The following is a 115,343-nucleotide window of genomic DNA, read 5'->3' as shown; positions in this document are numbered from 1 at the left end:
ACACCCAAGAGTCGAAAAAGTGATTTACCCAGGATTAAAAAGTCATCCTCAACATTCTCTCGCGAAAGAGCAGATGAATGATTTCGGTGGTATGATATCGATGGTGCTTAAAGGAAATTTAGAAGACGCAAAACGATTTTTAGCCCGTTGTGAATTATTTACTTTGGCTGAGAGTCTGGGCGGTGTAGAAAGCTTGATTGAACACCCAGCTATAATGACCCATGCTTCTATCCCGGCTGAACAACGCAAAGCTTTGGGCATAGAAGATGGTTTGATACGATTGTCTGTGGGTATTGAATATATTGATGATCTAAGGACCGATCTGGAATATGCCTTAAGTTAAAAAATAAACTTTAGTCATGGTTATTGCCAATAAATAAAACCGATGTACATAGGAGAAGTATTCCATGCAAATTAATAAAAAAAATGGCGGACAGCTCCATGCAATTGTGGCTATCTTGGCCCTGATTGTGTCCACTACTCTTTGCTTTGTCCCCATATTATTTATCGGATTATTGAAATTATTCCCCAATAAACATTGGCAATCCCTTTGCACTCGTTGCGTTGATCAGATTGCCATATTTTGGTGTGGAATAAATAACTTTTATGTAGATAAAGCACAGAAAATACATTGGGAAATCTCTGGATTAAACAATTTAACTACCAAGGATTGGTATTTAGTCGTTGCTAATCATCAAAGTTGGTTGGATATTGTTATTCTTCAACGTTTATTTAATAGAAAAATACCTGTTTTAAAATTCTTTATTAAAGATCAGTTAAAATGGGTTCCTCTACTAGGTTTTTCATGGTGGGCCATGGGCTGCCCATTTATGAAGCGCTACAGTAAGGAGTATTTAGCCAAAAAACCTCATAAACAAGGAAAAGATTTAATTTCAACCCGTAAGGCCATAGAAACTTTTAAGAGAACTCCTGCTTCTATTATGAATTTTGTAGAAGGAACTCGTTTTACTAAAATAAAAAAAGAGCAACAACAATCTCCTTATAATTATCTACTGAAACCGAAAGCTGGTGGCATCAGTTTTATCATTAACTCTATGGGACAACAAATCAAAAGTCTGATTGATGTAACCATCGTCTATGCAGAAAAAAACCATTCTCTTTGGGATTTTCTTTGTAAGCGGGTTAAAAAAGTTAAAATTATTATTCGTCAATTACCTATTCCCACACAATTTACATCTGTGAATCTTACTAATGATTCTCAAGCCCAAAACGCTTTCAAAGAATGGTTAAATGAACAATGGGCAGTAAAAGATAATTTAATAGCCTCTTTACAGGAATAAAATATGAATTCACTTCAAGCTCTTATTGAGCAAGCGTTTGAAAACCGTCAAACCTTATCCGTCAATAATGCGTCTTCAGACCTCATAAATGCCATCAATGAGGTTTTGTTCGGTCTTGATAATGGCCAATTCAGAGTAGCTGAAAAAATCGATGGCGAATGGATAGTTCATCAATGGCTGAAAAAAGCGGTACTCTTGTCTTTTAAAGTCTTCTCGAATCAAATCATAGACTCAGGTTTTTGCCAATTTTACGATAAAGTACCACTAAAATATACTGATTACACTAATGACCAATTTCAACAATCAGGGGTAAGGATAGTGCCTCATGCTATGGTGCGTCGCGGAGCTTATGTTGCAAAAAACTCTGTATTAATGCCCTCTTATGTCAACATAGGAGCCTACATTGATGAAGGAGTGATGGTTGATACCTGGGCAACCGTTGGTTCTTGTGCTCAGATTGGCAAGAACGTACATTTATCGGGTGGAGTAGGGATAGGAGGTGTATTAGAACCTTTACAAGCTAACCCGACCATAATTGAAGATAATTGTTTTATTGGCGCTCGCTCTGAAGTGGTAGAAGGAGTGATTGTGGAAAGAAATTCCGTGATATCCATGGGAGTATTTTTAGGCCAAAGTACGAAAATCTACAATCGCCTCACCGGGGAAATAAGCTATGGCAGGATTCCAGCAGGCTCAGTAGTGGTTGCAGGTAATTTACCAAGCAGCGACGGAAGTCACAGTTTATATTGTGCTGTTATTGTGAAACAGGTCGATGAAAAAACTCGTGCAAAAGTGAGTATTAATGAATTACTAAGAGCTAATTAAGATGACCGATATTAAAAAAATCCTGACTGACCTCATAAGTTTGCCTTCCATCACACCAGAAGACGCTGGATGCCAAAATTATATGATTCAATTTCTCGAACAATTGGGATTTACATGCCAACAGATGGATAACGGACCAGTATCTAATTTTTTTGCCAGTTATGGCAAAATTGGGCCTTTATTAGTGTTTGCAGGTCATACAGATGTAGTCCCCGTAGGTGAGTTATTGAAATGGGATACTGAACCCTTCTTGCTTGAAGAGAAAACTGAAATGCTTTATGGGCGAGGAGTCGCTGACATGAAAGGCAGTCTGGCTTGTATGCTACATATGGCCAGGAGGTTTATCGAAACCTATCCATCCTTTCCAGGAAGATTAGGATTTCTCATAACCAGTGGTGAAGAAGGAGATGAATTCAATTTGGGCACCCCTTACGTGATGCAAAATTTAGAGCAGCAAGGTATTCGTATTGATTATTGTGTTGTAGGTGAACCTTCCAGTACTCTTAGAGTAGGTGATGTAATTAAAATAGGCAGGCGTGGATCTTTAAGTGCAAAAATAAGCTTGAGTGGAAAACAGGGACATGTCGCCTATCCACATCTGGCTGAAAACCCTATTCATAAAATTAGCCCGATTTTAGCAGAATTAACCTCTAAAGAATGGGACAAAGGAAACGCCTATTTCCCTCCTACGTCAATGCAAATAACCTACATCCATTCTGGTGGACATGCTGGTAACATTATCCCCGGAGAAATTAACCTGCATTTAAACTTTAGATATTCAACAGAACAGACTGAAGATATGTTAAAAGACAATGTACTCAAAGCGTTTAAACGCCAAAACCTGGTTCCTATCATAGAATGGCGATTAAACGGAGAACCGTTCTTAACTAATAAAGGTGTCTTATTGGAAAACTGTAAACAAGTGGTGCTTGAACATACCGGAAAAGCGCCAGAGCTTTCAACCAGTGGCGGCACCTCTGATGGACGCTTTATAGCTCCATATGGAGTTGAGGTAATAGAATTAGGACCTGTTAATTCCACTATTCATCAAGTGAATGAATGTGTTTCTCTAAAAGATTTACATACACTCGAAGCCATGTATTTTGCAATTTGCGAAAAATTATTAATTAATTAAGTATCGGTTTCAGTTAGTTCAACCATTATAACCAGAGCCGCGCCGCGACCATAAGGGAGCGGATGTATAATAGCTCAGAGTGAACAGTATACCATATGCCATAATTCCTAATAAATCAGTTAAGGCTAACATTAAAAACACTATATTTAACAAGTCGTGAACAACGACACCTGATATATAGAGTCCTTGGAATAATTTTGCCAATAAACTCTACAAGATGTTCTCAACCTAATTCCGCATTTAATATGGAACGCTCTTTTGATTTGAGCCTCTCGCCTTCACTATGACTTTCTGCTTTGTCATTTACTATTTTCGTTACGCAAGCATCAGACCATACGTTTAAAGAAGTCTCCAACATATCAATCAAACCGTAAAAGGGTAAAATAACCCCCATTAAAGTGATAGGCACATTCATGCTGGATAATAAACTAACACTCAAGAAGAAGCACCCCATGGGAACACCAGCATTACCTATCGCAGCTATAGTGGATACAAAAACCCATATCCCCATAGTGGCATAAGACACTTGTATACCATGACTTTGCATAAGATAAATAACCGTAGCAAAAATAAAAGCTGCGCATCCATTCATATTAATACTTGTGCACAACGGCAAAACAAAACGGCTAATTTGAGGATTGACCTTCAAATTAGTTTCCACTGTATTCATTGTAACTGGTAAAGTTCCAACTGATGATTTGGAAAAAAATGCAACGGATAAAGCGGGCAACATCGCCCTCATGGATGAAAATGGTTTAATACCGTTTGACTTAAGCCACAATGGCAGAATAACTAACCCTTGAATCAAATTAGCTAAAACGATAATCAACAGGTATTGACCAATCCCTCTTATATCCATCCCTGACCGCAACTGAATAACAGTAGAAGTAATAAAGCCAAATAACCCTAAAGGTATTAATTTGATTATCCATCGCGTCATGACTATAAACATCCCATGAGCACCGCGGAAAAATCGAATGATAGTGTCTCGCGAATCGGTTTCAGGTATTTGTCGAACAGCAAAACCTATAACAATACTCAATAACAGTACCCCCATAACTTGCTGCTCTAAAAATGGAGATAATAAATTCGTAGGTATAATATTACTCAGATATCCAAGATATCCTAGACTACTGGTAGATTTTGAGTTTCCTGCATCCAAATTGACTTGAACAGTACTTGGATGAATCAAGATATACAACAAACAACTGATTAAAGCTGCCACTAAAGTTGTGGCAAATGTATACTTAATCGTTCTTTGCCATACCCTTTTCATCAAATTATCCGTTTGATAATTAGCCAAAGTAACAATAATTGATAAGGAAATAATTGGTAAACTAATGCACTTGAATAATTTAATAAACAAATCCGAGATCAACAGCCCTATTTCCTTTAAAAAAGGTAAATCGGAGATACCACTTATTATGCCTAACCCAATCATTACCGCATAGATTAATGGAGTGCTAAAAATAAATTTATTTTTTTGATGCTGTGCTGCACACATGACTGAACCCTTAAAACATTAATTAATAAAGTATGTGAAGTGTGATTAACAACAGCAACAACAAACGGCTGGGTCAATGAGGTGAAAGAATGAAGAATTGAAATGATATAACGATTGAATTGACATAAAAGCCGTCACCCATAACTGATATTGTTCATTTTGAATACATATTGTAACACAATTTCCCTCAGAGTCAATAGAATATATAAACTGTTTAATTATATCTAATAGGACAGGTAATATTAAAAAATCGCTTGGAAACCTCCGCTCTGCAAAGAATAACTTTAGGTTCGTGCTGAAGCCAGATCTTAACAATAATTGAAATGTCAGGTCATGGATATCTTATTTTTCAGAAGATTACGAGTCCTCACGAAATTTGAACATCATGTGTTAATTAATTCTTTACATGCAATTTGCTGCTTTAAGCGAACTATTCTTCTGTATGCTTCATCAATACGTTGGGTAGTAATTTGTTTATTAATTACCAATCGTTCAATAATATCGATAACTTCTGGAGCAGTAATAGTACCCAGCTGATTTGCAAATATTATCATATCAGAACCAGCATTGATGGTAAGGCAAAGAGCTTCATCTAATGAATAATGATTTGAGATAGCATGCATTTGTAAATCATCGCTGATGATTATCCCATCATATCCCATTTTTTCACGTAACAATAAGGTTAAAATTTCATAAGATAGAGTAGCTGGTAATCCTTTGCTATCCAGATGCTTATTAATAACATGCGCCGTCATCACCATCACTGGGTTAGAAAGATCTTTTAATAAATTACGATAAGGAACCAACTCATCCATTTGAAAAGTATCTGTAACATCTACAAATCCCTCATGAGTGTCTCCCTGGGCACTGCCATGGCCAGGAAAATGTTTATACGCACAAACAATACCATATCGGCCAAAGACATTAACAAACTGTCTAGCCAAATGAATAATGACCTCTGGATTAGTAGAAAAACTCCTACCCAACTTCCCAATAATTCCTTCATGATCAGTTATATTTAAATCAACAACTGGAGCAAAATTTAAATTAAACCCTAATGACTTCAATGTAGCGGCCATTTGATTTACTTCTTCATCAAAATCATCACTGGATAACCGAGCAAGCTCCTTAGCTTTCATAGTAGGCAAGCAACCTTCTATTTTGCTTAGTCTGTCAACAACCCCACCTTCATAATCTATCGCAGTTAATAAAGGCAAGTTGTCATTAGATGCTGATATCATTGATGCATAGTGATTGAGCTGTCGAATTAATTGTTTTATCTGTACTTGATTCTTTAAATTCTTTCCATACACTCCTGTTGAAAGATCCTTATCAAATAACAGGACTCCTCCCAAACCATCATTGGCTAGCCACTGAGCGACTGGACTATGGTCATGTAGTTCGGAACCATGAAAGCCCATGATCAACATTTGTCCAATTTTATTTCTTATTGTAATCACTTGTTCGCTCCATCTTAAAATATGGCATGAAATCATACACAAAGATAATCAGTATGGCTATGCCCTGCCAATCACTTACTATAAATAGACTAAAAATTTGCTAATCAGGCCGATTTATCTTTCGCTAAGCCAAGTGTGCCAGATTAGTGGGAGGGTAAACCACTCCGATAATTTTTAAAGATAATCTCAGTCACATGGAATTAAAGTTTAGGGTCCGGAATATTCTCGAAATCACATTTACAATTCCCTGCTACATTTGGTGGAAATGGTACTTGAGCAAAATCAGCTGGAAAACAAATTGGTATAGTCCATGCTACATCTCCAGGATTAACTTTCGCTGGTAAATACCAATTTCTTAATGCTGGATAAGTCTTGCCAGCATCGTTTTGCCAAAACACAGGTGAAAATTGCGCCACATATCTTAAACCTTCTGCTGGCTCACAATTGAAGGTACCTCTAGCCCACGATTTTCCTTTCGGGGCTGTAACTGTCAATAAAGTTTTTGATGTCGAATCTTCAATCACATCTACAGTAACGTTATAATCCGTCCAGCAACTGTCTTTAGCTAAAGTATAAACGCAAGTAAAAGACCAAAGCGGGTTCGTCATTAATGACAACAAAGACAAAAGAAATAACCGTAGATACATGATTCAATCCTAAAATTTAATGAATCAGATTAATATATAGTATATACAAAAATTTATAAAACCATTGCCGAATGGAGTAATTTTATTGTGCAAGTGCCCTGTAAAACTACTTCAGGTTGATGACAGATGAGTTCACTAATTGTTCTTGATCAAAGACAACTTTTGTATGTGTTAATCAAAAAGCACAAGTATAAAAAATATTGCCACTTTTATAATATCTTTTTGACTTTTTTGCTCTAAATGACTAATGTATGGGCAAAATCATGTTTAAGGATTTCAAACACAATGTATAAGCAGATCAATATAATTTGGGTAGGTCCCCAACGTCTTCCGTATAAGTATTATCTTCATATAAAAAATTGGGCCAAGTTAAACCCTGACTATCAGATAAATTTTATTACTGATGAGAACTCCTCTTATGTACAAATTCCAGGCGTTAATGTTCTACACTGGACCAGTTGTTTTGATGTTCAAGATAAAAGGCAGGAATTCCTGCTCCAGGAAGCCAAACGAGCACTAAACGAAAAAGCGTATGCAACTGTATCTAATCTCATTCGGTTTGTTAAAATTTATAATGACGGCGGGTTCTACTTTGATACCGATATCATTCCCATAGAAAGCCTGAAACCACTAGAGGGTGCCCCTGACTTTTTAGCACAGCCTAAAGAAACTTGGGGCGAATTATTTGCCAAACACCGATTTGTTGTATCAGCCATTTATGGGAGTAAACACTCTCCTGTTTTTGATGAGGCAATAACCGTTATGTATGAATCTTATAAAGAGAAATCTTTACAGGATGCTATTAAAGAAAATCCGGATCAAGATGATTATCTCCGGTCATTCTACACAGCCTCACTCATGTTATCTCGCACAATAAAGAGACTCTATACTCATCTGAACGACTATGAAAAGCTTATTGAAAATTGCCAGTCTGAACTTGAAAATCCTGTTGCATTTTGTATAAAACAAGATAGCTCCTGGGGAGAGGGATTAAAAGCTATATTGAAGGAAAGTGAGGCTCTCGCTGCCTGCACTATCCAAAGATTTTTCAAAACCACACGTCAAAAAAATATAGACCAAATCGATACAGATAATAAAGAGACTCATTTAAACACCCCTTACAACTCTTAGAAAGCAAAATTGCTGATTAATGTGTGTTGCAAAACCTGGATGTTCACCAAAGTGTTCATCCAGAACCTCATTCCTACTGAAATAAGTCGTACTCAATTATTTCGGTAATTCTATTTTCAATTCAATCCAGGCAGCTGCAAATCGCAAAATAACCATTCTATAAGTTTCACTTAATTTCGACTTGCTGTACAATTAAGTCACACTGTGTTGATGGTATTATTATGACAAATGAAAACAAGTTGTTAAAACCATTAGATATGTGGGTACCCTCAGAAATCATTGTCAAAATTGGGAAAAACATGCCAAAAGAGGGGCAGGACAATTTTGTTCAAATGTCCAATGATTTTTATAGGATGTTTCGCCAACCTCAACTGTTAGTCACAAAACTATTGGAATACGTTGCTTTTGGGAATCAAGACAAAGTAGAGCAGCTTCTGAAAATTCATCCAGAATTACTTTTAGAACGAGGCACAGTAACGGATTATTCAGGTAGAACCTTTAAAAACATTACAGCCTTTGAGTATACACTCTGGGCCCTGGATGTACGCTATATGGCACCGATGATGATTCGTTGTCTTCCTAAAAATGAGGATGGTGAGAAGATTAGAGAAGCATTACTTCATCAATTCAATTCCCTTGAAGAAAATGGTATTAGTTATACGCTTGATGGAAAAACGCATACTGAGAAGCATTTTGACTTTAAGCCTCTGCAAGAGGCTCTGAAAACGTATGGAACTAATTATAATCACTGGAACGCAAACCAGCGCGAAACTTATTGGTGCAAAGTAGTTGGAGGGGCTCAAAGACTTTTACCATCCCATGTGGCACAACATTATTGTGACCCTGAGACACCATTTTACCCATTGCCAACATTTGATAAAGAAAATTTTCTTCGTACATTTATATTTTATAACTGGAGTACAAATCAGTACGAGACTTGGTTTCCTCTTTCGAAGGATCAATGTGGTTTAGGTGTCAATTTTGGAATATTGCGTGATGATACTATTCATGCCGTTGCTGCACCTCGCCTACCCGCCTGGCCGCTCGGGTTCAGCCCCTTGGTTGACCTGGTGGCTATTACCACATTATGCACAGTAAGAACCGCCGATTTAGAGCTACTTAAACAGCAACTAGGCACCCCGCTACAAGATATCGAACTTATTTCAGAGAATAATCAACATTTGATTTATTGATCAGACAGACCGAGGCATAAGCCGCGGCCAAAAATCAGTAAAGGGAGGAGGAATATCTTTTTCTTCAATTATCAAAAACATAAACAAGAACTGGAATACTCTGGTTCCGGATCAGGATCAATAGATTTCGCCAATGCCTCTAGCCCACTGCCAACAGCTAATAAAGTAGCAGCTAAAGTCCAGCCTGCTAATATAGCAAGTCCAACGCCAGGAACACCTAAAGCAACAGATAATACAACAGCAACTGCCGATGTGATAGGCGAAGCAATTAAAAGTGGAACAGGATCCATATTACCCCTGGAAAACATAGAGCCTAATATGAAGCCTGTTAAAAAACTGTTATGATTTCTTTCTGCAGCAGCAAGCAATACCATATCAATAGCGACTGTTCCTACAACAGCCATAACCAAAAGACCGCCTGCGCCGCCATATTTTAAACCAGTACCAATAATAAAACTAAAATCGGATACCCCTTTTTGTATGGAATGCTGTAGTGTCATTAATTTTTCCCCAAAAAAAGCAGCAAAATACATTGAATTTAGAGCAAAATCAATATTAATTGAACATTGCGCCTCATACATGACGTATTAATTCTAAAAGAACACTTTTCTACTCATTGCCATACAAAAATAAAACTATTAAATTATTGATATAGAAAATCTCTTCAATAGTAGCCATAGTCTTGCTTTTATTGTCCGACAAGTATAAGCTTGCCCGTTTGGAGAGGTGGCCGAGTGGTTGAAGGCGCACGCCTGGAAAGTGTGTATACGGCAACGTATCGAGGGTTCGAATCCCTCTCTCTCCGCCAAATTACATTTCCTGGTTATCATTCACAGAATGTAAGGATATGATTATCGTTTGGATTCAGCTTCGAATGATAAAATCATATCTCTTGTGAAAGACTACTGCTGGCTCATATAAGATACATTTAGTAAGACCACTTTCAGAATTAACCAATTCAATCAGGGATATGAAAGATGAGAATGAAATTACAAGCAATTACAATAGGAATTTTATTATCAATCAACGTATTTGCTGATGGTTATTATCCTGAGCCTACTTCTCAAGATCAACCATGGACAATTATCGCCAGTTTTGGAAGTGGCAGATATCAACATGTGTACTCCAAAGACGGAAAAACAGCATTAGGCCGTTTGGCTTTGGGTAATGAATTATTGCTTAGTGGGGATTTTGCTTTAGGATTAGAGCTTGGAGTGCAAAATGGGAATAAAATGCGTTTAAATATCCCACGTGACACATTAACTGTCCTAGGTTGGCTACCAGTAAAAACTAATCTTAGTCCAATGCTGGATTTATTAGTCACTGCCAAAAGCGATCCATTATTCGGGAGCTCTTTTTTTGCCCAATTTAAAGGAGGCGTAGCTTACCGAAACTGGCAAGTTGAACTCTACCCCATAAATGAAATTTCACAACTAGCGGGAGAGATTCAAGCTGGTTTTGGATACCCCATTACTGCTTTGGCCAGCTTGAGCTTGTTGTATCAAGGAGTTTTTGGTAATGATCCTAATGTCAAATTAAACTTCAACTCAAAAACTGGCAGCGTTTCAAATATCCCCGTTTTACATGGAATTTTATTAGGATTTACTGTCAATTTATAAATCTTTAATGCGGCAAACAACTCCCGAGGTACCCTTCTAATTAAATTGGAAATAAAGGAAGGAAGTTAAATTTTGGTCTAATTAAACTATAGAATAGTATGATATTAATACAGACTTTTTACTACAATTCTGTTTTTTCCATTTTTTTTAGCTTGATATAATGCCTCATCTACCAAAGTAATGGCGTATTCTATATTAGATGAACTTTCAAAATGAATATTAACAATTCCCATACTTAAAGTAACATTATTCATTAGTAATAGTTCATTGGAATGATAGTCACGATTCAAAGTTTCTGTTTTAAAGTGATTTTTAATTGATCGACAAATCGATATTGTTTCTTTGATTGGCTGATTAGCAATGATTACTGCGAACTCATCGCCGCCTAACCGAAATATTATATCATTTGAACGCCGAAATATTTTTTTTAAAAAATCAGCGACGCTAATTAAAAACCTATCGCCGAAGGGATGTCCAAAATTATCATTAATTAATTTAAAATTATCTACATCCATAGATACTAGGCTTAAAAAATATTTATTACGTCTTGCTCTATTAAACTCCTGTGGAAAGGTGATTTCAAAATATCGCCTGTTATATAATCCTGATAAAGAATCCGTTATTGATATCACTTTCAATTCATTAATTAATAGTTCTTTTTCATTAAACAATTGAAAATTTTCATTGAGTAACCTTTTATTAATTTTTGCAGAAATAATAAGCATAACAACAAATAGCAGAAACATGGTTGCCAAAATAGTTCTATCGACATTTAACAATGCATAATTATAAACAATCACGGGTAAAAGCATCGGAAGGACATAGGCATAATAAGCCGGTAAATAAATAGATAATGAAGCAATTGACCCGGCACACATTCCACCAAATACCAAAATAATAATAAATTCATGAAGTTCATTTAAATAAGGCAGAGTAATGAAGTAACATGCTCCCCATATACTGCCCGTGACCAGAGTAAGAAGGCAAAATTTGATTAATGTAAGTGGTATTTTATTTTTGTCGACTCCCTGCTTAATTATTTTCCAACAGAAAAAACTTCTTACCAGACTTATAAATAAAATACCGGAAAACCAGCCCCCTATTATCAATATGGGCACATCATTATAAATAAGGTCAAAAGCAAGCAAGGTAGCTAATATAATATTGAACGGAATTGCTCTTCGAGATCCCTCAAATAGCAATGTCATACTTTCCTTGTAATACTTGGATGAAGCCATGTTATCCAATGCCCATTAATTTATATCCATTCTTTTAAATTATAGAACACTAATATTTTTGAAATATATGGTGCCCTTTGTTCCTCTTTTTAGCTCTCTTTTCTATAATTTTTTTGTGACTCTCTGACTGCTGGATTGTTTTCTGCATTATTCTATTTAAATTTTTTATCTTTATCAGGCATTAGCGACTATAATTTAATCAATCAAGCCTTTTAAATTGGTCTTTAAAACCATTTTTAATATGATGAATTGAATGGAGTGTCATCATGAAAGAAAAACATTTTGCGTATAAAATCACTCTTTCTTCGGCGGGCTTAGTTTGTACACATTCTGAAATTGAAGAAGATAAGATGGTTGATCTATTAAAAGAAGTAAAAAATGATCATTCTCAAGCTATTTACTGGATATTCAAACAATTTGACAACCAACCTAAAGAACAATTATGCATTATTGATTGTCCAAACAATCGTATTTATTACCATTACTCCGGAGAAGTCGAAGAAATTGATGAAGCCATCGAAAAATTGAGTAAAAAAATATAACTCAAAGAGTATAAAGGATGTCAGGTTTCATTGTATTAAATGCTCACTTATTTAAATTAGACCTCTTTCGTAACCTCACTCTTCGTCTAATTGTTGGATTGCGAATGAAGCCATTCCTATTTTTAAAAAAATTAAGATCAAATTAAATAAATTAAAATCAATTAGTGAATTTTTAGTTCTTACAACTACTGGACAAATGCCTGTTTTTTAGTAACCATTCAGATCAAAATTATTCCTTAGTTCTTAACAATAAATTATGAGGATTTGATATGAATCTGACAAAAGGTAAATTAATAACAATATTGGCTGTGCTGGTATATGGCCTCTTCTTGCCCACTTATGCAGCGTCCAATACAAAAAATACTGCGAATGACACTGCAATTCAAAATGAAATATTAGTATATATCAACAACTACCGGCAGCAGCACGGCCTATCTGCTCTCAAAATGGATAACAGCCTCGTGAAAGAAGCAAAAAATCATTCCGTTGATATGGCCAAACACTCCATCCCCTTCGGCCATAAATATTTTAAAGACCGCATTGACAGATTACATTCGCAAATTAAAAACTCTAATGCAGGTGCCGAAAACGTCGCCTACAACTATAAAAATGCACAGGATGTCGTTAAAAATTGGTTGCGCAGTCCAGGACACAAAAGAAATATAGTTGGCAACTATGATCTTACTGGCATCGGTATCGCTCGTGATGAAAAAGGAAAAATATATTTTACACAAATATTCCTAAGAACAGGGAATGGTAACCATGCTTCCAGAAGACCTTTTCCATCTCTTTTTAATGGAACACTCTTTAGTAAGAAAGCATAAAGCCTAAATGCTGTTTAACAAAATCTTTGCAATTTATAGTAATAATCAAGTGGAAATAATTGCAATATTAGCCTAATATTGAATCATAGACGGTAAACATTGTTCAGCCAACAGCACATTTTTGGAGGCCAGATTGAGAGTGTGGTGTGCAAGCTTAGCACTAGACTGAGAAGCCAAAAGCACTCCTGAGGAATCCACCCTTAGTAACAGGACTGTACTCAATCTTGCTGTCTATACCAAATTAACAACAAGGGCGTATTTGATACGCCCTTATCATTTCTAATCCCCCTGCTTTTTCTGAGTTCAAAAATACAAAATTAATATTTTATGCTGTAGAAAATTATTCTAAATTACAATAGGATAGAACTATAACGGTAAGAAGGATTTTCCCATGATGATTGCAACCCTGCTGGAATCTGATCAGGAAACACGAGTAGCTATTACTCCCAACTCAGTCAAGCAATACATAAAATTAGGCTATGAAGTCGGCATTGAAAAAAATGCTGGCCTTGATTCAGATTTTGCTAATGAAGAGTTCGAAAAAGCTGGCGCCAAAATCTTCGACAGTAAAAGCACATTACTAAAAGAAACTCAAATTCTTTTATGTCTTAACGAACCTGATCCACAAAATTTAAAGGGTTTATCGACAGGCGCTTTGATAATTGCCCACGTAGACAATAATCCCCTTAGCCCACTTGTTAAATGGTGCCTGGACAAACAAATCACTTTATTTTCGATGAATCTCATTCCACGAATAAGTCGGGCGCAAAGTATGGATAGCTTATCCTCTCAAGCTAACTTGGCAGGATATAGGGCTGTTCTGGAGGCTGCAACTCAATTTCATAGAGCTATTCCTATGATGATGACCGCAGCAGGTATGATTCAACCTGCTAAAGTACTCATTCTTGGTGCTGGGGTAGCTGGGTTACAAGCCATTGCAACTGCGAAACGACTGGGTGCTGTGGTTTATGCTTTTGATGTGCGACGCGTTGCCAAAGAGCAGGTTGAGAGTTTAGGAGCCGAGTTCATAGAAGTAAGTCAGGAACAAGATAGTGAAACTGCAGCCGGCTATGCATCAGAAACCACTGAAGAATATAAAAAATTACAAGCAGAACTCATTGATCAATACGCCAAAATTTCAGACATTGTTATTTCCACTGCTTTAATACCTGGACGTCAAGCCCCACTTTTAATTTATAAAAGCACTATAGAACAAATGAAGCCAGGCTCTATAATCGTAGATCTTGCTACCTCTCGAGGTGGAAACTGCGAGCTTAGTGTTCTGAATAAAACCATTAAACACGGTGAAATTACTATAATAGGATTAAGTAATATGGCAGGTCTTGTACCAGCTACTGCAAGTGACCTCTATTCCAATAATCTGGTACATCTAATAAACCTATTGGCTAAGAATCCAACTGAATTTAACTTAAACCCTGACGATGAGATTACTCAACAAGCTGTTCTTTGTCATAGGGGGACTTATCTACCCTTTCAAGCAGTAAAGGAGAAACAACATGCCTGAGATTAACACACTTGGTAATCCATATATCACAATCTTGACCATTTTTGTTCTCGCATGTTTCGTTGGTTATTATGTGGTTTGGAAAGTAACACCTGCTTTACATACACCCTTAATGTCAGTAACCAATGCCATCTCAAGTATTATTATTCTCGGTGCATTGATTGCTGCGGGAAGTGAATTGATTGGAAACATCACCTGGCTAGGTGGTATAGCAATATTTATCACCTCAATTAATATTTTTGGTGGATTTGTAGTAACTCAACGCATGCTCCGCATGTATAAAAAATAATGATTTAAAGGACGGAATCAGTAATGAATTCAATAGTTCCACTGTTTTATCTGTTGGCAGCAATTTGCTTTATATTAGCTTTAAAAGGATTAGCAAGTCCTTCCACTTCAAGAAAAGGAAATCTTCTTGGTATTCTGGGTATGATTCTTGCCGTAGGGTCTACCCTAATGATGCCTACCACTTTTCATCATGTCCTTTTAATCACATTAATAATTGCCGGTGGAATAATAGGAACTATTATTGCCTTGAAAATTAACATGACGGCCATACCACAACTGGTTGCTGCCTTTCATTCTTTAGTTGGTATGGCAGCAGTCCTGGTAGCCTATTGTGCCTTTTTATCACCAACCTCTTTTCAAATCGGCACACCAGGAGCAATTGCGACAGCGAGCCTTATAGAAATGAGTCTGGGATTAATAATTGGAGCCATTACTTTTTCTGGTTCTGTCATTGCCTTTTTAAAATTACAAGGGATCATGTCAGGCATCCCTGTTCGATTTCCCGCTCAAAACTACATTAACTTACTAATGGGGCTAACAATTCTGGTTTTACTTTTCCTTTTTGTAAGCAATCAAAGCATACTCCTCTTTAGCCTATTAGCAGGATTGTCTTTTCTTATCGGTGTTTTACTGATCATCCCTATTGGTGGAGCCGATATGCCAGTAGTCATTTCCATGCTGAATTCCTACTCAGGTTGGGCTGCTGCAGGAATAGGTTTCACCCTTAGTAATCACCTGTTAGTTATTACAGGCGCGCTAGTTGGATCAAGCGGGGCTATTTTAAGTTATATCATGTGTGTTGGCATGAATCGTTCTATTTTCAATGTCATTTTTGGGGGAATAAGTGGAGCTGGAAATACAAAACAAGCACTTTCCGGAAATGAATCACGTAATGTAAGACAAGGTAATGGTGAAGACGCTGCTTTCCTGTTAAGTAATGCCAAGGATGTTATTATAATTCCTGGATATGGAATGGCAGTGGCACATGCTCAGCATGCCGTCAAAGAACTTGTAGACGCACTGGAATCTCGCTCCATTCGCGTACGCTTTGCGATACACCCAGTTGCCGGACGTATGCCTGGGCATATGAACGTATTACTTGCTGAAGCCAATATTCCTTATGATAGAGTCTTTGAACAAAGTGAAATTAACAGAGATTTTGCAACCTGTGATGTGGCGTATGTGATTGGAGCAAATGATATCACCAACCCTGCAGCTAAAACTGATCCTGGATCACCAATTTACGGAATGCCAGTCCTGGAAGTTGAAAAAGCAAAAACCGTATTATTCGTAAAACGCAGTCTATCGCCAGGTTATGCCGGGGTAGAAAACGATTTATTTTTTCATGACAATACTTATATGCTTTTTGGAGATGCCAAAATAATGACCGAATCAATAGCCAAAGCATTAGGAGAAATGTAACCCGTTGAAAATATCAATAAAAATCTCCTGCGGGGTGGGTACCCGGTTTAATCTGCGCAAATGCCCTTTAATTTGCCAATAAAGCAAAATAAATGTATCTTAGCCTGTTAATTTTTCATAATGGAGATATATCTATGCTACGAAAAATCGGCTTTACAATGTTATGCGCAGCAGCAGTATTTACTACAAATACTCATTCAAGCGTTACTCATACACTGCAACCCGGTATCACTCTAGAGTATGAGTTTCCACCTAATGAGCCTCTGGTATTCATTAATTATTTGTATTGGGAAGTAGAAGCAGATTGTAAAATTGCTAGTGAAGACCCATCAAACGAACTTTTTGCGGAAGCACTAGCCAAAGCCGGTAAAATTAATGGCATTACCCTTTCTAAAGGTAATTCTATGAAAGTGACTGTTCACTCCGGTGACACTCTAAAACTAAGCGCTGAATCTGGTGCAAAAGTACAAATCACTAATTCTGGCCCACATACTGTAAAAGCAACTTGTACGGCATAAAAGAATTGGGCTAATAATACTCCAAACCGACATCAATGGGATGTGGTTAAGAAATTTACAGTCCTCTTTTCTATAATTAGACCTCTTCAGAAACTCACTACAGAGAGAGCAGTGCGAGGAGAAACGGAGCACCAAACCAGAGTGTACACGTCAGTACATAAGGATTCGAGCACCGTACCAACGAAGCAATGCTTCTCTGTAGTAGAGTTTCCTGAGAAGTCTATTCTTAATTATAGTTTGGTACTGAGCCCTCTTTCGTCAAGACAAACTCTGCGAACTGAAAGATTCCCACGAAAATGTACAATTTTAGTAATGCCTCTGTCATCCCCATCTATTCTGCCATTTAAAGTTGTACAAATTCGTGGGGATTCACCAGTCCGCGAAGCCCGCCTACAATGATAAATAATGAAATTTCTCGAAATAAAATCCAATTGATTAGTGTTCCCGAGTAGAACAAAATTTAATCTTGGGATAACGCTCTTCTGCCATTGTCAAATTCACTTTAGTAGGTGCCAAATACATAAGCATATCTCCCCCATCCAAAGCCAAATAATCATATGCCTTAGTGCGAAATTCGCTCATTGCCTTATCGTCCTCAGCATAGACCCACCGCGCACAGGAGACATTGACTGCTTCATAAATACAGTCCACTTTATACTCATGTTTTAGCCTATGTGCTACCACATCAAATTGTAATACCCCAACTGCTCCTAAAATCAATTGATTGCTATTTAACGGTCTAAACACCTGAGTAGCACCCTCTTCGGACAGTTCAATTAATCCTTTCAGCAATGCTTTACTCTTTAATGGATCTTTCAACCGAACAAGACGAAACAATTCCGGGGCAAAATTAGGGATACCAGTAAATTTCAATTGCTCACCTTGCGTAAAAGTATCACCAATACGAATCGTGCCATGATTATGCAAACCAATAATATCACCTGATAAAGCAAGCTCTGTGTGCGATCTGTCTCCTGCCATAAAAGTTAATGCATTAGAAATTTGTACTTCTTTTCCTATACGCAAGTGGCTTAATTTCATTCCCTTCTTGTAAGAACCTGAACAAACGCGCAAAAATGCGATTCTATCTCTGTGTTTGGGATCCATATTGGCTTGAATTTTAAATACAAAGCCGGAAAATGCTTCTTCATTAGGATAAATAGCCCTGGTTTGAGTTGCTCTTGGTTGAGGGCCTGGAGCATATTCAACAAAATCATCCAATAATTCTTTAATACCAAAATTATTAATTGCTGAGCCAAAATATACTGGGGTCATTTTTCCTGAGAGATAGTCGTCTATATTAAACTCATGAGACGCCCCTTTCACCAATTCGATTTCCTCTCTCAGCTCGCTTGCGCTGTCTCCAATAATCTCGTCGAGTTGAGGATTGTCCAACCCTTTTATCTGCATTGCCTCAGCTTTTTTTGCATTGCTTCCCTGTTGATACAAATAAACAATATCTTGATAACGATGATAAATTCCTTTGAAACGTTTCCCCATGCCAACAGGCCAAGTAATTGGCGCACACTGAATACCTAAAACCGATTCTACTTCATCTAGTAAATCAATAGGTTCTCGCCCTTCTCTATCCAATTTATTGATGAACGTCATAATAGGAGTATCACGCAAACGACAGACTTCCATTAATTTTACAGTCCGCTCTTCCACACCTTTGGCAACATCAATCACCATTAACGCAGAATCCACGGCTGTTAGAGTACGATACGTATCTTCCGAAAAATCTTCATGGCCTGGCGTATCCAGCAAGTTGATTACATGTTGATTATGTACAAATTGCATCACTGAGGTGGTTATCGAAATGCCGCGCTCTTTTTCCATTTCCATCCAATCCGATGTAGCATGTCTATCCGCTTTACGGCCTTTAACAGTACCTGCCAATTGAATAGCTCCACCAAAAAGAAGCAACTTTTCAGTAACAGTAGTCTTCCCTGCATCCGGGTGAGAAATAATGGCAAATGTGCGTCTTTTATTAAAGTCTTGATAAAAATCAGACATATGAGTCTCGAATTAAGTAATTAGGTAAATGTTGTGAATTGTAAAGGAAGCGTACAAAATTAACAATTTTTTCGTTATTCATTAAAGTGGCATTGGTTTTTTATCAAGTAATCCATTCCTCTATTTCAAACCTCCTTAGTTGGGCCACAAAAAATAATCACTTTTTAAACCCATTAGACACTAATTGACCACATTGTTTTTCATTAGTATAATAATGCCTTTTTTGTGGAGCTATATATGTCAACGCCAGAATCAGAATTAAGAAAATCAATGCAACAATACGGAAAACAGGCATTCAGTGAATCACAACAAATAAAGATTTTGAATTTGTTACTTGAGGATGCCAAAAAACAGCTTTCCAGAGAGCATGAAATTTATCAATTAATAGAAAATTATCAATTAAAATTAAGTAACGAAATTAATTTAAATCTGGCTATTCAACTCGTTAATAAATTTATTATTGAATTAGAATCAAAAGATAAAGATGGTTCTACTGTCAACTATTTAAAACAACATGGTTTTTACAGAATATTGTACAGAAATCCCAGACTATTAGGTCAGGAATTACCACAGGACGATATATTACATAAATTATTGCGCAATGGATTTATTGGTGTTGGTATTTCTGCTGTAATAATTCTACTGTTTATATCCACTGCTTTTTTTACCGCCCCCTTTTGGTTAACAGCAATCATATCTGGTTTATTTGTGGGTGCTTCTGTTTATTTAAGTGGAATCCTTTACGGTGTGGTGAATGATATTTTTGCAACACATGCTAACTTGCCCTATTTTCTATTAGGTCACCAACCCCAACAAACCAGCTTGTTAAGAACAAACGATAAAGTAGCTCAAGGAATAGCATGGGGCGTAGCTGCAACTTTTGGCCCAGTGGTACTGGCAACCTTGGTATTTACTGTTGCAACAACGATTACGGCTTTTTTTGTTCCAATGGCTACCTTCTTATTACCAGCAATGATGATTGCAATGCCATTGATTGCAGTTGGGGCAGAGTTTTATGCTCGTAAAAAAACACGCGAATATCTAGAGGCCGAAGGAAACTTCTACTGGATGGGGTCCAATGACTATCAAAGAAGGGGCTTAAACTACATGTGCCCGACTAATGAAGAGCGAGCAGCATGGTATGCAAACTCCGATAGAAATTTATTTGGTTTTACTAAAGTACCTCTCATTGGTCTGGGCGCCTTGGTTGGATTAATTGTATTAAGTGGTATTAGCATGTTTCTTCCACCACTACTCTTCGCATCACCAATTATAGCAATAGCGATTCCAGCCGCCTTTGCTGCTGTTGCCTGTGCGACTTTAATCGCTGGCGGTATTTATATGCATGCCAATCGTAATCAACAACTTGATGACCGCTACCGTCTTGAATTTGAGCATGATGAAATTGAATCTGATTTATATCTCGACGAAGACATGGATTATATTAGAAAAATTGCAAAAACCTATGGTCAAAAAGAACCGATTGTTGAACCTAAACAAGAAGTTATCAACACGGAAAATTATACTTTCCTTTTTGATAAAAAACCAAATCAGACAATACCAAATACAAAACAGGAAGAGTTTCAACCGGTACGATTGCCTCATACTGGAACTTGCTAACCCCTAAATGAACTGATTTGATCTCACTTTAACAATCAATAAGTTAGTAGTGCTCTATTATTGCCAACAGAGCACTACCTTATTTCCTTATTTATAGATGCTTACGAAAACCCCAATCTCTTCGTTATTGTAAATTAAAATTCAAATCACTATATAAAAATTTTTAATTTGGTCACTAAGTTTGTCTAAATTCCCTCATTAAAAAACCTTTTTTGCCTTGACCTTGGAGTTTTTCGTAAGTCCAGATTTATTAAGAAACTTTCCATATCCATGATATAGCGAATTAAAATGATTCCTGTATACTCAAAATTAAGACCTTTTTTCATGCGAACACTTGTGATTAAAATTTGGTCTAATCTGTTCCCTGCTAAACTGGTTCTTTAAATTAAAGGATTTAATTTAAAAAAGGAGTTTGCTATGAGATTCAATCATTTTATTGCTCCACTGGTTTTTCTCCCCATTTGTGCATTCAGCCAACCCCAAAATGACAAAGGAGTCCTCTTTTTAACTAAAACTCCAACTAGTAAAAATGCTTTTGTAAAATCTTACTCGAATGAATCAAGCAACTTTAGTTTACTTCCACCTAATTCCAGAAATGTAGACTACCCAACTCAGATTATTCGCGTCTCTGGTTCTCTGGAATCACAGCAAATGGACTGCGATCAAGTGCATGGAGAAATACTTGAAAAAGTAGTAGCTCCGTTTACTCCTGATAAGTTTACTTACAATACTTATATTAGCTGTACTTATGATCCAGACACCAATATTGCCACTGAGTTTCTAATCAATAGTTATTTAGACCCACTAACTGACGATGCTATTCAGCTATTAGATACTTACTTGGCAGAAAATAACGGCTCTGATCTGTTAGGTACTAAATTAACGTTTGAACCTGCAAAAGCTCTTGTTGTTGCCTTAACTATCTCGGCTGGCATGAAAAAAAATCCAAATAAACCGCCATTTGTAGAATATAAGCAGGATCGCAGTAATTTCTACTTTAAGAGCAATTATGAAATGAGAAATAAGTTATTCAGCGATGTTTATCAAAATTTCTTTACCAACGATCCTAATAAAATTTTACCGTTTCTGGATAGATGGGTATTTGCTAATGCCAGCAGTGTTTACAAAGCTATTTTGATGGATTCCAACTATGTCGAATTACAACCTGAGCGAATTTTCCTTATGGAAAATGGTGAGCGAATATTTGTGTCTAACCTAAAATATTACTTCGCCCATAATTGTGATAGATACAGTAATCATCGCTGCTTACAGGTAGAAGCCTAAAACGATTTTTCTTATTAGGATATTTTTGAACTGACAGTATTTTAAATGATTGTATTTAGCTGCTCCCTTACGGCTGCATCACAGATTATGCTTCAAACTGTGCTACAACCATAAGGGGGTGTATCAATGTAGGTCGATACATAGTTCTCAATTCAATTCTGAAAACTACAGTACCATTAACTCCAATCCAGAAGACAAGCGCTCAAAATAATTCACCACCATGGTGTCAGTCACCAGATCCAAACTGGATGGCTTCCATTGAGGATTTTTATCTTTATTAATCAATAATGAACGAACCCCTTCATAAAAATCACTGCCTTGCATAAAATGACCAGACAGGTCAAAATCCATTTTTAGACATTCCGCTAAAGATAAACCTTTCGCTTTCTGGAGTTGTGCAAGAGTTATCTTAAGACTCAGCGGTGACTTTTGCAGTAATGTATTATCCACACCGAGAGCCCACACACCTTCCGTGCTTTGTAACGACTCTCTTATTAATTCAACGGTAGGCTTGGAGAAACAAACATCGATTAAAGGTTTGATTTGACTTGCCTCTGTGGACATACCATCACTTGCAAAAGAAGAAATACAATGATCGACACGATTGAATGCATCTTCAGACAAATCTTCATTTTTTAGAGCATCAATCATTGATTGCATATGTTCATTAAACACAACCTGTTTTACCAAACCTGCTTTCCTGGCGTCATGAGGGCCTAATTTATTTCCAGTTAATCCCAAATAGACTCCCAAAAAACCAGGGCATCTATTTAATAAGTAACTGGCCCCAATATCAGGAAAAAAACCAATCCCTGTTTCTGGCATGGCAAATACAAAACGTTCACTGGCAATAGGATGGCTACCATGCATGGAGATACCTACGCCTCCCCCCATAGTAATCCCATCCAGTAAAGAAATATAAGGTTTACCAAAATGATGAATAAAATGGTTCAACCTGTATTCATGCCAAAAAAATTGCATTTGCTCCGACTCTTTACTGCGACCGGAATTATATAACCAACGGATATCACCACCCGCACAAAAAGCATTCCCTGGGACAGCTTGCACAACGACTGCTTTAATAGAATTGTCTTCTTTCCAAATTGACAATTGCTTTTGTAAGGCCATGATCATAGTTAAAGTTAAAGCATTCAAAGCCTTAGGTCTATTTAATGTAATGAATCCCAATTGACCTTCCTGAGAAAACAGCAACTCTTCAGTCATAATTAAACCCCTTTAAAATCCGCCGCCCTCTTACCAAGAAATGCAGCTACCCCTTCTTTTTTATCTTCTGTGGCGCAAACTTTTGCAAAATGAATTGCTTCCAGATGGAGTGCATCCGTCAGTGATAAATCATAACCATGATCTATAACTTCCATCACACTGGCTATTGCTAAAGGTGCCATACTTAATATCCCATTTAGAATATTTTTTCCTTGGGCTAATAAATTCTCTGGCTCCACTACGTCACTCACTAAACCCCAGCTTAAGGCAGTGTGGGCATCGATAAAACGTCCTGTCAAACATAAATCCATCGCTCGACCTTTGCCTACTAACCGAGCCAATCGTTGTGTGCCACCGTATCCTGGAATAACACCTAATTTTACTTCAGGCTGACCAAACATCGCTTTATTTGAAGCGATTCTAAGAGTAGCAGATATTGCTAATTCACACCCACCCCCGAAAGCAAAACCATTCACTGCAGCAAGTGAAGGTTTTCCCATCGTCTCCAAAAGTCGAAATACTTCTTGTCCATGACAAGCAAACTCATAACCGGTTTGAGCATCACATTCAGCCAGTCGATTAATATCTGCTCCAGCGCAAAATGCTTTACCATGTCCAGTTAACAACAGTGCTTTAACTTTCGGATTGGACTTCGCTTGATGGAATAATTCATTTAGCGCATGCAAAACATCGGTGCTCAAGGCATTCAGTTTCTCTGGTCTATTCAAAGTTAAAGTTAAAATCCCGTTATTATCTATATCCTGTTCAATTAAATTCATCAATAATCCCCTGTTCCTTACTCTATAAAATATTCTTCATCCAAACTTGCTTTCGCAATAATTTCACGCATGATTTCATTAGTTCCTTCAAGAATTTGATGAACTCTTAAATCCCTAAATATTCTTTCAATTTGATAGTCTCGCAGGTAACCATACCCTCCATGCAATTGCATCGCTTTATCGCTAATACGAAATGCGACATCGGTAGCTAACCTCTTGCCCATTGCACAATACATCGGCGCATTGGGATCATTATTGTCCATAGCTGTTGCAGCTCTATAAACCATCAATCTTGCTGCTTCATAATCCGTTAACATATCAGCAAAATAAAATCGAAGTGCTTGCATTTGAGTCAAAGGTTTACCAAATTGTTTGCGCTCATGCATATAAGATTGAGTCATTCGTAAGCAAGCAAGAGCACCGCCTAATGAACAGGAAGCAATATTCACTCGCCCTCCATTCAAAGCATTCAGAGCAATTTTGAAGCCCATACCTTCATCACCAACACGATTTGCAATTGGCACACGACAATTTTCAAAATAAAGCATGCAAGTTGGTTGATTACGCCAGCCTAATTTCTTCTCTAATTTCCCAAATGTCAGGCCAGGAGTATTTTTTTCAATTAACAAACAGCTGATGCCATGATGAGATTCATCACCTGTCCGTACCATGCATAAATACACATCACTAACACTGCCACCAGATATGAATGCTTTCGCCCCATTCAGAACATAATACTCACCATCTTTTACCGCACGGGTTTTTAAGGATGCAGCATCAGATCCTGATTCCGGCTCTGTTAAACAATAACTGGCTATCACTTCCATAGTAGTTAATTTTGGCCCCCATTTCTTGCGAATTTCCTGGCTGCCATAACGGTCTACCAAAGAAGTAACCATATTATGGATAGAAAGATAAGCGCTCGTTGCAATACAACCAGTAGCTAATTGTTCAAATATGAGTGCCGCATCCAAACGAGAGAGCTGGGCGCCTCCTATATCTTCTCGCGCTACTATTCCTGCCATACCTAACTGAGCAGCTTCTCTTAAAATTTCAATTGGAAAATACCCCTGCTCATCCCATAAATCTGCCATTGGGGCTAGTTTATTACGAGCAAAATCGGAGGCCATTTCTCGAAATGCCAAATGTTCGTTAGTGAAATTAAAATGCATAGACCATCCTTAGATTTCTTGGTTTTAGTTATTGTTTCAGTAAATCCCTTGAGATTTACCGAAGTAATGACTAAGGCCGATTTATTTATGACGCTTTCTCAAAAAATGATATTATTACGAATTTTTAGCGCCCGGGAAAGACAATAAGAATAATCACATGGAAACTTTAGCGCAACCAACTTTAACAAATCAAAAGGCCTTGGCTGTTTTAAAGAAATATTTCGGATTCGATTCTTTCAGAACATATCAAGAAGACATAATAAACGAGGTCATTTCTGGCAAGGATGTCCTTGTTTTAATGCCTACTGGTGGTGGAAAATCCTTATGTTATCAAATCCCTGCTATAGTCCGTCCAGGTGTTGGAATTGTAGTGTCTCCCTTGATCGCATTAATGGAAGATCAAGTGGCAGCACTGAAATTACAAGGTATCCAGGCAGCGTACTACAACTCATCATTGACAACTGAAGAAGCCAGAGGTGTATTAAATCAATTACATCATAACGAATTAGATTTACTATATATTGCCCCGGAGCGTCTTATCAGCACCTCTTTTTTGGAACGATTGTCAGAGTGTGCTATTGCATTATTTGCTATTGATGAAGCTCACTGCATTTCACAATGGGGACATGATTTTCGACCTGAATATGCTTGTTTAGGCTTATTGAAAACCAACTTCCCAGATATTCCAATAATTGCTTTAACAGCCACCGCGGATAAGCAAACACGTGAGGACATCATTATTAAATTGAACTACCAACCTAAAAAGTACGTTGCTTCATTTAATAGACCTAATATTCATTATAAAGTGGTTCCCAAAATCAACGCAGTAAAACAATTAAATCAATTTTTACAGTCAGACACTCAACAATCTGGAATCATTTATTGCGGAACTCGTAATAGCGTTGAATATCTTACTGAAAAATTGCAGCAACTTGGATTCAAAGCCCGTGCTTATCATGCAGGACTATCTCATATAGAGCGCCGCGAGGTACAAAATCTTTTTAGATATGATCGCATAGATATTGTTGTAGCCACCATAGCTTTCGGAATGGGTATTGATAAGCCTAATGTTCGCTTTGTAATTCATTATGATTTACCAAAAAATATTGAAGGCTACTACCAGGAAACAGGTCGTGCCGGACGTGACGGGCTACCTGCCAAGGCACTGCTACTTTATGACGCTTCTGACAGTGGTCGCCTGCGAGCATGGATAATAAACATTCCCCTTGAGGAGCAAAGACATATAGAAACTAATAAATTAAATCACATCATTGCATTTGCTGAAGCATCTCATTGTCGTCGCCAAATTTTATTACGCTATTTTGATGAACCCTGTGATACTGCCTGCAAAAACTGTGATGTCTGTGATAATCCTCCACAAACTGAAGACGTCACTGAAGACGCACAAAAATTATTATCATGTATTTACAGATTAAAACAAAGCTATGGTCTAACGCATACTATTGATGTTTTGAGAGGTAGTCAGACTGAAAAAATAAAGCAGGCAGGACATGAGCGTTTAAGTACCTTTGGAATTGGCAAGGAGAAGTCAATAAATTATTGGAAACACCTGGCTTGGCAATTGATACATAAAGATTATTGCTTGCAAGACATGGGGCATTTTAATGTCTTACGCTTAACTTCAAAGGCAGTTCCGCTTTTAAAAGGTCAAGAACGTATTTCACTAACCATCCCCAATAATGATCTTAAAGGAGGTAAAAAGAGAATCAAACAAAATACTTCTGTTAAACTTGAAAATAGTCCATTATTTGAAAAACTACGTACCTTAAGACGTCAGTTGGCCGACGAAGAGAATAAACCCCCTTTTATGATATTCAGTGATGCCACTTTGCACGAAATGACCCAAATAAAACCTAAAAATAATAAACAGCTATTGGATGTATCTGGAGTTGGGCAACATAAATTAGCCCATTATGGACATTATTTTCTTAAAATCTTAAATGAATTTTCTGAAGTGGAGTGAGAGCGGACGTGCGTAAATTATCAAGATCTTTTTATGAGCGTGACACCGTTATCGTTGCAAAAGAGCTTTTAGGTAAATATTTAGTTCACCATGATGGACTTGAAGAGCGAATTGGACGCATCGTTGAAGTGGAAGCATACCTTGGACAACATGATTTGGCTTGCCATTCCTCTAAAGGTATCACTAAAAGAACTAAAGTGATGTTTGGACCAGCAGGATACGCCTATGTCTATTTGATTTATGGAATGTATTATTGTATGAATGTAGTGACTGAACAGGAAGGCACAGGCTCTGCAGTGCTAATACGTGCTTTGGAGCCTATACAAAATATTCAAAACAAAACTCAGGGGCCTGGCCTATTATCTCGAGCTATGCAAATAGATACCAAACTGAATCATCAAGATTTATTAAGTAACAATTTTTACATCGCTGAACCCAGCATACAAACCGATTTTACTATTGTAGAAAAACCAAGAATCGGTGTTCATTATGCTAAAGAATGGGCTAATGAATTATTAAGATTTTATATTAAGGATAATCCTTATATTTCCAAGGATTAATTTTCACAGCTCTATAACTTCACTATTTACGCTGTATCATCGGAATGCCATATTCATTCAGCCTGGATGCAACTCTGGATATTCCACCAAGATTCAAGATATACCCTGAACGGCTACTCTTACATTGCAATCTGGCAATTCCCGGATTAGGGGCTAATCCGGGGTAAGAAAATAGAATTTCGGCGTAATTTTATTCTAATCCAATGGCCTTAGGTGGACAAATATAGGCATTGCCGAGATTAGTCACATTAGTTTGTTCCGAACCACCGCTCATAAAACCACCGCGACGATCAAATGAACCACTCATAGAGCCAGTAACACCAGCTCGGTTTGTCACCAATTGAATATAATTGGCACCTTTTTTACTTGCTTTATTTTTAAGATCATTCATGGCTCCTTCTTCCAAATTACGGTTAGAAGTAAATCCACCGGTAAAGAAGTTGCCTTGGTTACCTACCACTTGACCTACATATTTACAACCTTTAGGCGCAGGGTTTGGGCTTGCAATGACACGTTCTGTTTGTGGATCTGCTGGAATAGCCGCACATCCAGTAATCATCAGACTAATAACTGATACAGATAGTAGTTTTTTCATTTTTTACACCTTTTTGTTACAAACAACACAATGAAATGTTAACAACTCCTGTTTGATTAAACATTACACCCAACTTTTAAATGCACTTGATAATATTTCACTTTATTATCATCAATAAAACCCCGTGTTTCTACCACTTCAAACCAATCCAATTTCCCATAAGTTTTAGCTACTTGTTTTATTGCATTATCGATAGCTTTTTCAATTCCTTCTTGAGAAGTCCCAATTAATTCCACTATTTGATACACTTTATCTGTCACTTTGTCCTCTCCCTAAATCAAGTTGCTCCTGAGCTTTTGCAATTGCTTTACGAATAGCTAAAGCTTCTTCAGACTGCTCTGGTGCCAATTTTAGTAAACGTTGCCAATAATTTATCGCACCCTCATAATCATGGCTTAAGAAAGCATGCATGGCAAGCATTGCAAGGGCATCGGGTTGATTAGGATTATTTTTTAGCAAGGTATGAAAAATATCTAAAATATCTGAGTTAAACTGCTGACTATTCAACTGCCATAAACTATGGGCATAATTCACTGAAAATTGCTCATCTTCAGGCTTAAGCTGGTGTGCTTTTGCAAAAGCCAGGGACGCATTTTGACTATCATTTTGACTACTATATAATCTCCCCAACAAATACCAACCCTTAGCACTCTCAGGATGAGAATCCAACTTGGCTTTCAGCTTATCGATTAATTCATGCGGACTTTTAATCGATTTGAGCATGGATTGAGCCAATTCCTGAGCATCATTTCGATGCAGATATTCTTGCCACTGAGCAAAACCTCCCCAAAAATAATATCCTGTAAAAATCATTATAAAAACAAAGGGAATCAGTAAAAGACTAAACAAACGGTTACGTCTCAAAGGATAAATAATGAAAGTACATGCCAATATAGTAAAAACGAGTAATAAAATAACCAGCCACCATTCATTCATGAGAGTTTCTCTTAAAACAAGTCCGCCAAAAAATTAAAAAACCAAATAATAAAAATAAAAATGGGCCGTACCATAATAAAAGAGTTACGCTTTTAACGGGTGGTTTAAAGAGTATAAAATCACCATAACGATCGGTTAGATAATCCATTATTTCACTGTCACTCTTCCCCTCTTTTACCAATTGATAAACCTGAGAACGTAAATCCTTAGCCAGTTCAGCATTGGAATCAGCCAAGTCCTGATTTTGACAAACTAAACAACGCAAATCTTTTAAAAGATGATTAAATTGTGTTTCCTTTTTAACGGAATCCAATGGATACATACTATTTGCAAATGCCATAGGTATTAAAGTAAACAATAAAATCACCTTAAAGAAGAAATAGGATGCTCTCATACTGATTTCTCCAAAATCTTCATTAAAGGTAAAATGTCATTTAACCAGATTTCTTGATTCATGATTCCTACATGCCTGTAGCGAATTATTCCCTTTTTATCAATAACAAAAGTTTCAGGTGCTCCATAAACACCTAAGTCAATTGCAACTTTTCCATCTATATCCTGACCTATCAATTTATAAGGGTTACCCCATTGTGCCAACCATTGCCTGGCCTGTTCTGGTTTGTCTTTATAATTTAAGCCATAGATAGGTACACCTTCTCTTGCGAGCTGCAACATAAACACTTGTTCCTCAACACAAGCTTCACACCAACTTGCCCAAACGTTAAGCAATACAACCTGATTATGAAGGTTTTTTGTACTGAAGGTGGACTGAGGATTTTGCAATTGCGGCAAGGCAAAATTGGGTAATGATTTTCCAAGTTGGGCTGAGGGTAAATGATGGGGATCCAGAGACAATCCTCTCCAGAGGAAAAAACTTAGTAGAAAAAAAATAGCTATAGGAATCACACGCCATCCTACTCTTTTCATACCCTTATCTCCCGACCTGTCATTGCCGGTATTTGTCTTCTTTGGTAATATCTTCTATCTGTTAATGCCAAAACACCACCAGCTAAAATCATAAATCCACCAGCCCAAATCCAGCGTACCAACGGTTTATAATAAATACGAACTGACCAAGCGTCATCAGATAGTGGTTCTCCCAAAGCGATATAAATATCACGAAAAGGAGTCACATCAATTGCAGACTCAGTCATTGGCATTTGTCCAATTGTATACAACCTTTTTTCAGGAAAAATGGATTTGGTTTTTCCTTGATATTTTATTGAAAATTCAGCTCTGGTTCCCTTGTAATTAGGGCCATTCAATGATGTTTGTCTGATAAATTCAATATTATAACCAACCAGATTAATTTGTTTACCAGGAGACATACGTACATCATCTTGTACTCCATAAGCTGTAGAAACAGCAATGCCAATGACAGTTGATGCAACACCACAATGTGCCAGTACCATTCCCCAATAGGCTTGACCAACCCCAGCTACCCCCCTATCCTTGATTTTTTTATATGCTGCATACAATGTATTCAAAAGAACCCAAGATGCCAGTATTAAACCAAAGAGTGCAGAAAGATTTATTGCACTGGAGGTGCAAAACAATAAAATAACAGGCAGAACCAGACTGAGCAAAAAGATTCCATTAGATCTCCTTGCCACAGCCCGCCAACTGTCGCTATGCCATTTTAAGTGAATACCCAAGCCCATCAATAATAACATCGGGATCATTAAAGGAATAAAAACAGAATTAAAATACGGTGCGCCAACAGATAATTTTCCAAGCCCCAAACCTTCAACCAGCAAAGGATAAACTGTTCCCATTAATACAGTCAGCATCATTACTACCAAAAACACATTGTTCAACAATAGTGCACTTTCTCTTGATAATGGGCTTGGATTACTATTGGTTTGTAAAGTTTGAGCCCTAAAAAGAAACAGAATTAATGAGCCTCCAATTACAAATAACAAAAATCCCAGGATATATAATCCTCTCTGAGGATCAACTGCAAAAGCATGGACTGAAGTTAAAACCCCAGAGCGAACAAGAAAAGTACCAATTAAACTTAAAGAAAAGGCTGCGATTGCAAGTAACATTGTCCAAGCCTTAAATTGCTGTCTCTGCTCGGTAACTGCCAAAGAATGCAATAGAGCAGTACCCACCAGCCAAGGCATAAAAGAAGCATTTTCCACAGGGTCCCAAAACCACCAACCACCCCAGCCTAATTCTCTATAAGCCCACCAACTGCCTAAAGTAATTCCAGCCGTTAAACAACACCAGGCCGCTAAAGTCCAAGGTCTTGTCCATTTAGACCAACTGGCCTCTACCTTACCAGCCCACAAAGCTGCAATAGCAAAGGCAAATGCAACAGAAAAACCAACATACCCCATATATAACATAGGCGGATGAAATAGAAAACCCGGATCTTGAAGCAAAGGATTAAGATCACGACCTTGGGTATTCAACACTTGGAATTGACGTAAAAAGGGATTGGATGTCATTAACAAAAAAAGAATAAACCCGATACTTAACCAACCTAAAACTACTAAAATACGAGTACGCATTTCCTTATCGAGGCTTGAGCTAAAAAAACAAACCAGGATCATCCAAAAACTAAGGATAGCAACCCAAAGCAACATAGACCCTTCATGCCCCCCCCAAACCGCACAAAATTTGTAAAACCACGGAAGCAACAGGCTGGAGTTATTCAGCACATAGATCACTGAAAAATCATCCGTTAAAAAGCAAACCGTTAAGCATAAATAAGCACAGGCAACGAATAAAAATTGTAATACAACATAATTCCTAGAGGACTCTATCCAATCTGGCCGATTAAATTGCAAACCAGCTAATGGTATTAAGGCTAACATTAATGAAGACATGAATGCCAAAATTAAAGAAAACAATCCTAATTCTGCTATCATTTTTTCACCTTATTAGCCAAAGCTGCCTTTACTTCAGGTGGCATATAATTCGCATCATGCTTTGCCAAGACTTGTATCGCACGAAAATGATGATTGTCAGTTACCTCGCCCTCTGCAACGATACCCTGACCCTCTCTAAATAAATCTGGAAGTATCCCGGAGTAAGTAACGACGATGACGTGCTCAAAATCAGTAATTTTAAATTGAACCTCCAAACCTCTTTTTGCCCTTATTATGCTATTTGCTTCAACCATTCCACCCACCCTAATTAGATGCTTTACTGGAGCTTCACCTGAAACAATCTGGGTAGGAGTATAAAATAAACTGATATTTTGCCTTAATGAGTACAAAACCAAGGCAGTCGCTGCGGATAAAACAGACAGGACAAATAGTAAGATAAATAGCTTGCGTCGCCTTATAGGGGTCATTTAATCTATCTCTTAAACCAACGTTGTAATTTTTTGCGCGTTCGAGTTCTTTGCCATTTTATTCCTAAAATATTCATGACCAGGACCACACAAACCAAACCATAAGCAGGCCAAATATATATGGAATAGCCCCCCATGGCCAACCATTCAAAAAACTGATTCATCAATCTCTTCCTCGAACTGAATCTTAACCCAAGATTGTCTTCGTTCTCTAAACAAGACTTCGCTACGTGCCTTTTCCAAGATAATCCATAAAGAATATAAGAAAAAGCCAATCAAAGTGACTAACAAAGGATACAACATACTGTGATCAATTTTAGGTTTGGCGAATACAGATAAAGTAGCACCCTGGTGTAGGGTATTCCACCAATAAACGGAATAATGAATTATTGGTAAATCAATTAAACCAACCAAAGACAAAATTGCTATTATTCTATCCCCATCTTCTTTATTTTTTACCGCTTGATAAGTAGCCAGTATTGCCGAATAAAGTAACAAAAGTACCAATTCTGAAGTAAGACGAGCATCCCATACCCACCATGCACCCCACATTGGCTTACCCCAAATACTTCCAGTAATTAAAGCAAGAAAAGCCATGCAGGCTCCTAATTGGGCTACTTTATGAATCAATAATCCTGCCATTTTAATACGCCACACGAGCAACAATATGGCCAAAAATCCCATCCAGGCGTACAATGCCATTGATAAAAAAGCGCTGGGGACGTGGACATAAATAATCCTGTATGCCTCCCCTTGTTGATAATCAGGTGGGGCAAATGCCAATCCCCAGATCATGCCAACACCTAAAGTAAGCAAAGCACTCGCAGCCAACCAGGGAGTAATGCGCCCAGCATAAGTATAAAAATTTTTTGGTGATGCCAACTGATATAAAATATTCCACATAGGAAACAATAAAATCAAAAAAAGAAGGATTTTACCACGCATCAAAACAATAACAAAATATATACCCAAGAAACTCCAAATGCTATTTTTAGCACGTTGAAGTATCCTGGTACCTTCCGGTATCAAACCAACCTCCTCCATGCAATCCATTCGGAAACCTTTTTGCTTGACGATTATCGCAGACAATCAATTTTTAGTTTTTGATGCAGGAGAGGGCTCGTCTCAAAACTTGGGAGCTTCAGGATTACCGCTGCAAGGATGATTCTTTATGATTTGATTAATTGCCTGGCTGCTTGCAACCAGGCAAATTTATATGGTTTGGAATTACTGTTTAAACACCATGTCTTACAGGAACATAATTTTCTTCTATGGTAGAGTGCTTATCTTCAGGGCTTGTGCAGGCAGAAACCCAAGTACTGCCAAGTCGTGAAATAAAAGCAATACTTTCCACTAGAGCATTAATTGGTGTCATTACAGCTAAGCCAATAGCCAGACTGAAGTGCACCGATAAATCACGTAAATTTTCTAGCGCATGCCCAGGTTTACAGATTAGTAAATTTGCAAGGCATTCTATAGCAGAATTAACACCGCTACATGCTTCTGACAATGAATAGTAGCCTGTAGTAAAAATGGTGGTGATTGGGGAAGCCATTTGCGCCAAGCAATCAAAAGCACCTTCATAAGTTGAAAAGAATCGTGACTTATTAAAATAGTTAGCTGAAAAAAGCTTGCCAGCACGTTGATATGGTTTTACATTAGTTACAAATTCGGTTAGTAACCCATTTTCTGACAAATTTTCAACGTTCTCTTTTCCAACAAACCATGAAGAAATAGTTCTAGTAATCACTTCAATAGATTGAGTTAGTGCATGAATTGGAGCCATAACTGCCAGACAAATACTCATTGTTAGGCCAAACCCGGCATCAGTGATTGCTTCTCCTGCTAAACCAGGCTTTAAAATTAATAAATTGCCTATCGCACGTAATGTTGCCCACATAGTTCTTGCTGCATAATAGCAGGCTCCCAATCCATTTATTATGGGTAAAAATGCTACTGCACTTAAACCACCCCAAAACTGAGTTGTGTCTGCATAGTGAGTAATAAATCGTTCAGGTGCTATGTAATCTTTACTGGGCACTAGCCCAATTTCCATTAGGTAATTAATTTCTTCTCTGTAGTTAGCCATACGACACTCTATATAGTTAGTGAGGCGCCAAGTATTACAAAAAAAAATTAAACGATCAATGTTATAACACGTTGGGCATATTGAGGGCTTATTTTCTCTAGAGAAGTGAGTTGTAAAATCCCTCCAAACCCGCTGAGGTAAGGTAAGTACGAGGAGAAACGGAGCCAGATCCGGAGTCGAGCACCGCATCGACGAAGCAATTTCCAGTGGTATTTGGAAAGAAGTCTATTCTACATGGCTAACGCGTATCACACCCGCAATTGCATAAGGTAAAAAGCCAACGGCCAATAAGGACATCGCCAATAGTAAAGCCAAATAACCACTCACTGGCAGGCCTTGCATGGCAATACTCAAAGTACCACTACCAAATATCAGTAATGGTAAAGTTAATGGCAACAGGATCAATGCCATTAAAGCTCCACGTTGATTTATCCCTATCCCAAAAGCGGCTGCAAGTGCACATAAAAATAATATGGCCGGTGTGCCGCAAATCAAGCTCAATAATAATATATAAGTTTCCCAGGCAGTAAATGAAAATAATATCGCGATCAAAGGGGATAATACTAACAGCGGGATCACAGATATTAACCAGTGTGCTAATACTTTTGCTGTCACAATAAGATTCAATGGCTGTCCGGAAACCAACCATTGCTCAATGACTCCTTGTTCATAATCCTGTTGAAACAACCGCTCTAAGGAAAGAAGCATAGATAATAAAATAGCCATCCACACTAATCCCGGGGCGACCATGCGCATCAACATCAATTCAGGTCTTATAGTAAGGGGAAAAATAAACAACAACATTAAAAAAAACAAACAAGAATTAACTAAATATCTGATTTGCCGAACCTGGATTAACATTTCGCGCCTGAACTGCCTTACAAATAATCGAAGTGCGAAACTCATATATGATACTCCTCATAATCAGCCTTGTTTAAAGGCAAATCCTGGTGAGAAGTAAGTAATACAGCTCCTCCATTAGCTCTGTGCTCCTTTATCTTACCGATAATGACAGCAAGTGCTAATTCATCAAGAGCTACTAAAGGCTCGTCCAGCAACCATAATTTTGCTTTGGTCATCCATAATCTTAATAAAGCAACTTGACGCTTTTGTCCTGAAGATAATAATCCACAAGGATAATCAATAAGATGATCTAAATTAAATTGTTGACATAATTCCCTAAGATTCAATTGGTTAGCAGGGCAATGTATATCAAAAAGGCAATTTTCTCTCAAAGTAAGGTACGGGCTAATACCAGCTTTATGCCCCACGAAACACAACTGTTTTTGATAAGAGTAGAGATCGTTATTTATAGATTGACCATCAAAAAGAATCTCCCCTCTTTCTGCTTTCAACAATCCAGCGATTAATCTAAGTAAAGTTGTTTTTCCTGCTCCGTTTGCACCTTTTAAATGCAATAAGCCACTAGCAGGAAGATGAAAGGAAATTTGTTGCAACAATGGCTGATCATGGTAATCAAAATCTAGTTCAATCACATCAAGCATAAAACACATTATTTTTAAAAATCTTTGCTAACTATAACAGGACATATGAAAAATCCCCAAGGTCTTCTTTAAAAAGTTATGTACAGAACTTACGAAAAACTCCAGGATCCAGGCAAAAAAGGTTTTAAATGAGGGCATTTAGATTAACTAAATAACCAAATTAACAACCTTTTTTAACGAAAAGAATGGAGTTTTTCGTAAGTCCTGATTTAATTTTGCTTGCGAACTCACTTGATGATCGCCATAATCTGCTTTATTTTTTGCAAGGGTCAATGATGGAATTCCTTAGTGAATATGGTATGTTTCTTTTAAAATGCATAACTCTTGTTATCGCATTGCTGATTCTCTTTGCGGGCGTATTTTCCATGGGTCGTAAACCCAAACCCAAGTTAGAAATTACCTCTTTAAATGAAGAATATGACCATATTAACTCTTTAATGAGCAAAGAGATTTTAGGAAAAAAACCTGGAAAAAAGAAAAAAAATAAAACCAAACACCCTATCCTTTATGTTCTTGATTTTAGTGGTGATATAAAAGCAACTCAGGTTGAACAACTAAGAAATGAAATCACATCTGTATTAAGTATTGCTAAGCCTGAAGATGAAGTTTTGGTGAGATTGGAAAGTCCTGGTGGCGCAGTAAATGGGTATGGCCTTGCTGCAGCACAATTGCAACGCATCCGCGATAAAAATATTCCATTAACTGTTAGTATAGATAAAATGGCTGCTAGTGGTGGCTATTTAATGGCCTGTGTAGCAAACCAAATAATTGCTGCTCCATTTGCAATTATTGGCTCTATAGGAGTAGTTGCTCAAATTCCTAATTTTCATCGCTGGCTCCAGAAAAATAACATTGATGTTGAGTTATTAACCGCGGGAGAATACAAACGTACCCTAACCCTTTTCGCTGAAAATACCGAAAAAGGTAGAAAAAAATTTCAGGAAGACCTGGAAAAAATACATACTGCATTTAGAGAATACGTCCTCAAAAATAGAACTCAGCTTGATATAGACAAAGTCGCAACTGGAGAGCATTGGATAGCTAAAGATGCTTTTGAACTCCAACTCATTGATAAATTATCAACAAGCGATGAATATTTGATAGAAAAAATGGCAGAGTTTAATGTATTTAAATTGACTGTCCATGCCAAACTTCCGCTGATAAGTAAAGTGCTTAAGCCGGCAATGCGTCTTATTCACCCTTGGATTTAAATTAATAGCCGATCAAATCGAGGATGAGTTATACTGAACCTCGATAAACATAAGTGTAAATTGATCTTTCAGATTTTGATAGAATTTATGCACAGTACCGATGGATTATTGAGCAAGAAACTATCAAAATCTAATTATCGCCAAAAAATTGAATCTAGGTATATAATTAAAGAATAACAATTTTTCCCAAGGAGTAAGGCATGAGTGATTTCAAATCGAAGTTACCAGATCTTAATGAATTAACTTCTATGACTGCTAAATTATTTAAAGGAATTAAAACCAGTGTCAGTGAGATAATTCAGGATTACAAACAAAAAAGAGCTCAACCTGAGACAGCAGAAGAGAAGAAAACCGAAAGCAAATCAACTGAAAGTAAATCTGAACAAAAAACAGAAAAACCAAAGGATAAAGAGAAAGAATCTAGCGACAATAATAAGTAAAATATTGCATCTCATAATCCTGAATCATGAAAATTACCGATTCAATTTGGTAATGAAAACTACAATCTCACTTATCTTTCCATCCTCTCTGGTCGAGTAAGGCCATATTTTCTCATTTTCTCAACCAAGGTTGTCCTCCTCATATTGAGATAACTGGCAGCATGAGCAACGACCCAATCCGACTCATCCAAAGCTTGGCTAATCAATGCAAGTTCAGTTTTTACCAAATGTTCTTTCAAATCAATACCTTCAGCATTGGATGCAGGTTCCTGTTTGATTATTTGTAATAAGGTTTCTCGTTCAGATCCGGGTGTTCCAATCTCCACATAGGATGACTTATATTCTCTTTGAAATCGATTTGGTAAATCACTCTTGCCAACAATACCATTTGGATAAAGAATAGATAATCTCTCAACCAAATTGGCTAATTCTCTCACATTACCTGGCCAACTGTATTCACATAAGGCATCCATAGCATCGGGCATTAATCGGATTGTAGGCCTGCCCTCTCCCTCAATTCGAGAGACCAATTCATTAAAAAGAAGTGATAAATCACTACTTCTATTTCTTAGAGGCGGCATTTCAATTGGGAATACATTAAGTCTGTAAAACAAATCTTCTCTAAATTTCCCTTCTTCAATGGCAGTTTCTAAGTTTCTATGTGTCGCGGCGATGATTCGTACATTCACTTCGATGCTTTTATTTGAGCCTACTCGTTCAAAACAACGCTCTTGTAGAACTCTTAGTAATTTCACCTGCATAGCCAGAGGCATGTCTCCAATTTCATCAAGAAACAGAGTTCCTCCATTGGCTAATTCAAAACGCCCCTGTCTTGAAGTAATTGCGCCTGTAAATGCCCCTTTTTCGTGACCAAATAATTCGCTTTCTAATAATTCACCCGGGATTGCACCACAATTTATAGGAACAAATGGTTTATTTGATCTGGATGAAAGAGAATGAATATTGCGGGCAACTACTTCTTTTCCTGTTCCTGATTCCCCCAAAATTAATACACTGGCTTCGGTATCAGCGACTTGTCCAATTAATTTTCGTACTTGACGAATGCCCTCGCTATTCCCAACCAAACTTCTAAACAAAGGTGTTTTATGAGTACCTGCCGTGATAAATTTAACTGCTTCTTTGGCTATTTGACATCTATGAAGTGATTCAAGCATTTTTGCATAGCTGAATGGAAATGATATACAATCTACTACATTTCGATCGGCGCACTGAGTCGTACCAAGTACAGCATCAATAACTAATATTGGAATTTTTGGAAAGCACTTCACTAAAGAGTCTAATTCGTCCATTGTTTTTTCAAAAGACACACTGGCTCCCAGTACTATGACACTGGGATTAGGGTTAGTCATTAATTGCCAATTATCATATTGTGTGACTTCTGAGGATTGGCCTATAAAATCAAAAATGGTCCGAAGCTTATCGCAACGATCTTCATTATCATCGATAATATAAACCCTGTCATCGCTCCTCATAAACCTATCCTTAAGTTTGAGTTCTAATTTAAAGTATCGGACACATAACAGACAGCTGTCAAATAATTGCCACATATTTATTTTAAGCGTCATAAAATCTGACATGTAAATCATGTCACTTGAGTCAGTTCACTTGCTAACAGATCCCTATACAAATCAATTAATTCACAGTTATAAATCATTTAACCTTTTGATTTATCTATAACAAACAATCATTTTAAAGGCATTACACTGATTGCCAAAACATAACTCCTGACTACCTATTGTTTTAGTAGCACTGACTTGAGTCTGTTTCACAAATTTTTTGGCCTGCATATATCCCATACGATTACAGAAAGAATTCGCCGCTTGTTTACCACAACCTTTGTTTCGGTCTAAGCACCAATCAACACGGTAATCATTATAACGCGGTACGGCAAATCGTTTTTCGCGATAATGATAGGGTTTAGGAGGAGTATGTGATAAACCAATAGCACAAGCTATCGTCATAAAACCATTACAACGCCATCCCTTGCATTGAGCTCTGCTACCCAAATAATTTGTTAAGCCTACGTTATAGGCAATGATATTTTGTGATGCATAGTCATACCCTAACATTTGACAATAACGATTTGCTACCGTTTTTCCACACTCTTTCCCATCCAGAGTGCAATAATCAAGACGTTGTCCTAGATACTTAGGGTGCCAAAAACTCCGAAATGCTAAATTCTGTTTACTTGAAGCGATTAATTGACCACAAAAAGAATAAAATAAAAGCATAAAAACTAGAAAGTTTCTAAAATTGATCATTATAACAATCCTTTACCAAGTATTAGCACATGTTAGCTTAGGATGAGTGAGAGGCACAAGAGCGATTTGCACCACTTTTGAAAGTCTACCGCAACGCGCCATTACTTTGCAGCAGGTCTTCCAAAAACTCCATCATTAGAAGAATTATGAAAAAGTAAGATAATGATATCAAGATAATTTTTCAAAGCCAGTAAACAATGTTATAAATAATTAAAAACAATAAACTTTCGAATCATAATTTTCAAAGCCCATATTAAGGCTAGTCGTTTATGAAAAAATATTTATCTTTAATAGTTTCAATTCTAGCTCTGGTAGCAATGATATGGTTGATTCGCAATCTATGGATTATTGAAACCGTTAAAGTGGTACATCCCGTTTATGGAATTGCCGTTCAAGCCGTTTATGCTACAGGAACTGTTGAACCAACCGTAATGATGCCAATCGCGGCACAAAGTTCAGCGCGACTTATTCAGTTGAACGTAGATGAGGGGGCAGATGTAGTAAAAGGACAGATATTAGCACGTCTTGAAGATGAACACTTACAACAGAACCTAAAAGAACTCAAAGAGCATGAAAAATTATCTAAATTAAGGTATGAAAGGAATGCAAAATTAGTTAAACAAGGAGTCATTTCCAAAGACGAATACGATCGCACGTTGTCCGAATGGCAAGCCGCCACAGCAGCAGTGCATAGAATAGAAGCACAAATTAGTTATTTGCAACTAATTGCACCGGAAGATGGTCGTATTATCAAGCGTGACGGTGAAGTTGGGCAACTAATCCCAGCAAATCAGGCTGTATTCTGGCTCTCTTGCTGTGCTCCCTTAAGAATAACTGCTGAAGTAGATGAAGAAGACATTGTACAGGTACGAGTTGGTCAAAAAGTATTGATCAGCTCGGATGCTTTTCCAAATCAGATTTTTTACGGACAAGTACAAAGCATTACCCCAAAAGGTGATCCAATTGCACGAAGTTATAGAGTTCGTATTAATTTTACTAAAGAAAATCCCTTATTAATTGGTATGACCGCTGAAACCAATATTATTATTCATGAAAAAAAGAATGCCTTATTGTTACCTGCAAGCAGCGTCATTGAAAATAAAATTTGGCGTGTACAAGATGGGAAACTTACTCAAAACACAGTTACTATTGGTGCAAAAGGATTAAAACAAGTTGAAGTTTTAAAGGGTGTAAATGTTAATGACCTGGTTATCTTACAACCCAATAAAGAACTAAAAGAAGGGCGAAAGGTACGTTTCATTCTTGTTAAACAGGAAGAATAATGAAACTATTTTTAATGATTGCCTTAAAACATCTACTTGCCCGCAAACGACAAAGTTTCGTATCTTTGATGGGGATTATGTTAGGAGTAGCCTTTTTTTTAACAATCTCATCACTTATGCAAGGATCTGAAAAAGATTTTATCAAGCGATTAGTCGATAATTCTCCTCATATTACTATCGTCGATGAATACCGAAACCCACGTATCCAACCCATCGAGCAATTATACAAACATGGTGCCGTTGAAATTCGTAGCGTTAAACCGTTAACAGAACCTCGAGGTGTTCGAGGATACGAGCAAACAATACAGAATTTATATACTATTATCCCAGGTATTATTATTTCCCCGGTATTAGTTGGGCAAGCTTTGATTAGCTATGCTGGTAAAAATTATTCGCTCACTTTGAACGGGATGATCCCTGAGGAGATAAAAAAGGTCTCTACTATCGAAAATTATATGATTTCAGGTACGATTGATGATCTGATAGTTAATCCAGATGGAATTGTTTTAGGAAGTGAACTTTTACGTAAATTATCCCTTACAAAGGATGATAACATCACTGTAACAGCACCTTCTGGTCAAATACGAACCTTCAAAATTCTTGGTATATTTCGTACTGGCCGTTCTGATTTTGATTCAAATCAAGCCTTTATTAGCATTAAACGAGCTCAAGCATTACTAAACCGCCCTAACCGTGCTAATAACATTATAATAAAATTACCAGATCCATACCAAGCCTATGACATTGCCGCACAAATTGAAAAACAGATCAGTTATAAGACTATCTCCTGGCAAGAAAAATCAGAAGATTTACTCAATACTCTGGTCATTAGAAATATCATAATGTACAGCGTAGTCAGTGCGGTTTTAATCGTTGCCGCATTTGGAATTTATAATGTCATTTCGACAGTTGTAATGGAGAAACATAAGGACATTGCCATTCTTAAATCCATAGGCTTTCAGAAAAGTGATATTCAATTTATTTTTGTCATTGAAGGATTTCTGCTTGGGATTGTTGGGTGTATATTAGGACTACCATTGGGAAGTGGATTAATGTATAGCCTCATGCAAGTACAATTCAAACCGCCTGGCAGCTCTGAATTTATCAATATGCCCCTTGATTGGAGTTACTTACAATTCACCATCGCAACCGCTTTTGCAATGACAGCATCAATCATAGCAGCGGTACTTCCTGCCCGTAAAGCAGCACTCGTACATCCCGTTGACATTCTTCGAGGAGGAATATGAAAAACATTGTCATAAAGACAAAAGATCTTTCTCGTCAACTGTCAGGTGAAGTCCCCATTACTTTGGTAGAAAACATAAATCTTGACGTTAGGCAAGGTGAATTTCTAGTCATTTCTGGCCCATCCGGTTCAGGGAAGTCCTCATTGCTATATCTACTGGGATTACTTGACAAACCCACTAAAGGAAAAATTTGGCTGAATGATGAAGACGTATCAAATTACAAAGAAGAAAAACTGGCGTATTTGCGGTTAATTCAAATTGGTTATGTTTTTCAATTCCATTTTCTATTACCTGAATTTACGGTTCTAGAGAATGTGATGTTACCTATGCAGCGTTTGCGAAAATTAAGTCCAGGTGAAATTAAAAATCGAGCCACTGAACTCTTAATTAGTCTCGGTTTGGAGGATCAATTATCAAAATTACCTAAACAACTGTCAGGAGGCCAAAGCCAACGTGTCGCTATTGCAAGGGCGCTGGCTAATGATCCCTCATTAATTTTAGCAGACGAGCCTACTGGGAACCTTGATACCGTGTCAAGCACTAATGTACAAAATATACTAAAGGAACTTGCTCATGAATATAAACGAACCGTAATCATTGTGACTCATGATGTTAATTTTGCTGCTACTGCAGATAGAGTAATTCATATTGTCGATGGTAAAATCCAGGACTAAGTATTTTGACTTATTATCATTCCCAAAGGTGTTAAATTAACTGCTGCCTCTAGAATTATTTTAAACCGGGTTAGGACTATCTATAAAAAGATGCTCCAGTCCAAAATGGCCTGCAAGATAATCACCTAAAGATTGAACACCGTATCGTTCTGTTGCATGGTGTCCACAAGAAAAGTATTGTATACCCAATTCCATAGCCTGATAGTATGTTCGCTCAGACACTTCTCCACTTAAATAAGCATCGACACCAAGTTTATATGCTTCTTCAATGAAGTCCTGCGCAGCACCGGTGCACCATGCTATCGAGTGAATCACTTTTTCATTTCCTGCAATATGCCCCGGATGACGACCCAATTGTTGTTCTAAAAAGCTAGAAAACTGTTTGCTATTCATCGCTTTGGATAGTCTTCCTGACCAAAGTAAATTAACTGTATTATTTATCTTATGCATCTCGGGCGATTCTACTAACAATAAATTCGCCAAGTTGGCATTATTCCCTAACTCAGGATGACAGTCCAAGGGTAAATGATAGGCAAACAAATTCATATTATGACTTAATAATTTAGCAATTCGTTGACGCTTCATCCCTGAAATAACCGGATTTTCACCTTTCCAGAAATAACCATGATGTACTACGAGTGCATCAGCTTGCCATTCAATCGCTTGAGAAATGGCATCTTCTGAAGCACTTACTGCAGTGCAGATACGTTTAATGTGGTCCTTACCTTCAACCTGAATTCCATTAGGAGCATAATCCTGAAATTGGGCGCAATTCAAAAAATTCAGGAGAAAAAGACTTAATTCATCCCTTGTGATCACCTGTCTGAAACTCTCTTAATGTCCGCTCCCAATAGAGATAATTTTTCTTCTATTCGCTCATACCCTCTATCGACATGATAAATTCGCTCAACCACTGTTTCACCTTCAGCAACCAAACCTGCGAGAATTAAACTGGCTGATGCCCTTAAATCAGTTGCCATGACTGGTGCGCCAGTTAATTTTTCTACACCCTGGACTATTGCTGTATTTCCATTAAGCTGAATATTAGCCCCCATTCGTTGTAATTCCTGGACATGCATAAATCGATTTTCAAAAATTGTTTCTACAATGGTTGAAGAGCCTTCCGCTACAGAATTCATTGCCATAAATTGAGCTTGCATATCTGTTGCAAAAGCGGGGTATGGTGCAGTAGAAATATTAACCGCCTGTGGACGCTTATTATGCATATTTAAACTCACCCAATCCTCACCAATAGTTAACTCAGCACCAGCCTCTTCAAATTTACATAATTGAGATAACAAAGTATCAGGACGTACTTTCTTAACAGTGACCTGACCACGAGTAAGTGCTCCTGCTGCCAAATAAGTCCCTGCTTCTATTCTATCTGACATGACAGAATAAGTCCCACCATTTAATGACTCGACTCCTTCCACTTCAATCGTTGAAGTACCTGCCCCGCTTATTTTCGCCCCCATTTGAATCAGAAAATTAGCCAAATCCACTACTTCTGGCTCACGAGCTGCATTTTTTATTGTAGTAACACCTTCTGCCAATACAGCGGCCATTAATACGTTTTCAGTCCCAGTGACAGTAACTGTATCAAACATTAAACGTCGACCTTGCAGACGTCCCCTTTTGCAACGAGCATTAATATAACCATTTTTTACAGTAATATCGGCACCCATTGACTTTAATGCTTTTAAATGCAGATCAACTGGTCTTGTGCCGATTGCGCAACCGCCGGGTAAAGAAACATCCGCCTTACCAAATCGAGTAAGCATTGGACCTAATACCAAAATAGAAGCACGCATTGTTTTGACTAAATCATAAGGCGCAACGAATTCATTAACTTGGCTAGAGTCAACCTGAACATTCATTTTTTCATCAACGATTAAATGAGCTCCTAGTTGACCTAACAATTCCATCATAGTCGTGATGTCTTTAAGATGAGGAACATTGGATATAGTAACATGATCACTGGCTAATAAGCTGGCCGCCATGATAGGAAGAGCAGCGTTTTTTGCTCCCGAAATAACCACTTCGCCATGTAATGCTTTACCACCATTGATTAATAATTTATCCATGTTTCTTCCCCCATTCTTCTTTTGTCCATGTCTTCATGCTGATGGCATGAAGCCTGCCGGTGGTAATAAAGTCTTTAAGCTGAGTATACACCCATTGCTGTCTGGCAACTTTAGACTTATTAAGAAAGATATCGGTCACTACAGTTACCTGATATTGATAACCATCACCCTCTACCTTGACATAAAAAACATCGTCAATTTCATTAAGTCTTTGTTCAATTTCTTCATTACTTAACATAAACTTAGCTCACTAATTAAAATAAATACAATTTTTTTATACTTATTGATAAAAAATTTTAATAAATATACTTAAATTATTCCAAAAAACTCTGAACACCTCTTGAAAAATCATCGATTTTCATGCTTGGTTCACAAGAAAATTACCCTAAAATTCATGGGAATTTATCAGTTCATGAGGACATATTAAATGAGCTCTAAAGAGATAAGTTCGTAAGTTCTATGGAACAACAGATATTTCTGACTGAATGTTTCAAGATGTTTGCAAAATACTCTTTACTCCACAGAATTCAGCCAGAGATTGAGTTTCAGGAGATATTCCTATTACATCAAAAACCTTATTATTTTGTTTACATAATTTTCTAGCTTCAATAATTAAAGCAAGTCCAGCACTATCACAACGAGTTACCTCGCTTAAATCAAGACAAAATCTATCCGTGGTATCGCCCATCAAAGCTTTATAAAGCTTTGCACGAACAGAAACCACGGATTTGAATGTCAGCTCGGAGCCAGGTTTAAAGGTATTAATTTCCACAGTTAGGAAGCCTTCTTAATTTGTTTTTGTTGCATTTCCTTAATCACTTGGCTAATACTTGAATGTTGCAATGCTTGAGCGAATTGCGACCTAAAACTTTGCAATAAACTAACGCCTTCAACACTGATATCATAAATTTTCCATCTCCCATCCTTGGAGACAAGACTATAACTTAAAGGTATATTTTGTCCTGCAGAACGAACAATGACACTATTTACCCTGATAAACCGACTATTTAACGAACCACGCAAAGGTAAAAATTGCACTGTTTCATCAGAATACTGAGCCAAGGGACTAGAGTAAGTGCGAATTACCAAACGAGTGAATGCTTTTGAAAACTGAATTCTCTCAGCTTCAGTTGCTTTGCTCCAGGCCTGTCTACCCAAAACCGAACGAGACATGCCAGCTACATCCACATTGGGCAATAGATTGTCTTCAACTGCTTTATAAATAATCTCAGGATTACTTTTCAAATTGGCCTTATTTGCCTTAAGAGTAGAAATAATTTGATTAGCAGCACGTTCTAACATGGGGATAGGAGATGTTTGAGCAACCATTGACTGAGATAATGCCATAAATGCAACTAATAAAATTGTTTTAAAAACTCTCATGGTTCACCTATTTTTTTATATTAAACAATAATTGTCCTATAAGATTTTCAAGAATAATTGCTTCCTGAGTCTTCGCAATGATATCTCCGTCCCGCAAATACGGATGTTCCTTACTTCCTTCCTCTTCAAAACCGGGAACAATACTAATATAATTTGAACCAAGCAAGCCTTCGGTCAAAATTCGTGCAGAAGCATCGTCATAAGGAATCTTTTTATCACTGTTCAATATCATAGTAACTCTTGCAGTAAGATCACCAGGTTGTAATTCAATTCGGCTCACTTCACCAATACGAACACCAGCAACAGTCACCGGGGCTCGTACTTTTAAACCACCTATATCCGTGAAATCTGCAGTTACATGGTAGCTTTTACGTGACATAAAGTCAGTAATATTACTAACTTTCATTGCCATTACCAATAATGCAAGCAGTCCAAGCAACATAAATATTCCTACGCTAATGTCTACATAACGTTGCTTTTTCATTTACCAATCTCCAATCATCATTGCAGTCAACAAGAAATCAAGCCCTAATACCGCAAGCGATGAGTAAACTACGGTTTTAGTTGTCGCATGACTGATGCCCTCTGCTGTGGGCACACACTCAAAACCTTGGAATACTGAAATCCAAGTGACCACAAATGCAAAAACCAGGCTTTTAATAATCCCACTCAATATATCAATACGAAAATTGACCGCCGCTTGCATATTAGACCAAAAACTTCCTGCATCCACACCAAGCCAGTGAACACCAATAAAATAACCGCCATATATAGCTACCGCAGAAAAAATCAAAGCCAGTATAGGCAAAGCTATGAATCCCGCTATAAAACGTGGGTAAACTACTCTACCCAAAGGATCAACACCCATCATGTCCATACTTGATAACTGCTCCGTGGCTTTCATCAAGCCAATTTCAGCTGTAAGAGCTGAGCCAGCACGCCCTGCAAATAATAGCGCGCTAATAACAGGTCCTAACTCTCTGGCAACACTTAAAGCCAATAATTGTCCCAATTGACTTGATGCACCAAATTTTTGCAACGTATTATACCCTTGAAGCCCAACAACCATACCAATAAATAATGCCGATACTACAATAATTAAACACGATAGCACGCCTATGAAATACAGTTGATAACGTAATAATGGCCATAACCTTGAAACATCTGGTTTTCTGAATAACATAGAAAATAAAAACAACCCTGAGCCACCAATACCTTGCAAGACTTGTATACCACGATTACCAAAACGGGCTATTGTATCAAGCATCTAATAACTCCTCTGTATACGGTCTCGCTGGGTAATGAAAAGGCACTATTCCATCAGCCTCGCCATGCATAAACTGCTTGATTTGAGGTTCGCTGGATCGCATTAATTCGTCTGGTGTACCTTGGCCAATAATTTTACCCTCCGATATCAAGTAAATATAATCTGCAATTGAACAGGTTTCTTCAACATCATGAGATACAATAATGGTTGTGATATGTAACAGCTGATTCAATCGCTTTATCAATCTCACCAGTACCCCCATAGAAATGGGATCTTGCCCGGTAAAAGGCTCATCATACATCATTAATACTGGATCAAGAGCAATAGTCCTTGCTAATGCAACTCTTCTGGACATTCCACCGGATAATTGAGCAGGCATTAGATGAGCAGCACCACGCAAGCCCACCGCCTCCAGCTTCATTAATACAATATCTCTTAACATGGATGCATTTAATTCGGTATGTTCTCTTAATGGAAAAGCTACATTTTCAAACACAGTAAGATGGGTAAACAAGGCGCTGCTTTGAAAAAGTAATCCCATATTACGTCGGGCTTCATAAAGTGCTTTACGAGATAATTGATGTATATTCTGTCCATTAACATAAATTTCACCACTGTCTGGGGTTAATTGTGCTCCAATTAACCGCAGTAAAGTGGTTTTTCCAGAACCACTGGGCCCCATGATGGCAGTAATTTTACCTTGTTTGACTAGCATATCAATGCCATCAAAAACACAGTGATCATCAATGCTAAAAACTAGATTTTTTATTTCAACCCAATTATCAGGCATGCTTTATTATCCAATTATTGTTTTATTAACATGAGTTCGATATACAAAGATGGGCAATGCCTCTTAATATCGATAATTAAGAAGTATATACTGGATCAATAAAAATGTGTTTAATAATTGCGTTTCCATTAAAAAAAACTTTTTAAAAAGCAATTTTTCAGATCATTCTGCTCCAATTAATCTTCATAAAATTTAAATATTACTGTTTGTGTATTATTAATAACCAAACTATCGTCTATCCATCATTGCAAATACAATAACGTAATCCCCATGATAAGACCTGGCTCTGGAAAGAAAATAATTAGATATTATGTTTCAAATTTTAACCGATTATAATCAATTACAAAAAAATCAGGACTTGCGAAAAAAAACCAAGTCCAAGGCAAAAATAAATTTTGATGAGGGAGTTTAGACTAACTAAATGACCGAATCCAAATTTATTTTTTACGCTGAGATTGGAGTTTTTCGCAAGTCCTGAAAATATAGGGTTACATCACTTAAAGACATTATGTTAGAATGAAAGACAAATAAAATACAACCAAATTGACTATGAATTTTTGCACACTTGGACTAGCAGTTATTGAAACTGAAGCACAAGCTGTATTTGAGCTGACTCAACGAATTGATGCTCGATTTGAAAAAGCTTGTGAATTACTTTTGTCATGCAAAGGACGTATTGTTGTCACTGGTATGGGTAAATCCGGCCATATAGCTAATAAATTAGCATCTACCTTTTCCAGTACTGGTAGCCCTGCTTTTTTTATGCATCCTGGAGAAGCGAGCCATGGCGACTTAGGTATGATAACTCGCCAGGATGTTGTTGTTGCAATTTCTAATTCTGGTAATACCCATGAAATAATTACCCTGCTTCCCTTATTAAAACGCCTTGAAGTACCATTAATAACCCTAACCGGCAACGAACAATCCACTTTAGCTAAATCTGCAGATGTTAATTTGGATGTCAGTATAAAACAGGAGGCTTGCCCACTTGGCCTTGCTCCGACGACCAGTACTACCGTATCACTGGTTATGGGAGATGCATTGGCTATAGCTCTCTTGCAAGCCAGAGGATTTAGTGCGGAAGATTTTGCTCTCTCCCACCCTGGAGGAACTCTCGGCAAAAAACTGTTACTTCGCATAGATGATTTATATCATACAGATGATCAACTGCCATTAACAAATGAAAATGCATCCATTAGTGACGCTTTGATTGAAGTCACTGATAAAAAACTGGGGATGACTTGTGTTGTAGATAACCATGGTTATCTTGTAGGCGTCTATACTGATGGAGACATACGCCGAACATTAACACGTCAATTTGATATTAATACAACTCAACTTAAAGATGTAATGACTAAAAACTGCAGAACCATCTCCAAAGGAATGTTAGCTGCAGAAGCGTTGGCAATAATGCAAAAATACAGCATCACATCATTGGTAGTAGTTGAAAATGATAAAAGACCCTATGCTGTTCTACACTTACATGACTTACTAAAAGCCGGTGTTTTTTAATTAGGGAATAAGATGAACGAATTATTAGAAAAAGCAAAAAAAATTAAATGCCTTATCTGTGACGTAGATGGGGTACTTAGTGACGGCCTACTTCACATTGATAACCATGGAAATGAATTAAAATCGTTCCATGTACAAGATGGAATGGGGTTGAAGTTATTAATGGCCGCAGGGATACAAGTTGCGATCATTACCACAGCACAAAATGATGTGGTTGATCATCGCATGGAGCAGCTTGGTATCACCCATTATTATAAAGGTCAGGTTGATAAACGTGACGCCTATCAGCATCTTAAAAAAACACTAGGCTTATGCGATGAAGAGTTCGCCTATATTGGTGATGATTTGCCTGATTTACCTTTAATTCAGCAAGTCGGATTAGGTGTTGCAGTGAGCAATGCTGTCCCCCAGGTTTTAGAATTCGCTGATTGGCGAACAGAAAGAACCGGCGGGCGAGGAGCTGTTCGTGAGTTATGCGACTTAATTCTTAATGCACAAAATAAAGCGGAATTAGCAATTACAGGTTACCTGAAACAATGAATACGACCAAACAAGCGATTTGGCTATTTTTAACCTTACTCATTTTAGCATGCTCCGGGTGGTATTATACTCATTTAAATCAGACTATTAAATTAAATAAAAAAACTCTGTTAAATGAAGTTGATACAACTATTTCGCAGCTTACTGTAAAACAATTTAATTCAGAAGGGATACTAATCAATTTATTAACCACACCTCTGGTAGAACATATTCCTAATAATAATCTTCATTTACTTAAAAACCCGCATATTATTATTAAACAAGACAATCAACCGGCATGGGAAATCAATTCATTACGAGCAAAGTCATTTGATGGTGGTAAACAAATCACCTTTATTGAACAAGTAGTGGTTCATCAAAACCCAGGAGAAAGCACTCAAGAAAGTACTTTAAGAACAGAAGAAATCACCTATTACCCTAAGGAAAAAAAAGCAACTACAAGTCTTTTTGTAACCTTTGAACAACCAGGCAATATCATACAATCTACCGGAATGAATGCCTATTTGGATGAAAAAAGAGTAGAATTACTCCATAAAGCCAGAGGTAGTTATGACCCAGCTAAAGGCTAAGTACATTAGACTTCTTCGGAAACTCTGCTATGTTGACGAATTGCTTCGTCGATGCGGTGCTCAAATCCTCATATGCTGGCGTGTACATTCCGGTTCTGCGTCACTCTTCTCCCTGCGCAGCGAATTTCCGATGAAATCTATTATATTATTAATGTTTATGTTAGGTTCACTTTCTGGGAATGCTCTCCCCTTTGACAAAGAAAAAGTAGTACAAGTAGTTTCTGATTCAGCTGATTTAAATCAAAAAAATCATCAGGGAATCTATATCGGGAATGTTGAATTCATTCAAGGCTCGACCAATCTACGGGCAGCAAAAGCCATTACCCAAGGTGATGCCAAAAATCAACTTACTTTAGCAATCGCTGAAGGCTCTAAAGATGAGCAAGCACATTATTGGACTAAAACAGATCCAGATAAACCTCCATTCCATGCTTATGCTGATACTATAAAATATTACCCACACAAACATTTAATCGAATTAATAGGTAATGCTCGTGTAGAGCAAGGACCCAACTCCCTTTCAGCGGCTAAAATTAGTTACGATACCCAGGAACAACATGTTTTATCTCATAGCGATGAAACAACAAGAACTACAATAATTATTTACCCTGAAAAAAAATCATGAGCCTATTAGAAGCCAGACAATTAAAAAAATCATTTAAGGGCCGAACGGTTGTTAATGGTATTAGCATTCATATCAAGCAAGGCGAGTGTGTCGGTTTATTAGGACCCAATGGAGCAGGTAAAACCACATGTTTTTATATGATAGTTGGTCTGCAATCCTGTGACGAAGGCCATATTATCCTAAATAACAAAGACATCACCCAAGATGCCATGCATCAAAGAGCAAGACATGGAATTAGTTATCTTCCACAAGAAGCCTCTGTTTTTCGTAAACTTACTGTTGCTGAAAATATCATGGCAATTCTGGAGTTAAGAAAGGATTTAAACGATCAGGCACGTGAAGAAAAACTGGATCTCCTTCTACAGGAGTTTCATATTTCTCATATAGTAAACAGCTTGGGAATGGCCTTGTCTGGTGGCGAAAGAAGACGTGTTGAAATAGCCAGAGCACTGGCGATAGAACCCTCTTTCATTCTGCTTGATGAACCCTTTGCTGGAGTTGATCCTATTTCGGTAATAGATATAAAAAAAATTATTCTGCATCTGTGCAATAAAGGCATAGGAGTTTTAATTACTGATCACAACGTAAGAGAAACATTGGATATTTGTGAGCGTGCTTATATTGTAAGCCAGGGGAAAATTCTTTGCGAAGGAACTCCTGAATCAGTACTTACAAATCAACAGGTAAGAAGAGTTTATCTGGGCGAAGATTTTGCTTTATAACCCAATATACCATTCTAAAATATTACCAGTTACAGTTATGGTAAAATCACTGTCTACCGTTAAAGAATAAATTTTAAGTTAAAGCCATGTTGCTAATTATTGATAATTACGATTCATTTACATACAACCTAGTGCAGTATTTTCAAACCTTACACCAAGAAGTTGTAGTCTTTAAAAATGATCACATTGATCTCGAGACTATTAGAAAATCAGCACCTCAATTTATTGTCATTTCTCCAGGACCTAAATCTCCTGATGAGTCAGGAATTTCTATGGATATTATTAAGGAATTTCATAAGCATGTCCCTATATTGGGTATTTGTCTTGGCCATCAGTGTATAGCGCAAGCTTTTGGAGGTAAAGTTATCTTGGCACCAGAAATCGTGCATGGTAAAACTTCAGAAATCACCCATCATTATCAGGGATTATTCAAGGGAATACCCAATCACTTTCAAGCGACACGTTATCATTCTCTAGCAGTGGATATACCCAGTTTACCGAATTGCTTTTCAATAGATGCGTGGGCAAAAAATACAATAATGGCAATTTCACATCGTCAATTCCCCCTTTTTGGTCTACAATTTCATCCTGAAGCCATATTAAGTCAATATGGCTTATTAATACTTGAGAATTTTTTACGTTATGAAACCTAAACTTCTATTTGAACAGCTCCTAACCAGACAAGATTTAAGCGCTACTCAGATGCAAGAGGTCATTCATGCCTGTATGACTGGTGAATTCAGTGACGTGCAAATTGCTACTTTTCTGGCATTAATGCGCATGAAAGGTGAAACAGTAAACGAACTGACTGCCGCAGCCAAAGTCATGAGAAAATTAGCTCACAAAATAGATTTAGGGAATAACCCAATCGATATAGTTGGCACTGGCGGAGATGGGAGAAACACCTTTAACATATCTACTGCTTGCAGTTTTGTTGTTGCCGCAGCTGGAATAACCGTTGCAAAGCACGGCAATCGTTCCGTTTCAAGTCGTAGTGGTAGTGCCGATCTGTTAGAACAGGCAGGGTTTGTACTTAATCTTTCTGACTCTCAGATACAAACCTGTATTAATCAATGTGATTTAGCCTTCCTGTTTGCCCCACATTACCACCCGGCTATGCAACATGCCAGAGCTGCAAGACAACAGTTAGGTATAAGAACATTATTTAATTTACTTGGCCCTCTAATTAATCCAGCTCAAGTAAAAAGACAAGTTGTCGGCGTCTTCTCAACCAATTGGCTCAAAACAATAGCCACTGTTCTGAGTAATTTAGGTAGTGAAAGGGTACTAGTAGTCAGTTCTCAAGATGGTTTGGATGAAATCAGTATTACGGCACCTACCGAAGTAATCGAATATCAAGAGGGCAATTTTAAACAATGGTCTATTTTCCCTGAAGATTATGGGCTAAAACATTCATCTTTAGATCAGATCATAGTAGATTCACCTCAGCAAAGCCTGGATTTGATTCAATCAGTGTTTTCTGGTAATCCTGGACCAGCTAGAGACATTATACTTCTCAACTCTGCTGCAGCCATTTATTGCGCCAAAGATGGGATATCGTTTAGCTCAGCCATCGAAGAAGCAAGAATTGCTATTGATAGTGGTAACGCTAATAATTGCTTTAACCAGCTTCGTTTATTGACTCAAAATTTAAGTAAAGAATAAAACCATGGATAGTATCTTAAAACAAATAGCTCAACGCAAATTAGAAGAAATTGCAATTGCAAAAAAAAATAAACCGTTACATGTTCTATCAAAACAACAACCAGGAGAAATACGCGATTTCACAACTGCTTTAAAATCGAATCTGCCATCACCCGCAATTATTGCTGAAATAAAAAAAGCATCACCAAGCAAGGGCTTAATTCGAAAGGATTTTAATGTATCTGAAATCGCTAAGACTTATACTCAAAATGGTGCAAAATGTTTATCTGTTTTGACTGATATTGAATTTTTTCAAGGCCATCCTGATTATTTGGCTTTGGCAAAATCAAAGACTACATTACCTATATTACGCAAAGATTTTATTATTGATTCTTACCAAATCTATGAAAGCCTGGTTTTAGGTGCAGACTGTATCTTGCTTATTGTTGCGTTATTAGATGATATTCAATTAATGGATTTTTGCCAATTAGCCCAAGAGCTTAAAATGTCTGTTTTGGTAGAAAGCCATACACAGAGTGAGTTGGAAAGGGCTTTGCGATTACCTACCCCATTAATGGGCATTAATAACCGTAGTCTTCATACTTTCAAAACAGACATTCATCTCAGTATTCAATTAAAACAGTTTATCCCTAAAGATAAAATGATTATTACAGAAAGCGGTATTAATACTCGTGAAGACATAAAATTAATGCAATCGCACGGAATCAATGCCTTTTTGATTGGAGAAAGTTTAATGAGATCCTCTAACATCGGAAAAGCACTACAAGAATTAATACATGACTAGGATCGGTTTACATTTCGCTGGCTTGAGCCAACCTGCCTTGATTTTTCGAGCACCGGAGTGCAGATACACATAAAGAGTTACCATTCAGGGCATTATTAATATCCTGGTGGAATGACATTAAATGAAGATATGTTTATGTCTTTTTCTCTCTACTGAATTTTTCACGCATGTATCCGCTCCCTCACAGTCTCGGCCTGATAAATCCCCACGAATTTTAGAATGAATTTATCCCAAAACCGTTCGCACTGAGGAGGAGCGCAGCGACGTCTCGAAGTGTCACATCAGGCTCGGTCGCTAATGCTTCGAGACGTCGCTGCGCTCCTCCTCAGCATGAACGGTTTCGATTAGAATAAAAGATGGAATAGTTATTTTAATCAAATAGATACTGTTATGTTTCGTGGAGATACATCTGTTCTGGATGACATGCCTGGCTGAATAGAGTTTTTGATTATATTGAAGTTAAAAATTTCGTGGGGATTTATCAGGTCGCGGCTCGGTTTTGTAACATTAGACTTCTTTCCAAACTCTACTGCGGTGGGAAATTACTTCGTCGATACAGTGCTCGAATCCTCATGTACTGTGACGTGTACACTCCAGTTCTGCGCTCCGTTACTCCCTGCACTTCCCTTACCTCAGCGAGTTTGGAAAGAAATCTATTATAATCGGAGCCGTGACCGTGAGGGAGCGGATATAGTTGGCACTAATAAAGCGACATTTATTTTAAATAAAGTCTCTGAACGGGTTACCATAAAGATGTGAACATCAGAATATAGAAAATCATGCCAATTTGGCCAAAATAGTAGAAATGCACCTTACTCAAAACCTGGCTCAGGAGTTTGACTTGGCTCTGGCTCTGGCAACTCAGGATCACACGGCTCATAAGGCTCAGGATTAACAGGATACTCCATAGGTTCCTCCGGATACTCCGGAGGCTCTATAGGATACTCTAATGGTTCCTCAGGTATTTCACTATTTTTCATGCATGTCTTTCATTGATTGATAAACTATATAAAGTATAGCAAATACTTTGTATTCATTTTGAAAGGAGTGAGGAAAATTACCAATTTTATTTTAGTCCACCCAACATTCGATAAAAGACGTATTGCAGCTCATACTTTAACGGTGGTTTACTGTCTAACCCCCCATATCGACCATAGTCAGTCCAAAAATTTTCAGCATATCATTTAATTTACGGTATTTGTTAAACGTTTTCAGATTAATAAAGACATTGGTTAAACCAAGATAAGAACTGAACCCCCAGGCCAAAATAATATAAAGTATGGTACACTTTCAGTAATCCGCGCTAAGCACCAGACTATTTTTTTAAGATTTAATGGTTGTTAAACATGCGCAATTCAAACTATTTAATTCGATTTTATTAAGGCCAAAATATGAGCGTAGTTATTATCACTGGGGCGGCAAGTGGAATAGGGCTTGCTTTATGTCGAGTTTGTCTCCAAAAAGAAAAAACTGTGATTATGGTGGATAATAATGCGGACAAACTTAATAAAGAAGTGGCTCAGTTCTTAAGAGAATTTCCAAATCAGGTCATTTCCACTCTCTGTGATGTAACCCAGCCCACTGAAGTAGAACAATTATCACAATTTGTTTATGAGCGGATGGGGCGAATAGATTGGATCTTTAATAACGCAGGAATCATTGGCAAATTACTCCCTGCTTGGGATCTACAACCTGGTGATATCAATCAGGTTATGGAAGTTAATTTGTATGGGATGCTTAATATGATTCGGGCATTCATGCCTTATTTATTTAAACAGAATTCATATTCCCATATCATCAACATGGCAAGCCTATACGCTTTGTGCACAGGCTCACAAATGGCGGCTTATTCTATGTCAAAACACGCAGTATTAGCCTTATCTGAGTCGTTATATTTTGATCTAAATCGCTTAAAAAAGCCCGTCGATATTTCAGTAGTATTTCCATCCTTTACGGATACCTCCTTATTATCCAGTAATGGAAAGTGCAATAACTCTCCAATTCATAGCCAATTAAATGACTTATTAGCCCATTCTCGGCCAGCCATTGAGGTTGCAGAACAAATAGTAAGAGAAGTGGAACAAAAACGATTTTACATATTGCCAGATAAGGAAGTGAAAGGATACTGTGAGAATAGAACCAATGCCATAGTATTGCAGGAAAATCCTTATTATAACAGTGTTGAAAAATTAATGTGCTCCCTTCTAAAACGCACAACACCTGCAACTAATTAAGAGTCCTTATCTTATTAGGAGTATTTCTCATTGAATTCGTAGAATTAAAGTTATTTTTAACTTCTTATACTTTGTTTGTGACTTTTTGGTATTAATTGCTTATATTCCTTCCAAGTAATCATTTGCTCATTTTTTTCATCATAGAGCTTTAGTGAAACCATTGTTGACAAATCTTTCAGGCCAAATTTAGGAGCAATATGGAAGAAAGCATATTCTTTATGGCATTGTGGTAATCTGTAAAATGGGATTCTTGGCAGTAAGGTATGTATATGATGATAACCGATATTAGCGGTCAACCAACTTAAAGGTTGGGGGAAATCATAAAATGTACTCCCTTTCAACGCAGAGTCTCGTAAATTCCAATTTTTCGTTGAAGTAAAATATCTGTTTTTAAAATTATGTTGAATATAAAATAACAAGATTCCAAAGGCGCCACCTAGCCATTGCGGAAGTAATATAGCCAACAAGAAAAATTTTATCCCCATCAATAAAATTATCGAACCGTATAAAAGAATACTGGCTATATTGGTTACCTTAACACTCCACGCCTCTTTTCTACCAAAACCTTTCCGTTTAGAACAAAAACGGTGGTCTATCATGAAGACATATATACTTCCCAAAAAAAACATAACAAAAGGGTTGCGATATAATCTATATAATAGTTTTGCTCTTCGGCTTTTTTCTTTATATTCCTGCACACTTAGTAACTTGATATCACCAACCCACGGTCGTCGGTCGATATTCCCTCCGCTGGCATGATGTATACTATGTGCCTTCTTCCAGAAATAATAAGGAGTAAGGAGAATAACACCGAGAATAACGCCTACAGTATCATTGTGTTTTTTCTTTTTGAAAAGATTGCCATGCCCCAGATCATGCAGCAAAATAAAAAGCCGGGAATAAAGCAAGCCAAGAGGTAGTATTAATAAGAATAATATCCAAATGGAATTTTGTATAGCAACATACAAAGTACTTACTCCCAATAAGAGTAAAATAATGGTTAACAGGATTTCAGCTACACTTCGCCAGTGATTTGGAACAATATTTTTGTATAACTGGACTTGAAAATCATTACTCATCTTGAGCTTTCTCCATACATATCTTTAATTAGGATAAAAGTATTTTTCTCTAGTTGTAGTAAACATCCACTATAATTAGATTGTAGCTTATATCCATTTTTCTTCTATCCAGACCTCTTATGTTTGCAATAATTTATAGTGATTTGAATTTTAAATGACTTATTTCGACGTATTGCTGCTCGTCATCACTCTGGATGCCTCGGTCAAGCTCTAAGGTGTCCCCTCATAAATTATTAATACTAGTTTAAGTTGATTTTATCTCAAATTATGGCGGAGTCGTCCCGGAATTTAGCGCTTCCAAGTTCGCAAGCTTACTAAGATATGCTAAATTCCGGGACGACCCTACCAAAATTAGGGGATAAATTATCCTGGACTCTGTGTAGTTAATTTATGTGGGGATACCTCGGGGTCAAGCCGAGGCACGTAGTTTTTTGAATAGGTCTTTTAAATTTAATTTACTATAATGCCTCATTTGCAGTTCTGCCAGTAACTACTGAATGGTAAAACCTGTATTTTCTTATAGATCCATGCAACAGAGCCGAATTCCAAAGGATAGAATTTCAGAAAAGATATTTAATGTTGATCAGATAGTGCTAAATCTTCTTGTCGCGACATAATCTAAAATTTCTACCCTTCGTGTTGATACCTCAACATTTCTAATAACTCGCGCCTGAAAATATGATAATCAACTTCTAAAGCATGGCGCATATGAGATTTGAATCTATGGTGGGGTTTATTGATCTCTTTGGCAATTTTTCTATGCAATTGATCAGGACGTTTTAAAGTACCAGCAATAATGCGAGCAACTATTTTTGATTGATAATCAGCTAAAGGCCAAATACAACCTTGTGGCTGACATAAACCAATGAAATATAAATTTTCAAACTCAGGATGCATCATCTTTCTATACAACGGGATCTTGGTTGAATTACTAAAATCGATACAATCCTTATCAAAGAATGGGAAACTGATTTGATACCCGGTAGCAAAAATAACCGTATCAAATTCGCCCTGTGTTCCATCAGTAAAATATACTTGCTTGCCTTCAAATCTGGATATGCCAGGACGAGGATGTATTTTACCATGACGAATAAAATACAAGAGTTCTGAATTAATGGTAGGATGTATTTCCAATGGCCCGCAATCGGGTTTCATTAATTTATACTTGGGATATCGGCCTTGTAATCCTCTAATAACCAGGCTAATAAACTTTTGTCTTAACCATGATGGCATCCATTGTATTTTCGCTACTGCAACGTCAGTTGGTTTACCAAAAATAAATTTCGGGAAAATATGATATCCTCTACGCATACTGATGCAAGTTCCTGGAGCAACCCGCGATATTTCAACAGCGACATCACAAGCTGAATTCCCGCCACCAACAACCAACACCCGTTTATCTTTAAAAATCGAAGCTTTTTTATATTGGTGAGAATGAAACATCTCCCCGCTGAACTCTCCTGGGTACACAGGCATAAAGGGATCCCAATGATGCCCGTTCGCTACTAATAAATAGTCATAGTACCCATCATGAGTTCCATGAGTATCTTCATAAGTAACATGCCATGTATCATCATCCATTCTATGTACTTTCTTTACCGTTGTATTAAAACGAATATATTGGGCTAACTGAAAATGTTGCACATAGTTTTTAAAGTAACTTAAAAGTTGGGAATGCGATGGGTAATCAGGATAATCAGCAGGCATAGGGAAATCTTCAAATTCAGACCAGCGTTTTGAACTGATGATATGGGTCGTTTCATAAACACTAGAATGTTCATTCTTCTCATCATAAACCCAATTGCCACCAATCTGATTATTTTTTTCAAAAACAGTAATGGCGGTAATACCTTGTTCTTGCAAATTTTTAATGGCCGCAATACCACTAGGACCAGCACCAATAACGCATACACGTGCAGATAAACGGTCCTTAAGCACCCTTTTTGTTTCCATCAGCCAACACCTTTTCAACTTTATCCATTATCATAGCTTGCAACATTTCGTCTTTATCAATTATAAAATGATTTACTTTTAAATCCTTTATTGAGTTGACATTGACATTATCAATTTTAGTTAATTGAGGATTAATCGCTCTGAGTTTTAATCCACTAAACATAGGTACAAAACCAGGCTTGTATATGTTCAAAACCTCTTTGACATTGGGAGGCACAATAGTTTGTGATACGGCATCAACCGTTACAAGCAAGGCGACAGGAACACCTGCTGTATTTAAGTTACGTGCCACTTTAATTTGTTCATTAGCTCCTAAAGAATGCCCTACTAAAATAATAGGTCGATGCTCCTTCTCTTTATAATATCTTTCAATGATTGATCTACTTACTGCGCCAGCGTTGTACCACATAGTGCTGTGGGATGGAATATGATACTTTTCAGATACCTTATCTCTAATCAGGTTCATTCCTATACTGAAAATCCCTAGCCCACCTCGCATAGTATGAACTTCGCCTCGCTTCGATGAAAGGCTTTGTCGCTTGTTTTTTTTAGGAGTGACATTAGATACCTTTTGTTCAGATGGCTCAGTGTCATCAGTTCGCTTGGTATAATAAGTATTTCGTGAGCCAGATAAATCGACACAGGCAGCTAAACTAAAGGTAATTAATAACAATAAAAATGACTTAAAAAAACGTATTTGCAGATTGCGAAAATAGTTCATATTAATATTATTATTGTGATTATTTGAATTTTTATCATACATTATTCTCATGTTATTTTACAGTGGTATGTAAGGGTTTAAGTCCCTGTGACTCGTGATTTTAAAGCCTGAAATTCAGAACTGGAATGTACACACAAGTACATGAGGATTCGAGCACCGTATCAACGAAGCAACTCTCCACAGTAGTAGAGTTTCTGAAGAATTCTAATCTATTTCTCACTTCGTTACTTTATTAACTCTACTGAGGACAAAAAGCGACCCTGTCCCCAAGGTATATGGACAATTTGTAACGCTTGCCATTGAGCCTGGTGTTCCACTTGCGTTGCTACTACCTCAATATCCATGGTTTTAGCCATTTCATTAAAATAATGAATAAAAAATTGCTTACTTTCATTTTCATCAATATCTGTTACCAAACTCCCATGCAGTTTTAAATAATCGATATTTAAATCACTCAAATAATGTAACGGAGAAAACTTAATGCCTACACGATCCACTCCGATTTTCACTCCCAATTGTTTAGCTTGCTTAATAAATGATTTGGAGTTTGAAAAATGTGATAAAACATGAGATTCATTGATTTCTAATGCGAGATTTTTCAAGACAACCTTCGGAAGACTTTGTAATTGCTGCAAATAGCTTGCGCTATTTACCTTACTTGCCAAAGTGTCTTCTGAGATATTCAGAGCAAAACCAGTGTTGGTGGCAATATCCAAATTTGCTAATTCATTCAGCACATACTGATCAATAAGATAAGCAAGTCCTAATTTCTCAGCCACGGGTATAAAATAACCAGCGCCTAATTCCTCGCCCTCGTGATTACGAAGTCTAACAAAAACCTCTTTATGAAAGCACTTTTTCCCATCTGTAACTGCTTGAGCATACAAGCTGATTTTTTTCTGTTCCAGAGAGTTTCTAATCTCATCTCCAGTAATTAACTGGGGATATTTATAAGTATCATAATCTTTCTGACAATAGAATACTCCTGTTTCCCGTGCCTTTTTAACGGACTGATCTACTGTGGTTAATAGATTAGAGACTGACTGGTGGAGAAAATAACTTGCAGCGCCCATATACATTTTGCAAATTTGGATATCACTGATAGCTTGGTTTAAAATTTGCTCGAATTCCTTACACTCCTTTTCAAAAACCAAAGAATCTCTTTCATGATTAATTAAAGCAAAGGTGCTCCCGTTGATTCTTGCTAAAGTACTAACAGAGGATTGTTTCCAAAAATTCTTACATATTTTGGCTACAGTCAACACCAGTTGATCTCCCTGCTGATATCCTTGCTTCTGATTTAACTCGTCTAAACCATCCAACACCAACATCACAACATAACCTGGAATAAATTCATCTTCATTATCCAAAATCAACGATAAGTGTTGTAAAAAATAACGACGGTTACTCATTCCGGTTAATGAATCTTGATAAACCTGAATTCTAAGAGATTCTGTTTGTTTTAACTGATCTTGAAATAATGATTTTATTTTAGACACCATTTGATTCATAGCAAGAGTAACTTGCCTCAGCTCAGGTGTCTTGGGAATCCTTGTTTCTATAGGAAACTCATGTTCTGAAATTGCTAAAGCTTGAGCAGTAACCCGTTTTAAAGGTTGTAATAAATACTTGATAAAACAATAAAGCAAGACCAAAGCAACTAATGCAAAAATCAAATAAGCCTTTACCATTTCTACAGCATTACGCCACAACGAAATATAAACGTAACTGGGATCGCTGCTCACTGAAACAACTCCTGCCTGCATCCATCCATCCATAATTAAGGATGATTTCTCTGTGATTGGCCATTTTATTAAGTTTGCAAACCATTGCGGTACATCATATTCTTTTGGCAATTGTTTTTTTGAAATGATTACTTTTCCTTTTATGTCTTTTACATAAATTGATGAAAAATACCCTCTATCAAAAACAGCTTTAACCATAGAATCCATCATAGGCACATCATGACTAATCAAGGATTGTGACAAAGACAGGCCCAGGGATGTTGCGGTATCTTGTGCATTGCTTTCAAGTTGCTTAATAAAAAAATTGCGTGCACCATTCATAGTTATCAAATAAGTCCCGATAAAAACGAATAGCAACATGATCAACACACCTACAGCCATTTTCTTAATTAATGTCATGGTATATCACCTTTTTATTCCATACGTTTCATTAGATCGTCCCACTTACCCAAACTTTTTGAGTGCCCCATTAACGAACTTCCGCCTCTTTTTTTAGCAAGCCATAATCCTTCTGCATTAAAGCTATAAACTGGCTTCAAATCAGGTCTTGCAGAAGCTTTCAGAATTTTACTCTCTAAACTGTCAAGGATCAGAGGTTCAGATTCAGGAGTTGGGTAAAATGATAGAACCATGTGTGCCTGGTTTAGTGTCAGAGACGTAGCATAAGTAATTCTCAACTGTTCAGAAGGAACACCAACAGCAATTAATGTAAAATACTTTATTATGGCAAAATCCTCACAATCCCCTCCCCCATCAACAATAAATTCCACAGGTGATTTCCAATAATCGTCACTTGCACCAGTTACTGGGTCAGTTTCATAATTAAATTGATTAAAGAAAGAATTAACCTTTTCCAGTTGTACTTTTACTGGCTTTTTTTTGATTGAATCAATCAATTTCTCCCAGGCGTTAAACCGTTTCCGGGTATCACCCTGATAGGATTGTGCTAATTTTTGAATTTTTTCTACACTGATTAGGGGAAAAGCCTGGGCGAAGGAAACTATTACATAGAAAAAAGTCAGGAAAATCCAAATGGATAAGCCTGACTTATACCCAAGATAATTCAATACACTAAAAATAGCATTTTGGAGTTTCTTGGGTATCACTCTACGCTTTTTTTGGCGGTTCTTTGAAAGCAACCAGTACCCCTTGAACATGAGCTAATTCCTTTAATCTTTCCATTCCATTACCAGCATGCCCTCGGTATTCATAAGGACCAACGAATACGGACAAGAGATCACGGTAAGGGCTCATGAAGGAACTAAAGCCTAATCCATTTAACCTTTTAACTAAAGCCACAGCTTCATTTCTATCCTTGAAAGAACCTGCAGATACATACCACAACTTTGGCGTGACTTGTTGAGGATAAGTAGTATTTCTATCTGTCATAGATTTTGTTAAGGGAGTCGTTTCCATGTTCTGAACAGGATGAGTCAGAACCATCGGATTATCAGTAGTATTTGGATAAGGTATCTCATCCATATTTTTATTTAATAAAATATTAGTCTGGGCAGAAGAGAATACGTCATTGTTTACCACATTAACAGGTAATCTCAAGTTTAGGTACTTCAATAAACAACCCATTCCATTCAAGATTCTGTAGCGAGAAAGCATCTCATCGTTTTCTCCGCGAGCTAATTCAATTTGCGATTCATAATATTCATTTTGCGAGTCCAACAGATCAAGAAGCGTTCGTTTACCTACTTTAAATTCATCTTGATAGGCGGCACGTGTTTTCCTTGAAGCAATAACATGTCGCTTCAGAGGAGTTAATCGTAAAGCGGAGGAAACATAGGCATTCCAAGATAACCTTATGGCCTCTTTCAATTGGAGTAACGTGCGATTTTTAGTTTCATAAGCTTCCTGTACTTGATAAGCAGTCTCTCTTATATGAGCAGCATCAGCCCCGCCACGAAATGTATTATAATTCATTCTTATAGCAGCTGTGTCATAGTCATTAGGACCTGCAAGGCCACCCAGGTTCTTGTTTTTGGAACTATTTAAAACCAAATTGACCTCAGGAAAATAGGCCGCTCTGGCAACTTCATATTGAGCCTTAGCCTGTTTAACGTCAGCATAGCTTGATTTAACTGTTGGATGATTATCCAGTCCTTTTTCTATAGCCTTTGTCAAATTACCAGGCAAATTTTTCCTTGATGGGACACGAGGCCATTGTAAATTCTCTGGCCATTTACCTACTGCTTTTGCATAATTAATTCTTACTTCTTGCAAATTGGCCTGCGCACTTATTTTATTAGCCTCTGCCAGAGCTAATCTGGCATTAGCCTGATCGACCTCAGCTGTTCTGGTAATTCCAGCTGTGGCCCGTTCTTTAATCATTTTAAAAACAGCCCTATGCGCTTTAAGATTTTCGATGGAGTAACCATACAAACGTTCATGCAATAGCACAGCCAAGTAATCTTTGGTAATTTCTAATGCCAAATCCTCTGCGATACCCTGGGTTTTCCATCTTTGTGCTTGCGAAAGATATTGGTTTCTCTTGACTTCGTTAATTATCCCTCCCCCTGCAAATAATCGCTGCTTTAACTCCACAACAGACTCCACTATGTTTAAAGTGGTACTGGGAGTATCATCGATCGCTGCAGAAGTGGGGTTAACACTTCTTTGTCGGCCAAATCCACCAGTCACATCAATAGAAGGGTACAAAGCTCCCTTTGCTTTATCAATTGCCTGTTTAGCTGACAGGCCCTTCGCAGTATTTAATAATACGTCCGGATTAGCGATCATACCATGTTGCACTGCATCATACAGGGTATCCGCGACAGCATAGGAAGAAGTTAGCAATGCAGCTACTAATAGCGCCTTTCTCATTCCTCATCCTTATTATTGTAGTTGTTATTTTATTAATGCAATATAGTAGCTTATAACGTTAAATGAAAGAACGTTTTGCTACAATATAATTTCATCTCTTTTTTAATTATTGATGTTGATAACCCCTTGATTCGATGGATTTTTTATCACTATGAATGATCAATTGCCAATACTAACAGTAAGCCAACTTAATAGGCAGGTAAAGAGTTTTCTTGAAAATGAAGTTGGTCTTGTGCATGTTGAAGGCGAAATTTCTAATCTAAGCAAACCTTCCTCAGGCCACTATTATTTCACTCTAAAGGACAACTCAGCGCAAATTCGCTGCGCTTTTTTTAAAAATCGCCATTTAAGTTCTGTGCTTAGAGATTTTAGCGATGGTCAACAAGTTGTTGCCAGTGGAAAACTAAGTCTGTACGAAGCTCGAGGAGAGTATCAACTCATTGTAGAAGAAATAGCAGAGGCTGGCTTGGGGGTTCTCTATCAACGATTTGAGGAATTAAAAATCAAACTTGCCGCTGAAGGTTTATTTAATTCAGAAAGAAAAAAGCCATTACCTAAAATACCAGAAACGATTGGAGTAATTACTTCCCCTACAGGGGCCGCGATTCGAGACATTCTTTCGACTTTGGCCCGTCGCTACCCATTGGCAAAAATCATTATTTACCCGAGTGAAGTTCAAGGCCAAACAGCGCCACAACAGTTAATCAAAGCCTTGCAGCGGGCTAATGCTGATGAACGATGTGCCGTACTTATCCTGGCTCGTGGTGGTGGCAGTATCGAGGATTTATGGGCATTTAATGACGAATACCTCGCCAGACAAATTGCAGCCAGCACCATTCCAGTTGTTTCTGGTGTTGGTCATGAAACCGATTTTACAATTGCAGATTTTGTAGCTGATTATCGTGCCGAAACACCTACTGCCGCCGCTGCCGCAGTAACACCAAACTGCATTGAATTATTTAATATTCTTAATAATGCCATTTCTCGACTGAGTGATGCCATCATCAGACAAGTCAATGGATTGCAATTAAAACTTGGTTATTTAATGGATAAAATCACGTCACCTAAACAAGCTATCGCATCTTACTGGCAAACAGTTGATTACCTCGAAAAACAATTATTATCGGCTATTACTCAATTTATTAGCCTACGAATTAACAAAATAAATCTTTTTTCGACGCAATTACACGCTCATAATCCAAAAAACCAAATTGAACAAACTAATATTCGATTACGACAATTAATAATGCAATTAACTCAAGAAATTCGCATAAAACTAACTCAATTAAAAAATCAGCTGTCTACAAATCTATCAACTTTGCATGCTGTCAGTCCATTAGCTACACTAGATAGAGGCTACGCTATTGTAAGCAAAAACCAAAGGATTCTCTTTAGCACCAAACAACTGGAAGTCGGAGATACCGTTGAGGTCCGTTTATCAAAAGGTAGTCTGGCTTGCGAGATTACTCAAATTATGGATTAATTAATATCATGAATAAGTTATTTAATTTATTACTCTGCCTATTATTCTGCACAGCAAAACTGTCATTTGCTTTGGCTTTGCCAGAAAACCATTCGGTTAACGGCGGGCTTACCATAATCCCCATAGATATTAATCAAAAACCAGAAGCTTACTTTGAGGGTAAACGCCTACCGGTCCTTCCCAGTTCGCAACCTAATCAATGGTTGTTAATCGTTGCAATACCGCTTAAAAGTACAAACTCTGTACAATATATCAATGTAACAAAACCTATCAAAGCCTCAATTCCTTTCCATGTTAGTGAAAAATTTTACAGCACTCAATTTTTAAATATAAAGGATGTCAGCAAGGTTGAGCCTCAATCCGAAGATTTAATTCGTATTGAAAAGGAAACCCAAAAATTAACTCGGATTTTTGCTAATTATTCAAATTCCAATCCCTTTGAAGAGCAATTCACAGCACCACTCCGGGGGCCTATCACTAGCTTGTTTGGTTTAAAAAGAGTATATAATAAACAGCCAAGAGATCCACATTCTGGACTGGATATCGCAGCGGAACAAGGCAAACCAGTCTATGCAGTAAATCAGGGAATTGTGGCTGACACGGGGGATTATTTCTTCACAGGAAATACCGTTATCCTGGATCATGGCATGGGAGTATTCTCGGTTTATGCTCATCTCAGCAAAATCCTGGTTAAAGCAGGGGAATCAGTAAAACAGGGACAAGAGCTTGGATTAGTTGGTATGACAGGAAGAGTAACCGGACCTCATCTGCATTGGACTATGGTAGTTAATCAAACTTTAGTGGAACCTTTGCTTTTTGTACCCTTTCGTAAGATTGCGATTACTCCAGTCGTCCCAGATAAAAAATCAAACCGATCAACGCAAGAACCAAAAGCAAAATCATGATTAACGAATTAATGAGCAGTCTTAATGTCATTGTCACTCAAACACAAAACAACTTAAAAATTTTGGGGATAATACTATTAATTCCCTGGTCAATATTTTTGATCAGTCATTTTATTAGCAATAAAATTTTGCTTCTTGGAATTATTCCAAGACATATTTTTGGTCTTCCAGGAATTATCTTTGCCCCACTGCTCCATGCCAATTTTAATCACCTTTTTTTTAATTCCATCCCATTACTGGTTTTAAGTAATTTTATTCTGATTAATGGACTTCATTACTTCTTAGTTGTCACTGTCATGATAACTATACTTAGTGGATTTACAATTTGGTGCCTCGCTAAACCCGGTCTACATATTGGTGCGAGTGCTTTAATTACTGGTTATTGGGGATTTTTGGTATATAACATTTACCAGACAGGGACTTTGACTACTATTATCCTTGGCCTACTCAGCTTGTATTATTTTGCAGGTATTTTCCTGGGAATTTTCCCAGGTGAAAAAGGTGTGTCCTGGCAAGGTCATTTATTTGGACTGTTATCGGGATTTCTCGCCAGTTATTTACTGCAAATATACCCCCAATTATTGTTAATCACCAACCAGTAGTTGGTCAAAATGTCCCATAGTTATCAAGCCAAGACTGTTTTTGTGACCACCTCTCAGAAACCGTTCGCACTGAGGAGAAGCGCAGCGACGTCTCGAAGTTGTAACATCAGGCTTGGTTGCTAATGCTTCGAGACGTCGCTGCGCTCCTCATCAGCATGAACGGTTTCGGGATAAATTCATCCTAAATTCGTGGGGATACATCAGATCTCGAATCCATAATTAAATAATATTCCCCTAATAATCCATTCAACTCTATGCTATTCTTAAAAATAAAAACAATTAGAGAAACAAGATGAAGATACTGAAACCAAAAGCATTTTTTCTTGCAAGTTCATTAGTTCTATCTGCCTCCACAGCATTAGCAGATGGTTGTTGTAGTAAAATGGGGGGTATCAATTACTGTGATTCTTCTGCAGGCCGTCTAGTCTGTAATAATGGTTTTTATTCGACGTGTTATTGCACTCGTCATGCGGTGATGGATTTACAATTTCTTATGGGGTGTTGTTTATGGCATGGTGGTGTCCAGCCTAAATACAATATATCAGGCCTTGTTGTTTGTAATGATGGCTATATTTCAGAAGAATGTTCCTTACAAATACCCATAGACCGAGTTGCAATTTATTAATCAGCTCTGAGAGATAGCAGCATGATCGCTGATCGTTAATGAAGAAAGAGTATCTTCTTTTGTTTCATCTGCTATCCGCTTCTCAATTAACTCACCAAAACATAAGGCGCTAAGTACTATCAATAAATAACCAGCTGTTGAATAGCATAAGATAGTATCTGAAATGGAGCCAATACAAAAAGAAAACAAAACGCCTAAAAGGATTGGCCTGGATTCCGTCAACTGAAATGATGTAATAAACAAGCTCGCTAAAAAACCACACAAAAACATTAAGCCGATCAAACCCTGTTCAGCCAAAGTCATCCAATACTGACTGTGTGGGTCAGTCAGCTCTTTACCCCAACTTGGGACAGGGACATCTTGTGAATAACGGAACTTAAAACCACCAGTCCCTATTCCAATAAGCGGGTGTTCCATCATCAATTGTTTTGCATAATGATGAAATTGTATTCTGTAACCTATCGAAGTATTTTTATTGTGTTGCTGTAATAATTGAATATCCTTAATTAAATCATAGATTCGGGTTTGCATTACAGGACTATGGTGATACACCAATGCAATGACACCACTGAATAAAATAATTCCTACAAAAGCACGTTTAAGACTTAATTTTTGTAGAAGAAGTAATAGCATCAAAATAAAATAGACCAAGTAACCTGTTCTTCCAGTATTGATAAAAAGTACTTGATAACTGGTTAGCAATACCAAGAAAATATAAATAACTCGTAACCAACCAGAGTTCTGAAGCGCTAACAAACCCGCCAGGTAAGCAGCCAAAGCCACCATAAAACCAGTAATGATATGATTATAAAATACTTCGCCGGGATCTTCTGATGCGATAATATTTTTAGCTTTTAAAATGGAAATGACGCAAGTAATAAAAATAGCCGTCAAATAGCTATTAATGCTCCAATTTCTTACTTTCGGATTAATAAAGCCGGTCGCTAAAATAGGAAGATAAATTAATTTACAATATTTACCAATCACCATCCATTGCATTGAATAAGGAGCTGGACTCCATAAGCTTGCAATTACGATAAAAAGAAACAAACACAACGCAGCCCATCCCCACAAAGTATTATAGGTATAAAAAATATGTTTCCTGTATCGTGGTGTAATTAATATGGCAATTAAACTGCCTGCAAAACAAATCGACTTTATCGTAGGGCTAATCGGAATAAAAAACATAAATAAAATAAAGAAAAAAGGGACTACCAAAATACCTTTGTCGTCTATTCTGGTTAATCGCACAATTTTTCCTCTTTTGCATTATTCACATCAGGCAATTTATTGATGTCATTGTCTTTATATATTTGCTTGATACCGCGATAAAAAGTTCCTTGTGCACCAAATACAGCAAATAAAAATCCTGTTCTGCCGTCTAAAAAACCTCGCTGTAAAAAAAAGCATCTGCTAAACATCCAAACCGTGCTGAGAAGAATTTTTATCAACCCAATGCTTTTATTTGACTCTATACGAATTTTAGCACTATAAGAAGAATATTTATTAAGCTTATAAAGCACATGATGCACATCTTTAAATGAATGATGCCAAATTGGGTTTTTTAACCTTCCAATTCGTGCTTTAGAGGAGATAAGTACTTTTTCATGAACGATATCTTTGCTATAAGAGGCTTTCTCTCTTTTAAATAATCGTATATGCCTTTTAGGACTTCCTGAATATTTTAAAATTTGATTATAAAAAATCATTCGTATAGGAATACGGAAAGCATCCGCAGTATCCGACGAAATCACCTGAAGTATTTCTTGTTGCAATTCCTTAGTTACTGATTCATCAGCATCGAGATTTAAGACCCAATCCCCTTTGGCTTTTAGCAACGCTCTATCCTTTTGTATACCATAACCTTGCCAATCCGTTGAAAAGACCTTGTCCGTATACTCCCCTGCGATGGCCAAAGTATTATCTGTGCTACCCGAATCCAATATAATTATCTCATCTGCAAAACGCACAGACTCCAAACATCGTCTGATATTGGTTTCTTCATTTTTAGTAATAATGATAACGGATAACATGACTTTCAATTAATTAAAAGAAAGTATTATATCGATAATTAAATCAGATTGTAACAAGATGAAAAAGATAAAAATTGCTTTGCAGGACAATATTCGTTTAGCGATTTAATAGATATTTTATATAAACAGCCTTTCTCATCACCTACGCAGTCTACCCAAATGTAGTGCCTCCAATTAGCTTTAAGTAGTTGACAAGGTTTAAATGATTTAATCGAATATCCCCTCATTATGTCATCCTGAATGCGGCGCAAGCCGCTTGAAGGATCTCCTGCCAAAAGCACTGTACAGATTCATTAGTACTTCTGATAGTAATAGATTCTTTCTCTTGGACAGACATTTCCTGATAAAATGACATTAGATTTCTTGCACTTGACCTTGGGGTTCTCGTAAATCCCGAGATTTTAAATCTGGAAAACATTGAGCCCATAAGATGCTCTTTATGGGCTCAATGTTTTCCAGTTCAAATAAAATGTCTTTATCTAGAAAAGGCTAAAATTAACTCCTCTTAACAAACCCCTTCCCTATGATCATGGCTATCAAAATGTAACTTACCGTCTTTCACTCTCAATGTTACATGACCGCCGTTCATTAATTTACCAAACAAAAGTTCATCAGCAAGTGGTTTCTTAATATTTTCCTGAATCAATCTCGCCATAGGACGTGCTCCCATAGCTTTGTCATAGCCATGCTCCATCAACCATTCTCTCGCTGATTTATCGACAGTAAAAGTAACTCCTTTATGGCTCAATTGCTCATCAAGCTCCATAATGAATTTATCAACGACTAATCCTATAGTCTGTGTGTCTAATGGAGCAAAATTAATAATGGCGTCCAATCGGTTTCTGAACTCAGGGCTAAATTGCTTTTTAATTACCTCTAATCCATCATTAGCATTATCTTGTAATGAAAATCCTATGGAGTTACGCACAATTTCACTTGCGCCAGCATTACTTGTCATTACCATTATGATATGTCTGAAATCTGCCTGGCGACCATTAGTATCTGTTAAAGTACCATGATCCATAATCTGTAGCAGTAAATTAAAGACATCAGGATGGGCTTTTTCTATTTCATCAAGCAATAGAACAGCATGTGGATTTTTAGTAACAGCCTCGGTTAATAAACCGCCTTGATCATATCCCACATAACCAGGAGGAGCCCCAATTAAACGCGAAACAGTATGTTTTTCCATGTACTCTGACATATCAAAACGCAACAACTCTATACCTAAAACATTAGCCAGTTGCCTGGTTACTTCAGTTTTACCTACACCGGTTGGGCCTGCAAACAAGAAACAACCCACTGGCTTCTGAGGCTCTCTAAGGCCAGACCTACCCAACTTGATTGCGGAGGCTAAAGCAGTAATCGCTTGATCTTGTCCATATACTAGCAGCTTTAAATCTCGCTCCAAGTTACGCAGAGTATCTTTATCGCGTGCTGATACTTTTTTAATTGGTATACGAGCAATTTTTGCGACAACACTCTCAATTTCAGTCACACTAATAATTTTCTTACGTTTATTTGCCGTTAATAAGTTCTGATAAGCACCTGCTTCATCCACCACATCAATGGCTTTATCAGGTAAAAAACGGTCATTGATGTATTTGGCAGCTAACTCTGCGGCAGCTTTCAAAGAAGGAATTGAAAATTTTACACCGTGATGAGCTTCCAACTTGCCTTTTAATCCCTTGAGTATTTCAAAGGTTTCATCGACTGTTGGTTCTGAAATATCAATCTTTTGGAATCGTCTTGCTAATGCTCTGTCTTTTTCGAAAATTCCACGGTATTCCTGATAAGTAGTTGATCCAATACATTTCAGTTCGCCATTTGCCAATAATGGTTTAATCAGATTGGAAGCGTCCATGACACCACCTGAAGCAGCGCCTGCACCAATAATGGTATGAATTTCATCTATAAATAAAATAGCACCTTCTTGCTGACCTAACTGTTTTAATACCGCTTTTAAACGTTTTTCGAAATCACCTCTATACTTTGTTCCAGCCAATAACGCTCCCAAATCGAGAGAATACACCACACAACCTCTTATAGCATCAGGAATTTCACCATCAACTATTCGCCTGGCCAAACCTTCAGCAATAGCAGTTTTACCAACACCCGCTTCACCAACTAATAAAGGATTATTTTTTCGGCGCCTGCAAAGCACTTGAATGGTTCTTTGTATCTCTTCATGTCGCCCTATCAATGGATCTATCTTACCCTGTTTTGCACGTCTATTAAGATTAGTGCAATAACTATCGAGTGGAGACTCATTTCCCTCAGGGGTCATCATGTCTTCATCCATAGCAGAATTCATGTTTTCATGCATGTCATTATTCTGATACTTCGAAACACCATGAGATATATAATTAATGACATCGAGTCGAGTAATATTCTCTCGACGCAGGAAATACACGGCTTGACTTTCTTGCTCACTAAAAATAGCAGCTAATACATTGGCCCCGGTAACTTCTGTTTTACCGGCTGATTGCACATGAAAAACTGCCCGTTGTAGGACCCTTTGAAAACCTAAGGTCGGTTGAGTTTCCCTATCCAGCTCATCTTCAGGAATCCTGGGAGTTGTTTCATCAATAAACTCCATTAAATCGCGTCGTAATGCTTCGATATTGGCATCACAAGCCTGTAACACATTTCCTGCCGCTGGATTATCAAGCAAAGACAACAGCAAATGTTCAACAGTCATGAACTCATGACGCTTTTCTTTTGCTTCCTTGAAAGCTAGATTCAAGGTGAATTCTAGTTCTTTATTTAACATTGTCGTTGCTCCTTACCAACCCACCACCAGTTACTCGGGTTCCATGCTAGATAACAATGGATGCTGATTCTTTCTGGCGTATTCATTTACCAGGGCGACCTTTGTTTCTGCTATGTCTCTTGTAAATACCCCACACACACCCTTCCCTTGAAAATGAACCTGTAACATCACCTGAACCGCAATATCATCATTCAAATGAAAAAAGTGCTTCAGTACTTCAACCACAAAATCCATTGGTGTATAGTCGTCATTGAGCAATAAAACTTTGTATTTTCTTGGGCGCTTAATCTCTGTGCTAATTTCCGTACTAAGCTCAGTATCAGCTTCCCCAAATCTTATTATTTCTTCTAAATTTTGCCTGCTCATAACTAACAACCTCTTACTATTTTTATAGACTCCCTACACGCATTTGGCCAGTAAATTTAGTTAATTTTAATGAAAAAATTAGCCATTGAAATAATCAACAGCATAGTGATTAGATATGATTCACCCAAATGTATATAATTTGCCATCTACTATTAGTTATGTCCAAACGCTGACCTTAACTACATAATCAATAGCGTAACATCTCAGTTACGATGCTTAAAGATCTTGGAATCTCTCTGTTTTTATTGAACGATCAGGTATTAACAATTATTCTGTCCGCCTAAATTAAGCCACCTTATCTCCAAGTGTTCTCCATAAAATTATTTTGGTGCTGTTGTTGTCATTTCGCCAGATTGAGTCGAAAAGCCTTGATTTTCGAGTACTGTAGCGGAGCATACATAGAAGTATGTGGCAACGAAGCGCAGAAAATCAAGGTTTTTCGGCCTAGATACTAGATAGTAGAAATGTCAACAGAACCTAAAGACCCGTAGATTAATCACCTTACATATGCTTAATCATGGCGTCCGCAAAACCCGAACTGCTTACCAAAGTTGCACCTGGTATACCTCGTTCGAAGTCATAAGTTACTGTTTTAGCCTCTATAGCACCTTCCATGCCTCGAATAATCAAATCCGCTGCTTCATGCCAACCCATATGACGTAACATCATTTCTGCTGAAAGAATAATAGAGCCAGGGTTTACTTTATTCTTGCCGGCATATTTAGGCGCGGTTCCATGAGTCGCTTCAAACACAGCCATTTGATCGCTAATATTTGCTCCAGGAGCTATACCTATTCCACCAACCTGAGCAGCCAAAGCATCAGAAATATAATCACCATTTAAGTTTAATGTAGCAATGACGCTATATTCTTCCGGTCTTAATAGAATTTGTTGTAAAAACGCATCAGCAATCACGTCATTAATAATAATCTGTTTGCCAGTTTTAGGATTTTTAAACTCTAGCCATGGACCACCCTGGTATTCTTTTGCACCAAAACTGTCACGAGCAACCTGGTATCCCCAATCTTTAAATGCTCCTTCTGTAAACTTCATAATGTTGCCTTTATGAACCAGAGTGACCGTGCTACGATCGTTATCTATCGCATACTGAATTGCGGCTTTCACAAGACGAGTAGTTCCCTCATTGGATACAGGCTTTACTCCAATACCACAATGCTCAGGGAATCGAATTTTCTTCACACCCATTTCATGGGTTAAAAATTGAATTACTTTTTTAGCTTCTGGAGTATCTGCTTGCCATTCGATACCAGCATAAATGTCTTCGGAATTTTCCCTGAAAATAACCATATCTGTTTTCCATGGCTCCCTGACTGGGCTTGGGACACCATTAAAATAACGAATTGGACGTAAGCAAAGATAAAGATCCATATCTTGTCGAATAGCAACATTCAGTGAACGTATACCACCACCAACAGGCGTTGTTAAAGGTCCTTTAATTGAAACCACGTATTTTTTCATGGCATCCAAAGTTTCCTTGGGAAGCCATTGGTCACCACCATAAACCTTAGTAGCCTTTTCTCCGGCATAAACTTCCATCCAAGCAATTTTTCTCTTGTTGCCATAGGCTTTTTCTATTGCGGCATCAACAACACGGATCATTGGAGGTGTTACATCAACACCAATACCATCACCCTCAATAAAAGGAATAATAGGATTATCAGGAACACGAAGTGAATGGTCAGCAGCAACAGTAATAGCTTCGCCTTGAGCAGGCACTTTGATTTTATCGTATGTCATTGACGACTCCATAAATTTAGAGAAATTAATGATAGCATGTGATAATCGGGTTTCCCAAATATCAATTAAGACTATTAATCTTTTTTTAGCCGAGATAGTTCGGATTAAGACTAGGCCTGAAGCAGCATCTTAATTTGCTCAGCTAACTGATCGTAACCGGCTTCGACATTAATATAATTACTTTTAGCGAGATATACCGATAAAGATCCATCATCAGTCGCTGAAGGCTTTTGCAAAACACCATTAAAGCCTGCCATTTTTAAACGCAAATAATCGCTAAATTTGGTTACCAGATAAAAATTTCTAAAATAATTGCTGGGATTCATATACAAAGCCTTTGCATCTTTGGCAAGTTCATGACCTGGTAAGTAATCCTTTAAGGAGTAGGAAGAATTATTATGAACAGCAATAACCTTTCCTTTAGGTAGCAACTCCTTAATTTTATCTGCCAGTCTCTTAACTTCTTGATGAGCCTCGGGAGTATAATAACTATATTGAGCCAAGGTTTTCTTAATTCCTTTATCAGTAAAAATACGATTGGGATCAAATTCATAACGTTGATTATGTAAATGGAACACTATATTTCGACCACCAGAATGGATGAGAGTAATAAGACTTCCTCCCTCTTTTCTAATAACAGCTTTCGCAGCTTTTAATGCAGTTTGCTCATTATGATGTACATGGATATAAGTTTTACCATGACCTACAGTTTGCTGAATTATAACTGGTTCATCCCCAACCATCACTCTATGATTCACTGCACAACCGGTTTGAGTTATAATTGCCATAATAACCAATACCCATTTCATGAATATAATTCACCTTAACCAATAAAATTGTGTGATTGTATAGTGTTTAGCCATGAAAAATCAATTCGGTTTCAAAATGCCTCAATTACTTCTCTTTAATAAACCTCACGGGATACTCACTCAGTTTACTGGTGAAATGTATGAGCAAACTCTTTCTGCATTCATTAATTTACCTGGATTTTATGCTGCTGGACGTTTGGACAAACATAGTGAGGGTTTGCTCATCCTGACTGATGATGGAAAATTACAACATCGATTAACTCATCCCAAGTTTAATAAAAGAAAGTATTATTGGGTTCAAGTGGAAGGAGTTCCTTCAGACAATGATTTACAACCTCTCAGAAAAGGACTGATCTTAAAAGATATTTCTTTTTTGCCTGCTGACGTCAAGTTAATTAAGGAACCAAAGCTCTGGCCACGTACTCCACCCATCAGGGAAAGGAAAAATATACCAACCACTTGGTTAGAAATTATATTAAGAGAAGGAAAAAATCATCAAATACGAAAAATGACTGCAGCTGTTGGATTTCCAACGTTAAGGCTCGTGAGACATAGAATTGGTGACTGGCAATTAGGAGAACTGCAGCCAGGGGAATACAAAATAATTACCGCTAATATGAATTCGATATAAAAGGCATTTCCTTGCCTTTTATATCGAACTCACGTTAATTAACGATAAACCAAGCGGGACAACAAAGAGGAATCACCCAAGACTCGGATCCAAGGCCAGATGATCATACCTAGCATTGCACTTGTAACAGGCATTACAAGACTGTAATTAAAACCTAGCAAGGCATCAATAAATAAAATAACTGATTGATATAAAAGGCAAAAGAAACCAATCACGCAAATTTGCTGGAATAAAGAAAAAAATCGAAGCCGTCTGGATTTAGTGGATGCTATCCAGGTCACCAATAGTAATGCAAAAGAATGCTCCCCTATCACAGTAGAAAGTAACACATCCAATAATAATCCAACTATCAAAAGAGCAGCTAACTTAAATTGACCAGGCAAATAATATTCAATATATAGAACCAATAATAACACCCAAGGTGGTCGAAAAATTGATATTAATTCAGGCATCGGTAGTATTGATAAAGCAAGTGCAGAAAGAAATCCTAGTCCTATACGCATATGAAGAGAGCTCATGCAGTAGCCTCCTCAGCATTCAATCTCTCATTAATTTGAGTGGTTAATTGTTCATGTTCAAGATCAGGCCAAATTAATAACACTAACCTGTTGCGATTAAGCAGCGCTACTGGACTGACTGTCACTTTAACAAAATCATCCCCAGGAATACTTCTGACCTCTTCGACGCGACCAACAGGATAACCTTCAGGATATCTTCTTCCCAGACCAGAAGTTACTAATACATCGCCTGGATGAATGGAAGAAGTTTTGGGTAAGTTAATCAAAGATAATTCTTCAATATCATTAGTCCCGACCAGAATTGCTCGTTCTCCAGTTCGATTATTTCTTACTGGTACTGCACTTTTTGAATCTGAAATCAATAACAAGGTGCTAGTCAAAGGTCCTACATCAATAACTTGCCCCATAACCCCTTTCGCATCAAGTACTGGTTGCCCAACATAAACACCATCACGTTTGCCCTTGTTTAAAACCACTACCTGCCTCGCTTTACTGGTGTCAACAGCAAGTATTTGTGCTGCCATAACTCGCATATCAGCTTTAGAGGAGGTCAATAATAATTCTTTTAACTGTGAGTTTTCTCTTTGTATTACTATTAATTTCTGCAATTCGGCTTCCAGCATAGTTTGCTGATATTTCAACTGCATATTCTCATCTATCAGTGCCTTTTTGGCACTAACTAATGATTGAATCCAACCTATCACTCGAACAGGATAATCTACCGCATATTGCAAAGGAGAAACGACTAAAGAAAAACCACTACGAACACTATCTAGATACTTATAGTGATAATCGGAAAACATTAAGAAAATAGAAAAAACAAGGGAAAACACAAATCCTATAGAGCTGTGTCCACCCTTGGCAAATAATCTACTGTGACTATTATTCTGTTGAGAGGAAATCACCACCGCGTAAATCCATGGTTTCTAAGGCTTTACCACCACCTCGTGCCACGCAGGTTAATGGATCTTCAGCTATTAATACAGGCAGTCCAGTTTCTTCCATCAGCAATGTGTCTATATTTTTCAACAAAGCACCACCACCTGTTAAAACCATACCTCTTTCAGCAATATCTGCTGCTAGCTCAGGAGGAGCTAGCTCCAAAGCGGCTCTGACTGCACCAACTATCCCTGATAGAGGCTCCTGCAAAGCTTCTAGAATTTCAGCACTTGTTAAAGTAAAACTGCGTGGTACTCCTTCAGCAAGATTTCTACCTCTCACTTCAATCTCAAACAAATCTCGACTTGGGAAAGCTGAACCAATTTCATGTTTAATGCGTTCAGCAGTGGTCTCACCAATCAAAGTACCATAGTTGCGACGCACATAAGATACGATAGCATCATCGAATTTATCACCACCAATACGTACTGATTGATGATAAACTATTCCACTTAGGGAAATGATTGCTACTTCTGTAGTACCACCGCCTATGTCAACCACCATAGAACCACTGGCTTCTTCAACTGGCATTCCAGAACCTAATGCTGCTGCCATTGGCTCTTCAATAAGGAAGACTTCTCGAGCACCAGCCCCCATTGCAGACTCACGAATCGCTCTGCGCTCCACTTGTGTAGAACCACAAGGAACACATACTAAAACTCGTGGGCTAGGTCGTAAAAATTTATTTTCATGTACTTTGTGTATGAAATGCTGCAACATCTTTTCGGTGACAAAAAAGTCAGCAATAACACCATCTTTCATAGGTCTTATCGCATTGATGTTGCCAGGAGTTCTTCCTAGCATTCGCTTAGCCTCAAGACCAACAGCAGCAACCCGCTTCTGGCCTGATTCATTACGCAAAGCAACTACAGAAGGTTCGTTGAGGACAATCCCCTTATCCCTCACGTAAATCAATGTATTAGCTGTTCCCAAATCGATAGATAAATCGCTAGAAAACACGCCCCTTAATTTCCTGAACATACGCAGTACTACCCCGTTCTTCTTTTTGAGTGCTACTTTATCCTATATTTGGATAAAAATCGACAGTTGCAACATAAGAATTTTATATATCCATTCTTCACTGAATCCCGTATAAAAGGTAATACCTTTTTACGGGATAATTTTTTAGTTTAACAATATAAAAAACGGTACATCCGTTTTGTATTAAGATCTCCGTTAATTAATAACAAAGACTTCTTTCAATTTTTCCCTGTTGGTATCAACAAAACGTTGGCCTAAACCCTTGACTTCAGTCAGTTCTTCTAAAGATTTAAAACCTTGGTGGCTTTCTCTATAGGCAATAATAGCTTCAGCCCGTTTTTTTCCTATACCTTTAAAAGAACCAATCAAAGAGGATAAATCAGCTGTATTAAGATTAATTTTACCTTTAATAACGACCTGTTTCGCTGGGGGATTTTGTGGCTCACTCTCTGCATACGCAGTTAGGGTAATAACGAAAAATGACAAAAAAATAGCAATGAATCTTGCTTTCATAAATTTCTCCTAATTGTTGGACTAAACGGCTCGTTCCAGAGCCGTTTGCGAGTATCTCAACTTTTTAGGCAGTAGTCGAGTACATTTTAAATTATTTTTGTTGTGAAAAACTATAAAGAACATATGCCACACATGATGTCAATTTCTTCACCATATCCAGATGTAAAAATTCATTGGGACCATGGGCATTGGAATGTGGTCCCAAAACACCTGTTATCATAAATTGTGCTTCGGGGAACTGTTCACCTAGCATACTCATAAACGGAATTGTCCCGCCCTCACCCATATAAGCAGCTGGTTTATCATAATAGGTCATTGAGGCTTCATTCGCAGCTTTCGCTAACCAATCAGAAAGCAAAGGGGCATTCCATCCTTTGGCCTCTCCCTCATCTATTCTAAAAGTAACTTTTGCATTATAGGGAGGATTTTGGATCAAAGCTTCTATCATAGCAGTAGAAGCCTCTACTGGATCAACCAAGGGTGGAAGACGCATGGATAATTTAAAGGACGTAACAGGCCGCATTACGTTCCCTGCATCAGCTATAGCGGGAAAACCATCTGCACCAGTCACAGTCAGGGCAGGTAGCCAAGTTCTATTTAATATCAATTGTTGTTTATCTTGAATAACCGGCTTAACACCTTCTTTCCATGGAAATTCACTGTAAACTTGTTCTCCTAAAATTTCCGCACATTGTTCAGCTTGATTTATTCGTTCTACAGGAATATCACAATATAATTGCGACAATTTGATCTCCCCAGTGTTCTCATCTTCTATTCTACTGATCAATTGTCGTGCTACTCTGAAACTATCTGCAACTATACCGCTAGCACTCCCTGAATGGACTCCTTCATTAATTACTTCAACAGATAATTTACCCACCAAGTTACCTCGCAATGAAGTAGTCATCCATAACTGTTCGTAGTTTCCAGCTCCGGAATCAAGGCAAATGACCAATGAAGGTTTACCTATCCTTTCTTTTAACAGCTCAATATAAAAAGGCAAATCATAACTGCCACTTTCTTCGCAGGCTTCAATAATTAATACGCAACGAGGATATGGAAGCCCTTGATGCTCTAAAGCACGAATTGCTGTCAATGACGCATAAGCAGAATATCCATCATCAGCTCCTCCTCTTCCATATAACAACCCCTCTTTTAATACAGGCTTCCATGGGTGTAGATCTTCATTCCAGCCTGACATCTCTGGTTGTTTATCCAAATGCCCATAAAGTAATACAGTGTCATCAATTTGACCTGGTATTTCGATAAATATTAATGGGGTTCTATTCTTCAGGCGAACAATCTCTAATGTCATCCCTTCAAGAGCATGTGCCTTACACCAATTGGCTATATGATTGACAGCCTGCTCCATGTAACCATGTTCTTCCCATTTTGAATCGAAGTGAGGGGATTTATTTGGGATTTTTATATAGTCGCATAAACTTGGTAATATCTCTTCTTGCCATTGTTGACATATATAATCATACAATCCTTGGGGTTTGAACATGTGCTTGCTCCTTGATAATTGCCACAATCTTATCAGCGGCAGATTCAATTTTTAATGCTTTGATTTTATTATCTATTTCATCTTTCTTTTGCGTTACTTCCTGTAATGCTTGTAATAAAGTCTCTGCATTCAATGACTGATCCTGAATCACAACACTTATTCCAAGTCCCTGGAAATACTTTGCATTTTGAATTTGATCTCCTCTGCTCACTTGTGATGATATTGGAATTAGAATATGTGGCTTCCCCAATGCTAATATTTCATACAATGCATTGGCTCCTGCCCGCGAAATCACAACTGAAGAAGCCGCAAACAGATCAGCCAATTCTTCATTGGCGTATTCCAATTGACAATATCCCTCCGCACCAACCAAGGAAGAATCAAGTTTTCCTTTACCACAGAGATGAATCACTTGAAATTCTGAAGTCAATTGCTTCAATGCACTTCTAATACAGCTATTAATTGAACCCGCTCCTAAACTTCCTCCAATGACTAGCAAGCAAGGTTTGGTGGAATTAAATCCACAGAACTCCAATCCTTTCGATCGACTCCCAGCAAATAATTGTTGACGAATTGGAGTACCTGTTACTTCTATTTTATCTTGACGTTTAAAATGCTTTTTACCTGCTTCAAAAGTAAGGCATATCTTGTTTACGAAAGGAAAAGAAAGGCGATTCGCAAGACCTGGACTCATATCAGATTCATGGGCTACTACAGGAATTCTATGCAACCAGGCACCAACAACTACTGGAAAAGCAACAAAACCACCTTTTGAAAAAACCACATTAGGTTTTATTTTATAAAATATGAAAAAGGATTGAATGATTCCCAAAATAATTTTAAAAGGATCAAGTAAGTTCTTCAAACTGAAATACCTACGTAATTTACCGCTACTGACTGCATGGAAAGGAATTCCCAGCGGTTGAATCATCTCTTTTTCAATTCCTGTAGTGGAACCAATATATTCCACACTCCAGCCTTCCTTTTTAAACTCCTTAATTAATGCAATATTAGGAGTAACATGTCCTGCAGTACCGCCTCCAGTAAAAACAATACTTGAACTCATAATGCTTCCCTGATCAATAAACTCAAATCAATTGCTTTAATTGATTTTGTAATAGTTCCCACTGAAATAAAATCGACACCGGTTTGGGCAACGGCAGTGATGTTATTGATATTAATGCCACCGGAAGCTTCCAACTCACAGTATTTAGGTTGGTTCATTTTTACAGCTTGCTCAAGCATTTCTTGAGTGAAATTGTCCAATAATATCCTGTCAGGATGTGCATCGAGCGCTTCCTGCAATTCCTCCAAGGTTTCCACTTCAATTTCAACCAATAAGTGTTTATCAGTTTTCCTTGCCAAACCAATAGCATGAGCCACTGATCCACAGGCCTTAATGTGGTTTTCTTTGATCAAAAAAGCATCATAAAGCCCCATGCGATGATTTAAGCCACCAGCACAATGAACAGCATATTTTTGGGCTAATCGTAATCCCGGAATTGTTTTGCGCGTATCCAATAGCTTTGTCTTGGTACCTTTCAGTTTCTGAACATAATGATAAGTCTGTGTTGCTGTGGCAGACAGAGTTTGTAAAAAGTTTAATGCAGTACGCTCCGCTGTTAAAATACTACTTGCAGTACCATGAATAATACATAAGGTGGCAGGAGCATTTAACCAATCTCCCTCAGAAACCTGCCATTCAATTTCCACAGTATTATCAACTTGCTTAAAAACCTCATTAACCCATGGCTGACCACAAACCAACATAGGTTCTCGTGATAAAATTTCTGCCTCTACAATGAGTCGTTGAGGTAACAAATCAGCAGTAACATCTCCATTACCGACATCCTCTTGCAAGGCATGTTTTACATCAAATGCAACCTGCGATAAAACTTTATTCATGCATAAATATCCTTTTGGTTCTGCCATACCGTATTTTCAATAAAGGCGGCGCAATAAAGGTTGTAATCATGATCATCAATACAATTGCAGTAAACAAATCATCACTTATTACTCCTAAAGTTCTGCCAATGGAAGCAAAAACTAAACCAACCTCCCCCCGCGGCAACATTCCTATCCCAATCAGCAATCTATCATCTTTAGGATTAGCTCCTAACCCACTAAGCAATTTACCAATAATCGCGGCTACTAATAGTCCCGCTGCTAAAAAAATAACATTCCAATTATAAAAAGTTTCCAGTTTGACCTGTATCCCAATCAGAGTAAAAAACATTGGGGCTAAAATAGTTTCCAATGGAGAAACTAAATGATGAATACTTCGATGATCTTTGTGATGCGATTTTAGCTCTCCAAAATAATCATCATGCAAGATCACTCCGGCAGCAAAAGCTCCAATAATAGCTGCAAGTTGAATAAAGGAAGCCAACCAAGCCAAAGCCATAATAAAAAGAAAAGAGATAAATAATTTGGACTCCCAAGGCTCTAGAAAACGAAAAAAATCGATTGCCCTGCGAAGTACAAACGGACCAATAAATAAAGTACCTATAAAAAATAATAATGCTGAAATGACAATTTGTACCACTACCATCAAATCAACCGCACCACTAATCACGATACTGCTCACTACGGCCAAAATAATTAAACCTAAAATATCGTCTAAAGTCGCGGCTCCAAGAATTGTCCTGGCTTCTCGAGTACGAAGTTTATTCATTTCTTTAAGTACTCTTGCTGTAATACCAATACTGGTAGCGCTCAAGGTGGCACCAATAAATAAATTAACCTTGTAAGTTGAATTGGGGATAATAAAATAAGCCACTGCAAAACCTAAAACCATAGGAGCAACAATACCTAAAACAGCGACCATTAAAGATTCTTTACCTGTGTTTTTTAAGTCAGGAAGAGAGGTCTCAAGACCAACCATAAACAAAAGAAAGATAACACCATAGCGTGAAAAAATATCAACGACATAAGCAATTTTAAGATATTCAGTTCCCTCTGCCCCACTCAAAGCGTGAATCACCTGATTGGCGTAATAGGGATTATGAATAACATCATTTACAGCCTGGCTTAAAGAAACCCCAGCTAACATTTCCTTAACAACATCATAAATCGAAGAGCCTTCTCGAAGAATAATAACTAGCTGATTTCCAAATAAATAACAAAGATTCCCCACTATCATACCGATCAACAATTCACCAAGAACCCCGGGTTGATTCAGGAGCCTGGCAATATATCGACCAATGATGGCTAGAAATAAAATAGTAGTAACACCAAGAAGAACAGAGGCAACCGGATCAGAGTGTTCTTCCGACTCAGCTGCAAAAGCAAGAACAGGAATTAAACATACTAAAAGAAACCACCATTTTGAATTACCCATGTTGCTTTATCCTCTAAGCTCAATGCGCTGCAAGCATCCTCGAGTGCGAGGGAATCCCGAATAGCAGCATTTTATCATCACAAGTAGATCCCTCGCTAACAGTTGGGATAACAGTATTTTTTAAAAAATTTCAATCTCACAGATCTTCTGCGAGCTATCCAGAGATCATATGGAAACCAAAAATACCCTGATACCTATGAATAATCTCGGTAGTTTAAAGCTGAGCAACCAACACAGTCTAATTAATTGATTGTTTGGCTAAAAACAAACACGTTTCCAACACAGAATCAGGATTTAAGGAAACACTTTCAATACCTTCTTTCATCAACCACTGGGCGAAATCCTGATGGTCTGAAGGACCTTGTCCACAAATTCCTATATATTTGCCTTCCTTTTTACAAGCAGAAATAGCCATATGCAATAACGCCTTGACAGCATCATTACGCTCATCGAACTGTGAGGCCACTAAACCCGAATCTCTATCCAACCCTAAAGTTAATTGAGTTAAATCATTAGACCCTATGGAAAAACCATCAAAATACCTTAGAAATTCATTGGCCAGTAATGCATTTGAAGGTAATTCACACATCATAATCACTCTTAACCCACATTTTCCTCTTTCCAAACCATGTTTTTTTAATACTTCTATGACATCACTTGCTTCAGAAACTGTTCGAACAAAAGGAATCATCACCTCAACATTATCCAAACCCATCTCTTCTCGAACTCGTCTGACTGCTTTGCATTCCAGAGCAAAACATTCAGCAAAACTGGATGAGACATAACGTGATGCGCCTCTAAAACCAAGCATGGGATTTTCTTCATGTGGCTCATACAACGAACCACCAACAAGATTGGCGTATTCATTAGATTTAAAATCTGAAAGCCTGACTATAACTGGCTTGGGATAAAAAGCGGCAGCAATGGTCGCGATTCCCTCTTTTAATCTTTCAATATAATATTCAACAGGCGAAGCATAAGCGACTGTTTTTTCACTGATAAATTTCTTAAGTTCTGCATCTTTTAAGCTATCAAATTCAAGTAGTGCTTTGGGATGTATACCTATAGTGTTAGAAATCAAAAACTCAAGACGAGCCAAACCAACCCCTGAATTAGGGATCGATTGAAAGGCAAAAGCCCTTTCAGGATTTCCGACATTTAGCATCACCTTCATAGGTAATTCCGGCATGGTTTCGACATCCAGGCGATCTTGTTCATAAGGTAACAAACCAGTATAAACAAAACCGGTATCCCCTTCCGCACAGCTTACAGTCACTTCATCACCATCCTTAATCGTTTTTGTTGCATCACCACAACCAACGACAGCAGGAATACCTAATTCACGAGCAATAATTGCTGCGTGACAAGTTCTCCCCCCACGATTGGTAACAATTGCAGAAGCACGCTTCATAACCGGTTCCCAATCAGGATCCGTCATATCGGATACCAAAACATCTCCTGGTTGAACTTTATGCATTTCATTTACGTCTTTAATAACTCTTGCCTTACCTTGGCCTATCCTTTGTCCTATGCTACGGCCTTCAGCCAATATTTCGCCTCTTTTTTGCAGTGTGTAACGCTCAAGCACTTGTTTGTTATCTCTGCTTTTTACCGTTTCTGGGCGAGCTTGCAGGATATACAATTTTCCATTGACACCATCCTTTGCCCATTCAATATCCATGGGACGACCATAATGTTTTTCAATAATTAGTGCCTGTCGAGCTAATTGCTCCACTTCATCTTTAGATAAAGAAAATAACAGCCTTTCAGCAGGATCAACATCGACCGTCTTAACACGTCTTTCAAGAGAAGGATCCTCACAATAAACCATCTTTAATGCTTTACTACCAAGATTTCGACGGATAATTGCTGGTTTACCTGTTTCAACTCCAGGTTTATGAACATAAAATTCATCAGGGTTAACAGCTCCTTGTACAACCATTTCGCCTAAGCCATAAGATGAGGTTACAAACACGACTTGATCAAAACCAGACTCAGTATCCATAGTGAACATGACACCACTAACCGCTAAATCACTACGAATCATTTGCTGAATACCCGCAGACAAAGCCACTTCATTATGCGCAAAATCATGATGCACACGATAAGCTATAGCTCTATCGTTAAATAAAGATGCGAAGACTTGCTTAATTGCAGCCAATACCGCATCTTCTCCCTTCACATTTAAAAAGGTTTCCTGTTGACCTGCAAAAGAGGCATCTGGTAAATCTTCTGCTGTCGCTGACGATCTTACTGCAACACTAAAATTATCATGGCCAATCGTTTCTGCGAGCTTTTGATAAGAAGAACGAACAGATCGTTCAAACTCAGGAGTAAATGACGTATCAATAATCATTTCTCTTATTTGTTTTCCGACAACCGCCAATTGGCAAACATCCTCAGTATCCAGCGCGGTTAATTTCTCATAAATTTTCTTATCAAGGCCATCTTGAGATAAAAATTCCCTGAAAGAATCGGCAGTAGTTGCAAATCCTCCAGGAACAGAGACACCTGCCGATGATAAGTGACTAATCATTTCACCAAGAGACGAATTTTTACCGCCAACCTGATCCAGATCGCGCATTCCAAGATGTGCCAAATCTATAGTATGTCTTTTAACCGTCATAACCGCCCCAAATTCATAAAATAGTGAACATTCTACTTAAATTGTTACTTTATTGGAATGAGAACTTGTGGTGTATTTCATTTCAGGAGGTCAAAATTTTTACCGGACGGTAGTGGAACAAAGTGAAAGATCTGCCTCATATAGCATACTGGTATGCAAGGAAGATCCCTCACTTTGTTCGGGATGACAAGTATATGTACTATGCGGTAAGATATCTTGCTGTCTATGTTTTAGGGTTGAACAGGCTATTTAAACCTGTTCCAAGATTTCAATAAGCAAAAGGATTTGAAATGTTTAAACGCATAGGACTAATATCAATTGCCTTATCTTTAAATACTATCTCCTTCACAAGCGAAGCCTGTTCTGCCTTGGTTTTTAATAAAAACACGCCCGCAACTGTTGCAGTCAATTTAGACTGGAAATATCGAGAAGGAACTGTTGTTATTCACCCACGTAATACTCTGATGGTCTCCAGTGTGGATTATCACAGCATGCATCCATTGATCTGGAAAAGCCAATATGGGAGTGTCATATTTCACGGCGGAAATCGCTTTAAAGCAGGACCAGCTGCCGATGGAATGAATGAAAAAGGTCTTACCGCTTCAATACTCATGCTAGATTCATCAAGTTATCCAAGTAATTCAGAGCTTCCAGCTTTGAAAACTACTGAATGGGTCCAATATATCTTAGATAACTTTCAAACGGTGCAAGAAGTAATAAATGACAGTTCAAATTATCAATTAGTAGCAGATACCTACAGAGGGGTAACCATGAATGTTCACCTGATAGTGAACGATGCTGAGGGAAAATCTGCTGTTTTTGAGTACCTTGATGGTAAATTAGTGATTCATACTCAAGATAATATGACTCCACCAGTACTAACCAATACAGACTATAAATCGTCATTGGCTCTTCTTGAAGAATACCAAGACCATGGTGGCTCTAAAGCTCTACCAGGTGGATATGATTCCAATTCCCGTTTTGTAAGAGCAGCACATTATCTGAAAAAACTCCCCAGCTTTATTGCTAAAGAAGAACATATTGCTTACGCTTTCAACGGTCTAAATGTTGTTACTCAAGCACCTGGCACTTCTTCCCCAACCCAACTGAGTATGGTTTTTGATATCCCTGCCAAAACGATTTATTTCCGCAGCATTAATGAGGCTTCATTAAGAGTCATTTCAATGGATAGCATTAATTTTGATGATCTCTATCAACCTATAGCCTTGAATGCATATCAACATTTCTCTGGAGAAGTAGTAGATAAATTTCAACCCATGATTGGATAGATTGCTTCTCGTTTTATCGTAACCCGGGCTTAGCGCAAGCGAACCCCGGGAACTAAACATAATTGAATAGACCTCTTGCATAACCTGATTATTTCGCTTTAGGGCAAGGCGCAAACGTTTTGAGGAGCGGAGTTTACATGTAGTAAATGAGCACCGCAGAAACGTTTGCAACGCAGTAATAAAACTAAAGAAACAGGTTATGCAAGAGGTTTAATAAAAATTATGGTTATACCCTTTTCTACTAACATTACCAAATATTATTCCCACCCAATCAATCAAAATCGAAATTAATTGTTTATAATTAAAGATACCCTTATTGCTATGTGCCCAGGGATGAAGAATCATGCACTTACCCCGCATATGGTATTTTGTAATATTATTCTTTGCCATCACCTCAATTGGAAGATTAATTGCAGCGCCGTCAGCTTCGTCAAGTTCCGAACAATGGTCGGATGCCATCATCGTTTCTGATCCTTGTCCTTATGTTTGGGATAAATTGCCAGAAAAATATAAAAATATGATCAATGTCGGAGGGGTTACAATCGACGTCAAAACCATATTTATGACAAAATGCAATGAATACCGGGACGAGCTGATAGAAGAAGCAAAAAAACCGATCACTGCAATAAAAGCACAGGCGCAAGATCGCTTAAGTTCTGCAATTCAAGAAGCAAAAAATACTTTTTTAAGTTGGGTAGCAGAAAAATTTCGCGATCGCATATTGCCAACTTTACCTGCAGATGTTCGTGACAAATATGATCCAAATTCTCCCCTAATTCAAGCGAAAGCACAGGCTTGGTTAAATCAACCAGGCCAGGAAATCTCTACCTATGTTAACGAGTATATTCAGCAAAATGCGCCGGCGATTGGACAGTTAATTGCCACTTTAATGGATGTGACAGAGGGTGAATCCGCTCAAATTATCAGTGGTATGAAGGTTATATTGCAAAAAGCACAAAATCGATTAAACCAGTTGATAGCTGCCAAACAGGAAATAGAAGCTAACCCGGACACACCTTACACCGAAATATTGCAAAAACATGGTTTCAGTGGCACCTGGATAGACAAGTTTCAGCAATATGAAGGACAAATTAATGCATTTAATGCAGCCACCAACATGAAAACCATTGTATATACAACCATTGATGCTTTTCAAACCGACGATCCCAAAATGAAGATTGAAAAAATGTTTGACATCATGGATGCAATAAGCTCAGCTGCTTCTGGCAGCAAAGTTCCTATCTTGGCTTTGGTTGGAGATATCGTCAACAATATGGCGCAAGTCGCTAAAAAAATGCTAAAAGAAGTCAATGCGCTGGGAGAAATACTAAAAAAAAGAGCTGGATATTGTGTAGGTACCGGTGCACCTGGTGATGATGTCCGTTCAAGAATTCTAGATAAGCGTGGGATTCTTGCGTGTCCTTTATCTCATGACACTTTACCATGGAAACATATCTATGAAACCGTTGAGCCGCAACAAGGATTAATTTTATTCTGGGATGGAGAAAAATTCATTGACGGACAAGCAGAAGGAGGTAGCAAAGCGGGTCTACAACAAGCGATGCAATTAATGAGTGGGGCAAAATCACTTGGATATCAGGTCAATACAAGCGACATTGCCAGTATTGCAGCAGTGTATAACACCCCAGGTGGAATCCCTAAGTTAATGAACGAAGCCCAAAAAGTCATGACGGAACTATCCCATCAGGCACGTCGCTTACAACAAGCAATGGGTACAAAGGGTAAATGCTCGCCTGAGCAGATCATCAAACAGGTTGAATCCATGACCGGTTTGAATTTGGATCAATTTTTAAAAGAAATTGAAGCAAACGGATTAAGTCGTTTAATAATCACCTATGCTGCTTCTTATGTAGCGAAAACAGGAGGGTTTGGAGATGCAGGAGCTCAACGGAGCAACGCCTATGATCGATATCGCAATATTTGGGAAAAAATTAAAGACATCCAAATAATGATTGTTGATGGTGAAGTTCGCAGTCAACAGTCACCACAAGAATCATGTATTCAATGTGCCCAAGCTCACATTGATGCTAAAGTGACTGGAGGAGTCGAAGTACGGGGATGTGAAGTATGGCAAGCTGATAACTATGGAAACTTTGTCATGCACATCATTGGTACATCTAAAACCACAAGTGTCAGCTTATCCGCTCGGGCAAAGGAAGCACAAAGTGAAACTATAACTATTCAACTCAACGCAGGTACACAAGCCGTGAAATTATTAGTGCCGCTACCAAAAGAGGATGAACAATGCCCAGACGATTTCCCTCTGCATCCAAAGATATCTTCGTTAGCCCAGTTAAATACGGCGATTGAACAACATAAAAAAGGTTTATTTGATTTTGCAGAGTGTTCAGATTTATCTAAAAAAATAACGTCTTCCTTACAAGAATTAGAAAGTCTTCAAAAACAGGTATCACAAGGTCAAGCAGCTCTTCTAAGCTGTAATCTAACTCAAATCAATGAAGCGATAGAGGGATTATCACGATTCAATCAGCCTTTGAGTAATGATATCAATACCAAACTAATGGGGAAGGCTGAAAAATTAAAAGAAAAAGAGCAAGCCATTGAGGCAGCTATGGCTGAAATAAAACAAGAAGCCTATGAAGTGGCATTAACTCATCTACAAAATGCTAAAACTATATTACAACAAATCAATTGCCCTACTGACTATATTGATGAATTAATTAAAAAGGTAGACGGATTTAACAAAGCTCAAAAAGACCCAAACTCTGCTTTAACAGAATGTCAATTAACATCAATTAATACCACATTAGAATACATCGACGATAAACCAGAATACGCCAAATTAAAAACAGATCTTCTCCAAATTAAAGAAGCCTTGTCCTTATTAAAGCCAGCAAATAATGCCTATAAATCAGGTGAAATTGATTCAGCGGCCAACTTGCTAAATCAAGCACGTGCAAAATTGGCAGGTTTTTGCCCGGAAATTATTAAACGAATTGACGACAGTTTGGAGAAAATTAAAAATTTGCATCGTATAAAAAGCAGAATTCAACAAGCTATTCTGGAATGTGATAAATCAACACTTGAAATAGCATATGCTCGCTTAACAGATAAAGCCAATCCTTTCTTAAAGGCCATGTTGCCTAGTGTAGAAAAAGCGTTGGAAGATTGCGCGAAAACGGATGCCTTGAAGCATTGCAAACAAATACATGGTGAACATGTTATCGCACTGAAAACCGCAGGTACCTTTAATTGTGTTTGTCAAGAAGGCTATGTTCTCAGCAGCGATAGCAATATTTGTATCGAACAGAAAAAACCTTCAACCATTGAAGACGGCCATCCAGTTTGTCAAAATAAGTATGGGGAAGGAGCCTATGCGGTTAAGATCAATGACGATGGAACATTCAATTGTCAATGTAAAACAGGCTATATCTGGCATGGTACACCAATGCAATGCGTAGTTCAGAAAATTGAGCATGGGCATCCCCTCTGTCAGAAGCTGTATGGAGAAGGCGCTTACGCATCCAGTATCAATCCCGATAGCACTTATAAATGCTTATGTAAAACGGGTTATATTTGGCATGATGCTTCAAACAGATGTGTCGTTCAAACGACTGAGCATGGTCATCCTGCTTGCAAGCAAAAGTATGGTAAAGGTTCCTATTCGGTAGGCATCAATCAAGACGGTACCTTTCAATGTCAGTGTTCAAGCGGTTATCGGTGGAATAGCGGACAAACCCAATGCATTCGTATCACCATCAAGGATGGCCATCAAGTGTGCCGAAAAAATTATGGCAAAGGTTCCTATGCAGTAGGCATCAATCCTAACGGCAGTTACCAATGCCAATGCAAGAGCGGATACATTTGGACCAGTGGTCAAACATATTGTCGAAGAATAACGAAACAAGATGGTCATCGTGCCTGTAAACAATATTATGGTAATCAATCCTATGCCATTCGTTATTTAGGTAATGGTAGATGGAGATGCTATCAACCACAGCAATTAACCTGCCCAACAGGCTATTATCTTGCCAACGATGGACTTTGTTACCCTTATCAACGCCCGCAAAGCGACGAATGCCCTCCAGGCTATCATCGTAAACCCGGAGGGCCTTGCCATGCTAGTTAACGTGAAACTGAGGCAAAAAATGTTCCCATGAAGGAGTTTAAATAAATTAACTGACTGAATTAAAAACATTTTTTAACAAAGAGATTGGGGTTTTGCGTAAGTCCTGATATGTTTTGTAATAACATCAAATATTATAAGAGTTCTAATGCATTAGTAACAAGGAGGGGTAATGGACGCAAAGAATGAATATGAAAAATCAAGAAACTATTTTACATTATGGAACAAGCAACTCAAAGACAATATCCTGCTCGATCACTCATGCCTGATGCATACCTACCGAACCTATTTTCCTGATGAACCAGACTTTATTCGTCAATTGAGTCAATTTTCCAAAGACGTAGTTGAAGAACTAGAGCCCGTTGTGATGGAAAATAATCAAGACAATAATTTACCTAAAATTGAGCAATACAATGCCATTGGTGAACGGGACGATCGTGTGATCCACCATCCATCTTATATTCGAGCTGGTGATGTTATTTACGGTTCCAATCTTATGCAATATTTGCTTCAACAAGGACAAATGAAAAAAACTTTGAGTTTGTTTTTGCTCTCGTCTCATGCTGGAGAAGCTGGACATAACTGCCCTATTGCTTGTTCCGCTGGAGTAATGCGTGTATTAAGTAATTATTCGCAATTAGAGCATACTCCTTATTATCTGAATAAATTAACTCAACCTTCTTTCAGTAACAATTTTACTGGTGCCCAATTTTTAACTGAAATTCAAGGTGGCTCTGACGTCGGTGCCAATGCTACCCGCGCCTATCAAGATGAGAAAAATCAATGGCGCATCTTGGGTGAAAAATGGTTTTGTTCGAACGCAAATGCCGATTTAATTTTGATGACCGCTCGTTATGATCAAGAAATTCCTGGGACAAAAGGATTGGGTTTGTTTTTGGTACCCAGCAGATTGGATGATGATCGTCCCAATCACTATAGTCTTCGACGGTTAAAACAAAAAATTGGTACCCGCTCGATGGCAACAGCGGAAATAGATTTTGATGGAGCCTTAGCATACCCAATGGGCAACATTGAAGAAGGAATTCATTTAGTCATGGAAAATGTGTTGCATTTATCCAGGATATTTAATGCGTTTTCAGTCCTGGGAATGTCCCGACGTGCTTATCAAATTGCCTATTATTATGCTAAAAATCGCCCTGCTTTTAACCATCAAGTTATTGAGTATCCTCTGGTAAAGGAAACTTTAGCCAAAATAAAATCAGAAAATCTGGTCATGCTGGCCAGTGTGTTTCATATGGTTCATTGTCAGGATGAATTGGATGCTCTCCCACAAGATAAACAAACAAAAGCGCAACAGCTCTTATTGCGGACTTTAGCTAATATCAATAAATATTTTACTGCCAAACGTTCAGTGGAAAATATACATCATTGTCTTGATTTGCTAGCGGGCAATGGAACTATCGAGAATTTTTCTTCATTACCACGATTATTGAGAGACTGCATAGTATGTGAAAATTGGGAAGGAACTCATTTCACATTATGGATGCAAACACTTAGGGATATGCATAAATTTGCAATTGATGAATTATTCATCGCTCATTTGCAGCAGCTCTGGGAACAAGTTCATGATTTAAATCCTCATAAAACATTACTTCAGGAAAAGATAAACGGTTTAGCTACAACAATAAAAACAATGAAATCGAGAAATCATGAGGAACAAAGTTTGCTTATAAAAGAAGTCATAGAACATATGGCGTCCCTTCTTGCCGCTTTATGCCTGGCTATAGAGATACAGAAAGATCAATCACCTGAAGCAAAACAAGCTGGATTAACTTTATTTATTAATGATCATATAGCAAGTTGTTCGCTTAAACACGGCGATTATATGAAAATACTAAATACAATAGTTGGTTAATCCTCCACTTCAAAAATATCAATCGGCAGGTTGGGTCGTTTTGGCCTGACCTACTTGCTGCTAATACAATATTACAAAGTATTGCACAACATTTTGTAAATATTTTTCTCTGTAAAGAGAATATTTTCGATCATTATGACTCATATCGATTTGTCTTGTAAAAGTCAATCAGTGTGTTGCTCCACTTTCTCATGGTTTTTGGTCGGCTAAGCACATACCATTAGCAGACCATTGTTCGCTACCAACACAATGATGGCAATAAAACAGCCCTGAAGGATCGTATTTTTTCTTGATCTGCAGCAACCGCTGATAGTTTTCCCCCCAAAAAGCCTGTTGCCAATCAGGTTGAAAATAATCTGCTTCATTGACGTACGTACCTGCACTTGGTGTTGCATCTCTGAAGCGTTTTATGGCATGACTGATGTTTAAAACAGTTTGCTTCATTGACTCTGCATCTGGTTCATGCCCGGCAACACCAGGATAAACCTGGTTATCGCTTGCTGACATAATTAGCAGAGCGACTGCGTTATGCAACGCGGGATTGACCGCCGTATTACGGCTTTGAGTCAGAACATCTTTGGGAGATCCGGCTAATCCTTTGTTGACATGCATGGTTATGGCGCCTGCACGTGAAGCTTGAAACAGCAAATCGGTCAACTCCTTGGCATGCGTTTTATCAAACAAAGTAGTCGACAGCCACCAGGATTGATAAGTATACCAGTAATTAAATGCTTCTCTGCTGTTTGGAGTCCACCAGAACTGACTGATGCCATTCTTGATAGTTCTGTTTTTAGTCACCATATCCGGGAAATATTTTTGCCAATACTGCAAATCCCAAAGCTTGTGAGGAGGGATAGGGCGAAATTTGGTTTTCATGGTATACAAATCAGGATGCTCATTGATCCATTTTTTGAAAGGTAGCCAAGTGTTAGTCATTTCACGTTGGTCTTTACCCTGAAAGACAAGAAAAATATTAATGGTGTTTTGGGCGGTGAACGACAACTGTTCTCCCCAATGTTCATTATTGAGTTGGTGATAATAAAAAGGCATGAAACGATCAATCAGTTTTTTATAAGCAGCATCGTTTTTGGCTGTAATACTTCCTTGCAAGAACCCTACGTAATTGGGAAGTTCATGAGTTTGAAATGTTATATGAGTCACAATGCCATACGTTCCGGATCCACCGCCACGTATAGCCCAGAACAAATCCTGATTTTGGCAGCGGTTGGCTATAACGATTTGCCCATTGGCCGCCACAACTTCAGCCTGAACTACCCCTGCCGCACCAGTACCGTATTTTTTGGAAAAACTACCGAACCCGCCGCCCTGGGTAAAACCACCGGCGGCGCCGACCGTGGTGCAGCCGCCTCCTTGAACGTAACGACCATGTTTGTTAGTTGCTTCATCGTAGGCATCAATCCATTGGGATCCAGCACTAACGGTGACAGCAGGTATACTTTTTTCTTTAAGAGAGCAACCTTGGGGAATGAAATTAGGGTCGAACGTAACCTGACGCATTTTGTGCGTCCAGACCAATAAAGAATTGGCAGCGTTTGAACGTCCAAGATAATCGTGCCCGGTGCCTTTAATGACGATTCGTAAGTGGTGATTGCGAGCAAAATTGACGGCGGCGACTACATCAGCGGTTGTTTGAGCCTCTATGGCATAGGCACTGTTCTGGTATTGCCAGGCTCCTGCCCAACCTTGACTTTGTGCAACACCTGGGTCATCAGACAGATAAAATGGGTTATGAATCTTGAGCAGAGCTAAGGTGCATTGGGTACTTTGTGCATCTTTTCTGCATGGTGCCAACACTGATATGGGCTTGACAAGGCGTCCAGTGAGCTGTTTTGCCAAATCTTTCCATTCTTTATTGGTGGGCCAACAAGGCTCATTGGGTTGACAGCGGCAGACTGAGGTCGTTTGACGTGTTGCCAGAGGAACTTTGGCATTCACCAGATTACTAATGATACCCAAAATAATGAGGGTACTTAACCATTTTAGTGAATTGTGATAAATCATGACACTCCTTGTCAGAAAATAGTAAAAATCCTCGGATTATAGGCAATGAACCTTAAGTTTACCTCTTGTTGCTAAATAATACCAAATGAGTCCGAAATTTTTTAAACCCCGCCCTAAAAATGTTGTAACCATCAAACAAAAACACAGCTCTCTGCATAGAATGCTTTCGCCCCTGATTAATAAATCAGGGCTTATGAAAAATTTTGTGGTCGTGCCAAAAAATGTTTTGAATGAGGGAATTTAGATAAACCAAATGACCGAGTTCAAAACATTTTTTAACAAAGAGATCGAAGTTTTTCGTAAGTGGTGAATGTCACTCTTCCTAATCAATTTCTTAAAGATATCCGTAGTTCGATTGCAGTTACTCCATCACTCGAACTACGATTAGGGTCACTGAGCGATAGAAGCTAAAGGCTTTACAACATCATAAGGAAGCTGACTCTTACTGTCTGGCTCATTTATTTGACAAGCACTCAGAGCTTGGAGAAATTCCTTATAAAAATTGTGTTCCCCTATCAGTTTCACAATTCCCATTTTACGAAGTTTCTTTTCAACTGACGGATTAGCCCCACTTAATAAGACTCTTACTCCACGTTTGTGCCAATTCAAAATAGTTTCTTCCATGGCCTGTAAACCAGTGATGTCCATAAAAGGAACCCAGCGCATTCTGATGATCAAAACTTTAGGGTCAGTATGAGTGCTGGCCAATGCACTCTGAAATGTTTCAACAGCTCCAAAGAAAAATGGACCTTCGATAACGTACACCATAACCCCTTCAGGTAGATCAACCTTTTGTTCTTGTGCCAATTCCTGGGACAATTGCTCTTCTGACATACGCTGAATTTCGATGCTCTTAACCATTCGGCGCAGGAAATGCAATACTGCAATGATGACACCGACATTCACTGCAACGACTAAATCAACAAACACTGTAAGACCAAAAGTAACCAGTAAAATAACTACATCAGACCTTGGTGCCACTCGGATTAGTTTAATAAAATGATGTACCTCACTCATATTCCAGGCCACCACAAATAAAATAGCGGCAAGTGCTGCAAGTGGCACATTCACTGCTAAAGGCGCAAGGAATAAAATGACTAGGATTAAAGTAATACTATGAATAACTCCTGACAAAGGACTATTTCCTCCATTGCGGATATTCGTGGCTGTACGAGCTATTGCACCGGTTGCTGCAAAACCGCCAAATAAAGGTGCTGCAATATTGGCTATTCCCTGACCAACTAATTCTCTATTGGAATCATGTCTGGTTCCACTCATCCCATCAGCAACTACAGCAGATAACAAGGATTCTATTGCACCTAACATCGCAATGGCAAAGGCTGGCCCAATCAATTCAATCAATCGGGCTGTTGTAATTTCAGGCCAATTAAAAGCAGGCAACCCCTGTGGTATTCCTCCAAACATACTGCCAATAGTAGCAACGCCATCAAAATGGCCCAAAGTCTGTATAATAGTAACGAGAACTAAAGCGACCAAAGGACCTGGAATACGTTTTAATCCTGGCAATTTGTTAGAGTACAGCACAATAATTAAAGAACAAATACCCAAAAAAGTAGTTGCGATATTTAATTGAGGAAAAGATTGAAGTAAAGTCCAAAGTTTCTCATGAAAATGTCCACTTCCTGCTGAAGGCAAACCAAAAAAATATTGCCACTGCCCAACCCAAATAACCACAGCAATTCCTGAAGTAAACCCGATGATTACTGGACTAGGGATGAATTTAATAATGGATCCCAAACGCGCAATACCAAAAAGAACCAATATAAAACCGGCCATTAAAGTAGCTATTTGTAATCCTGAAATGCCATATTGGGCCGTTATACCGGCAAGAACAACAATAAAAGCACCGGTCGGACCTGCAATTTGAACCCGGCTTCCCCCCATAATTGAGACTATTAATCCTGCAACAATTGCTGTATATAATCCCTGCTCAGGTTTAGCACCAGAAGCTATAGCAAAAGCCATTGCCAGAGGTAAAGCAACCACACCAACAATTAGTCCTGAAATGATATTCTGCAACCAGTATTTTTTTTGAAATAAGCCCGCCTGATAGGACTCAATGATTGTTTTCATAAATAATGACCTAACTCATCGAACATGGCCATTATTATACACACTTTGCACAAAATTACGCTAATTTTTTATAATATTTATTGCTTTAATTCACATCTTGTTCCGCATCTAATATGATATACGCTTTATTACCGGGATAAGCTACCTATTATGACACTTACGGCATTAAACGCGATTTCACCCATAGACGGTCGTTATATTAATAAAACCAGGGCATTAAGTCCTTACTTTAGTGAATTTGCCTTAACGTACTATCGATTAATGGTCGAGATCAGATGGCTTGAATCATTGGCAAGTAACGATACTATTCCTGAAGTACCCAAATTAGATGATAAGACCAGGAAGTTTTTATCTGATCTCATTGCCAATTTTAGTGAATCAGAAGCTGAAAAAATAAAAGAATTTGAGAGACAAACGAATCATGATGTAAAAGCCATAGAATACTACTTGAAGGATAAATTCCAGGACAATGAACAACTCAGACCTATTGTCGGTTTCATTCATTTCGCCTGTACTTCAGAAGACATCAATAATTTAGCCTATGCTTTAATGATTAAACAAGCGATAGCGCAAGTCATACAACCCACTCTCGCTGAGATCATGGGAAGCATCACTCTCCTTGGAAAACAACATGGTGACATTGCAATGCTCTCGAGAACTCATGGTCAACCAGCAACACCAACGACTATGGGCAAAGAATTGGTAAATTTTGTGGCCCGTCTTAAACGACCCCAACAACAATTAGCCGAAGTATTAATTCCAGCCAAATTCAACGGAGCGGTTGGTAATTACAATGCTCATGTAGCAGCTTATCCGGAAGTGGATTGGCGTAAGCATTGTGCTAATTTTGTTACATCCTTAGGCTTATCCTTTAATCCATACACTACTCAAATTGAACCTCATGACGGCATAGCAGAAGTCTCACAAATTATGGTGAGAATTAATAATATCCTCCTGGATTACACTCAGGATATTTGGAGTTATATTTCTCTTGGCTATTTTAAGCAGAAAACAATCGCTGAAGAAGTAGGATCTTCGACCATGCCACATAAGGTAAATCCCATCGATTTTGAAAATGCTGAAGGTAATTTAGGCCTGTCCAATGCCTTATTTCTTCATTTTGCCAATAAATTAACTCAGTCGCGTTTGCAACGAGACTTATCTGATTCTACTGTCTTACGTAATCTAGGTGTCGCTTTCTCTTATAGTTTAATTGCTTATTATTCAATAGCCAAAGGTAATGACAAATTGCAAATCAACAAATCGGCTCTGCAAAAAGATTTGTCTGAAAACTGGGAAGTTTTAGCAGAAGCCGTTCAAACGGTCATGCGCCGCTATAACGTGCCAAATGCTTATGAACAATTAAAAGCCCTTACCAGAGGGCAAGTCATAGATGCTGAAAACCTTAAACGATTTATAAAAACCCTGTCTATTCCCGATGAAGCAAAAACAGAGTTAATAAAATTAACCCCAGAAACTTATACAGGTCTTGCAACCCAGTTGGTAAAGGCTTTTTCATGAATGAGACCCTATCTCAACAAGGACTATCATTTGAATTTGATGTTCTTGTCATTGGGACAGGATTAGCGGGATTACATTATTGTTTACAGCTATTGGGCATCCAACCCAAACTAAAAATTGCATTAATTAGTAAAGCAGAATCTATAGAGTGTAATAGTCGCTATGCCCAGGGAGGAATTGCTGCTGCCATTTCACCAGAGGACTCGCTGGAGTCCCATATTTCGGATACTTTACTAGCTGGCGATGGATTGTGTTACTCACCGGCCGTCGAGTTTATTATCCGCCAAGGGCCGGACATTATAAAACAGCTCGATGAGTATAAAGTGCAATTTAAAAAAGAAAGTGATGGTCGATTTCACCTTGCAAAAGAAGGTGGCCACTCCCACCGACGTATTTTTAATTGTGGTGATCAAACCGGCTTAACCATAACTGAAACCCTCAATCATTTAGCAAAGCAACATCAGCAAATTCAGTTTTTCGAACACCATGTAGCAGTTAACCTGATTACCCAATACCATCCTCACAGAACAGATAATCAAGGTGAGGTATTAGGTGCATACATACTGGATTGCAAGCACAATCGCATACATACCTTTCTGGCCAAATGCGTTATTTTGGCTACAGGAGGCGCAGGTAAAACCTATAGATATACCACCAATCCTATGGTTGCGACAGGAGACGGTGTAGCGATGGCTTACAGATCCGGGGCCCGTGTGGGCAATATGGAGTTCTATCAATTTCACCCTACTCTCTTGCATCACCATACTCTCAATAATTTTTTAATCTCCGAAGCAGTTCGTGGTGAAGGTGCGTTACTTAAAAATCCTGAAACAGGTGAGCGTTTTATGAAGCGATACGCTCCTGAGCAACTCGAGTTAGCGACAAGAGATGTTGTAGCAAGGGCTATTTTTAGTGAAATTGAGCAAAGCCAGGCCGGCTACGTGCATCTTGATATTTCTCACCAAAGTAAATCGTTCCTGAAAAAACGTTTTCCACAAATTTATGCCACGCTGTTATCCATTGGGATTGATATGAGCCAGGATATGATTCCAGTAGTCCCGGCTGCCCACTATCAGTGTGGAGGGGTACTTACTGATGTGGATGGACGTACTGATCTGAGGCGTTTGTATGCGATAGGGGAAGTGGCTTTTACTGGCCTGCATGGGGCGAACAGACTCGCGAGTAATTCTTTGCTTGAAGCTTTGGTCATGGGCTCAAATGCCGCACGCTGCACCCTCAAAGACATTGCTTCTCCTTTGAAATTTATTGATCCTGTTCCTAACTGGAGCTCGCCGGGAGAAGTCAATGCGAGAAGAGCCAGCCAAATCAATGCCCAATGGCGAGGATTAAGAGGTGAAATGACCTCTTATGCTGGCATTGTTCGAACTGAAGCAGGACTTCAAGATCTACTACAATTAATAATGAAGCGTAAGAAAATTATTGAAGAATATTACTGGAGGCATTGTATTACGAGAGACTTTATTGAATTAAGGAATATAATACTCAATGCCGAATTGATTGTTAGAGCGGCTCTTTCCAGAAGGGAATCACGTGGCGGACACTTTCGTGAAGATTTCCCCAATAAAAACACAAAAGCTCAAGAAAGTATTGCCAAACTAGGAGCAGTGGACAGTTCATTAGGGTAGCTAGATAGGACCTTATTCCATAACAATCAAGCTAAGGAAATTTATTGGCATTGAATGTACAATAAAGTCTTAAATATGTCATTCCCGTGAAGGCGGGAATGACAGTGTATTTATAAACCCTTAGCTTGACAGCAGTGGATTATGCTATGAGCAATGATAATAATTGACCTCACCGTAAACTCTTGCAGAAAGCAAATAAAGTAATGAGGCAAACTAGATTTCTCCATAAATCCCATAGAGGTAGATTTAATGTTTAAAAAATCAACTACTTACCAACCAGAGGCCACCTTGATGTCCATTCGGAATGATATGGCCATCTGTCAAAGTGATTATCCCCTGGATTGGTATCAGGAAGATTTTATTCCTTATGCTCAAGAGTATCAGGCTCTGCCGGATCGAAAGCTCACTACGGTGTTAAACTGGATGAAACCTTATCTGATTAAGGCCCAAAACCATTTCGGGGATCGGTTACTGCTTCTGGCGCATTACTATATGGGTGGAGAAATTGTACGATTAATTGAACAATTCGGAGGCAAAATTGGTGACTCTTACCAGTTAGCATTAATGGCTGCAAATAACCCTGAAAAATCCGTCATAGTGGAATCAGCGGTGCATTTTATGGCAGAGTCCATAAGCATTTTGGCTAATGAGAATCAGCAGGTTTACATTACGAATCCCAAGTCTGGATGTACGATGGAAATGCTTGCCAAAGACTTTATGGTAGAACCTGCTTTCCTTGATTTAAATGAACGCTACGGCGCTGAGAATATTTTGCCCGTTTGCTACATGAATACCTCTGGTCGTGTGAAAGCGATGACTGGGGCACAAGGTGGGGCTGTTTGTACAAGCTCCAATGTTAAAAAAATTTTCCAATGGGCTCAAAAACAAAATAAAAAAATTTTATTCATTCCTGATCAACATATGGGAGAAAATGTCGCTTATTGGTTGGGCATTAAAAATCTGGCTTATTGGCCAGGAGGAACGGCAGGTGCAAACTATTCACTACCTGAGCAAGATAAAAAAACTCTGGGGCAATTTGATAAAGCCGATTTAATTTTATTTGCCAGTCAATGTGCAGTTCATACTCATTATCAACCAGAAATGTGTGAATATTGGAAAAGTCAGGGGTACACAACCATAGTTCACCCTGAATGTCGTAATGATGTCATTAAAGTAGCTGACCATGCCGGCTCCACGGCGTTCATATGGGATCAAGTCGTGCATGATAAGGACGGTACAAGACACTACGCCATAGGCACTGAAAATCACATGGTGGAAAACTTGAAACAATATTGTAAAACACTTGGAATTAGTGTTGTAAACCTTGCTGAAGCGCCCCAAAATAATGCAGATAAAGGAGTTGGGTGTGGATGTGCTACCATGTCTCGCAATGATCCTCCTCACCTCGTAGCGCTTCTCGACTTACTTCGCCAAGGCAAATCCATGTCTTATAATGAAGTAAAAGCCGGTGACGTAGTCAATGAATTTACTGGAACAAGAAACAGACTGCCTGTAAGTGATCAACAGTGGGTTATAAATAATGCCAAAAAAGCTCTGGAAATGATGATAAATATTACAGAAGACAAGATTTAATATATTATCCGACGCAATTGAAGCTCACTTATTATTATCCGTTTCCTTACGGTCGCGGCTCGGATATGATGAAAAACCGAGCCGCGACCGTAAGGAAGCGGATAAATGAAACAGACCTCTTTCACCCCTTTATTGGGGCGACATAATTTGTGAATTTATACTTATCATGGATTCAGACTTGATATAATCCACATTAAGCAGATGGATCAGCCACATAAAACTGACACTCATTTAAACCTTGCGTACAAACAAAACCGCCCATGGTTTCAATCCAGCTATAATCACCTCGTGCTGGAATTTTGGTTCGTGCTTGCCATAAAATAGAGAAATCACCTACTGAATTTCTATAAGTACAGGTCACACCTTGGCCATACCCGGCAACCAGGATATTGGCTCGGACAAAACGAGTATTTTCTTCACCTTGAGGACTATTAGGTGAAAAAGGGTTTTCTACCCATGGTGATGGTGGAACTCCCCATTGTAATGAAGTAGTTTTTGGATCCGGACAAGTGAAAGCAAAAGTGACTAAACTATATTGAGCCAAAGCCAAACCTAAAATTACAGAGCAATACCTTTTCATAAAAACTCCAACAATTAGACTGATTCTTCTCTCATTCCATGAATTTGCAGATCACACAGGACTTACGAAAAACTCCAAGGTCGAAGAAAAAAAATTTTTAATGAAGAAATTGGAGTTTTTCGTAAGTCCTGTCACATTATTTAATAAATTCAAAGGAATTGTCAAACTAATAACCAATGAAAACTTATTTTAAATAATAAATGAACTAAACCATTGTTAGAATCTATATCTTTGTTATAATGACCGCGCGTGCCGGGGTGGCGGAATTGGTAGACGCGCCGGATTCAAAATCCGGTGGTGGTGACACCGTGTGGGTTCGAGTCCCACCCTCGGTACCATTGAGGAAATTAAAAACAGTTCTTAATGGTTCGTAAATACATTTAACTTATTGATTATTATTGAAATAATACTGACTTCTACTTCTCAAATCATTCTCAACTATTCGTAAATTTTCATATTAAACCGTGCATACTTTGGGTAAGATCTTGGGTAAGATATTCTCTTTCCAAAGTTGCCAATAGTTGAGGTAACTCCCTATGTTAACTGACACATCGGTTAGAGCATTAAAAGCAGAAAATGGAAAAACCAAAAGGAAAGCAGATCGTGACGGCCTAGTCATTGAAGCGCGCCCAAGTGGAAAGAAAGTATTTATTTTCAGATTCCAATGGGAAAAGAAACCTCAAACGATGACCCTTGGGTATTATCCCAGTTTAAGCCTTTCTGACGCACGCAGTTTAGTTATAAATTTTAGCTATCATAAAAGTATAGGTCTGTCCAAATTACATGCTCCTTTATGACGAATATTCCATTTATAGTAATGCATCATGTATAATATAAGTACAAATCATCATATTTTATATGAATTATTAGAACTTTTATTTAAGGAGATCTTCTTATGATCCGATTTGTGCCTTCCACTTCAAAAGAATTTAGATCCTTTTCATACATAGAGTTGACAAGTGTTCAAAGTAACTTCAGATCCAATTTGAATGGCCTAGATTTATCTTGGTATATGTGTGATGGCGCCCCAATTGCGGGTGGGTTCGTGAGGAATGCGCGAGGAGAAGAAACAAGAACCCTTGTTATCGAACTAAAAAAATCAAATGCAGAGTGAATATTACTATGTTCACATAAAGCCTCGTATTGAGTCCTTTTTTGCAATTTTTTGAATTAAACTTTTTACAATGATTTTGATCTAAATTTTTGACATATCCCCTTCATTACTGTGTTCTTAGGATTTCCCTTATTAAATGGCGGTTCTCCTTGCTCCCAATAGCTTATGCCAGAGGTTCTATTTATAGTAATCCTACCTTCATAAAGGTAATTTTTTATGTCAGGAAAAACCAGTATAAATCTATCTTCTTCTATTGTTAACTTACCAGTTCTTATATCTGAGTGAGTCAAATCTTGCACTGTTAGGTGATCTAAATTCAAGACATAATCTCTTTTATATTTAATTGAATTATCGTACTCGTCATAATAAAGACACTTGAGATAAATGTTTGAAGTATTTTTACAAGAACTAATAAAGACAAGGAGAATAACAAACGCTAATAGAAATATCCTTTTCATATTACCTCAAATATAATTAATTTTTATTTAGATTATAGACAAGAAAAATTAGACGGTTGCTGAACACTGAACACTCATTTCTCCTATTCTAGGTAACATCAAATTAGCATGGTCCTTATACATCATAAATTAACTATTAGATTTCAACGCTTGATGATCAGTTGTACAGTGAGGTTTCTGCTCGGTTGCTGAAACTTCACGAAAAGCCTTTCTTTAAAATCAATTTATTTTGATTAAAAAATCCACGTGTTTTTGATGGATAGTGAGTTGATGTTGGTTTTTGTCAAATAGGATATTTACGGAAAAACAGCCCTCCCTTACACGAGCGAATTCCGCTACTTTGTCTCTTACTGCTTGCTCAATTTTTTTAGAATCCATTTTTTTTTCGTTTATTCTCGTCTATTTTTTCCGTATAAAAGGAAAATATTCAATACTACAAGATTCATATCTTTATAGTATTAACACAAGCTAGTTTTAAAGATTGCTTACTTACCCTCTACACCTAATAGCTATAATGTCAATCCATATAACCTAATGAGTTAAATTTATTTGTGTCTTAATTTTCTTCTAAACCTACCCATTTATTCTCACTGAAATTTACATACATTATTGGAGAACATCGATTACCTTCGTCAGCAGTTCTAAAAATAATCCAAGGACTAACTTGGGATGGATAATTTTGTACTGCAGCTTTTATATCATTTAATGTATTTTCTTCTAAAAGTGAACCATTACCTGAAATGCCACTAAGAGAACCACAATCAAATTGTTGGGCAAAAAACTTAACCATGTAATACCTCACTTCCGCGAACGATAATTTCATTATAGTATAGTGAAATTACTGCCGTTAAACTTTAACCCAAATGAAAGTAATTCTTTTCTGTTCGCATCTTTTCGCAAACATTTAAATAAGCTACCATACCCAAAGTTGGGTAAGATCTTGGGTAAGTTTCAAGTCCATATTATTTTAACTCAATAAAATCAAGGCATTGCGTGTGGGTTCGAGTCCCACCCTCGTACCAATGAAATTTTTTTTATTCAATTTTTTACTAAACGAATAACTGAGGTCTCAAGATTGCATTTGTGAAAATTGTAAGTGGATCCTTGAAGGGGACAACTAATAACATATTAAAAGATATAGTGTACTAACTTGCCCCCAACTTAATAAACTACTTACTTATGGCATGAATTTCATACTGAGAACCAAGATAGTTGGCTGGATGTTCCCCGCGCCATAAACCTGGGGCAGCAAGTCTATGAAATTTATTTACGTAATATCCAGCATTCTCCAACTGTTCACGGTAATTATGAATATTCAAACGATGCTTGGTAACAAGTGCTTTTTCCTGCATGCTATTAAACTCAATAAATTTAAGCCGTGAACGAACTAATCCAGCATTTTCAATCATATATATGTGTGTAAAACCAAATTTCCTTGCAGATTCATATAACTCTTCAATAAATTTTGGATATAAAGTACATGTTGTTCTAATATGAACCAAAGCTTTACGACCAGGCAAACTACCTACTTTTTTCATAACCTCGAAAATATCACCATGATCAAAAGAAAGATTAGACATAGGATAAGCTTCAGAATTCATTTCGGCAATAAACTTCTGACGATCAGTGCCTATAAATTGAATTTGTGGAGCCAATATTGATGCTTCATATAGGGGTTGAGCACATAATGTACCAAAGTCTAATACTACATCCACATCATCTTGAACAGACTTGATCCAGCTAAGAAAATGATTAAGAATCAAACGATCTCCATGAACCTCCTCTCTACGGGTAACAAAACTTTCATAATACGAAGTCCAATAATTTCGGCACATTTCATCGGTGTAAATATCATTATCACCTTCAGGTGCGAATAAATCATTTTTTATGCCCTGTTCAAGCATAATTTGATTTTTGTTAACAGCGTCTATTTCGTCAGCGAGCTCTTTCTCTACAAGGGGTCTTATTGTTTCAATCGCATTGTTTGCTTCCTCAACTCGATCACTATCAATTAAATTACTTATAAGATTATAAAAAACAACTATATCTTTCTCTTTAAGATATTCCTTTTCAAGCACTGTACGTTCTGAATCCAACCCTTCACATTCCCTAAGTACTCGAGCCAGAATTATACTAGTCAAGGGATTCGGCCATTGTTCTGCTAATCTTTTTGCTGCATTTAAACACCAAGCGGCCCTGCCCATACTATAATTAGCTGTAACAAAAATCAGATAACTAATCGTTGACAATGGCATTAATGATAAGTAGTAATAGGAACTGGAAATTAATCTGGCTTTTTCCGGAAATTTAGAAAAAAATTCAAAGAGTATTTTTGCAGTAGCAATCTTTGAGTTTTCATCTGACAACTGAGAAAAAAAATTATCTAAAATACGCAACTCTTCGATACCAAAATAATCTAGATGTTCTATTTCTGAATTTAAATAATCTTTAATATTAGTGGTGCTATGGGAGTTAGAGTTATCAGTTTTTTCAGCAATGTTTAAATTTATGGGTTCAGGATGTTCTATTTCTAAATTTAGATAATCTTTAATATCAGGAGCACTATGGGAATTAGAGTTATCAGTTTTTTCAGTAATATTTAAATTTATGGGTTCAGTATGAATTACTTTTTGCTTTGATAACATCCCTAATCTGTTAACAGCTCGTTTTGCTAAATTTCGAATCATTCAATTATTCCTTATATGATTATATTAATAAACATTTTTTTCTGCAAACAATGAACCGACAAATCCCTTTTTAAGGAAGATTATGTAAGTAGAGTGTTTCCTAAATCCTAAATTATCTTATAGTATTTAAATCTCCTGCTTTTTCAACTTCTAACTCTTGTGGTAACTGCTCCTTCGTTTGCTCTTTAATCAACACTAAAAATGGTATAAAAGACAAGGCAAAGGCAATAGATAATTGATATAAACCAACCCATCCTATATGCATCTGAATAGCCGCAGCGACAGGGCCGGAGATTATCCTGGGTAAGGTGGATAATGCGACTAGCATGGAAAATTGCGTTCCGGTAAACTGTTTGTTCACCAAACGCATAAACAAAGCGACTAAAGCAGTAGACCCCATTCCCGCAACAAAATTATCAGAAAACACAGCGATTGCTAATAGAACAACATTTTTCCCTGTCATCGCCAAGACTACAAAAAGAACATTGGTAAGCGCTTGTAATAACCCGAAGAAAAATAAAGAGCGGTATAATGAGTAGCGCATCAACAAGAAACCCGCAGTCAAGCCACCTAACAATATAGAAACTATTCCAAGCATTTTATTGATATAGCCAATAGTATCTAATGAAAAACCCAAACCCTGGATCAAAAACGGCATGACTATACCGCTGGTCGTTGTGGTGAACGCTTCCCCTAATTTATAACAAAATATAAATATAAAAAGATAAACAATGCCTGGACGACTTAGCAGATCCTTAACCGGGGCAATAAATGAAAAAACAAAATTGCTTTTTTCTTTTATTTCAGAGGAAGGCTCCTTGCTGAATAATATTGCAAGCATACCTACCGCCATAATCAAACCCATAAAACGATAAGTAAAAGCCCAACCTAATTTTTCTGCCATTACTAATGCCAAACCGCCCGATAATAAGAGAGCCAGTCTGTAACCAAATACAGCCAAAGAAGCCCCAAGTGCATACTCCTGGGGAGGAAGATATTCTGCTCTGTGTGCATCAATAGCAACATCCTGGGTGGCTGAAAAACAAGCCAATATTAAGGCTAGAAATGCCATCAATTTCGGATATTGGGATGGACTAAACCAGGCCATAAGATTAAATCCTAATAGCAATAATATCTGCATGGTCAGAATCCAACTTCGTCTTTTACCCAAATTAAACAAAGAATAACGATCTAAAACAGGACCCCAGAAAATACGATAGGCATAGGGCAAGCTCACCAAGCTTAATGCTCCAGTCGCAAGAACCGACATACCATTATAAGCGTACCATGCTTGCAAAGTACTACTGATTAATGCCATAGGTAAGCCGGAAGAAAAACCTAAAATGAAAATGATAAACAGGCGCTTGTTCATTCCCTGGATCACTCTGTAAATGACGCTTGTGTAAACTTCAACATGCTTTATAAAAAATATCCCTCTCCAGTGAGAGGGATGTATTTTTTTGTGATTTTAATTTACAAAACTTTATGATTATTTTTTCACTGAAATCAAATGAATTTTAAATATCAAGGTTTCATTAGGCCCAATTGGTCCGCCAACACTACGTGGACCATAAGCAAGACCTGAAGGAACATAGATTTCCCAAGTTGAACCAGCTGGCATTAATTGTAATGCTTCAGTCCATCCAGGGATGACTTGTGAAACCTGGAAAGTAGCGGGCTTGCCATTTTTTTCAGTACTGTCAAAAACGGTACCATTAATCAAACGACCAGTATATTCCACTGTTACTGTATCAGATTTTCCTGGTTTAACACCATTTCCGCTGGTAATCACTTTATATTGCAAACCACTTGGTAATTCAACAACGCCTGGCTTGTTTTTATTCTCTGTTAAAAAAGATTCGCCTTTTACCTTGTTTTCATCAGCTTTCTTATTAAATTCAGCAGTTCGTTTTGCCATCAAATCTTTCTGAAACTTATTAAGAACATCTTTCATTTGTTGATCGGTTAAAGCCAATTGAGCGCCACTCATTGCGTCTTGCATACCTTTCGCCAAAGCTTCCGGACTGACGTCAATACCTTGATTTTTAAAATTTTTCCCTAAATCGGCACCAATACTATAAGACAATTTATCTTTGTCCGTAGCTAATGATGTGGCATCGGTTGCAGCCATTGCTGTCGACATTGCCAGCCCAAAAACAGCTGCAGTGACCAATTTCATCTTCATAAACAATCCCCTTTTAGTCTTAACTTAAGTTCTTATTCCGCTCAATAAAATGGGCAAAATATGAAACAAAAACAAATCGCCCACTAATTTTGCCTAAATTCTCATAAAATTACCAGTCATAAGCTATCATTTAATTATACAATAGACAAAAAGGTAATATCCTTCTAAACTTGCCTCTAAATAGAACAAGAGATTATCACAGCAATGAATATTAGTGTTTTTGATTTGTTTTCTATAGGTATTGGGCCTTCAAGCTCACATACGGTTGGTCCTATGTCAGCTGCCAATGCTTTTTTGCTGTTACTGGATCAAAAAAATCTCTTTGAAAAAACTCAAAGGGTAAAAGTGGAACTTTATGGCTCTCTGGCTCTGACAGGCAAAGGTCACGGAACTGATAAAGCCATTTTAAATGGACTCGAAAACAAAGCGCCAGAAACAGTCGACCCAGCATCTATGGTTCCAAGAATGCATGAAATCCTTAGCTCTCATACACTCAATTTGTCTGGAAAGAAAAATATCCCTTTTAATGAAGTAACTGATTTCTTATTTTTACAAAAAGAATTATTACCAAAACACAGTAATGGCATGCGCTTCTCCGCTTTTGATGACAATGATCATTTATTAATTAATCAAGTGTATTACTCTATTGGTGGTGGTTTTATTACTACTGAAGAAGAGTTTAACCAATCTACAACAGATACCAATCCACCGCCCTATCCTTTTTCAACGGCAGACGAATTATTGAAATTATGCAAAAAACATCACTTAACAATTGCTGAGTTAATGTTAGTCAATGAAAAAACATGGAGAAGCACAGTAGATATTCATAAAGGAATTTTAGACATTGCCAAAGTAATGGATGAATGTATAAACAATGGTTGCAAACATGACGGAATCTTACCCGGCGGACTTAATTTAAAACGACGAGCACCAGATTTATATAGAAAACTCATAGAACAAAAAGGCGTCAAAAGCGTTTTTGAACAATCAGATATCATGAATCATCTGAACCTTTATGCAATGGCTGTCAATGAGGAAAATGCGGCAGGAGGTCGGATTGTAACAGCACCAACCAATGGTGCTGCCGGAATTATCCCTGCTGTTCTGAAATATTGCCAGCAAGCTCACGATAGAATGAGCAATGAAGACGTCTACACTTATTTTCTGACTGCCGCAGCAATTGGTATCCTTTATAAAAAAGGTGCTTCCATTTCTGGTGCTGAAGTAGGATGCCAAGGTGAAGTGGGTGTTGCCTCCTCTATGGCTGCAGCAGGTCTAACAGCTGTCCTTGGTGGTACCATTGAACAAGTTGAAAACGCCGCAGAAATTGCCATGGAACATCATCTGGGAATGACTTGCGATCCGGTCTTGGGACTTGTACAAATTCCTTGCATCGAGAGAAATGCCATGGGTGCTGTGAAAGCGGTTAATGCAACCCGAATGGCGCTTATAGGTGATGGCCAGCATCAAATTTCTTTAGATAAGGTCATCAAAACGATGAAACAAACCGGAATGGACATGCAAAGTATTTATAAAGAAACATCCATGGGTGGTTTGGCCGTTAATTTACCTGAGTGTTAGTTGTGTATTGATAAATTTTGCGCAATGATGCTTTTCCTGATGGCAAATCTATAGTGGTGTATGAAGTATATAATTATTACACACTTCATTTATCCGCTCCCTCACGGTCGCGGCTCGGTTTAAACAATACTGAACCGCGACGGTAAGGGAGTTCGGATTATGGGTGAACCGAGCCGCGACCGTGAGGGAGCGGATAATAAATTTCCATAAAATGATAATCCAGGGCACTACTATTACGTCAACCAACCTACTCCAAAAATAAACTTCTAACCTGACTCTCTTTGTGTTGTTTAAAAAACCATCCAATTAAAAAACAAAATAAATAAACGGCTTAACTGGTGAAAACATAAAAATTAACACTGTAAAAATTGAAAGAGAATAAAGCCATTTCTTGACCCAAAATGGCTGGATAGTCGATAAGATTTTAGTTTCAATTGATTTAAATGCTGGTCCTATAAAACATAAGGCAATCATTCCTGTAAGATAAAATAAGGAATCGGTATAAGCCGATGCCCTCTGATTCAAAATAAATTCATGTACAAACCCTGGAATATCAAACATCTTATTTAATAAAGTGAATGTTTGTTCAAACGAAGTGGATCGGAAAATCACCCAACCTACGACCACTAATAAATAAGTCATTACGATGGAACCAATTTTTGCTAATTGGTTTTCAACCTGTGGATTTTTTTTAACACAATAAAATCGGAAAAGATGATAAACAGCTAATAAACAACCATGATATATTCCCCAAATGGCATAATTCCAGGATGCACCATGCCATAACCCGGCGATAAACATTGTAATTAATAAATTGTTGACTGTTTGATATAAACGCCCCCTGTTACCACCCAAGGGAATATACAAATAATCACGAATCCATAATGACAAAGTCATATGCCAACGCTGCCAGAATTCGCTAATGTTGCGTGCGTTATATGGATGATTAAAATTAACTGGTAATTGAATGTTAAAAAATAATGATACTCCACGTGCAATATGAGTATATCCAAGAAAATCAAAATAAATCTGGATAGTAAATGCAATGCTGGCTAGCCAGGATTCCAGATGACCGATTGTCTGATACTTATCAAATAAAGGGTCTGCAATAGAAGCCATTGAATCGGCTATAACTAACTTGAAAATAAATCCATAAAGTAATAATTGAAATCCCTCTTTTAACCTCGAGGTCTCAGGTAATTCCATTTTATTTTCATATTGAGCGTGCAATTCTTTATAGCGAACAATTGGTCCTGAAATTAAGTGAGGGAAATACATAATATAAAAATTATAATTTAACCAACTACTCGCAGGCTTTTCTCCTCTATAGATATCCACAATGTAACTGATCGCTTCAAATGTATAAAAAGAAACCCCAAGAGGCAAAACAATATGCATTGGATTTAGCAAGGGATATGAGATTCCTAAATTTGACCCAATCGCATCAATACTGGAAATAAAAAAATTCATATATTTGAAATACACCAGTATGGCGCAATTCACCACAATAGATAAGGTCAAATAGATCTTTTTTTGAGTTTTCGAATTGCTTATATGGATTTTTTTACCCAGATAGTAATCCACTGAAGTTGAAAATAATATGATGCTGATTAAAGGAACACTCCAGGTACCATAAAAAAAATAACTGCAAAATAAAATAAAATATTTGCGATAATATTGATTGGTCATCATAAAAACGAGGACCGATATCAGTAAAAAAACAACGAACTGAAAAGTGACAAAATTCATGCTTTATTCTCATTATTGCTTTTTATGTATTGAAATAATTCAGTATCCAAATACCCTTTTGGACCTGCAAATTGTTTGTTAATAATTTTTTTTGATAGCAATGTCGTTATCTTTACAGCGCCATAGATATTAGGATGTACTGGATCCTGGAAGTAAATAGGATCCTGACATTCATCAAATAAATTGATGAATGCGATATTTTTTCTTATTGCGTAATTTTTCAGCGCATCTACTATGACTTTATTGGGTGGCAGGCCATATTCATCATATATTACACGTGTTACTGGATGATATATGGGAGCTAAAACTAAAATCACTTTAATTGAATTTTTATTAAAGTCATCAATGATACTATCCAATCCCTCTGTGCCTAATTTAAAATTGGTAAACACATTTCTGTATTCATATCTTAAAAACTCAAGCATTCTTGGAGTATTCACCGATTCTTCAGTAAGACTTCCAAAATTCGGCGAAAAACCTTGTTTTGAAACTGCAGGATATTTAATGAACAAGTTGTCAACACGTAAGCGCTGAGTATGCAATAAGGCT

At 37.7% G+C, this 115,343-nt stretch carries 107 protein-coding genes and 2 tRNA genes (2 of these 109 only partly in view); 46 read left to right on the top strand and 63 right to left on the bottom strand.

Going from position 1 to position 115,343, the window contains the following annotated elements; genetic code table 11:
• The 4 genes from ACZ5EK_RS04685 to dapE form a co-directional block, all read left to right on the top strand.
• On the top strand, nucleotides 1–343 hold the end of the coding sequence (locus ACZ5EK_RS04685) for a trans-sulfuration enzyme family protein (RefSeq protein ID WP_464431646.1). The gene continues 809 nt to the left of window position 1, outside the view; the window shows 343 of its 1,152 coding nt (coding positions 810–1,152); the start codon falls outside the window, past its left edge; its stop codon occupies nucleotides 341–343.
• A gap of 64 nt (nucleotides 344–407) precedes the next feature.
• Nucleotides 408–1,301 (top strand): acyltransferase, encoded by an 894-nt coding sequence (locus ACZ5EK_RS04680; protein ID WP_464431644.1) that lies wholly within the window; start codon nucleotides 408–410, stop codon nucleotides 1,299–1,301.
• A gap of 3 nt (nucleotides 1,302–1,304) precedes the next feature.
• Nucleotides 1,305–2,126 carry a 2,3,4,5-tetrahydropyridine-2,6-dicarboxylate N-succinyltransferase gene (gene dapD / locus ACZ5EK_RS04675; protein WP_464431643.1) on the top strand — a complete coding sequence of 274 codons (822 nt, stop codon included), beginning with the start codon at nucleotides 1,305–1,307 and terminating at the stop codon, nucleotides 2,124–2,126.
• Between the two features lies 1 nt (nucleotide 2,127).
• Nucleotides 2,128–3,261, top strand: a complete 1,134-nt coding sequence (gene dapE, locus ACZ5EK_RS04670) for a succinyl-diaminopimelate desuccinylase (RefSeq protein WP_464431642.1) — start codon at nucleotides 2,128–2,130, stop codon at nucleotides 3,259–3,261.
• A gap of 223 nt (nucleotides 3,262–3,484) precedes the next feature.
• Here dapE and ACZ5EK_RS04665 read toward each other — a convergent pair whose 3' ends face one another.
• From ACZ5EK_RS04665 to ACZ5EK_RS04655, 3 genes are all read right to left on the bottom strand, one after another.
• A complete protein-coding gene (locus ACZ5EK_RS04665) occupies nucleotides 3,485–4,765 on the bottom strand; it encodes a dicarboxylate/amino acid:cation symporter (protein ID WP_464431640.1) in 1,281 nt (426 codons plus the stop codon).
• Between the two features lie 383 nt (nucleotides 4,766–5,148).
• On the bottom strand, nucleotides 5,149–6,225 hold the full coding sequence (locus tag ACZ5EK_RS04660; protein ID WP_464431638.1) for a glycoside hydrolase family 3 protein: 1,077 nt from the start codon (nucleotides 6,223–6,225) through the stop codon (nucleotides 5,149–5,151).
• 200 nt (nucleotides 6,226–6,425) lie between these two features.
• On the bottom strand, nucleotides 6,426–6,872 hold the full coding sequence (locus tag ACZ5EK_RS04655) for a hypothetical protein (protein WP_464431636.1): 447 nt from the start codon (nucleotides 6,870–6,872) through the stop codon (nucleotides 6,426–6,428).
• Between the two features lie 285 nt (nucleotides 6,873–7,157).
• On the opposite strand from ACZ5EK_RS04655, the gene ACZ5EK_RS04650 reads away from it, so the two are divergent.
• A complete protein-coding gene (locus tag ACZ5EK_RS04650; protein ID WP_464431635.1) occupies nucleotides 7,158–8,003 on the top strand; it encodes a glycosyltransferase in 846 nt (281 codons plus the stop codon).
• 221 nt (nucleotides 8,004–8,224) lie between these two features.
• A complete protein-coding gene (locus ACZ5EK_RS04645) occupies nucleotides 8,225–9,196 on the top strand; it encodes a hypothetical protein (RefSeq protein ID WP_464431634.1) in 972 nt (323 codons plus the stop codon).
• A gap of 71 nt (nucleotides 9,197–9,267) precedes the next feature.
• On the opposite strand, the gene ACZ5EK_RS04640 is transcribed toward ACZ5EK_RS04645, so the two are convergent.
• Nucleotides 9,268–9,696: a hypothetical protein gene (locus ACZ5EK_RS04640; RefSeq protein WP_464426836.1), complete on the bottom strand. Its 429-nt coding sequence runs from the start codon at nucleotides 9,694–9,696 to the stop codon at nucleotides 9,268–9,270.
• A gap of 220 nt (nucleotides 9,697–9,916) precedes the next feature.
• On the opposite strand from ACZ5EK_RS04640, the gene ACZ5EK_RS04635 reads away from it, so the two are divergent.
• Both ACZ5EK_RS04635 and ACZ5EK_RS04630 read left to right on the top strand, forming a co-directional pair.
• Nucleotides 9,917–10,004: transfer RNA gene (locus ACZ5EK_RS04635), tRNA-Ser, on the top strand.
• 169 nt (nucleotides 10,005–10,173) lie between these two features.
• Nucleotides 10,174–10,815 (top strand): hypothetical protein, encoded by a 642-nt coding sequence (locus ACZ5EK_RS04630; protein WP_464431632.1) that lies wholly within the window; start codon nucleotides 10,174–10,176, stop codon nucleotides 10,813–10,815.
• A 104-nt stretch (nucleotides 10,816–10,919) separates the two neighbouring features.
• Here the strand turns inward: ACZ5EK_RS04630 and ACZ5EK_RS04625 are convergent, their stop codons facing one another.
• Nucleotides 10,920–12,053: a GGDEF domain-containing protein gene (locus ACZ5EK_RS04625; RefSeq protein ID WP_464431631.1), complete on the bottom strand. Its 1,134-nt coding sequence runs from the start codon at nucleotides 12,051–12,053 to the stop codon at nucleotides 10,920–10,922.
• Nucleotides 12,054–12,319: 266 nt separating this feature from the next.
• Here ACZ5EK_RS04625 and ACZ5EK_RS04620 point away from each other — a divergent pair, with 266 nt between their 5' ends.
• From ACZ5EK_RS04620 to ACZ5EK_RS04595, 6 genes are all read left to right on the top strand, one after another.
• Nucleotides 12,320–12,595, top strand: coding sequence for a hypothetical protein (locus tag ACZ5EK_RS04620; RefSeq protein WP_464426834.1), 276 nt, complete (start codon nucleotides 12,320–12,322; stop codon nucleotides 12,593–12,595).
• A gap of 269 nt (nucleotides 12,596–12,864) precedes the next feature.
• Nucleotides 12,865–13,419 (top strand): CAP domain-containing protein, encoded by a 555-nt coding sequence (locus tag ACZ5EK_RS04615; protein WP_464431629.1) that lies wholly within the window; start codon nucleotides 12,865–12,867, stop codon nucleotides 13,417–13,419.
• A 391-nt stretch (nucleotides 13,420–13,810) separates the two neighbouring features.
• Nucleotides 13,811–14,944, top strand: a complete 1,134-nt coding sequence (locus ACZ5EK_RS04610; protein WP_464431628.1) for a Re/Si-specific NAD(P)(+) transhydrogenase subunit alpha — start codon at nucleotides 13,811–13,813, stop codon at nucleotides 14,942–14,944.
• Nucleotides 14,937–15,233 (top strand): proton-translocating transhydrogenase family protein, encoded by a 297-nt coding sequence (locus ACZ5EK_RS04605; RefSeq protein ID WP_464431626.1) that lies wholly within the window; start codon nucleotides 14,937–14,939, stop codon nucleotides 15,231–15,233. The genes ACZ5EK_RS04610 and ACZ5EK_RS04605 overlap by 8 nt, the downstream gene beginning before the upstream one ends.
• A gap of 23 nt (nucleotides 15,234–15,256) precedes the next feature.
• Nucleotides 15,257–16,654 (top strand): NAD(P)(+) transhydrogenase (Re/Si-specific) subunit beta, encoded by a 1,398-nt coding sequence (locus ACZ5EK_RS04600; protein WP_464431625.1) that lies wholly within the window; start codon nucleotides 15,257–15,259, stop codon nucleotides 16,652–16,654.
• A gap of 134 nt (nucleotides 16,655–16,788) precedes the next feature.
• Nucleotides 16,789–17,172, top strand: coding sequence for a hypothetical protein (locus ACZ5EK_RS04595; RefSeq protein WP_464426829.1), 384 nt, complete (start codon nucleotides 16,789–16,791; stop codon nucleotides 17,170–17,172).
• Between the two features lie 435 nt (nucleotides 17,173–17,607).
• Here the strand turns inward: ACZ5EK_RS04595 and ACZ5EK_RS04590 are convergent, their stop codons facing one another.
• Nucleotides 17,608–19,188, bottom strand: coding sequence for a peptide chain release factor 3 (locus tag ACZ5EK_RS04590; RefSeq protein ID WP_464431623.1), 1,581 nt, complete (start codon nucleotides 19,186–19,188; stop codon nucleotides 17,608–17,610).
• Nucleotides 19,189–19,425: 237 nt separating this feature from the next.
• Between ACZ5EK_RS04590 and ACZ5EK_RS04585 the strand changes: the two genes are divergently transcribed.
• Nucleotides 19,426–20,808: a hypothetical protein gene (locus ACZ5EK_RS04585; RefSeq protein ID WP_464431622.1), complete on the top strand. Its 1,383-nt coding sequence runs from the start codon at nucleotides 19,426–19,428 to the stop codon at nucleotides 20,806–20,808.
• 417 nt (nucleotides 20,809–21,225) lie between these two features.
• On the top strand, nucleotides 21,226–22,092 hold the full coding sequence (locus ACZ5EK_RS04580) for an Lpg0189 family type II secretion system effector (RefSeq protein WP_464431620.1): 867 nt from the start codon (nucleotides 21,226–21,228) through the stop codon (nucleotides 22,090–22,092).
• A 165-nt stretch (nucleotides 22,093–22,257) separates the two neighbouring features.
• Here ACZ5EK_RS04580 and ACZ5EK_RS04575 read toward each other — a convergent pair whose 3' ends face one another.
• Genes ACZ5EK_RS04575 through ACZ5EK_RS04565 form a run of 3 tightly spaced genes read right to left on the bottom strand, consistent with a single transcriptional unit; the run spans nucleotide 22,258 to nucleotide 25,267 of the window.
• Entirely contained in the window at nucleotides 22,258–23,316 is a 1,059-nt protein-coding gene (locus ACZ5EK_RS04575) for an enoyl-CoA hydratase/isomerase family protein (protein ID WP_464431619.1), read from the bottom strand.
• A 2-nt stretch (nucleotides 23,317–23,318) separates the two neighbouring features.
• A complete protein-coding gene (locus tag ACZ5EK_RS04570) occupies nucleotides 23,319–24,095 on the bottom strand; it encodes an enoyl-CoA hydratase/isomerase family protein (RefSeq protein ID WP_464431618.1) in 777 nt (258 codons plus the stop codon).
• A 17-nt stretch (nucleotides 24,096–24,112) separates the two neighbouring features.
• Entirely contained in the window at nucleotides 24,113–25,267 is a 1,155-nt protein-coding gene (locus tag ACZ5EK_RS04565; protein ID WP_464431617.1) for an acyl-CoA dehydrogenase family protein, read from the bottom strand.
• 157 nt (nucleotides 25,268–25,424) lie between these two features.
• Here ACZ5EK_RS04565 and recQ point away from each other — a divergent pair, with 157 nt between their 5' ends.
• A complete protein-coding gene (recQ, locus tag ACZ5EK_RS04560; protein WP_464431616.1) occupies nucleotides 25,425–27,251 on the top strand; it encodes a DNA helicase RecQ in 1,827 nt (608 codons plus the stop codon).
• Between the two features lie 8 nt (nucleotides 27,252–27,259).
• Nucleotides 27,260–27,811 (top strand): DNA-3-methyladenine glycosylase, encoded by a 552-nt coding sequence (locus ACZ5EK_RS04555; RefSeq protein WP_464431615.1) that lies wholly within the window; start codon nucleotides 27,260–27,262, stop codon nucleotides 27,809–27,811.
• 190 nt (nucleotides 27,812–28,001) lie between these two features.
• On the opposite strand, the gene ACZ5EK_RS04550 is transcribed toward ACZ5EK_RS04555, so the two are convergent.
• From ACZ5EK_RS04550 to ccmA, 12 genes are all read right to left on the bottom strand, one after another.
• On the bottom strand, nucleotides 28,002–28,406 hold the full coding sequence (locus ACZ5EK_RS04550) for a DUF4156 domain-containing protein (RefSeq protein ID WP_464431614.1): 405 nt from the start codon (nucleotides 28,404–28,406) through the stop codon (nucleotides 28,002–28,004).
• A gap of 56 nt (nucleotides 28,407–28,462) precedes the next feature.
• On the bottom strand, nucleotides 28,463–28,666 hold the full coding sequence (locus tag ACZ5EK_RS04545; protein WP_464431613.1) for a dodecin: 204 nt from the start codon (nucleotides 28,664–28,666) through the stop codon (nucleotides 28,463–28,465).
• Nucleotides 28,656–29,342, bottom strand: a complete 687-nt coding sequence (locus ACZ5EK_RS04540; protein ID WP_464431612.1) for a tetratricopeptide repeat protein — start codon at nucleotides 29,340–29,342, stop codon at nucleotides 28,656–28,658. Before ACZ5EK_RS04540 ends, ACZ5EK_RS04545 begins: the two co-directional genes overlap by 11 nt.
• Nucleotides 29,335–29,736 carry a cytochrome c-type biogenesis protein gene (locus ACZ5EK_RS04535; RefSeq protein ID WP_464431611.1) on the bottom strand — a complete coding sequence of 134 codons (402 nt, stop codon included), beginning with the start codon at nucleotides 29,734–29,736 and terminating at the stop codon, nucleotides 29,335–29,337. Before ACZ5EK_RS04535 ends, ACZ5EK_RS04540 begins: the two co-directional genes overlap by 8 nt.
• A complete protein-coding gene (locus ACZ5EK_RS04530) occupies nucleotides 29,733–30,269 on the bottom strand; it encodes a DsbE family thiol:disulfide interchange protein (protein ID WP_464431610.1) in 537 nt (178 codons plus the stop codon). The genes ACZ5EK_RS04535 and ACZ5EK_RS04530 overlap by 4 nt, the downstream gene beginning before the upstream one ends.
• Entirely contained in the window at nucleotides 30,266–32,218 is a 1,953-nt protein-coding gene (locus tag ACZ5EK_RS04525; protein WP_464431609.1) for a heme lyase CcmF/NrfE family subunit, read from the bottom strand. Before ACZ5EK_RS04525 ends, ACZ5EK_RS04530 begins: the two co-directional genes overlap by 4 nt.
• Nucleotides 32,215–32,646, bottom strand: a complete 432-nt coding sequence (gene ccmE / locus ACZ5EK_RS04520) for a cytochrome c maturation protein CcmE (RefSeq protein ID WP_464431608.1) — start codon at nucleotides 32,644–32,646, stop codon at nucleotides 32,215–32,217. Before ccmE ends, ACZ5EK_RS04525 begins: the two co-directional genes overlap by 4 nt.
• Nucleotides 32,647–32,651: 5 nt before the next feature.
• Nucleotides 32,652–32,810, bottom strand: coding sequence for a heme exporter protein CcmD (gene ccmD / locus ACZ5EK_RS04515; protein WP_464431607.1), 159 nt, complete (start codon nucleotides 32,808–32,810; stop codon nucleotides 32,652–32,654).
• Nucleotides 32,794–33,549 carry a heme ABC transporter permease CcmC gene (gene ccmC, locus ACZ5EK_RS04510; RefSeq protein ID WP_464432457.1) on the bottom strand — a complete coding sequence of 252 codons (756 nt, stop codon included), beginning with the start codon at nucleotides 33,547–33,549 and terminating at the stop codon, nucleotides 32,794–32,796. The genes ccmD and ccmC overlap by 17 nt, the downstream gene beginning before the upstream one ends.
• A gap of 331 nt (nucleotides 33,550–33,880) precedes the next feature.
• Nucleotides 33,881–34,735: a lpg0518 family Dot/Icm T4SS effector gene (locus tag ACZ5EK_RS04505; protein ID WP_464431606.1), complete on the bottom strand. Its 855-nt coding sequence runs from the start codon at nucleotides 34,733–34,735 to the stop codon at nucleotides 33,881–33,883.
• 225 nt (nucleotides 34,736–34,960) lie between these two features.
• Entirely contained in the window at nucleotides 34,961–35,641 is a 681-nt protein-coding gene (gene ccmB / locus ACZ5EK_RS04500) for a heme exporter protein CcmB (RefSeq protein WP_464431605.1), read from the bottom strand.
• Nucleotides 35,638–36,240, bottom strand: a complete 603-nt coding sequence (ccmA, locus tag ACZ5EK_RS04495; RefSeq protein ID WP_464431604.1) for a heme ABC exporter ATP-binding protein CcmA — start codon at nucleotides 36,238–36,240, stop codon at nucleotides 35,638–35,640. The genes ccmB and ccmA overlap by 4 nt, the downstream gene beginning before the upstream one ends.
• Nucleotides 36,241–36,515: 275 nt before the next feature.
• On the opposite strand from ccmA, the gene sohB reads away from it, so the two are divergent.
• Both sohB and ACZ5EK_RS04485 read left to right on the top strand, forming a co-directional pair.
• Entirely contained in the window at nucleotides 36,516–37,451 is a 936-nt protein-coding gene (sohB, locus tag ACZ5EK_RS04490; protein ID WP_464432456.1) for a protease SohB, read from the top strand.
• A 200-nt stretch (nucleotides 37,452–37,651) separates the two neighbouring features.
• Entirely contained in the window at nucleotides 37,652–37,891 is a 240-nt protein-coding gene (locus ACZ5EK_RS04485) for a hypothetical protein (protein WP_464431603.1), read from the top strand.
• Between the two features lie 71 nt (nucleotides 37,892–37,962).
• Here ACZ5EK_RS04485 and ACZ5EK_RS04480 read toward each other — a convergent pair whose 3' ends face one another.
• Both ACZ5EK_RS04480 and ACZ5EK_RS04475 read right to left on the bottom strand, forming a co-directional pair.
• Complete coding sequence (locus ACZ5EK_RS04480) at nucleotides 37,963–39,384, bottom strand: sigma-54 dependent transcriptional regulator (RefSeq protein ID WP_464431602.1); 1,422 nt, start codon at nucleotides 39,382–39,384, stop codon at nucleotides 37,963–37,965.
• Between the two features lie 195 nt (nucleotides 39,385–39,579).
• Complete coding sequence (locus ACZ5EK_RS04475; RefSeq protein ID WP_464431601.1) at nucleotides 39,580–40,173, bottom strand: hypothetical protein; 594 nt, start codon at nucleotides 40,171–40,173, stop codon at nucleotides 39,580–39,582.
• Between the two features lie 269 nt (nucleotides 40,174–40,442).
• Here ACZ5EK_RS04475 and ACZ5EK_RS04470 point away from each other — a divergent pair, with 269 nt between their 5' ends.
• Genes ACZ5EK_RS04470 through ACZ5EK_RS04460 form a run of 3 tightly spaced genes read left to right on the top strand, consistent with a single transcriptional unit; the run spans nucleotide 40,443 to nucleotide 43,377 of the window.
• On the top strand, nucleotides 40,443–41,456 hold the full coding sequence (locus ACZ5EK_RS04470) for an efflux RND transporter periplasmic adaptor subunit (protein WP_464431600.1): 1,014 nt from the start codon (nucleotides 40,443–40,445) through the stop codon (nucleotides 41,454–41,456).
• Nucleotides 41,456–42,703 (top strand): ABC transporter permease, encoded by a 1,248-nt coding sequence (locus tag ACZ5EK_RS04465; RefSeq protein ID WP_464431599.1) that lies wholly within the window; start codon nucleotides 41,456–41,458, stop codon nucleotides 42,701–42,703. Before ACZ5EK_RS04470 ends, ACZ5EK_RS04465 begins: the two co-directional genes overlap by 1 nt.
• A complete protein-coding gene (locus tag ACZ5EK_RS04460; RefSeq protein WP_464431598.1) occupies nucleotides 42,700–43,377 on the top strand; it encodes an ABC transporter ATP-binding protein in 678 nt (225 codons plus the stop codon). The genes ACZ5EK_RS04465 and ACZ5EK_RS04460 overlap by 4 nt, the downstream gene beginning before the upstream one ends.
• 60 nt (nucleotides 43,378–43,437) lie before the next feature.
• Here the strand turns inward: ACZ5EK_RS04460 and ACZ5EK_RS04455 are convergent, their stop codons facing one another.
• The 8 genes from ACZ5EK_RS04455 to ACZ5EK_RS04420 form a co-directional block, all read right to left on the bottom strand.
• Nucleotides 43,438–44,196: a Nif3-like dinuclear metal center hexameric protein gene (locus ACZ5EK_RS04455; RefSeq protein ID WP_464431597.1), complete on the bottom strand. Its 759-nt coding sequence runs from the start codon at nucleotides 44,194–44,196 to the stop codon at nucleotides 43,438–43,440.
• Nucleotides 44,193–45,461 carry a UDP-N-acetylglucosamine 1-carboxyvinyltransferase gene (murA, locus tag ACZ5EK_RS04450; RefSeq protein ID WP_464431596.1) on the bottom strand — a complete coding sequence of 423 codons (1,269 nt, stop codon included), beginning with the start codon at nucleotides 45,459–45,461 and terminating at the stop codon, nucleotides 44,193–44,195. The genes ACZ5EK_RS04455 and murA overlap by 4 nt, the downstream gene beginning before the upstream one ends.
• Nucleotides 45,454–45,699: a BolA family protein gene (locus ACZ5EK_RS04445; RefSeq protein WP_464431595.1), complete on the bottom strand. Its 246-nt coding sequence runs from the start codon at nucleotides 45,697–45,699 to the stop codon at nucleotides 45,454–45,456. The genes murA and ACZ5EK_RS04445 overlap by 8 nt, the downstream gene beginning before the upstream one ends.
• Before the next feature lie 252 nt (nucleotides 45,700–45,951).
• Nucleotides 45,952–46,233 carry an STAS domain-containing protein gene (locus tag ACZ5EK_RS04440; protein WP_464431594.1) on the bottom strand — a complete coding sequence of 94 codons (282 nt, stop codon included), beginning with the start codon at nucleotides 46,231–46,233 and terminating at the stop codon, nucleotides 45,952–45,954.
• Nucleotides 46,234–46,235: 2 nt separating this feature from the next.
• Nucleotides 46,236–46,844 carry an MlaC/ttg2D family ABC transporter substrate-binding protein gene (locus ACZ5EK_RS04435; protein ID WP_464426780.1) on the bottom strand — a complete coding sequence of 203 codons (609 nt, stop codon included), beginning with the start codon at nucleotides 46,842–46,844 and terminating at the stop codon, nucleotides 46,236–46,238.
• A 7-nt stretch (nucleotides 46,845–46,851) separates the two neighbouring features.
• Nucleotides 46,852–47,328, bottom strand: a complete 477-nt coding sequence (gene mlaD / locus ACZ5EK_RS04430) for an outer membrane lipid asymmetry maintenance protein MlaD (protein WP_464431593.1) — start codon at nucleotides 47,326–47,328, stop codon at nucleotides 46,852–46,854.
• Nucleotides 47,329–48,111, bottom strand: coding sequence for a lipid asymmetry maintenance ABC transporter permease subunit MlaE (mlaE, locus tag ACZ5EK_RS04425; protein WP_464431592.1), 783 nt, complete (start codon nucleotides 48,109–48,111; stop codon nucleotides 47,329–47,331).
• The gene (locus tag ACZ5EK_RS04420) at nucleotides 48,104–48,901 is read right to left on the bottom strand and encodes an ABC transporter ATP-binding protein (RefSeq protein WP_464431591.1); all 798 of its coding nucleotides are present in this window, start codon (nucleotides 48,899–48,901) and stop codon (nucleotides 48,104–48,106) included. Before ACZ5EK_RS04420 ends, mlaE begins: the two co-directional genes overlap by 8 nt.
• A 549-nt stretch (nucleotides 48,902–49,450) precedes the next feature.
• Between ACZ5EK_RS04420 and ACZ5EK_RS04415 the strand changes: the two genes are divergently transcribed.
• The 8 genes from ACZ5EK_RS04415 to trpC all read left to right on the top strand — a co-directional run bounded on the left by ACZ5EK_RS04415 (nucleotide 49,451) and on the right by trpC (nucleotide 55,318).
• A complete protein-coding gene (locus ACZ5EK_RS04415) occupies nucleotides 49,451–50,413 on the top strand; it encodes a KpsF/GutQ family sugar-phosphate isomerase (protein ID WP_464431589.1) in 963 nt (320 codons plus the stop codon).
• 12 nt (nucleotides 50,414–50,425) lie between these two features.
• Nucleotides 50,426–50,953: a 3-deoxy-manno-octulosonate-8-phosphatase KdsC gene (gene kdsC, locus ACZ5EK_RS04410; protein WP_464431588.1), complete on the top strand. Its 528-nt coding sequence runs from the start codon at nucleotides 50,426–50,428 to the stop codon at nucleotides 50,951–50,953.
• Nucleotides 50,950–51,522 carry an LPS export ABC transporter periplasmic protein LptC gene (gene lptC, locus ACZ5EK_RS04405; protein ID WP_464431587.1) on the top strand — a complete coding sequence of 191 codons (573 nt, stop codon included), beginning with the start codon at nucleotides 50,950–50,952 and terminating at the stop codon, nucleotides 51,520–51,522. The genes kdsC and lptC overlap by 4 nt, the downstream gene beginning before the upstream one ends.
• 157 nt (nucleotides 51,523–51,679) lie before the next feature.
• Nucleotides 51,680–52,147 carry a lipopolysaccharide transport periplasmic protein LptA gene (gene lptA, locus ACZ5EK_RS04400; RefSeq protein WP_464432455.1) on the top strand — a complete coding sequence of 156 codons (468 nt, stop codon included), beginning with the start codon at nucleotides 51,680–51,682 and terminating at the stop codon, nucleotides 52,145–52,147.
• Nucleotides 52,144–52,869 (top strand): LPS export ABC transporter ATP-binding protein, encoded by a 726-nt coding sequence (gene lptB, locus ACZ5EK_RS04395; protein ID WP_464431586.1) that lies wholly within the window; start codon nucleotides 52,144–52,146, stop codon nucleotides 52,867–52,869. Before lptA ends, lptB begins: the two co-directional genes overlap by 4 nt.
• An 86-nt stretch (nucleotides 52,870–52,955) precedes the next feature.
• Nucleotides 52,956–53,522 (top strand): anthranilate synthase component II, encoded by a 567-nt coding sequence (locus tag ACZ5EK_RS04390; protein ID WP_464431585.1) that lies wholly within the window; start codon nucleotides 52,956–52,958, stop codon nucleotides 53,520–53,522.
• On the top strand, nucleotides 53,512–54,534 hold the full coding sequence (trpD, locus tag ACZ5EK_RS04385; protein ID WP_464431584.1) for an anthranilate phosphoribosyltransferase: 1,023 nt from the start codon (nucleotides 53,512–53,514) through the stop codon (nucleotides 54,532–54,534). The genes ACZ5EK_RS04390 and trpD overlap by 11 nt, the downstream gene beginning before the upstream one ends.
• A 4-nt stretch (nucleotides 54,535–54,538) precedes the next feature.
• Nucleotides 54,539–55,318 (top strand): indole-3-glycerol phosphate synthase TrpC, encoded by a 780-nt coding sequence (trpC, locus tag ACZ5EK_RS04380; protein ID WP_464431583.1) that lies wholly within the window; start codon nucleotides 54,539–54,541, stop codon nucleotides 55,316–55,318.
• An 812-nt stretch (nucleotides 55,319–56,130) separates the two neighbouring features.
• Here the strand turns inward: trpC and ACZ5EK_RS04375 are convergent.
• Nucleotides 56,131–56,298, bottom strand: a complete 168-nt coding sequence (locus ACZ5EK_RS04375; RefSeq protein ID WP_464431581.1) for a hypothetical protein — start codon at nucleotides 56,296–56,298, stop codon at nucleotides 56,131–56,133.
• Nucleotides 56,299–56,709: 411 nt separating this feature from the next.
• Between ACZ5EK_RS04375 and ACZ5EK_RS04370 the strand changes: the two genes are divergently transcribed.
• The gene (locus ACZ5EK_RS04370; protein WP_464431580.1) at nucleotides 56,710–57,552 is read left to right on the top strand and encodes an SDR family NAD(P)-dependent oxidoreductase; all 843 of its coding nucleotides are present in this window, start codon (nucleotides 56,710–56,712) and stop codon (nucleotides 57,550–57,552) included.
• Nucleotides 57,553–57,608: 56 nt separating this feature from the next.
• Here the strand turns inward: ACZ5EK_RS04370 and ACZ5EK_RS04365 are convergent, their stop codons facing one another.
• The 6 genes from ACZ5EK_RS04365 to ACZ5EK_RS04340 all read right to left on the bottom strand — a co-directional run bounded on the left by ACZ5EK_RS04365 (nucleotide 57,609) and on the right by ACZ5EK_RS04340 (nucleotide 65,882).
• Nucleotides 57,609–58,631: a fatty acid desaturase gene (locus ACZ5EK_RS04365; protein WP_464431579.1), complete on the bottom strand. Its 1,023-nt coding sequence runs from the start codon at nucleotides 58,629–58,631 to the stop codon at nucleotides 57,609–57,611.
• Between the two features lie 627 nt (nucleotides 58,632–59,258).
• Entirely contained in the window at nucleotides 59,259–60,584 is a 1,326-nt protein-coding gene (locus ACZ5EK_RS04360) for a flavin-containing monooxygenase (RefSeq protein WP_464431578.1), read from the bottom strand.
• On the bottom strand, nucleotides 60,562–61,305 hold the full coding sequence (locus ACZ5EK_RS04355; RefSeq protein WP_464432454.1) for a hypothetical protein: 744 nt from the start codon (nucleotides 61,303–61,305) through the stop codon (nucleotides 60,562–60,564). The genes ACZ5EK_RS04360 and ACZ5EK_RS04355 overlap by 23 nt, the downstream gene beginning before the upstream one ends.
• 224 nt (nucleotides 61,306–61,529) lie before the next feature.
• Nucleotides 61,530–63,449, bottom strand: a complete 1,920-nt coding sequence (locus ACZ5EK_RS04350) for a bifunctional diguanylate cyclase/phosphodiesterase (RefSeq protein WP_464431577.1) — start codon at nucleotides 63,447–63,449, stop codon at nucleotides 61,530–61,532.
• Nucleotides 63,450–63,463: 14 nt separating this feature from the next.
• The gene (locus ACZ5EK_RS04345; RefSeq protein ID WP_464431576.1) at nucleotides 63,464–64,207 is read right to left on the bottom strand and encodes a transglutaminase-like cysteine peptidase; all 744 of its coding nucleotides are present in this window, start codon (nucleotides 64,205–64,207) and stop codon (nucleotides 63,464–63,466) included.
• Nucleotides 64,158–65,882, bottom strand: coding sequence for a TolC family outer membrane protein (locus tag ACZ5EK_RS04340; protein WP_464431575.1), 1,725 nt, complete (start codon nucleotides 65,880–65,882; stop codon nucleotides 64,158–64,160). Before ACZ5EK_RS04340 ends, ACZ5EK_RS04345 begins: the two co-directional genes overlap by 50 nt.
• Before the next feature lie 151 nt (nucleotides 65,883–66,033).
• Here ACZ5EK_RS04340 and xseA point away from each other — a divergent pair, with 151 nt between their 5' ends.
• The 4 genes from xseA (at nucleotide 66,034) to ACZ5EK_RS04320 (ending at nucleotide 69,497) form a co-directional block, all read left to right on the top strand.
• Nucleotides 66,034–67,365: an exodeoxyribonuclease VII large subunit gene (gene xseA / locus ACZ5EK_RS04335; RefSeq protein ID WP_464431574.1), complete on the top strand. Its 1,332-nt coding sequence runs from the start codon at nucleotides 66,034–66,036 to the stop codon at nucleotides 67,363–67,365.
• An 8-nt stretch (nucleotides 67,366–67,373) separates the two neighbouring features.
• Nucleotides 67,374–68,270, top strand: coding sequence for a peptidoglycan DD-metalloendopeptidase family protein (locus ACZ5EK_RS04330; protein ID WP_464431573.1), 897 nt, complete (start codon nucleotides 67,374–67,376; stop codon nucleotides 68,268–68,270).
• Complete coding sequence (locus ACZ5EK_RS04325) at nucleotides 68,267–68,872, top strand: rhomboid family intramembrane serine protease (RefSeq protein WP_464431572.1); 606 nt, start codon at nucleotides 68,267–68,269, stop codon at nucleotides 68,870–68,872. The genes ACZ5EK_RS04330 and ACZ5EK_RS04325 overlap by 4 nt, the downstream gene beginning before the upstream one ends.
• A gap of 292 nt (nucleotides 68,873–69,164) precedes the next feature.
• On the top strand, nucleotides 69,165–69,497 hold the full coding sequence (locus ACZ5EK_RS04320) for a neurogenic locus notch (RefSeq protein WP_464431571.1): 333 nt from the start codon (nucleotides 69,165–69,167) through the stop codon (nucleotides 69,495–69,497).
• On the opposite strand, the gene ACZ5EK_RS04315 is transcribed toward ACZ5EK_RS04320, so the two are convergent.
• From ACZ5EK_RS04315 to ACZ5EK_RS04290, 6 genes are all read right to left on the bottom strand, one after another.
• Entirely contained in the window at nucleotides 69,498–70,748 is a 1,251-nt protein-coding gene (locus tag ACZ5EK_RS04315) for an O-antigen ligase family protein (protein ID WP_464431570.1), read from the bottom strand.
• The gene (locus tag ACZ5EK_RS04310; RefSeq protein ID WP_464431569.1) at nucleotides 70,739–71,530 is read right to left on the bottom strand and encodes a glycosyltransferase family 2 protein; all 792 of its coding nucleotides are present in this window, start codon (nucleotides 71,528–71,530) and stop codon (nucleotides 70,739–70,741) included. The genes ACZ5EK_RS04315 and ACZ5EK_RS04310 overlap by 10 nt, the downstream gene beginning before the upstream one ends.
• 505 nt (nucleotides 71,531–72,035) lie before the next feature.
• Nucleotides 72,036–74,303, bottom strand: a complete 2,268-nt coding sequence (gene clpA, locus ACZ5EK_RS04305; RefSeq protein ID WP_464431568.1) for an ATP-dependent Clp protease ATP-binding subunit ClpA — start codon at nucleotides 74,301–74,303, stop codon at nucleotides 72,036–72,038.
• A 30-nt stretch (nucleotides 74,304–74,333) separates the two neighbouring features.
• Nucleotides 74,334–74,669: an ATP-dependent Clp protease adapter ClpS gene (clpS, locus tag ACZ5EK_RS04300; protein WP_464426749.1), complete on the bottom strand. Its 336-nt coding sequence runs from the start codon at nucleotides 74,667–74,669 to the stop codon at nucleotides 74,334–74,336.
• A 501-nt stretch (nucleotides 74,670–75,170) separates the two neighbouring features.
• On the bottom strand, nucleotides 75,171–76,439 hold the full coding sequence (gene icd / locus ACZ5EK_RS04295; protein ID WP_464431567.1) for an NADP-dependent isocitrate dehydrogenase: 1,269 nt from the start codon (nucleotides 76,437–76,439) through the stop codon (nucleotides 75,171–75,173).
• Nucleotides 76,440–76,537: 98 nt separating this feature from the next.
• On the bottom strand, nucleotides 76,538–77,236 hold the full coding sequence (locus ACZ5EK_RS04290; RefSeq protein ID WP_464431566.1) for a protein tyrosine phosphatase: 699 nt from the start codon (nucleotides 77,234–77,236) through the stop codon (nucleotides 76,538–76,540).
• Between the two features lie 76 nt (nucleotides 77,237–77,312).
• Here ACZ5EK_RS04290 and ACZ5EK_RS04285 point away from each other — a divergent pair, with 76 nt between their 5' ends.
• Nucleotides 77,313–77,867, top strand: coding sequence for a pseudouridine synthase (locus ACZ5EK_RS04285; RefSeq protein ID WP_464432453.1), 555 nt, complete (start codon nucleotides 77,313–77,315; stop codon nucleotides 77,865–77,867).
• Nucleotides 77,868–77,905: 38 nt separating this feature from the next.
• Here ACZ5EK_RS04285 and mreD read toward each other — a convergent pair whose 3' ends face one another.
• The 9 genes from mreD to ppsA all read right to left on the bottom strand — a co-directional run bounded on the left by mreD (nucleotide 77,906) and on the right by ppsA (nucleotide 88,291).
• Nucleotides 77,906–78,385: a rod shape-determining protein MreD gene (gene mreD, locus ACZ5EK_RS04280; protein ID WP_464431565.1), complete on the bottom strand. Its 480-nt coding sequence runs from the start codon at nucleotides 78,383–78,385 to the stop codon at nucleotides 77,906–77,908.
• A complete protein-coding gene (gene mreC / locus ACZ5EK_RS04275; protein ID WP_464427662.1) occupies nucleotides 78,382–79,290 on the bottom strand; it encodes a rod shape-determining protein MreC in 909 nt (302 codons plus the stop codon). Before mreC ends, mreD begins: the two co-directional genes overlap by 4 nt.
• The gene (locus ACZ5EK_RS04270) at nucleotides 79,268–80,305 is read right to left on the bottom strand and encodes a rod shape-determining protein (protein WP_011213320.1); all 1,038 of its coding nucleotides are present in this window, start codon (nucleotides 80,303–80,305) and stop codon (nucleotides 79,268–79,270) included. The genes mreC and ACZ5EK_RS04270 overlap by 23 nt, the downstream gene beginning before the upstream one ends.
• A 195-nt stretch (nucleotides 80,306–80,500) precedes the next feature.
• The gene (locus tag ACZ5EK_RS04265; protein ID WP_464431563.1) at nucleotides 80,501–80,818 is read right to left on the bottom strand and encodes a ComEA family DNA-binding protein; all 318 of its coding nucleotides are present in this window, start codon (nucleotides 80,816–80,818) and stop codon (nucleotides 80,501–80,503) included.
• 91 nt (nucleotides 80,819–80,909) lie between these two features.
• Nucleotides 80,910–82,325, bottom strand: a complete 1,416-nt coding sequence (locus ACZ5EK_RS04260) for a M20 family metallopeptidase (RefSeq protein WP_464431562.1) — start codon at nucleotides 82,323–82,325, stop codon at nucleotides 80,910–80,912.
• On the bottom strand, nucleotides 82,300–83,391 hold the full coding sequence (locus ACZ5EK_RS04255; protein WP_464431561.1) for an undecaprenyldiphospho-muramoylpentapeptide beta-N-acetylglucosaminyltransferase: 1,092 nt from the start codon (nucleotides 83,389–83,391) through the stop codon (nucleotides 82,300–82,302). The genes ACZ5EK_RS04260 and ACZ5EK_RS04255 overlap by 26 nt, the downstream gene beginning before the upstream one ends.
• Complete coding sequence (gene nadC, locus ACZ5EK_RS04250; protein ID WP_464431560.1) at nucleotides 83,388–84,230, bottom strand: carboxylating nicotinate-nucleotide diphosphorylase; 843 nt, start codon at nucleotides 84,228–84,230, stop codon at nucleotides 83,388–83,390. Before nadC ends, ACZ5EK_RS04255 begins: the two co-directional genes overlap by 4 nt.
• Nucleotides 84,223–85,665 (bottom strand): cation:proton antiporter, encoded by a 1,443-nt coding sequence (locus tag ACZ5EK_RS04245; RefSeq protein ID WP_464431559.1) that lies wholly within the window; start codon nucleotides 85,663–85,665, stop codon nucleotides 84,223–84,225. Before ACZ5EK_RS04245 ends, nadC begins: the two co-directional genes overlap by 8 nt.
• 238 nt (nucleotides 85,666–85,903) lie before the next feature.
• On the bottom strand, nucleotides 85,904–88,291 hold the full coding sequence (gene ppsA / locus ACZ5EK_RS04240) for a phosphoenolpyruvate synthase (RefSeq protein ID WP_464431558.1): 2,388 nt from the start codon (nucleotides 88,289–88,291) through the stop codon (nucleotides 85,904–85,906).
• Nucleotides 88,292–88,581: 290 nt separating this feature from the next.
• On the opposite strand from ppsA, the gene ACZ5EK_RS04235 reads away from it, so the two are divergent.
• The 3 genes from ACZ5EK_RS04235 to ACZ5EK_RS04225 all read left to right on the top strand — a co-directional run bounded on the left by ACZ5EK_RS04235 (nucleotide 88,582) and on the right by ACZ5EK_RS04225 (nucleotide 95,564).
• Nucleotides 88,582–89,580, top strand: coding sequence for a linear amide C-N hydrolase (locus tag ACZ5EK_RS04235; RefSeq protein WP_464431557.1), 999 nt, complete (start codon nucleotides 88,582–88,584; stop codon nucleotides 89,578–89,580).
• A 343-nt stretch (nucleotides 89,581–89,923) separates the two neighbouring features.
• On the top strand, nucleotides 89,924–93,691 hold the full coding sequence (locus ACZ5EK_RS04230; protein WP_464431556.1) for a hypothetical protein: 3,768 nt from the start codon (nucleotides 89,924–89,926) through the stop codon (nucleotides 93,689–93,691).
• Nucleotides 93,692–93,860: 169 nt separating this feature from the next.
• The gene (locus ACZ5EK_RS04225) at nucleotides 93,861–95,564 is read left to right on the top strand and encodes an acyl-CoA dehydrogenase family protein (RefSeq protein WP_464431555.1); all 1,704 of its coding nucleotides are present in this window, start codon (nucleotides 93,861–93,863) and stop codon (nucleotides 95,562–95,564) included.
• A 189-nt stretch (nucleotides 95,565–95,753) separates the two neighbouring features.
• Here the strand turns inward: ACZ5EK_RS04225 and ACZ5EK_RS04220 are convergent, their stop codons facing one another.
• Both ACZ5EK_RS04220 and ACZ5EK_RS04215 read right to left on the bottom strand, forming a co-directional pair.
• Nucleotides 95,754–97,586, bottom strand: a complete 1,833-nt coding sequence (locus ACZ5EK_RS04220) for an FAD-binding oxidoreductase (RefSeq protein WP_464431554.1) — start codon at nucleotides 97,584–97,586, stop codon at nucleotides 95,754–95,756.
• A gap of 390 nt (nucleotides 97,587–97,976) precedes the next feature.
• A complete protein-coding gene (locus ACZ5EK_RS04215) occupies nucleotides 97,977–99,680 on the bottom strand; it encodes a SulP family inorganic anion transporter (protein WP_464431553.1) in 1,704 nt (567 codons plus the stop codon).
• Between the two features lie 150 nt (nucleotides 99,681–99,830).
• Here ACZ5EK_RS04215 and purB point away from each other — a divergent pair, with 150 nt between their 5' ends.
• The 3 genes from purB to nadA all read left to right on the top strand — a co-directional run bounded on the left by purB (nucleotide 99,831) and on the right by nadA (nucleotide 104,440).
• Complete coding sequence (gene purB, locus ACZ5EK_RS04210; protein WP_464431552.1) at nucleotides 99,831–101,201, top strand: adenylosuccinate lyase; 1,371 nt, start codon at nucleotides 99,831–99,833, stop codon at nucleotides 101,199–101,201.
• Complete coding sequence (gene nadB, locus ACZ5EK_RS04205; RefSeq protein ID WP_464431551.1) at nucleotides 101,198–102,847, top strand: L-aspartate oxidase; 1,650 nt, start codon at nucleotides 101,198–101,200, stop codon at nucleotides 102,845–102,847. The genes purB and nadB overlap by 4 nt, the downstream gene beginning before the upstream one ends.
• A gap of 249 nt (nucleotides 102,848–103,096) precedes the next feature.
• Entirely contained in the window at nucleotides 103,097–104,440 is a 1,344-nt protein-coding gene (nadA, locus tag ACZ5EK_RS04200; RefSeq protein ID WP_464431550.1) for a quinolinate synthase NadA, read from the top strand.
• A 193-nt stretch (nucleotides 104,441–104,633) separates the two neighbouring features.
• Here the strand turns inward: nadA and ACZ5EK_RS04195 are convergent, their stop codons facing one another.
• Entirely contained in the window at nucleotides 104,634–105,020 is a 387-nt protein-coding gene (locus ACZ5EK_RS04195) for a DUF3757 domain-containing protein (RefSeq protein WP_464431549.1), read from the bottom strand.
• A 251-nt stretch (nucleotides 105,021–105,271) separates the two neighbouring features.
• Between ACZ5EK_RS04195 and ACZ5EK_RS04190 the strand changes: the two genes are divergently transcribed.
• Both ACZ5EK_RS04190 and ACZ5EK_RS04185 read left to right on the top strand, forming a co-directional pair.
• Nucleotides 105,272–105,358, top strand: a tRNA-Leu gene (locus tag ACZ5EK_RS04190).
• Between the two features lie 198 nt (nucleotides 105,359–105,556).
• Nucleotides 105,557–105,817, top strand: a complete 261-nt coding sequence (locus tag ACZ5EK_RS04185) for an Arm DNA-binding domain-containing protein (RefSeq protein ID WP_464431548.1) — start codon at nucleotides 105,557–105,559, stop codon at nucleotides 105,815–105,817.
• 994 nt (nucleotides 105,818–106,811) lie between these two features.
• Here ACZ5EK_RS04185 and ACZ5EK_RS04180 read toward each other — a convergent pair.
• The 5 genes from ACZ5EK_RS04180 to mip form a co-directional block, all read right to left on the bottom strand.
• Complete coding sequence (locus ACZ5EK_RS04180; protein ID WP_464431547.1) at nucleotides 106,812–106,970, bottom strand: hypothetical protein; 159 nt, start codon at nucleotides 106,968–106,970, stop codon at nucleotides 106,812–106,814.
• A gap of 178 nt (nucleotides 106,971–107,148) precedes the next feature.
• Complete coding sequence (locus ACZ5EK_RS04175; RefSeq protein WP_464431546.1) at nucleotides 107,149–107,382, bottom strand: hypothetical protein; 234 nt, start codon at nucleotides 107,380–107,382, stop codon at nucleotides 107,149–107,151.
• A gap of 379 nt (nucleotides 107,383–107,761) precedes the next feature.
• The gene (locus tag ACZ5EK_RS04170; protein WP_464431545.1) at nucleotides 107,762–109,279 is read right to left on the bottom strand and encodes a hypothetical protein; all 1,518 of its coding nucleotides are present in this window, start codon (nucleotides 109,277–109,279) and stop codon (nucleotides 107,762–107,764) included.
• A gap of 112 nt (nucleotides 109,280–109,391) precedes the next feature.
• The gene (locus tag ACZ5EK_RS04165; RefSeq protein WP_464431544.1) at nucleotides 109,392–110,651 is read right to left on the bottom strand and encodes an AmpG family muropeptide MFS transporter; all 1,260 of its coding nucleotides are present in this window, start codon (nucleotides 110,649–110,651) and stop codon (nucleotides 109,392–109,394) included.
• A 117-nt stretch (nucleotides 110,652–110,768) separates the two neighbouring features.
• Nucleotides 110,769–111,464, bottom strand: a complete 696-nt coding sequence (gene mip, locus ACZ5EK_RS04160) for a macrophage infectivity potentiator Mip (protein ID WP_464431543.1) — start codon at nucleotides 111,462–111,464, stop codon at nucleotides 110,769–110,771.
• Between the two features lie 204 nt (nucleotides 111,465–111,668).
• Between mip and ACZ5EK_RS04155 the strand changes: the two genes are divergently transcribed.
• A complete protein-coding gene (locus tag ACZ5EK_RS04155; RefSeq protein WP_464431542.1) occupies nucleotides 111,669–113,045 on the top strand; it encodes an L-serine ammonia-lyase in 1,377 nt (458 codons plus the stop codon).
• 306 nt (nucleotides 113,046–113,351) lie between these two features.
• Here the strand turns inward: ACZ5EK_RS04155 and ACZ5EK_RS04150 are convergent, their stop codons facing one another.
• Both ACZ5EK_RS04150 and ACZ5EK_RS04145 read right to left on the bottom strand, forming a co-directional pair.
• Nucleotides 113,352–114,794 carry an MBOAT family O-acyltransferase gene (locus tag ACZ5EK_RS04150; protein WP_464431541.1) on the bottom strand — a complete coding sequence of 481 codons (1,443 nt, stop codon included), beginning with the start codon at nucleotides 114,792–114,794 and terminating at the stop codon, nucleotides 113,352–113,354.
• Nucleotides 114,791–115,343, bottom strand: the 3' portion of a protein-coding gene (locus tag ACZ5EK_RS04145) for a DUF1574 family protein (protein ID WP_464431540.1). The gene runs 443 nt beyond the window's last position; 553 of the gene's 996 nt are visible here — the last part of the coding sequence; the start codon falls outside the window, past its right edge; the stop codon is at nucleotides 114,791–114,793. Before ACZ5EK_RS04145 ends, ACZ5EK_RS04150 begins: the two co-directional genes overlap by 4 nt.

The organism is Legionella sp. JM-2024 (assembly GCF_055389095.1).
Note: the sequence above shows the minus strand (reverse complement) of the source record. Positions and strands in the feature narration are given on the sequence as shown.

Coding starts and splice junctions, on each gene's coding strand:
- ACZ5EK_RS04680 (WP_464431644.1), top strand. CDS start 408: ATGCAAATTAATAAAAAAAATGGCGGACAGCTCCATGCAATTGTGGCT.
- dapD (WP_464431643.1), top strand. CDS start 1,305: ATGAATTCACTTCAAGCTCTTATTGAGCAAGCGTTTGAAAACCGTCAA.
- dapE (WP_464431642.1), top strand. CDS start 2,128: ATGACCGATATTAAAAAAATCCTGACTGACCTCATAAGTTTGCCTTCC.
- ACZ5EK_RS04665 (WP_464431640.1), bottom strand. CDS start 4,765: ATGTGTGCAGCACAGCATCAAAAAAATAAATTTATTTTTAGCACTCCA.
- ACZ5EK_RS04655 (WP_464431636.1), bottom strand. CDS start 6,872: ATGTATCTACGGTTATTTCTTTTGTCTTTGTTGTCATTAATGACGAAC.
- ACZ5EK_RS04650 (WP_464431635.1), top strand. CDS start 7,158: ATGTATAAGCAGATCAATATAATTTGGGTAGGTCCCCAACGTCTTCCG.
- ACZ5EK_RS04645 (WP_464431634.1), top strand. CDS start 8,225: ATGACAAATGAAAACAAGTTGTTAAAACCATTAGATATGTGGGTACCC.
- ACZ5EK_RS04640 (WP_464426836.1), bottom strand. CDS start 9,696: ATGACACTACAGCATTCCATACAAAAAGGGGTATCCGATTTTAGTTTT.
- ACZ5EK_RS04630 (WP_464431632.1), top strand. CDS start 10,174: ATGAGAATGAAATTACAAGCAATTACAATAGGAATTTTATTATCAATC.
- ACZ5EK_RS04625 (WP_464431631.1), bottom strand. CDS start 12,053: ATGGCTTCATCCAAGTATTACAAGGAAAGTATGACATTGCTATTTGAG.
- ACZ5EK_RS04620 (WP_464426834.1), top strand. CDS start 12,320: ATGAAAGAAAAACATTTTGCGTATAAAATCACTCTTTCTTCGGCGGGC.
- ACZ5EK_RS04615 (WP_464431629.1), top strand. CDS start 12,865: ATGAATCTGACAAAAGGTAAATTAATAACAATATTGGCTGTGCTGGTA.
- ACZ5EK_RS04610 (WP_464431628.1), top strand. CDS start 13,811: ATGATGATTGCAACCCTGCTGGAATCTGATCAGGAAACACGAGTAGCT.
- ACZ5EK_RS04605 (WP_464431626.1), top strand. CDS start 14,937: ATGCCTGAGATTAACACACTTGGTAATCCATATATCACAATCTTGACC.
- ACZ5EK_RS04600 (WP_464431625.1), top strand. CDS start 15,257: ATGAATTCAATAGTTCCACTGTTTTATCTGTTGGCAGCAATTTGCTTT.
- ACZ5EK_RS04595 (WP_464426829.1), top strand. CDS start 16,789: ATGCTACGAAAAATCGGCTTTACAATGTTATGCGCAGCAGCAGTATTT.
- ACZ5EK_RS04590 (WP_464431623.1), bottom strand. CDS start 19,188: ATGTCTGATTTTTATCAAGACTTTAATAAAAGACGCACATTTGCCATT.
- ACZ5EK_RS04585 (WP_464431622.1), top strand. CDS start 19,426: ATGTCAACGCCAGAATCAGAATTAAGAAAATCAATGCAACAATACGGA.
- ACZ5EK_RS04580 (WP_464431620.1), top strand. CDS start 21,226: ATGAGATTCAATCATTTTATTGCTCCACTGGTTTTTCTCCCCATTTGT.
- ACZ5EK_RS04575 (WP_464431619.1), bottom strand. CDS start 23,316: ATGACTGAAGAGTTGCTGTTTTCTCAGGAAGGTCAATTGGGATTCATT.
- ACZ5EK_RS04570 (WP_464431618.1), bottom strand. CDS start 24,095: ATGAATTTAATTGAACAGGATATAGATAATAACGGGATTTTAACTTTA.
- ACZ5EK_RS04565 (WP_464431617.1), bottom strand. CDS start 25,267: ATGCATTTTAATTTCACTAACGAACATTTGGCATTTCGAGAAATGGCC.
- recQ (WP_464431616.1), top strand. CDS start 25,425: ATGGAAACTTTAGCGCAACCAACTTTAACAAATCAAAAGGCCTTGGCT.
- ACZ5EK_RS04550 (WP_464431614.1), bottom strand. CDS start 28,406: ATGAAAAAACTACTATCTGTATCAGTTATTAGTCTGATGATTACTGGA.
- ACZ5EK_RS04540 (WP_464431612.1), bottom strand. CDS start 29,342: ATGAATGAATGGTGGCTGGTTATTTTATTACTCGTTTTTACTATATTG.
- ACZ5EK_RS04535 (WP_464431611.1), bottom strand. CDS start 29,736: ATGAGAGCATCCTATTTCTTCTTTAAGGTGATTTTATTGTTTACTTTA.
- ACZ5EK_RS04530 (WP_464431610.1), bottom strand. CDS start 30,269: ATGAAAAGAGTAGGATGGCGTGTGATTCCTATAGCTATTTTTTTTCTA.
- ACZ5EK_RS04525 (WP_464431609.1), bottom strand. CDS start 32,218: ATGATAGCAGAATTAGGATTGTTTTCTTTAATTTTGGCATTCATGTCT.
- ccmE (WP_464431608.1), bottom strand. CDS start 32,646: ATGACCCCTATAAGGCGACGCAAGCTATTTATCTTACTATTTGTCCTG.
- ccmD (WP_464431607.1), bottom strand. CDS start 32,810: ATGAATCAGTTTTTTGAATGGTTGGCCATGGGGGGCTATTCCATATAT.
- ccmC (WP_464432457.1), bottom strand. CDS start 33,549: ATGTGGAATATTTTATATCAGTTGGCATCACCAAAAAATTTTTATACT.
- ACZ5EK_RS04505 (WP_464431606.1), bottom strand. CDS start 34,735: ATGGCTAACTACAGAGAAGAAATTAATTACCTAATGGAAATTGGGCTA.
- ccmB (WP_464431605.1), bottom strand. CDS start 35,641: ATGAGTTTCGCACTTCGATTATTTGTAAGGCAGTTCAGGCGCGAAATG.
- ccmA (WP_464431604.1), bottom strand. CDS start 36,240: ATGCTTGATGTGATTGAACTAGATTTTGATTACCATGATCAGCCATTG.
- sohB (WP_464432456.1), top strand. CDS start 36,516: ATGGAATTCCTTAGTGAATATGGTATGTTTCTTTTAAAATGCATAACT.
- ACZ5EK_RS04485 (WP_464431603.1), top strand. CDS start 37,652: ATGAGTGATTTCAAATCGAAGTTACCAGATCTTAATGAATTAACTTCT.
- ACZ5EK_RS04480 (WP_464431602.1), bottom strand. CDS start 39,384: ATGAGGAGCGATGACAGGGTTTATATTATCGATGATAATGAAGATCGT.
- ACZ5EK_RS04475 (WP_464431601.1), bottom strand. CDS start 40,173: ATGATCAATTTTAGAAACTTTCTAGTTTTTATGCTTTTATTTTATTCT.
- ACZ5EK_RS04470 (WP_464431600.1), top strand. CDS start 40,443: ATGAAAAAATATTTATCTTTAATAGTTTCAATTCTAGCTCTGGTAGCA.
- ACZ5EK_RS04465 (WP_464431599.1), top strand. CDS start 41,456: ATGAAACTATTTTTAATGATTGCCTTAAAACATCTACTTGCCCGCAAA.
- ACZ5EK_RS04460 (WP_464431598.1), top strand. CDS start 42,700: ATGAAAAACATTGTCATAAAGACAAAAGATCTTTCTCGTCAACTGTCA.
- murA (WP_464431596.1), bottom strand. CDS start 45,461: ATGGATAAATTATTAATCAATGGTGGTAAAGCATTACATGGCGAAGTG.
- ACZ5EK_RS04445 (WP_464431595.1), bottom strand. CDS start 45,699: ATGTTAAGTAATGAAGAAATTGAACAAAGACTTAATGAAATTGACGAT.
- ACZ5EK_RS04435 (WP_464426780.1), bottom strand. CDS start 46,844: ATGAGAGTTTTTAAAACAATTTTATTAGTTGCATTTATGGCATTATCT.
- mlaD (WP_464431593.1), bottom strand. CDS start 47,328: ATGAAAAAGCAACGTTATGTAGACATTAGCGTAGGAATATTTATGTTG.
- mlaE (WP_464431592.1), bottom strand. CDS start 48,111: ATGCTTGATACAATAGCCCGTTTTGGTAATCGTGGTATACAAGTCTTG.
- ACZ5EK_RS04420 (WP_464431591.1), bottom strand. CDS start 48,901: ATGCCTGATAATTGGGTTGAAATAAAAAATCTAGTTTTTAGCATTGAT.
- ACZ5EK_RS04415 (WP_464431589.1), top strand. CDS start 49,451: ATGAATTTTTGCACACTTGGACTAGCAGTTATTGAAACTGAAGCACAA.
- kdsC (WP_464431588.1), top strand. CDS start 50,426: ATGAACGAATTATTAGAAAAAGCAAAAAAAATTAAATGCCTTATCTGT.
- lptC (WP_464431587.1), top strand. CDS start 50,950: ATGAATACGACCAAACAAGCGATTTGGCTATTTTTAACCTTACTCATT.
- lptA (WP_464432455.1), top strand. CDS start 51,680: ATGTTAGGTTCACTTTCTGGGAATGCTCTCCCCTTTGACAAAGAAAAA.
- lptB (WP_464431586.1), top strand. CDS start 52,144: ATGAGCCTATTAGAAGCCAGACAATTAAAAAAATCATTTAAGGGCCGA.
- ACZ5EK_RS04390 (WP_464431585.1), top strand. CDS start 52,956: ATGTTGCTAATTATTGATAATTACGATTCATTTACATACAACCTAGTG.
- trpD (WP_464431584.1), top strand. CDS start 53,512: ATGAAACCTAAACTTCTATTTGAACAGCTCCTAACCAGACAAGATTTA.
- trpC (WP_464431583.1), top strand. CDS start 54,539: ATGGATAGTATCTTAAAACAAATAGCTCAACGCAAATTAGAAGAAATT.
- ACZ5EK_RS04375 (WP_464431581.1), bottom strand. CDS start 56,298: ATGAAAAATAGTGAAATACCTGAGGAACCATTAGAGTATCCTATAGAG.
- ACZ5EK_RS04370 (WP_464431580.1), top strand. CDS start 56,710: ATGAGCGTAGTTATTATCACTGGGGCGGCAAGTGGAATAGGGCTTGCT.
- ACZ5EK_RS04365 (WP_464431579.1), bottom strand. CDS start 58,631: ATGAGTAATGATTTTCAAGTCCAGTTATACAAAAATATTGTTCCAAAT.
- ACZ5EK_RS04360 (WP_464431578.1), bottom strand. CDS start 60,584: ATGGAAACAAAAAGGGTGCTTAAGGACCGTTTATCTGCACGTGTATGC.
- ACZ5EK_RS04355 (WP_464432454.1), bottom strand. CDS start 61,305: ATGAACTATTTTCGCAATCTGCAAATACGTTTTTTTAAGTCATTTTTA.
- ACZ5EK_RS04350 (WP_464431577.1), bottom strand. CDS start 63,449: ATGACATTAATTAAGAAAATGGCTGTAGGTGTGTTGATCATGTTGCTA.
- ACZ5EK_RS04345 (WP_464431576.1), bottom strand. CDS start 64,207: ATGTTCAAGGGGTACTGGTTGCTTTCAAAGAACCGCCAAAAAAAGCGT.
- ACZ5EK_RS04340 (WP_464431575.1), bottom strand. CDS start 65,882: ATGAGAAAGGCGCTATTAGTAGCTGCATTGCTAACTTCTTCCTATGCT.
- xseA (WP_464431574.1), top strand. CDS start 66,034: ATGAATGATCAATTGCCAATACTAACAGTAAGCCAACTTAATAGGCAG.
- ACZ5EK_RS04330 (WP_464431573.1), top strand. CDS start 67,374: ATGAATAAGTTATTTAATTTATTACTCTGCCTATTATTCTGCACAGCA.
- ACZ5EK_RS04325 (WP_464431572.1), top strand. CDS start 68,267: ATGATTAACGAATTAATGAGCAGTCTTAATGTCATTGTCACTCAAACA.
- ACZ5EK_RS04320 (WP_464431571.1), top strand. CDS start 69,165: ATGAAGATACTGAAACCAAAAGCATTTTTTCTTGCAAGTTCATTAGTT.
- ACZ5EK_RS04310 (WP_464431569.1), bottom strand. CDS start 71,530: ATGTTATCCGTTATCATTATTACTAAAAATGAAGAAACCAATATCAGA.
- clpA (WP_464431568.1), bottom strand. CDS start 74,303: ATGTTAAATAAAGAACTAGAATTCACCTTGAATCTAGCTTTCAAGGAA.
- clpS (WP_464426749.1), bottom strand. CDS start 74,669: ATGAGCAGGCAAAATTTAGAAGAAATAATAAGATTTGGGGAAGCTGAT.
- icd (WP_464431567.1), bottom strand. CDS start 76,439: ATGGAGTCGTCAATGACATACGATAAAATCAAAGTGCCTGCTCAAGGC.
- ACZ5EK_RS04290 (WP_464431566.1), bottom strand. CDS start 77,236: ATGAAATGGGTATTGGTTATTATGGCAATTATAACTCAAACCGGTTGT.
- ACZ5EK_RS04285 (WP_464432453.1), top strand. CDS start 77,313: ATGCCTCAATTACTTCTCTTTAATAAACCTCACGGGATACTCACTCAG.
- mreD (WP_464431565.1), bottom strand. CDS start 78,385: ATGAGCTCTCTTCATATGCGTATAGGACTAGGATTTCTTTCTGCACTT.
- ACZ5EK_RS04270 (WP_011213320.1), bottom strand. CDS start 80,305: ATGTTCAGGAAATTAAGGGGCGTGTTTTCTAGCGATTTATCTATCGAT.
- ACZ5EK_RS04265 (WP_464431563.1), bottom strand. CDS start 80,818: ATGAAAGCAAGATTCATTGCTATTTTTTTGTCATTTTTCGTTATTACC.
- ACZ5EK_RS04260 (WP_464431562.1), bottom strand. CDS start 82,325: ATGTTCAAACCCCAAGGATTGTATGATTATATATGTCAACAATGGCAA.
- ACZ5EK_RS04255 (WP_464431561.1), bottom strand. CDS start 83,391: ATGAGTTCAAGTATTGTTTTTACTGGAGGCGGTACTGCAGGACATGTT.
- nadC (WP_464431560.1), bottom strand. CDS start 84,230: ATGAATAAAGTTTTATCGCAGGTTGCATTTGATGTAAAACATGCCTTG.
- ACZ5EK_RS04245 (WP_464431559.1), bottom strand. CDS start 85,665: ATGGGTAATTCAAAATGGTGGTTTCTTTTAGTATGTTTAATTCCTGTT.
- ppsA (WP_464431558.1), bottom strand. CDS start 88,291: ATGACGGTTAAAAGACATACTATAGATTTGGCACATCTTGGAATGCGC.
- ACZ5EK_RS04235 (WP_464431557.1), top strand. CDS start 88,582: ATGTTTAAACGCATAGGACTAATATCAATTGCCTTATCTTTAAATACT.
- ACZ5EK_RS04230 (WP_464431556.1), top strand. CDS start 89,924: ATGCACTTACCCCGCATATGGTATTTTGTAATATTATTCTTTGCCATC.
- ACZ5EK_RS04225 (WP_464431555.1), top strand. CDS start 93,861: ATGGACGCAAAGAATGAATATGAAAAATCAAGAAACTATTTTACATTA.
- ACZ5EK_RS04220 (WP_464431554.1), bottom strand. CDS start 97,586: ATGATTTATCACAATTCACTAAAATGGTTAAGTACCCTCATTATTTTG.
- ACZ5EK_RS04215 (WP_464431553.1), bottom strand. CDS start 99,680: ATGAAAACAATCATTGAGTCCTATCAGGCGGGCTTATTTCAAAAAAAA.
- purB (WP_464431552.1), top strand. CDS start 99,831: ATGACACTTACGGCATTAAACGCGATTTCACCCATAGACGGTCGTTAT.
- nadB (WP_464431551.1), top strand. CDS start 101,198: ATGAATGAGACCCTATCTCAACAAGGACTATCATTTGAATTTGATGTT.
- nadA (WP_464431550.1), top strand. CDS start 103,097: ATGTTTAAAAAATCAACTACTTACCAACCAGAGGCCACCTTGATGTCC.
- ACZ5EK_RS04195 (WP_464431549.1), bottom strand. CDS start 105,020: ATGAAAAGGTATTGCTCTGTAATTTTAGGTTTGGCTTTGGCTCAATAT.
- ACZ5EK_RS04185 (WP_464431548.1), top strand. CDS start 105,557: ATGTTAACTGACACATCGGTTAGAGCATTAAAAGCAGAAAATGGAAAA.
- ACZ5EK_RS04180 (WP_464431547.1), bottom strand. CDS start 106,970: ATGGATTCTAAAAAAATTGAGCAAGCAGTAAGAGACAAAGTAGCGGAA.
- ACZ5EK_RS04175 (WP_464431546.1), bottom strand. CDS start 107,382: ATGGTTAAGTTTTTTGCCCAACAATTTGATTGTGGTTCTCTTAGTGGC.
- ACZ5EK_RS04170 (WP_464431545.1), bottom strand. CDS start 109,279: ATGATTCGAAATTTAGCAAAACGAGCTGTTAACAGATTAGGGATGTTA.
- ACZ5EK_RS04165 (WP_464431544.1), bottom strand. CDS start 110,651: ATGAACAAGCGCCTGTTTATCATTTTCATTTTAGGTTTTTCTTCCGGC.
- mip (WP_464431543.1), bottom strand. CDS start 111,464: ATGAAGATGAAATTGGTCACTGCAGCTGTTTTTGGGCTGGCAATGTCG.
- ACZ5EK_RS04155 (WP_464431542.1), top strand. CDS start 111,669: ATGAATATTAGTGTTTTTGATTTGTTTTCTATAGGTATTGGGCCTTCA.
- ACZ5EK_RS04150 (WP_464431541.1), bottom strand. CDS start 114,794: ATGAATTTTGTCACTTTTCAGTTCGTTGTTTTTTTACTGATATCGGTC.